General features: G+C 63.1%; 107 protein-coding genes, 1 tRNA gene and 1 pseudogene (1 of these 109 cut by a window edge). 54 read left to right on the top strand and 55 right to left on the bottom strand.

The annotated features are described in order from the left end of the window. The 4 genes from ACZYOF_RS03940 to ACZYOF_RS03925 form a co-directional block, all read left to right on the top strand. On the top strand, positions 1 to 155 hold the final stretch of the coding sequence (locus ACZYOF_RS03940; RefSeq protein ID WP_463714866.1) for an alcohol dehydrogenase catalytic domain-containing protein. 892 nt of this gene lie to the left of the window's left edge; the window shows 155 of its 1047 coding nt (coding positions 893–1047); the start codon falls outside the window, past its left edge; it ends in the stop codon at positions 153 to 155. 148 nt (positions 156 to 303) lie between these two features. After that, positions 304 to 2520, top strand: a complete 2217-nt coding sequence (locus ACZYOF_RS03935; RefSeq protein WP_463714865.1) for a helix-turn-helix domain-containing protein — start codon at positions 304 to 306, stop codon at positions 2518 to 2520. A 469-nt stretch (positions 2521 to 2989) separates the two neighbouring features. Further along, positions 2990 to 5734 carry an ATP-binding protein gene (locus tag ACZYOF_RS03930; RefSeq protein ID WP_463714864.1) on the top strand — a complete coding sequence of 915 codons (2745 nt, stop codon included), beginning with the start codon at positions 2990 to 2992 and terminating at the stop codon, positions 5732 to 5734. Positions 5735 to 5891: 157 nt separating this feature from the next. Continuing rightward, positions 5892 to 6203: a hypothetical protein gene (locus ACZYOF_RS03925; RefSeq protein WP_463714863.1), complete on the top strand. Its 312-nt coding sequence runs from the start codon at positions 5892 to 5894 to the stop codon at positions 6201 to 6203. A 25-nt stretch (positions 6204 to 6228) separates the two neighbouring features. On the opposite strand, the gene ACZYOF_RS03920 is transcribed toward ACZYOF_RS03925, so the two are convergent. Further along, a complete protein-coding gene (locus ACZYOF_RS03920; protein ID WP_463714862.1) occupies positions 6229 to 6912 on the bottom strand; it encodes a GntR family transcriptional regulator in 684 nt (227 codons plus the stop codon). A gap of 153 nt (positions 6913 to 7065) precedes the next feature. Here ACZYOF_RS03920 and ACZYOF_RS03915 point away from each other — a divergent pair, with 153 nt between their 5' ends. From ACZYOF_RS03915 to lhpI, 3 genes are all read left to right on the top strand, one after another. Next, on the top strand, positions 7066 to 10470 hold the full coding sequence (locus tag ACZYOF_RS03915) for a molybdopterin-dependent oxidoreductase (protein ID WP_463714861.1): 3405 nt from the start codon (positions 7066 to 7068) through the stop codon (positions 10468 to 10470). 49 nt (positions 10471 to 10519) lie between these two features. Beyond that, positions 10520 to 11974 (top strand): short-chain fatty acid transporter, encoded by a 1455-nt coding sequence (locus ACZYOF_RS03910; RefSeq protein ID WP_130577590.1) that lies wholly within the window; start codon positions 10520 to 10522, stop codon positions 11972 to 11974. 166 nt (positions 11975 to 12140) lie between these two features. Beyond that, complete coding sequence (lhpI, locus tag ACZYOF_RS03905; protein WP_130577591.1) at positions 12141 to 13151, top strand: bifunctional Delta(1)-pyrroline-2-carboxylate/Delta(1)-piperideine-2-carboxylate reductase; 1011 nt, start codon at positions 12141 to 12143, stop codon at positions 13149 to 13151. A 131-nt stretch (positions 13152 to 13282) separates the two neighbouring features. Here lhpI and ACZYOF_RS03900 read toward each other — a convergent pair whose 3' ends face one another. Continuing rightward, on the bottom strand, positions 13283 to 14449 hold the full coding sequence (locus tag ACZYOF_RS03900; protein WP_283813504.1) for an acyltransferase family protein: 1167 nt from the start codon (positions 14447 to 14449) through the stop codon (positions 13283 to 13285). Positions 14450 to 14506: 57 nt separating this feature from the next. Between ACZYOF_RS03900 and ACZYOF_RS03895 the strand changes: the two genes are divergently transcribed. Continuing rightward, positions 14507 to 14833 carry a hypothetical protein gene (locus ACZYOF_RS03895; RefSeq protein ID WP_394566035.1) on the top strand — a complete coding sequence of 109 codons (327 nt, stop codon included), beginning with the start codon at positions 14507 to 14509 and terminating at the stop codon, positions 14831 to 14833. Positions 14834 to 15596: 763 nt separating this feature from the next. Here the strand turns inward: ACZYOF_RS03895 and ACZYOF_RS03890 are convergent. From ACZYOF_RS03890 to ACZYOF_RS03880, 3 genes are all read right to left on the bottom strand, one after another. Further along, a complete protein-coding gene (locus ACZYOF_RS03890; RefSeq protein ID WP_245475919.1) occupies positions 15597 to 15749 on the bottom strand; it encodes a hypothetical protein in 153 nt (50 codons plus the stop codon). A 58-nt stretch (positions 15750 to 15807) separates the two neighbouring features. Beyond that, a complete protein-coding gene (locus tag ACZYOF_RS03885; RefSeq protein WP_130578400.1) occupies positions 15808 to 17475 on the bottom strand; it encodes a flavin-containing monooxygenase in 1668 nt (555 codons plus the stop codon). A 207-nt stretch (positions 17476 to 17682) separates the two neighbouring features. Continuing rightward, positions 17683 to 18645, bottom strand: a complete 963-nt coding sequence (locus ACZYOF_RS03880) for a GlxA family transcriptional regulator (RefSeq protein WP_394566040.1) — start codon at positions 18643 to 18645, stop codon at positions 17683 to 17685. Between the two features lie 80 nt (positions 18646 to 18725). Between ACZYOF_RS03880 and ACZYOF_RS03875 the strand changes: the two genes are divergently transcribed. The 6 genes and pseudogenes from ACZYOF_RS03875 (at position 18726) to folD (ending at position 25638) form a co-directional block, all read left to right on the top strand. Further along, the gene (locus ACZYOF_RS03875; protein WP_130578401.1) at positions 18726 to 19976 is read left to right on the top strand and encodes a sarcosine oxidase subunit beta family protein; all 1251 of its coding nucleotides are present in this window, start codon (positions 18726 to 18728) and stop codon (positions 19974 to 19976) included. A gap of 26 nt (positions 19977 to 20002) precedes the next feature. Then, positions 20003 to 20257 carry a sarcosine oxidase subunit delta gene (locus tag ACZYOF_RS03870; protein WP_463714860.1) on the top strand — a complete coding sequence of 85 codons (255 nt, stop codon included), beginning with the start codon at positions 20003 to 20005 and terminating at the stop codon, positions 20255 to 20257. Between the two features lie 2 nt (positions 20258 to 20259). Continuing rightward, the gene (locus tag ACZYOF_RS03865; RefSeq protein WP_463714859.1) at positions 20260 to 23253 is read left to right on the top strand and encodes a sarcosine oxidase subunit alpha family protein; all 2994 of its coding nucleotides are present in this window, start codon (positions 20260 to 20262) and stop codon (positions 23251 to 23253) included. After that, on the top strand, positions 23228 to 23860 hold the full coding sequence (locus tag ACZYOF_RS03860; protein ID WP_245475921.1) for a sarcosine oxidase subunit gamma: 633 nt from the start codon (positions 23228 to 23230) through the stop codon (positions 23858 to 23860). Before ACZYOF_RS03865 ends, ACZYOF_RS03860 begins: the two co-directional genes overlap by 26 nt. 44 nt (positions 23861 to 23904) lie before the next feature. After that, complete coding sequence (gene purU / locus ACZYOF_RS03855; RefSeq protein ID WP_463714858.1) at positions 23905 to 24765, top strand: formyltetrahydrofolate deformylase; 861 nt, start codon at positions 23905 to 23907, stop codon at positions 24763 to 24765. A 3-nt stretch (positions 24766 to 24768) separates the two neighbouring features. Beyond that, a pseudogene (gene folD / locus ACZYOF_RS03850) lies at positions 24769 to 25638 on the top strand (bifunctional methylenetetrahydrofolate dehydrogenase/methenyltetrahydrofolate cyclohydrolase FolD). 56 nt (positions 25639 to 25694) lie between these two features. Here the strand turns inward: folD and ACZYOF_RS03845 are convergent. The 10 genes from ACZYOF_RS03845 to ACZYOF_RS03800 form a co-directional block, all read right to left on the bottom strand. Next, positions 25695 to 26342: a tetratricopeptide repeat protein gene (locus ACZYOF_RS03845; protein WP_463714857.1), complete on the bottom strand. Its 648-nt coding sequence runs from the start codon at positions 26340 to 26342 to the stop codon at positions 25695 to 25697. 10 nt (positions 26343 to 26352) lie between these two features. Further along, the gene (locus tag ACZYOF_RS03840; RefSeq protein WP_130578407.1) at positions 26353 to 26658 is read right to left on the bottom strand and encodes a hypothetical protein; all 306 of its coding nucleotides are present in this window, start codon (positions 26656 to 26658) and stop codon (positions 26353 to 26355) included. A 13-nt stretch (positions 26659 to 26671) separates the two neighbouring features. Further along, positions 26672 to 27706: a ring-hydroxylating oxygenase subunit alpha gene (locus tag ACZYOF_RS03835; RefSeq protein ID WP_394566027.1), complete on the bottom strand. Its 1035-nt coding sequence runs from the start codon at positions 27704 to 27706 to the stop codon at positions 26672 to 26674. Between the two features lie 67 nt (positions 27707 to 27773). Beyond that, on the bottom strand, positions 27774 to 30173 hold the full coding sequence (locus ACZYOF_RS03830; protein WP_463714856.1) for a N,N-dimethylformamidase beta subunit family domain-containing protein: 2400 nt from the start codon (positions 30171 to 30173) through the stop codon (positions 27774 to 27776). Between the two features lie 38 nt (positions 30174 to 30211). Then, the gene (locus tag ACZYOF_RS03825; protein ID WP_463714855.1) at positions 30212 to 30652 is read right to left on the bottom strand and encodes a N,N-dimethylformamidase, small subunit; all 441 of its coding nucleotides are present in this window, start codon (positions 30650 to 30652) and stop codon (positions 30212 to 30214) included. A gap of 18 nt (positions 30653 to 30670) precedes the next feature. Continuing rightward, positions 30671 to 31369 (bottom strand): urea ABC transporter ATP-binding subunit UrtE, encoded by a 699-nt coding sequence (urtE, locus tag ACZYOF_RS03820; protein WP_463714884.1) that lies wholly within the window; start codon positions 31367 to 31369, stop codon positions 30671 to 30673. A 2-nt stretch (positions 31370 to 31371) separates the two neighbouring features. Beyond that, positions 31372 to 32115, bottom strand: coding sequence for an urea ABC transporter ATP-binding protein UrtD (gene urtD, locus ACZYOF_RS03815; protein ID WP_463714854.1), 744 nt, complete (start codon positions 32113 to 32115; stop codon positions 31372 to 31374). Positions 32116 to 32124: 9 nt separating this feature from the next. Continuing rightward, a complete protein-coding gene (gene urtC, locus ACZYOF_RS03810; protein WP_130578412.1) occupies positions 32125 to 33228 on the bottom strand; it encodes an urea ABC transporter permease subunit UrtC in 1104 nt (367 codons plus the stop codon). Positions 33229 to 33264: 36 nt separating this feature from the next. Next, positions 33265 to 34167 carry an urea ABC transporter permease subunit UrtB gene (gene urtB, locus ACZYOF_RS03805; protein ID WP_394566024.1) on the bottom strand — a complete coding sequence of 301 codons (903 nt, stop codon included), beginning with the start codon at positions 34165 to 34167 and terminating at the stop codon, positions 33265 to 33267. A 68-nt stretch (positions 34168 to 34235) separates the two neighbouring features. Then, complete coding sequence (locus tag ACZYOF_RS03800; protein WP_463714853.1) at positions 34236 to 35525, bottom strand: transporter substrate-binding domain-containing protein; 1290 nt, start codon at positions 35523 to 35525, stop codon at positions 34236 to 34238. 341 nt (positions 35526 to 35866) lie between these two features. On the opposite strand from ACZYOF_RS03800, the gene ACZYOF_RS03795 reads away from it, so the two are divergent. The 7 genes from ACZYOF_RS03795 to ACZYOF_RS03765 all read left to right on the top strand — a co-directional run bounded on the left by ACZYOF_RS03795 (position 35867) and on the right by ACZYOF_RS03765 (position 44241). Next, on the top strand, positions 35867 to 36529 hold the full coding sequence (locus ACZYOF_RS03795) for a helix-turn-helix domain-containing protein (protein WP_282526997.1): 663 nt from the start codon (positions 35867 to 35869) through the stop codon (positions 36527 to 36529). 104 nt (positions 36530 to 36633) lie between these two features. Continuing rightward, positions 36634 to 37530, top strand: coding sequence for a class II glutamine amidotransferase (locus tag ACZYOF_RS03790; RefSeq protein ID WP_463714852.1), 897 nt, complete (start codon positions 36634 to 36636; stop codon positions 37528 to 37530). Next, positions 37530 to 38216 (top strand): protein glxC, encoded by a 687-nt coding sequence (locus ACZYOF_RS03785; RefSeq protein ID WP_463714851.1) that lies wholly within the window; start codon positions 37530 to 37532, stop codon positions 38214 to 38216. The genes ACZYOF_RS03790 and ACZYOF_RS03785 overlap by 1 nt, the downstream gene beginning before the upstream one ends. Before the next feature lie 9 nt (positions 38217 to 38225). Continuing rightward, positions 38226 to 39557 carry an FMN-binding glutamate synthase family protein gene (locus ACZYOF_RS03780; protein WP_130578418.1) on the top strand — a complete coding sequence of 444 codons (1332 nt, stop codon included), beginning with the start codon at positions 38226 to 38228 and terminating at the stop codon, positions 39555 to 39557. Between the two features lie 25 nt (positions 39558 to 39582). Next, positions 39583 to 40881: a type III glutamate--ammonia ligase gene (glnT, locus tag ACZYOF_RS03775; protein ID WP_282526994.1), complete on the top strand. Its 1299-nt coding sequence runs from the start codon at positions 39583 to 39585 to the stop codon at positions 40879 to 40881. A 244-nt stretch (positions 40882 to 41125) separates the two neighbouring features. Next, complete coding sequence (locus tag ACZYOF_RS03770) at positions 41126 to 41926, top strand: CbbQ/NirQ/NorQ/GpvN family protein (protein ID WP_130578420.1); 801 nt, start codon at positions 41126 to 41128, stop codon at positions 41924 to 41926. Continuing rightward, positions 41923 to 44241, top strand: coding sequence for a nitric oxide reductase activation protein NorD (locus ACZYOF_RS03765; protein ID WP_463714850.1), 2319 nt, complete (start codon positions 41923 to 41925; stop codon positions 44239 to 44241). Before ACZYOF_RS03770 ends, ACZYOF_RS03765 begins: the two co-directional genes overlap by 4 nt. A 2-nt stretch (positions 44242 to 44243) precedes the next feature. Here ACZYOF_RS03765 and ACZYOF_RS03760 read toward each other — a convergent pair whose 3' ends face one another. The 23 genes from ACZYOF_RS03760 to ACZYOF_RS03650 all read right to left on the bottom strand — a co-directional run bounded on the left by ACZYOF_RS03760 (position 44244) and on the right by ACZYOF_RS03650 (position 65811). Then, positions 44244 to 45092, bottom strand: coding sequence for an urease accessory protein UreD (locus ACZYOF_RS03760; RefSeq protein ID WP_463714849.1), 849 nt, complete (start codon positions 45090 to 45092; stop codon positions 44244 to 44246). Continuing rightward, positions 45058 to 45714 carry an urease accessory protein UreG gene (ureG, locus tag ACZYOF_RS03755; protein ID WP_463714848.1) on the bottom strand — a complete coding sequence of 219 codons (657 nt, stop codon included), beginning with the start codon at positions 45712 to 45714 and terminating at the stop codon, positions 45058 to 45060. Before ureG ends, ACZYOF_RS03760 begins: the two co-directional genes overlap by 35 nt. A 4-nt stretch (positions 45715 to 45718) precedes the next feature. Next, complete coding sequence (gene ureC, locus ACZYOF_RS03750) at positions 45719 to 47428, bottom strand: urease subunit alpha (RefSeq protein WP_463714847.1); 1710 nt, start codon at positions 47426 to 47428, stop codon at positions 45719 to 45721. 2 nt (positions 47429 to 47430) lie between these two features. Then, positions 47431 to 48126 carry an urease subunit gamma gene (locus ACZYOF_RS03745; protein WP_130578424.1) on the bottom strand — a complete coding sequence of 232 codons (696 nt, stop codon included), beginning with the start codon at positions 48124 to 48126 and terminating at the stop codon, positions 47431 to 47433. A 12-nt stretch (positions 48127 to 48138) separates the two neighbouring features. Further along, positions 48139 to 48804, bottom strand: a complete 666-nt coding sequence (locus ACZYOF_RS03740; RefSeq protein ID WP_463714846.1) for an urease accessory protein UreF — start codon at positions 48802 to 48804, stop codon at positions 48139 to 48141. A 3-nt stretch (positions 48805 to 48807) separates the two neighbouring features. Next, positions 48808 to 49338, bottom strand: a complete 531-nt coding sequence (gene ureE, locus ACZYOF_RS03735) for an urease accessory protein UreE (protein ID WP_463714845.1) — start codon at positions 49336 to 49338, stop codon at positions 48808 to 48810. Positions 49339 to 49371: 33 nt separating this feature from the next. After that, positions 49372 to 50391: an alpha/beta fold hydrolase gene (locus tag ACZYOF_RS03730; protein WP_282526987.1), complete on the bottom strand. Its 1020-nt coding sequence runs from the start codon at positions 50389 to 50391 to the stop codon at positions 49372 to 49374. A gap of 77 nt (positions 50392 to 50468) precedes the next feature. Beyond that, positions 50469 to 51506 carry an aliphatic amidase gene (locus tag ACZYOF_RS03725; RefSeq protein ID WP_282526986.1) on the bottom strand — a complete coding sequence of 346 codons (1038 nt, stop codon included), beginning with the start codon at positions 51504 to 51506 and terminating at the stop codon, positions 50469 to 50471. A gap of 76 nt (positions 51507 to 51582) precedes the next feature. Then, the gene (urtE, locus tag ACZYOF_RS03720) at positions 51583 to 52278 is read right to left on the bottom strand and encodes an urea ABC transporter ATP-binding subunit UrtE (protein ID WP_463714844.1); all 696 of its coding nucleotides are present in this window, start codon (positions 52276 to 52278) and stop codon (positions 51583 to 51585) included. After that, the gene (gene urtD, locus ACZYOF_RS03715) at positions 52278 to 53027 is read right to left on the bottom strand and encodes an urea ABC transporter ATP-binding protein UrtD (protein WP_394566012.1); all 750 of its coding nucleotides are present in this window, start codon (positions 53025 to 53027) and stop codon (positions 52278 to 52280) included. The genes urtE (ACZYOF_RS03720) and urtD (ACZYOF_RS03715) overlap by 1 nt, the downstream gene beginning before the upstream one ends. 3 nt (positions 53028 to 53030) lie before the next feature. Next, positions 53031 to 54179, bottom strand: coding sequence for an urea ABC transporter permease subunit UrtC (gene urtC / locus ACZYOF_RS03710; protein ID WP_463714843.1), 1149 nt, complete (start codon positions 54177 to 54179; stop codon positions 53031 to 53033). Positions 54180 to 54181: 2 nt separating this feature from the next. Beyond that, positions 54182 to 55075 carry an urea ABC transporter permease subunit UrtB gene (urtB, locus tag ACZYOF_RS03705; RefSeq protein ID WP_463714842.1) on the bottom strand — a complete coding sequence of 298 codons (894 nt, stop codon included), beginning with the start codon at positions 55073 to 55075 and terminating at the stop codon, positions 54182 to 54184. A 56-nt stretch (positions 55076 to 55131) separates the two neighbouring features. Beyond that, on the bottom strand, positions 55132 to 56388 hold the full coding sequence (locus tag ACZYOF_RS03700) for an ABC transporter substrate-binding protein (RefSeq protein ID WP_130582702.1): 1257 nt from the start codon (positions 56386 to 56388) through the stop codon (positions 55132 to 55134). 255 nt (positions 56389 to 56643) lie between these two features. After that, positions 56644 to 57252, bottom strand: coding sequence for an ANTAR domain-containing response regulator (locus tag ACZYOF_RS03695; protein WP_130582701.1), 609 nt, complete (start codon positions 57250 to 57252; stop codon positions 56644 to 56646). A gap of 24 nt (positions 57253 to 57276) precedes the next feature. Further along, positions 57277 to 58437, bottom strand: coding sequence for a transporter substrate-binding domain-containing protein (locus ACZYOF_RS03690; RefSeq protein WP_463714841.1), 1161 nt, complete (start codon positions 58435 to 58437; stop codon positions 57277 to 57279). A gap of 363 nt (positions 58438 to 58800) precedes the next feature. Further along, positions 58801 to 59313 (bottom strand): flavin reductase family protein, encoded by a 513-nt coding sequence (locus ACZYOF_RS03685; RefSeq protein WP_463714840.1) that lies wholly within the window; start codon positions 59311 to 59313, stop codon positions 58801 to 58803. Positions 59314 to 59321: 8 nt separating this feature from the next. Continuing rightward, positions 59322 to 60629 (bottom strand): LLM class flavin-dependent oxidoreductase, encoded by a 1308-nt coding sequence (locus ACZYOF_RS03680; protein WP_245476694.1) that lies wholly within the window; start codon positions 60627 to 60629, stop codon positions 59322 to 59324. Between the two features lie 95 nt (positions 60630 to 60724). Then, on the bottom strand, positions 60725 to 61954 hold the full coding sequence (locus ACZYOF_RS03675; protein ID WP_165421426.1) for an ABC transporter substrate-binding protein: 1230 nt from the start codon (positions 61952 to 61954) through the stop codon (positions 60725 to 60727). Continuing rightward, positions 61954 to 62529 (bottom strand): carboxymuconolactone decarboxylase family protein, encoded by a 576-nt coding sequence (locus ACZYOF_RS03670; RefSeq protein ID WP_130582696.1) that lies wholly within the window; start codon positions 62527 to 62529, stop codon positions 61954 to 61956. The genes ACZYOF_RS03675 and ACZYOF_RS03670 overlap by 1 nt, the downstream gene beginning before the upstream one ends. Next, the gene (locus ACZYOF_RS03665; protein ID WP_463714839.1) at positions 62529 to 63449 is read right to left on the bottom strand and encodes a branched-chain amino acid ABC transporter permease; all 921 of its coding nucleotides are present in this window, start codon (positions 63447 to 63449) and stop codon (positions 62529 to 62531) included. Before ACZYOF_RS03665 ends, ACZYOF_RS03670 begins: the two co-directional genes overlap by 1 nt. Next, positions 63446 to 64309, bottom strand: coding sequence for a branched-chain amino acid ABC transporter permease (locus ACZYOF_RS03660; protein ID WP_130582694.1), 864 nt, complete (start codon positions 64307 to 64309; stop codon positions 63446 to 63448). Before ACZYOF_RS03660 ends, ACZYOF_RS03665 begins: the two co-directional genes overlap by 4 nt. A gap of 3 nt (positions 64310 to 64312) precedes the next feature. Further along, positions 64313 to 65050: a branched-chain amino acid ABC transporter ATP-binding protein gene (locus ACZYOF_RS03655; RefSeq protein ID WP_130582693.1), complete on the bottom strand. Its 738-nt coding sequence runs from the start codon at positions 65048 to 65050 to the stop codon at positions 64313 to 64315. After that, positions 65047 to 65811 (bottom strand): ABC transporter ATP-binding protein, encoded by a 765-nt coding sequence (locus ACZYOF_RS03650; RefSeq protein ID WP_463714838.1) that lies wholly within the window; start codon positions 65809 to 65811, stop codon positions 65047 to 65049. Before ACZYOF_RS03650 ends, ACZYOF_RS03655 begins: the two co-directional genes overlap by 4 nt. A gap of 178 nt (positions 65812 to 65989) precedes the next feature. Between ACZYOF_RS03650 and ACZYOF_RS03645 the strand changes: the two genes are divergently transcribed. Continuing rightward, a complete protein-coding gene (locus ACZYOF_RS03645) occupies positions 65990 to 66937 on the top strand; it encodes a LysR substrate-binding domain-containing protein (RefSeq protein WP_463714837.1) in 948 nt (315 codons plus the stop codon). Between the two features lie 35 nt (positions 66938 to 66972). Here the strand turns inward: ACZYOF_RS03645 and ACZYOF_RS03640 are convergent, their stop codons facing one another. After that, positions 66973 to 68364 (bottom strand): NAD(P)/FAD-dependent oxidoreductase, encoded by a 1392-nt coding sequence (locus ACZYOF_RS03640; RefSeq protein WP_463714836.1) that lies wholly within the window; start codon positions 68362 to 68364, stop codon positions 66973 to 66975. Beyond that, the gene (locus ACZYOF_RS03635) at positions 68361 to 68780 is read right to left on the bottom strand and encodes a nuclear transport factor 2 family protein (RefSeq protein ID WP_463714835.1); all 420 of its coding nucleotides are present in this window, start codon (positions 68778 to 68780) and stop codon (positions 68361 to 68363) included. Before ACZYOF_RS03635 ends, ACZYOF_RS03640 begins: the two co-directional genes overlap by 4 nt. 253 nt (positions 68781 to 69033) lie before the next feature. Between ACZYOF_RS03635 and ACZYOF_RS03630 the strand changes: the two genes are divergently transcribed. Then, positions 69034 to 69822 carry a sulfite exporter TauE/SafE family protein gene (locus ACZYOF_RS03630; protein WP_282526972.1) on the top strand — a complete coding sequence of 263 codons (789 nt, stop codon included), beginning with the start codon at positions 69034 to 69036 and terminating at the stop codon, positions 69820 to 69822. Positions 69823 to 69828: 6 nt separating this feature from the next. On the opposite strand, the gene pdxR is transcribed toward ACZYOF_RS03630, so the two are convergent. Further along, complete coding sequence (gene pdxR / locus ACZYOF_RS03625; protein ID WP_282526971.1) at positions 69829 to 71367, bottom strand: MocR-like pyridoxine biosynthesis transcription factor PdxR; 1539 nt, start codon at positions 71365 to 71367, stop codon at positions 69829 to 69831. A gap of 187 nt (positions 71368 to 71554) precedes the next feature. Between pdxR and ACZYOF_RS03620 the strand changes: the two genes are divergently transcribed. The 10 genes from ACZYOF_RS03620 (at position 71555) to ACZYOF_RS03575 (ending at position 82396) form a co-directional block, all read left to right on the top strand. Then, positions 71555 to 73204, top strand: coding sequence for an amidohydrolase (locus tag ACZYOF_RS03620; protein WP_463714834.1), 1650 nt, complete (start codon positions 71555 to 71557; stop codon positions 73202 to 73204). Beyond that, on the top strand, positions 73201 to 74151 hold the full coding sequence (locus tag ACZYOF_RS03615) for a CobW family GTP-binding protein (protein WP_463714833.1): 951 nt from the start codon (positions 73201 to 73203) through the stop codon (positions 74149 to 74151). The genes ACZYOF_RS03620 and ACZYOF_RS03615 overlap by 4 nt, the downstream gene beginning before the upstream one ends. Positions 74152 to 74230: 79 nt before the next feature. Continuing rightward, positions 74231 to 75826, top strand: coding sequence for an ABC transporter substrate-binding protein (locus ACZYOF_RS03610; protein WP_463714832.1), 1596 nt, complete (start codon positions 74231 to 74233; stop codon positions 75824 to 75826). A 38-nt stretch (positions 75827 to 75864) separates the two neighbouring features. After that, positions 75865 to 76845, top strand: coding sequence for an ABC transporter permease (locus ACZYOF_RS03605; protein WP_282526967.1), 981 nt, complete (start codon positions 75865 to 75867; stop codon positions 76843 to 76845). Then, a complete protein-coding gene (locus ACZYOF_RS03600; RefSeq protein WP_282526966.1) occupies positions 76842 to 77747 on the top strand; it encodes an ABC transporter permease in 906 nt (301 codons plus the stop codon). The genes ACZYOF_RS03605 and ACZYOF_RS03600 overlap by 4 nt, the downstream gene beginning before the upstream one ends. Continuing rightward, positions 77747 to 78745, top strand: coding sequence for an ABC transporter ATP-binding protein (locus ACZYOF_RS03595; protein ID WP_463714831.1), 999 nt, complete (start codon positions 77747 to 77749; stop codon positions 78743 to 78745). The genes ACZYOF_RS03600 and ACZYOF_RS03595 overlap by 1 nt, the downstream gene beginning before the upstream one ends. After that, positions 78742 to 79776 carry an ABC transporter ATP-binding protein gene (locus tag ACZYOF_RS03590; RefSeq protein ID WP_130580196.1) on the top strand — a complete coding sequence of 345 codons (1035 nt, stop codon included), beginning with the start codon at positions 78742 to 78744 and terminating at the stop codon, positions 79774 to 79776. The genes ACZYOF_RS03595 and ACZYOF_RS03590 overlap by 4 nt, the downstream gene beginning before the upstream one ends. 218 nt (positions 79777 to 79994) lie before the next feature. After that, positions 79995 to 80744: a hypothetical protein gene (locus ACZYOF_RS03585; RefSeq protein ID WP_207234516.1), complete on the top strand. Its 750-nt coding sequence runs from the start codon at positions 79995 to 79997 to the stop codon at positions 80742 to 80744. A 230-nt stretch (positions 80745 to 80974) separates the two neighbouring features. Further along, entirely contained in the window at positions 80975 to 81631 is a 657-nt protein-coding gene (locus ACZYOF_RS03580; RefSeq protein ID WP_463714830.1) for a DoxX family protein, read from the top strand. A 30-nt stretch (positions 81632 to 81661) separates the two neighbouring features. Continuing rightward, positions 81662 to 82396, top strand: a complete 735-nt coding sequence (locus ACZYOF_RS03575; RefSeq protein WP_463714829.1) for a class I SAM-dependent methyltransferase — start codon at positions 81662 to 81664, stop codon at positions 82394 to 82396. 16 nt (positions 82397 to 82412) lie between these two features. On the opposite strand, the gene ACZYOF_RS03570 is transcribed toward ACZYOF_RS03575, so the two are convergent. Genes ACZYOF_RS03570 through ACZYOF_RS03545 form a run of 6 tightly spaced genes read right to left on the bottom strand, consistent with a single transcriptional unit; the run spans position 82413 to position 87285 of the window. After that, entirely contained in the window at positions 82413 to 83147 is a 735-nt protein-coding gene (locus tag ACZYOF_RS03570; protein ID WP_463714828.1) for a glycosyltransferase family 2 protein, read from the bottom strand. Between the two features lie 5 nt (positions 83148 to 83152). Beyond that, positions 83153 to 83956, bottom strand: a complete 804-nt coding sequence (locus ACZYOF_RS03565; RefSeq protein WP_463714827.1) for an SPASM domain-containing protein — start codon at positions 83954 to 83956, stop codon at positions 83153 to 83155. Continuing rightward, entirely contained in the window at positions 83917 to 84237 is a 321-nt protein-coding gene (locus tag ACZYOF_RS03560; protein ID WP_463714826.1) for a hypothetical protein, read from the bottom strand. The genes ACZYOF_RS03565 and ACZYOF_RS03560 overlap by 40 nt, the downstream gene beginning before the upstream one ends. Further along, on the bottom strand, positions 84234 to 85562 hold the full coding sequence (locus ACZYOF_RS03555; protein WP_463714825.1) for a glycosyltransferase 87 family protein: 1329 nt from the start codon (positions 85560 to 85562) through the stop codon (positions 84234 to 84236). The genes ACZYOF_RS03560 and ACZYOF_RS03555 overlap by 4 nt, the downstream gene beginning before the upstream one ends. A 41-nt stretch (positions 85563 to 85603) precedes the next feature. Further along, positions 85604 to 86317: a TIGR04282 family arsenosugar biosynthesis glycosyltransferase gene (locus ACZYOF_RS03550; RefSeq protein WP_463714824.1), complete on the bottom strand. Its 714-nt coding sequence runs from the start codon at positions 86315 to 86317 to the stop codon at positions 85604 to 85606. Next, on the bottom strand, positions 86305 to 87285 hold the full coding sequence (locus ACZYOF_RS03545) for a nucleoside phosphorylase (protein WP_463714823.1): 981 nt from the start codon (positions 87283 to 87285) through the stop codon (positions 86305 to 86307). Before ACZYOF_RS03545 ends, ACZYOF_RS03550 begins: the two co-directional genes overlap by 13 nt. A 120-nt stretch (positions 87286 to 87405) precedes the next feature. On the opposite strand from ACZYOF_RS03545, the gene ACZYOF_RS03540 reads away from it, so the two are divergent. Together ACZYOF_RS03540 and ACZYOF_RS03535 are read left to right on the top strand one after the other, a co-directional pair. Further along, positions 87406 to 88551, top strand: a complete 1146-nt coding sequence (locus tag ACZYOF_RS03540) for an acyl-CoA dehydrogenase family protein (RefSeq protein WP_463714822.1) — start codon at positions 87406 to 87408, stop codon at positions 88549 to 88551. A gap of 84 nt (positions 88552 to 88635) precedes the next feature. Continuing rightward, complete coding sequence (locus ACZYOF_RS03535; protein WP_463714821.1) at positions 88636 to 89481, top strand: phosphate/phosphite/phosphonate ABC transporter substrate-binding protein; 846 nt, start codon at positions 88636 to 88638, stop codon at positions 89479 to 89481. A 45-nt stretch (positions 89482 to 89526) separates the two neighbouring features. On the opposite strand, the gene ACZYOF_RS03530 is transcribed toward ACZYOF_RS03535, so the two are convergent. Beyond that, a complete protein-coding gene (locus ACZYOF_RS03530; protein WP_130580188.1) occupies positions 89527 to 90561 on the bottom strand; it encodes an Rv1681 family radical SAM protein in 1035 nt (344 codons plus the stop codon). A gap of 629 nt (positions 90562 to 91190) precedes the next feature. Between ACZYOF_RS03530 and ACZYOF_RS03525 the strand changes: the two genes are divergently transcribed. Continuing rightward, positions 91191 to 91367 carry a DUF1883 domain-containing protein gene (locus tag ACZYOF_RS03525; RefSeq protein ID WP_130584309.1) on the top strand — a complete coding sequence of 59 codons (177 nt, stop codon included), beginning with the start codon at positions 91191 to 91193 and terminating at the stop codon, positions 91365 to 91367. A 354-nt stretch (positions 91368 to 91721) separates the two neighbouring features. Here the strand turns inward: ACZYOF_RS03525 and ACZYOF_RS03520 are convergent. Next, a tRNA-Pro gene (locus ACZYOF_RS03520) sits at positions 91722 to 91798 on the bottom strand. Positions 91799 to 91867: 69 nt separating this feature from the next. Here ACZYOF_RS03520 and ACZYOF_RS03515 point away from each other — a divergent pair. From ACZYOF_RS03515 to ACZYOF_RS03500, 4 genes are read left to right on the top strand one after another with little or no spacing between them, the layout of a single operon-like run. Further along, the gene (locus ACZYOF_RS03515; RefSeq protein WP_463714820.1) at positions 91868 to 92887 is read left to right on the top strand and encodes an L-threonylcarbamoyladenylate synthase; all 1020 of its coding nucleotides are present in this window, start codon (positions 91868 to 91870) and stop codon (positions 92885 to 92887) included. Between the two features lie 27 nt (positions 92888 to 92914). After that, positions 92915 to 94342, top strand: a complete 1428-nt coding sequence (locus ACZYOF_RS03510) for an FAD-binding oxidoreductase (RefSeq protein ID WP_463714819.1) — start codon at positions 92915 to 92917, stop codon at positions 94340 to 94342. Then, positions 94339 to 94797: a GNAT family acetyltransferase gene (locus ACZYOF_RS03505; RefSeq protein ID WP_463714818.1), complete on the top strand. Its 459-nt coding sequence runs from the start codon at positions 94339 to 94341 to the stop codon at positions 94795 to 94797. Before ACZYOF_RS03510 ends, ACZYOF_RS03505 begins: the two co-directional genes overlap by 4 nt. After that, positions 94794 to 95375 (top strand): NUDIX domain-containing protein, encoded by a 582-nt coding sequence (locus ACZYOF_RS03500; protein WP_463714817.1) that lies wholly within the window; start codon positions 94794 to 94796, stop codon positions 95373 to 95375. The genes ACZYOF_RS03505 and ACZYOF_RS03500 overlap by 4 nt, the downstream gene beginning before the upstream one ends. An 88-nt stretch (positions 95376 to 95463) precedes the next feature. Here the strand turns inward: ACZYOF_RS03500 and ACZYOF_RS03495 are convergent, their stop codons facing one another. Then, positions 95464 to 96225 (bottom strand): SOS response-associated peptidase, encoded by a 762-nt coding sequence (locus ACZYOF_RS03495; protein WP_463714816.1) that lies wholly within the window; start codon positions 96223 to 96225, stop codon positions 95464 to 95466. Between the two features lie 175 nt (positions 96226 to 96400). Between ACZYOF_RS03495 and ACZYOF_RS03490 the strand changes: the two genes are divergently transcribed. From ACZYOF_RS03490 to ACZYOF_RS03475, 4 genes are all read left to right on the top strand, one after another. Continuing rightward, positions 96401 to 96904: a hypothetical protein gene (locus tag ACZYOF_RS03490; protein WP_165421517.1), complete on the top strand. Its 504-nt coding sequence runs from the start codon at positions 96401 to 96403 to the stop codon at positions 96902 to 96904. Positions 96905 to 97089: 185 nt separating this feature from the next. Then, the gene (locus ACZYOF_RS03485) at positions 97090 to 97509 is read left to right on the top strand and encodes an NUDIX hydrolase (protein WP_130583771.1); all 420 of its coding nucleotides are present in this window, start codon (positions 97090 to 97092) and stop codon (positions 97507 to 97509) included. Positions 97510 to 97572: 63 nt separating this feature from the next. After that, positions 97573 to 97950, top strand: coding sequence for a TIGR02301 family protein (locus tag ACZYOF_RS03480; RefSeq protein ID WP_130583772.1), 378 nt, complete (start codon positions 97573 to 97575; stop codon positions 97948 to 97950). Positions 97951 to 98093: 143 nt separating this feature from the next. After that, positions 98094 to 98357: a hypothetical protein gene (locus tag ACZYOF_RS03475; protein WP_130583773.1), complete on the top strand. Its 264-nt coding sequence runs from the start codon at positions 98094 to 98096 to the stop codon at positions 98355 to 98357. A 66-nt stretch (positions 98358 to 98423) separates the two neighbouring features. Here ACZYOF_RS03475 and ACZYOF_RS03470 read toward each other — a convergent pair whose 3' ends face one another. Further along, a complete protein-coding gene (locus ACZYOF_RS03470) occupies positions 98424 to 99758 on the bottom strand; it encodes a dihydroorotase (protein WP_282526949.1) in 1335 nt (444 codons plus the stop codon). A gap of 130 nt (positions 99759 to 99888) precedes the next feature. On the opposite strand from ACZYOF_RS03470, the gene ygfZ reads away from it, so the two are divergent. The 9 genes from ygfZ (at position 99889) to ACZYOF_RS03425 (ending at position 109878) form a co-directional block, all read left to right on the top strand. Continuing rightward, on the top strand, positions 99889 to 100770 hold the full coding sequence (gene ygfZ, locus ACZYOF_RS03465; RefSeq protein WP_463714815.1) for a CAF17-like 4Fe-4S cluster assembly/insertion protein YgfZ: 882 nt from the start codon (positions 99889 to 99891) through the stop codon (positions 100768 to 100770). Further along, positions 100767 to 101393 carry a DNA-3-methyladenine glycosylase I gene (locus tag ACZYOF_RS03460; RefSeq protein ID WP_463714814.1) on the top strand — a complete coding sequence of 209 codons (627 nt, stop codon included), beginning with the start codon at positions 100767 to 100769 and terminating at the stop codon, positions 101391 to 101393. Before ygfZ ends, ACZYOF_RS03460 begins: the two co-directional genes overlap by 4 nt. Beyond that, positions 101390 to 102004 (top strand): HD family hydrolase, encoded by a 615-nt coding sequence (locus ACZYOF_RS03455; RefSeq protein ID WP_282526947.1) that lies wholly within the window; start codon positions 101390 to 101392, stop codon positions 102002 to 102004. Before ACZYOF_RS03460 ends, ACZYOF_RS03455 begins: the two co-directional genes overlap by 4 nt. Before the next feature lie 135 nt (positions 102005 to 102139). Then, positions 102140 to 102646, top strand: a complete 507-nt coding sequence (locus ACZYOF_RS03450; protein ID WP_394569734.1) for a tyrosine phosphatase family protein — start codon at positions 102140 to 102142, stop codon at positions 102644 to 102646. Between the two features lie 244 nt (positions 102647 to 102890). Further along, positions 102891 to 105578: a DUF2339 domain-containing protein gene (locus ACZYOF_RS03445; protein ID WP_463714813.1), complete on the top strand. Its 2688-nt coding sequence runs from the start codon at positions 102891 to 102893 to the stop codon at positions 105576 to 105578. A gap of 37 nt (positions 105579 to 105615) precedes the next feature. Then, positions 105616 to 106188, top strand: coding sequence for a TetR/AcrR family transcriptional regulator (locus ACZYOF_RS03440; protein WP_463714812.1), 573 nt, complete (start codon positions 105616 to 105618; stop codon positions 106186 to 106188). A 50-nt stretch (positions 106189 to 106238) separates the two neighbouring features. Beyond that, positions 106239 to 107213: a zinc-dependent alcohol dehydrogenase family protein gene (locus ACZYOF_RS03435; protein ID WP_463714811.1), complete on the top strand. Its 975-nt coding sequence runs from the start codon at positions 106239 to 106241 to the stop codon at positions 107211 to 107213. Between the two features lie 247 nt (positions 107214 to 107460). After that, complete coding sequence (locus tag ACZYOF_RS03430) at positions 107461 to 107973, top strand: FecR domain-containing protein (RefSeq protein ID WP_463714810.1); 513 nt, start codon at positions 107461 to 107463, stop codon at positions 107971 to 107973. A gap of 6 nt (positions 107974 to 107979) precedes the next feature. Beyond that, positions 107980 to 109878: a CHASE2 domain-containing protein gene (locus tag ACZYOF_RS03425; protein WP_463714809.1), complete on the top strand. Its 1899-nt coding sequence runs from the start codon at positions 107980 to 107982 to the stop codon at positions 109876 to 109878. On the opposite strand, the gene ACZYOF_RS03420 is transcribed toward ACZYOF_RS03425, so the two are convergent. The 4 genes from ACZYOF_RS03420 to ACZYOF_RS03405 all read right to left on the bottom strand — a co-directional run bounded on the left by ACZYOF_RS03420 (position 109844) and on the right by ACZYOF_RS03405 (position 113320). Beyond that, positions 109844 to 110077, bottom strand: a complete 234-nt coding sequence (locus tag ACZYOF_RS03420; RefSeq protein WP_130580425.1) for a DUF6894 family protein — start codon at positions 110075 to 110077, stop codon at positions 109844 to 109846. The genes ACZYOF_RS03425 and ACZYOF_RS03420 overlap by 35 nt on opposite strands. Positions 110078 to 110234: 157 nt before the next feature. Next, entirely contained in the window at positions 110235 to 110822 is a 588-nt protein-coding gene (locus ACZYOF_RS03415; protein WP_463714808.1) for a hypothetical protein, read from the bottom strand. 104 nt (positions 110823 to 110926) lie between these two features. Then, on the bottom strand, positions 110927 to 111913 hold the full coding sequence (gene acuI / locus ACZYOF_RS03410) for an acrylyl-CoA reductase (NADPH) (protein ID WP_463714807.1): 987 nt from the start codon (positions 111911 to 111913) through the stop codon (positions 110927 to 110929). 156 nt (positions 111914 to 112069) lie between these two features. After that, positions 112070 to 113320, bottom strand: coding sequence for an MFS transporter (locus tag ACZYOF_RS03405; protein ID WP_463714806.1), 1251 nt, complete (start codon positions 113318 to 113320; stop codon positions 112070 to 112072). 318 nt (positions 113321 to 113638) lie between these two features. On the opposite strand from ACZYOF_RS03405, the gene ACZYOF_RS03400 reads away from it, so the two are divergent. Then, a partial coding sequence (locus tag ACZYOF_RS03400; protein ID WP_463714805.1) for an IS110 family RNA-guided transposase occupies positions 113639 to 114253 on the top strand: 615 nt, incomplete at its 3' end.

The raw sequence follows: 114253 nt of genomic DNA, 5'->3' as shown, positions 1-114253 counted from the left end.
GTCTCCGTTCGCGCCTGCTGTCGCTGATCACGACGGGCGTTCTCGATCCCACGGTGGTGGTGGATCGCAGGATTGGATTTGCCGGCGCGGCCCAGGCCTATGCCGATCTCAAGGCACAGAGGATCATGAAAGCCGTGATCGATCCCCGGATCTGATTGAGATCAGCCCTGCCCCGGTTGCCAAATTGGGCCAACCAGAGCAAGCTTCCAGAAGCGGCAGCTATACTGCATCGCACAAGACAAGGTTCGCGACAACGACGAACAGTTGCAGTGTCGGATTCTGGGCCGCGCGGGAGGAGTGTCCATGAGCAGGACCGCGCATTTCGCGCAAAGGGAAGCGCTTGCGGATCATCCGGACCTTGCGCTCGAGCCGTTGCGACAGGCGATCGTCACGCTCGCCAACGCAGCCGATCGCGGCCCTCAGGCGCTGTTTGCCGAGGCACGCATCCTGTTTCGCAACCTCCTCGCCGCCCGCGATGTCCGGCTTCTCGTCCGCTCGGCCGGCGCGTGGCGCGAGTGGGATAAGCTCAATGATGGCGCCGACGAAGCGCTGATCGAGAGCTTGCCGGATGCGCTGGCGGATATCGTCCGTTTCGACGATTCCGTTTTCGTCCCGGTCGAGGTCGGCAGCGTCGCCCTTCTGGTCGAGGGCATCAACAACCCCAGTGCGCTGCACGGCAGCGCCGCGACTTTATCCCGCGTCCTCAGGCTCGCGATCGCATCGAGCGAGAGCCAGCACGGCAACCCCGACAAGCTTGAGGCGATCCGCGTCTTTCAGCGCGTGGCAAACAAGATCCTGAAGAGCAGAAACCTCCAGGAGATCTTTCTGCAGATCACCCACGAGGCGAAGGCCCGCCTCTCCGCGGATATCTGCGGCATCATGCTGCTCGAGGACGACGCACTGGTGATGAAGCGCTGCACCGGTAATCTGGCCGCAGAGACTGCGTCGCTGAGCATGAAAGCCGGGCAAGGTGTGGGCGGCCGCGTCCTCGAGACCCGCCAGCCCTGCTCGATCGAGGACTACGTTCAAAGCGAAATCATCAGCCGCGACTTCATGAGCCTTGCGCGCGCCGAACGTGTCCGTTCCGCGCTCGCAGTCCCCCTTATGTCCCAGGATCAGGTGATCGGCGTTCTCGAAGTCTGGCGGCGCAAGCCGTCGACATTTACGCCGCAGCATACGGCGGAGCTCGCTACGCTCGCCAATCTCGCTTCGCTGGCGATCGAGAACGCGGCCCTGCTAGAAGCGCGCGAGCTGGCGGCTCAGAAACTGAAGGAAGCCCACGCGGAACTGCAGCAGCGGTACGACGTGATCCGCAATTCCGCCGACCTGCAGGAAAGCCTTATCTTCACGCTCCTCAATGGCGGCGGTCTTTCCGAAATTGCGCAACGCGCGCACGAACACCTCCGCACTCCCGTGCTTCTTCTCGACAAGCACCTCGATGTGCGGGCCTGCCATCCCGAATTGTCTGCCGGAGAGGGCGTCCTCCACGCCATCCGCATCGGAATCTCGCAGAACAGGGGCTCGGAAACCAGATACAGAACGCTCTCCGCAGGGCCGCTGCGCTTCGCCTTTCAGAGCATAACCGCCGGATCGGAACAGTTGGGTTGGGCCGTTCTGATCGATCCGCAGATCGAAGACGAAAGCGCGCAACTCGCCATCACCGAGCTGTGCGTGACTGCCGCGCTCCATCAAACCAAGGAAAGAGCGGCGGCCCGCGCGCTGAGCGACAAGCTTGCCACGCTGACCTGGGATCTGCTGGAGGGCGCGGACCATCTGCGGCAGTTGGCCCTGCAGCGGGCGAAGGAGCTGAACGCGGAGATCCCCGCTGAATATTGCGTCGCCGTTTGTCGCATCGACGGGCTCGACAAGCCTGACCAATCCGGCGTCCTGACCGGCGGAGAAATCGAGGGCCGCCGCCGTTCCGTTGCCGAGGCGCCGAACAATCTGCCTGTGCGCCACATTGCAAAGCTGTCGGGACTTCGTGGAAACGAGCTTGCGATCGTCATTTCCACCTGCGAAGCCGTACGGGCTCGCGATTTTGCCCAGAGCCTCATTGCCGAGATCATGCGCCGCGTCCCCGGATCGATCGCGCGCATCGGCCTGAGCCGGAGCTGTTCCGACCCGATGTCGATGCCTGCCGCCTGGAAGGACGCGCGCATTGCACTCGACGTCGCCTGTCAGAGCCGCAAGGCCACGGTCATCGATTACGACGACGTCGGAGTTGCCGGACTATTGATGAGCATCCGCGACGGAACTGATTTCCAGGGATTCGTCACCGAGACCCTGGGAGAATTGCTGAAGGAGAAGAGCCCGCAACGCGAGACCCTGTTGCAGACCTTGCGCGTGTTCTTTGCATGCAATTGTTCTCAGCAGGCGGCAGCCAAGGAACTGCGAACTCACCAGAAAACCGTTGCCTATCGGCTCGACAAGATCGAGCGCATGACAGGTCTGAAGCTCGCTGCACATGAGCAGCGGGTCCTTCTCTATCTCGCGCTGCGGATGAACGACCTGACCGCCTGATCTAGCCGGCCGCAAATGATGGCATCGACGCGCCCCTTCACGGCCGCCTGCAGCGACTCCTTCGGATAGCCGTATCCGAGGGCGCCACATGGGGAGACGACGCGGTAAATGAGCTTTGGCATCGAATTGCCCTTTCCAAAAAAGCGCAGGCCGCCGCCGGCCTACCCGCCAATGTTGCGAGGACAAATGCTCGGGACGCCGGGCAAAAACAAATATTGCTTCAATATGCAGCCATCGGCGGCGGATATGGCTGGTCCCGGCCGAGCCCCTCCGCTCGCCGCAAGCCCTGCTTGCGGAGTTCGATTTCAATAAATTCCGTCAATGGCTTGCGGCAGCGCAGACCATCATCGTTACGGCTGTAACTGCTCAGTCCGATCGCGTCATGATCCAGTAGCAGAGCTCGCCAACATTTGAAGACGGCACAGGCCGCGTCTGGCGGTGCCCTTGCTCACGCGTGCGAGGACGTCGAATGAACATCGTCTCGCGCAACGGAGACCGAAGGATTTGTCTGAAGCGTCATTTACACAACGGCATGATTAGCGTCGCGATCAAGATGATTGTCCTGAGCATCGCAGATCGCATTTCGTCAGCGATCGACGTCAGAGCGCCACTGGCTCGACGGGCGTTGCAGGATCGCGGGCAGAAGGTAAGCAAACAAGTGACTCTTTTATCACGCCTATTCCTGCTGGTGGCTATCGCATTGATCCCAGCTATCGCGATTCAAGCCTACAATGAATTCCAATTCCGTTGCGCCCGCCAAGTCGAAGTGCAAAACCAGGCGCTCAATCTGGCGGAGCTCGCCGCGGCGGAACAGCGGCAGATCGTCCAGGGAATGCATCAAGCCCTGATCGCGCTATCGGAGCTTCCGGCGATAAAGGCGAAGAACCCAGAAGGCTGCAACGCCTATCTCGCCAGGATCAAGCGACGATACCCGGGGTTCATCAGCTTTATCGTGGTCGACACCAACGGTGATGCCTTCTGTGACACCAACAATGATCAAAAGCGATCGACCGCGGCTGGAAGGCCCTACTTCGCCGACGTACTGAAAACCGGCAAATTCACGGTCGGAGAGTTCGCAATCGGTCGGCAGACCGGTCGCAAGGTCCTTCATTTTGCGCTGCCCTTCTATGGCGACGATGCCCGGCTTGGCGGCGTCGTTATAGCCGCCCTCAGCCTGGATTGGCTTGCCGGCTCCATCGCTCAGCAGGATGTGCCGCCGGGGGCTGCATTTGCGATCATGGACCGGAACGGCACGTACCTGGCCCGTTATCCCGATAACGACCGCTTTGTCAGCCGGAGGATACCCGGGGATAACGATCGAAAGCCCGACCATCGGAGCACTGCCGACATCGTCGATCTCGATGGTGTGGAGCGGATCGTCGGCTATTCGGTTTTGCAAGACGGAGGGCTCGTTATCGCCTTTGGCCTCGACAAAGCCCGGGCGTTCACGGAGATCCAGCACGGCACACAGCGTGGCGTCTTCCTGATCGTACTGAGCACCGCACTGGTGTTGAGCCTGACATCGCTGGGAGCTCGGCGGTTCATCCATCGCCCGCTTGAGCAACTGGTCGACGCCGCCAACCAATGGCGACTGGGCGACCTTGCACGACGCGTCGACATCCAAGGAACATCCGAAATCATCCAGGTCGCCGAAGCGTTCAACACCATGGCCGACGCGCTCCAACGCCGCGAGCACGAATTGTCCGAAGCAAAGGAGAGAGCCGAGGAAGCTGCCGCTCGGTTCACCATGATCTTTGAGAACACCACCGACAGCGTGCTTATCGTCGATCGGGATTGGCGGGTCAGCTATCTCAATGGACCGGCCTCGGCGAGTGTCGCCCACGGCCGGGACATCGTCGGCCTGGCCCTTTCAGAAGCCTTTCCGGTCGCCGCCGAGCTGGAAGCCTTGAAGAAAATTCGGGAGGCAACGTCAGAGCGACGGCCGACCTATCTCGAAATGTTTTGCCCGCGCATGGAGGCCTGGTACGCAATCAATGCCTTTCCCTCGAGCCACGGCCTCGCGATCTTCCTCCGCGACATCACCGATCACAAGCAGGCGTTGGAGGAGCGTCGTCTGATGGAGGAGCAGCTCCATCAGAGCCAGAAGATGGAGGCCGTCGGCCAGCTCACCGGCGGCGTCGCACACGACTTCAACAACCTGCTTACGGTGATCTCTGCGAACCTCGAACTCATCGAGGATGCCCCAGATATCGGCAAGATCCGGCAATACGCAGCAGCGGCACGACGTTCCGTCCATCGCGGAACGAAGCTTACGACGCAACTTCTCGCCTTTTCCCGTGGGCACGCATTGAAGCCGGAATTGGTCAACGCCAATCGACTCCTTTCCGAATTCCAGGGCCTCATCCGCCAAGCCGTCGGGAACGGATGCGAAGTCGAACTGCGGCTCGACGAAGCATTATGGATGTGTCGCGTTGATCCGTCGCTTCTGGAGACCGCTCTTCTCAACCTGGCCTTGAATGCGCGCGATGCCATGCCCGATGGAGGTGTGCTGCGGATCGAAACCCGGAACATGGTCCAGGACAAGAGCTCAATGTCCGGCTGTCCGCCCGGATCGTATGTGAGGCTGTCCGTCGCAGATACCGGCTGCGGAATGTCCCCGGAAGTGCGGGATCGCGTGTTTGAGCCATTCTTCACGACCAAGGATGTCGGGAAGGGTACGGGACTCGGACTCAGCATGGTCTATGGCTTTGTTCGACAGTCTGGCGGTCATATTGCCATCAACAGCGCACCCGGAGCCGGAACGACGATCGATCTACACCTCCCCAGCGCTGCGCAAGCGCGCGAGGCTGATCCGGAGCGCACTCAACCCCAGGCCATACCGACCGGCACGGAGCGAATTCTACTCGTTGAAGACAACGAGGATCTGCTGGAGGCCACGTCAGCCATGCTGACCACGTGCGGCTATCAGGTTTCCTGCGCCCGGAACGGCATGGACGCGCTTCGGATACTCCAGAGCGGTCAGGATTTTGAGCTCTTGCTGAGTGATATCGTAATGCCCAACGGAATGAGCGGAGTTGAGCTTGCTCGCGAAGCGAGGAAGCTCGGCAAAGATATCAGAATCCTGCTCGCCTCCGGCTATGCGGCGGATGTATTGGAGCGACACAATGCGGTCGGGGAGTTTCCAATTGTCGAAAAGCCCTTCCGCCTGGCAGACCTTGCCCGGCGTCTGCACGCGATGCTGAACGAAGCATGAGCGCTGACCCGTTTACTCTCGATATTGCCGGTCGTGTAGGCCACGAAACCTATCACGGTTTTAGCTCTGACGTTCCGACGACGAAGGTTGCCGCAAGGCTGATCGGAACGTCAGACCCACCGCACGAGATCATGATCCGATTAGGCGGAATCGGATCATGATCTCATCTCTTTGTTTGAGCATGATCTCCGCGCAAACGCTTCGCGTTTGGCGCGAGGGAAAACCGGTTTCCACTTTTCCGGATCATGCTCTGAGGCTGCAGAAAAGCGATCTCGAAGTGCATGCCGTCCTGGCGCCCGTTGAAGTGGCCGCCTCAGTAGAAGCCGTGCTGGTTGGCGATCGGGACCAGCTTGCGTACGCTCCCTTGGCTGCCGACCAGGGCCGGCGTGTTGCCGAACTTGTTAAAGTGTTCATTGATATCGAACGCCGTGCCAGAGGCATGATCGCTCAAAGAGCTAAAGCGGGATGACGATTCGAAGAAAAGTCATCACGCTTCAGCGCCCCCGGCCGCGATTGGCGGCAATCGGTTCGCGCGGGATCGTCACCTGTGACAACGCTTCAACAAAGATGGGCTCCCAGGCCCTGATATGATGCCTGAGCAGATTTGTGAGAGCCTCCTCCTTGCCGGCAATCGCAAACTCAATGATCTGATAGTGCTCCGCGGTTGACTCATTCTGGCGGGCAAGGCCTGCACGCGACTTGATACCGTAAAGTCGCATTTGGTCACGCAATCCCATCACCAACTCGGTGAGGCGTGCATTGTCCGCCGTAGCCGTCAGCATCTGATGAAAGCTTCGATCGGATTCGAGATAGAGCCTCAGGTCTTCCGTTCTCACCGCGCGCGCGATGTCATCGGCAAAGCGATAAAGCCCTTCGAGATCCCTCTTTGGCTTGCGTGCGACGATCGCCGCCGCATGGAGCTCCAGGACTTCGCGGAGATCAAACAGGTTGCGGAGTTCGGTCAAGGTCGGTTCCACTACCTTGAAGCCCCGATTGCGCATGGGTTCGATCAGCCCGCTGCGCGTCAACTCCAGCAGCGCTTCCCGCACGGGAGTCGTCGAGATGCCGAGGCTCGTGGCCAGCGTCGGCACGGAATACATGGTTCCCGGTATGCTCTGGCCGGAAATGATCTCGGCCCGCACCTGCTGCACCACCTGCTCCCGCAAATTCTGCTCCATCCCCCCTCCCGCTCCGTCGGTTCCAGAGCCCTCCGGTTTAGCAAGTGCAGCACAATAAATGCGCTTGACGGAGGATATGCCCACAGATCATGCTTTGTAAAGCGTTACAGTAACGCGCTACATTAACTTCCCTGTGACACGGTTTCATTGACGATGGCTGAGCGCATCCCGGGCTATTGCACGCTCTGCCGATCACGGTGCGGCTCGACCATGGTGGTCGAGAAGGGCCGGCTGATCAGCGTCGAGAGCTTGCAAGGGCATCCGACCGGCGGAGCGCTATGTGCAAAAGGCCGCGCCGCACCGGAGATGGTCCACAGTCCGCGGCGGCTGACCAAACCGCTTCGTCGAACGGCACCGCGAGACGCTGCCGATCCGGGCTGGACCGAAATTTCCTGGGACGAGGCTCTGGACGACATCGTCCGAGAGCTCGGCGGCATTCGCAGAACATCCGGCGCTGAAGCCGTGGCCTTTGCCGTCACCACGCCCAGCGGCACGCCGATGGTCGACAGCTTCGAGTGGGTCGAGCGCTTCATCAGGTGCTTCGGCAGTCCAAATCTGATCTACGGGGTCGAAATCTGCGGCTGGCACAAGGACTATGCCCATGCCCTGACTTTCGGCCGCGGTATCGGCTTTCCCGATTATGAGCACGCCGACGCCATCGTGTTGTGGGGACATAATCCCGCCCGGACATGGCTTGCCCAGGCGACCCGTATTGCCAATGCGCGACGACGCGGAGCGCGGATTGCAGTGGTCGATCCCAAGCCGAACGGATCGGGACAGGACGCTGACGTCTGGCTACGCATCCGTCCCGGCTCGGACGGAGCCCTGGCCATGGGCGCAATCCGGCATCTCATCGCGACAGGATCGTTCGATGCGAGCTTCGTCACGCGCTGGACCAACGGGCCTTTCCTGGTCGACACCGATACAGGCCGCTTCGTTCGTGCCAACGAACTCTGGGACAATCAATCGTCGGAAGCTTTCGTCGTGCTGGATCAGTCCGGAACGGCGCGGGCTTACGACACCCGCGCTGCGGCTCTCGATCCTGCGCACTGCAGGCTGGATGGCCGGACGACGCTTGCCGCGCGCGATGGTCGCGTGATCGCTGCGGCGACCGCTTTTCGTCTGCTGGCTACGGAGGCTGCCCCCTACACCATCGCTCGCGTCGCCGAAGTGAGCTGGCTCGAGGAGCGCGACATCGCGGCGTTCTACGGCCTGTTCAAGAACAGCCCAAGGCTCGCCTACCACTCGTGGACCGGCGTCGGCCAGCATACCAATGCGACGATGACCGAGCGGGCGATTGCGACGCTCTACGCGCTGACCGGCGCCTGCGACCGGCCGGGCGGCAATGTCTGGCCGGTGCCGCCACCGACACGGACCGTCAACGACTATGCCTTGTTGCCACCGGAACAGAAGGCCAAAGCGCTCGGCATCGACGAATTGCCGCTCGGGCCGCCAAGCCGGGGATGGATCACGGCGCGCGATTTCAGTCGCGCCGTGCTCACGGGCGAGCCCTATCGCGTCCGGGCGTTGATGAGCTTCGGTACGAACTTCATGGTTTCGCAGGGCCACTCCTCGCGTAATCGGGACGCATTGCGTGCGCTCGACTTCCACGTTCACGTCGACATGTTCATGAATCCGACGGCCGAGAATGCGGACATCATTCTGCCGGCCAATATGCCGTGGGAGCGGGACGCCCTCAAAATCGGTTTCGAGATCACGCAGGATGCCGTCGAGACGATACAATTCCGTCCGCAGATGCTTCCGCGTCTCGGCGAGTGCAAAGCAGACTATGAAATCGCAGCCGAGCTCGCCGTCAGGCTGGGCTTGGCAAACGAATTCTTCGGTGGCGACATCCGCGCCGGCTGGAACCATCAGCTTGCACCGCTTGGCGTAACGGTCGACGAACTGCGTCAGCATCCAGAGGGCCTGCGCTTTCCCCAGCCGTTTCGGCACGAAAAATACGCACTGCAGCGGGATGACGGCACGATTGCGGGCTTTGCCACGCCCACCCGCCGCGTCGAAATCTATTCGGAATTGATGCTCGATCATGGCTACGCACCGCTGCCGAGCCATATCGAGCCTTCCGAAAGCCCGTTTGCGGACACCGCCGACAGCCGTTTCCCACTGGTGCTCACCACAGCCAAGAGCGGTTGGTTCGTGCACAGTTCGCACCGTCACATCGCCTCGCTTCGAAAGAAAACGCCTGATCCCGCGATCGAGATCAGCGGCACGCTCGCGGCGCGGCGCGGTCTTGAGGATGGCGACTGGGCGATTGTTAAGACGTCAACGGGAGAGGTACGGCTGCGCGTGCGGCTGAACGAATCTCTCGACGATCGCATCGCCATCGCCGAGTTCGGTTGGTGGGAGGATTGTCCGCCACTGGGCCGGGACGCGACCACCCCCGCCGGATTTCCGACATCGAACATGAACGACGGCTTGAGCGACGCGACGCGTGATCCGGTCAGCGGCTCGGTGCCGCTGCGGGCGATACGTTGCGACATTCGCAAGGACGAGACCGCGAGCCGTGGCCGCTGGGTCGGCCAGCGCGCTTTCTCGGTCACCGCCATCCGCAACGAGTCCAACGATGTCGTCGCGCTCGATCTCATCCCGCGCGACGGCGGCGCGCTTCCCGCGTTCCGGCCGGGACAGCACGTCATGCTGGGCCTGCCGGGAATCGATGTGACCCGCGCCTATTCGCTGACCGGTCATGACGGCCAGGATGTCCTGTCGGTCGCAATAAAGAAACGGCGTTCCGACGATTTGGCCCTCACCCGCGACACCGGTCATCTTTCCGCTCATATCCATCGTCTGACCGTCGGTGATGAAGTCCGGATCGAGGCGCCGAGAGGAATTTTCACCCCACCGCTGGCGGGACCCCGGCCTCTCATTTTTCTCGCGGCCGGCATCGGCATTACACCCTTTATGAGTCATCTCGAAGCGCTAGCGGAACGCGAGCCGACGGAGCGCGTCGCCAAGGTGCTTCTGCTCTACGGCTGTCGCAACGGCGGTGAGCATCCTTTTACCCGCCGGCTGCGGGAGCTTGCAGACCTCTTGCCAGGGCTCGATCTCGTCACGGCGTTTTCAGCGCCGCGCGCGCAGGATCGCTGTCCGCAGGACTACGATTATGCGGGCCGGCTCGACCTGTCGGCGATCGATCCGCTGCTGCCGCAAAGGCCTCTTGTCTATCTTTGCGGCTCGCCGGACTTCGCGACATCAATGACTGCGCGGCTGGTCGAACGGGGCATGCCGCGCTTCGACGTATTTGCGGAGGCGTTCGCATCGCCGCCGATCGTGCCGCAGACGTTGAAGCCACAGACGGTTCACGTCGTCGGTACCGACAAGAGCTTTATCTGGTCGCCCGAACTCGGAACCCTTCTGGATGCCGCCCAGGCGGCAGGCCTGTCTCTGCCCAGCGGTTGCCGTGTCGGCCAATGCGAGAGCTGCGCCATGCGCATCGTCAAGGGCGACGTCGCACAACTCGGCGGCGATGACGGCGCGACGGATCAGTGCCTGACCTGCCAGACGGTTCCTCTCTCCGAACTCACGCTCGCGCTTTGACCGGCAATGACGCGACGAAACCAACACAGACATAATAATGGGGGCTGCAATGACCGACGCTACGCATAGAAATTCCTTTCCGGACAAAATGCCGATGCAGGCCAACCCGCTTGCAAGGCTCTCGCAGCATATGGTCGCCTTCGCTGAGCGTTGGTTTCCGGATGCCTATGTGTTCGTTCTGATTGCCGTGGTCGTGATCGCGCTCGGCACCATCGCGCATGGGGGCTCACCGCTTGCGGTCAGCCGCGCCTTCGGCGACGGCTTCTGGAATCTCATTCCGTTCACGATGCAAATGGCGCTGGTCGCGATCGGAGGCTATGTGGTCGCGATGTCGCCACCTGTCGCGGCGGTGCTGCGGCGGCTGGCGGCCGTACCCTCCACCGCGCGCGGCGCTGTGGTCTTCGTCGGTGTGCTCAGTATTGTCCTGTCGCTGCTGAACTGGGGTCTCAGCCTGATCTTTTCCGGCCTGCTGGTGCGCGAAATCGCGCGGCGCAAGGACATCAGGCTGGACTATCGCGCGGCCGGCGCGGCTGGCTATCTCGGCCTGGGCTGCGGTTTCACGCTCGGCATTACGTCGTCAGCCGCCCAGCTTCAGGCCAATGCGGCCAGCATCCCGAGCTCGCTGTTGCCGATCACCGGCGTCATCGGTTTCTCCGAGACGATTCTGACATGGCAGAATCTGGTCACGACAGTGATCGTGACCGCGCTGTCCGCGGTGATCTGCTACCTGACGGCGCCAAATCCGACGCAGGTCAAGACCGCTGAGGAGCTTGGCGTATCTCTGGACGACGACCGGATTGAGCCGAAGAAGCCGGCACGGCCCGGCGACTTTCTCGAGTTCAGTCCCATTTTGACAATCTTGATCGTCGTGCTGGCGCTGGGCTGGCTCTGGCAAACCTTTCAGTCCGGCAATCCGCTGATCACCCTGTCGGGCCTGAACACTTACAATTTCGTCTTTCTGGTGCTTGGCATCCTCCTGCATTGGCGTCCGCGCAGCCTGCTCGAGGCTTTTTCCAAGGCCATGCCAAGCGTCTCGGGCGTGCTGTTGCAGTTTCCTTTCTACGCCGGCATCGCCCAGATGCTGACCAAGGTGCCAAATAGCAGCGGAGTGACGCTGTCGGACACCATCGCGCACTGGTTTGTGGACGCATCAGCCAATTCGACCGTTTTCTCGTTTTTGGTCGGGCTCTATTCCGCGGTGCTGGGCTTCTTCATCCCGTCGGCCGGCGGCAAGTGGATCATCGAGGCCCCGTACATCATGAAGGCGGCCAATGAGATCGGGGCTCATTTGGGCTGGACCGTGATGATCTATAACATCGCGGAGACGCTGCCGAACTTCATCAATCCATTCTGGATGCTTCCGCTGCTCGGCATACTCGGGTTGAAGTCAAAAGACCTGATCGGCTACACCTCGGTGCAGTTCTTTGTGCATTTCCCGATCGTCATGATCGTTGCGGCACTCCTGATGACGACGTTCACCTATCACCCGCCAATTCTTCCCTGATTGACCGCTGAGCCGCGCGAACTGACACGCCGGGACGACCGCATTGACGTCCCGGCGTGTCCTCGTCCGGCATGCCGGAGCACAACGTCGATTTGGTTCGGCAATCGCGAAAGCATGCGGACGCCGCGCGAGAGCCGCGACGCAAATTCTTGCAATGAGAAAAGCCATGACCGAGAAACAATCGCTGCAGACCATTGATGCAAAGGAGGCAACGCGCCTTCTCCCGATGGACGAGCTGATCCGGCATCTGCGCACCTTCTTTGTCGGGGGGTGCACGGTTCCACCGCGACATCATCATACGATTCCAGTTCCCGGCGAGCCGGACGCAACGCTGTTGCTGATGCCTTCATGGCAGCAGAAATCGGAAGGCGATGACCTGCTTGGAATCAAGCTGGTCGCCGTATTCCCTGGCAATGCCGCGCGCAAGATGCCGGCGCTCACATCGGTCTATCTGCTGTTCGATAGCGGCACCGGCGCGCAACTCGCGACGGTCGCAGGTGACGTCCTCACCGCTAGGCGAACCGCTGCGACGTCAGCGCTCGCAGCGTCCTATCTGGCGCGCGAAGACGCGACCAACCTGCTCATTCTCGGCTCCGGTCGGATCGCAAGCCTTTTGCCGGAAGCCTATCGGGCCGTCCGCGACATTCGCCGGATCAGCGTGTGGAACGTCAACGCCGACAGCGCCGTTCGGATGGTGGATCGTCTCCGTAACGCCGGACTGGATGCTGTGTTCGTCTCCGACCTTGAACGTGCCGTCCGGACGGCTGATATCGTCACGTCGGCCACTCTGGCAACGTCGCCGCTGATCAAGGGCGAATGGCTGCAGGCCGGCGTCCATGTCGATCTCATCGGCGCCTTCACGCCGGCGATGCGGGAATCGGATGACGACGTCGTCAAGCGTTCCGCCATATTCGTGGATACCTATGAGGCGGCCCATGAGGCCGGTGATCTCGTCCACCCGATCGAGGCGGGAATTCTCTCACGTCAGGACTTGAAGGCGTCGCTGGCCGAACTCTGCAGCGGAGCCGCTCACGGGCGACGATCTCGCGACGACATCACCATGTTCAAGGCAGTAGGAACCGCTCTGGCGGATCTTGCCGCCGCAGGTCTTGCATACAAGACCCGCATCCAGCGCGTCGCCCACATCGCGCAACAACGCGACCGCTACGGAAATTGAGGGCCGCGCCCCCTGCTGCCTCGCCGAGCGCATCGGCACATGCCAAATCCCGTCTCGACAGACAGAGTTCAAAGCGGCCGTGGGGCTTGCCCTTCTGTGGCTGGCCTCCGACGCATTTTGAGCTCGGCGCGTCATGCATCGAAAGCCGGTTGTGCGCTGCGTACTGGGCCGACCTTCCGCCGATCCAGCAAGCGCCTGACCCAGTCACGCCCGGGCTCTTCGACAAACCGATACGTCGCGACCGATAGCAGGACGGTCAACAACAGCATCGCAATTTGCAGGAGATCACCAAGCCAGAGCGATCCATTCAGAGAGACAACTTTCGTCGGTTCATGGCCCGAGCTCAACGCGTAAGAGATAAACAATTCCGTATGCGTAAGGCGTTCGACGACCATAAGGATGGCCCGCACCACCGCCCTGACGAGCGGATGCAGCATGTAGATCGAATAGGTCAGCGTCCCGATCATGAGCATGGACGGAACCGTCAGCCAACGGCTGACCGCGCCACCTTCACGGGCGAACACCAGAACGACCAGCGTAAACACCAGCGGCGAGGCCACCTGCAGAGTGACGCTGCTTCCAGCGACCGAAACATAGCCCACAACGAGCATGAAACTCGCCGCCTCGAGCAATGTCTCAGCGGACGGCACCAGGCGTGCGCGCAACACTGGGAAGCGCTCTCGTAAATCGAAAGCGAGAACGCCAAGCGCGAAACCATAAAGGCAGCGCACCAACCCATAGTCATAAGTCGCATTCATCCCGTCTGGGCTGATGGTGGCGAGCACAACCGGCCCCGCAATGATCGGAAGCAGCCAAGGCCAGACTGCCGGCCCAATCCTGCTCACGACGGCGGCGAAGATCACATAGGCGGCGAACTCAGTGCTGATGCTCCAACTCGCGAAGTTCAACCAGTTCTGCGGATTAACGCCGAGTCCCTGCAGGAGCAGAATGTTGGTGACGATGGCCTGCAAGAGGTTTGGGCCAATACCGTCCTTCGCAGCGTCGATGGGAATGAACAGCAGCAAGGTCACGAGATGCAGCGGATAGATCCGCCCAAGCCGCGGGACCAGGAACCGGCCCGTGCCGAAACCCTCAGCGAGACGCGAACGATAATTCGAGGCGATGACAAAGCCGCTCAGCACGAAGAAGAAATCGACGAACAGGTAGGCATTTCTGGTGAGCGGCAGGAACGACAGATGGCTGATAACGTCGAAGTGAAACAGCGCGACCATGCAAGCGCAAATGCCACGCCAACTGTCGAGAGCATGATACCGGGTGATATTTTTGGCCGAGTCCATTGAAAACGGGTAGGCAAGACCTGCCACCGGCACAAGCAGCGGTTGACTCTATGCTTAATGTGGCATCATCACCGTCACGGGATGTATCTTGCGCCATGGCAAGGACGACGACAACACCGGCAACGACTCGCCGGCCGTCCGGGCACGCGAAGCGGCACCAGCGGCAACATCAGCGACCCGTTCGACCTCGGCCGCGATCTGGAATTACCGGCGCATGGCCATCGCTGGTATCGTCGAGCTCGCATCGTGGCGCGGGGGCTCGCTCGGACGGCGGTCGGCACGTGCTGCGCGGCGCTGCGCGCTGCAGCCTGCACGGCCTGCATCGCCTCGATCGCGCGCGTCGCCCGCTCGAGAGAGTTGCGGGCATTCGCGGCAGCAATCTGAGCTTGCTGGGCGGCGGCCGCCGCCTGCTCCGCGGTTGCATTCACGGGCACGGAAACGCTCGAGCTCCCCAGCGGCCTTGCCTGTGCACCGAGACCGGCGGACAGCAAGGCTACCGCACTCACCCCCACAAGAAGAGCTGCACGATAGAAACCGATACCGTTTTGTCCGATCGCGAGACGGTTTGAAGTGCCCAACCCAACGCCGCTGCCGAGCCCATCTCGTCGCTTTGATGGCAGATATGATTGTGTTGACGGCATCAGCTCGGTCTCCAGCAGCAAAATCGGCAGCAATGCGCCACCGGGTCTGCGTCGCAGATGGCCGCGCATTCAGGGTCTGATTGTGAGACGAACGCCGAGGCACCGCAGCCAACCACCCGTCGCGATATTTTTTGTGAAAGTTTTGCTACGTCAGAACCACGATGCCGCCGGGCAGCGCCCGCACATTGGCGCCAAAAACGCTGTGGACATAGGAAATCACCTCGCCGATGCGCGCGAGTTCCAACGCCAGTAGCAGCCAAAGCCGACCCTATGCCAACGCACAAGCGTCTCGGGCCGGATGATGGTGAGAATCTCCAGGATTGATGGGAACCATTGATACAGCAGGATCAAGAACCAGCGATCCTGGTTCGTGAGCCGGACGCGACCGTGCAGCCTGCGCCTTAAGACAATCAACTGATGTCGAAGCACCGCGTTCTCCGCTTCGAGCCGCAACTTTGACTTGAACGGTGACCCAAGGACGGCCAGAGCAAAACACAACAGCCCGATCATTCTGCCAGCTTAAGCGATTCCATCGCGTCATCAACTCGGGTGAGGTTTTCGGTACACACAAGATCGGGCGTCATCGCGTTCAGGCTCTCGGGTTCGTTCAATATGAGGATTCCGACCGCGCCATCCCTATCCTGTTTCACTCCGGCCATTCTCTTCTCCTTGCAGCTTGTTTTTCCACCTGTGCCACGCTTCGGACGAGGCGGAGGTCTAAGCTGGCGTGCCGGCGACCGCCGCTTGTACGTTGGCACGCGAGAGCGAGCTGAACTCGATCTCCTGATAACCCTTCGCCGCAACGTCGTTGATGATGCCGACGAATTTCGGTGTGCCGCCGTTGTAGACGAAGTATCGGACGGTGCCTTCTTCGTGACCGGTGACGTTCGAATTGTAGCCGGTGAACCATGACTTGGCTTTGCGCATCAGCATGATCTCGTACATCTTGACCACATGCGCGGTCCAGCGCTCCTGCGCCTCGCGCGTGGCTTCGGCGCGGGTGTAGCCGCGGTCCCAGATGTATTGCAGCAGGTCCATGCACCAGTTGACGCCGTTCTCGATGCCGCGCGGGAAATTGGTCGAAGCGGACGCACTTTGCGGTCCGGTCGGCATCAAGAGATTGGGAAAGCCGTGGACAAGCATGCCGAGGAAGGTGGATGGTGCATGCTTCCATTTTCCGGCCAGCGTCTCGCCGCCCAGGCCGCGGATATCGATCAGGTCATAGGCGCCGGTGATGGCGTCGAATCCGGTGGCGTAGACGATGATGTCGACGTCATAGTCGCGCTCGGTGGTACGCAGGCCCTTCTCGGTGACGCGAACGAGCGGCGTCTGGCTGATATCGACGAGATGCACATTGTCGCGGTTATAGGCCTCAAGATACCTCGTCTCCAGCGGCAGGCGCTGCACCCCAAAGCCGTGATCCCTGGGGATTAGTTTTTCGGCCACTTTGGGATCCTTGACGCGGCGACGGATGCGATCGGCGATATATTGCGACAGCTCGGCATTGGCGGCTTCGTCCATGAATATTTCGCGGAAATTGGCGAGCCAGATACCGAAGCCCGGCTCATCATAGAGCTTGTCCCACAGGTCCACCCGCTCCCCGCGCGTCACCTCGTAGAAGCCGCGGCGATCGGGCCCGTGCAGGAAGCCGCCCGGCGTGCGGGCGCAAGCGGCAAAGATCTCGTCATAACGGGAGCGAATGTCGGCCATTTCCTCCTCGGAGATCGCGCTGTTGTTGAGCGGCGCGGTCCAGTTTGGCCGGCGCTGGAATACGGTGAGTCGGCCGACCTTGTCGGCGATCTCGCCGATCAACTGAATGCCGGTGGCGCCGGTGCCGATCACGGCCACTTTCTTGCCGGCGAGATCGACCGGCTCATGCGGCCAGTAGTAGGTGTGGAACGAGCGGCCCTGGAAGTCCCCGATGCCTTCCAGCCGCGGCATGGTCGGCGCTGAAAGCAGGCCGATCGCCAGAACCACGAAACGGCACGTCATCTCACGGCCGTCGCCGATCTTCACCTGCCACAGATCGCGCGTCGCGTCGAAGTGCAGCGCCTCGACCTTGCAATTGAACTGCATATGCTTGCGCAAATCGAATTTGTCGGCGACGTAGTTGAGGTAGCGCAAATTCTCCGGCTGGCCGGAAAAGCGCTCCTTCCAATGCCACTCGTCGAGGAGTTCGCGCGAGAACGAGAAGCCGTAAGTGTAGCTCTCGGAATCAAAGCGGCAACCGGGATAGCGGTTCCAGTACCAGGTGCCGCCGAGGCCGGCAGCCGAATCGAGTACGATGGCGTCGATGCCGAGCTCGACGAGCCGCTTGATCTGGTAAATGCCCGCCACGCCGGCGCCGACGACGATCACCTCGTAATGGGTTTTGGCCTCTCCCATCGTTTCCTGCTCCCGATTTCGTTTTGCGTCGGATTGGCTCGATTACAATCCCTTTCGCCGGCGCAAGCAACCACCCGCAGTCGAAAGACCGACGCGCGGCACCCGCGGATCGACAGGCGATTCACGATGACAGGCAGGCCCGCAGGAAACCCGACTCGGCAGCCTGCAGATCCGCCTCGTTAACGAGAACAACGAGCTGACGTTTAGTTAGTCGACCGTTCGTTCCTGGCGCGGGGTCAGCCCGAACTGCCCCCGGTAGGTTCGTGAAAAATGCATCGGGGTCGAAAAGCCGGTGGCAAGCGCGATCTCGCTGACCGGCATGGTGGTCTGCCTGAGCAACAGCCTCGCGCGCTCGATCCGTATCTGCAGGTAGCGTTTTTTGACCGTGGTGTGGAGATGTTGCGCGAACAGACGCTCAAGCTGGCGCACCGAGATACCCGCGAGTCCGGCCAGTCGTTTCGGTGCAAGCGGCACCTCGATATTCTGCTCCATGCGCGACAATGTCGCGACGAGCTTCGGGTGATGCACGCCGAAGCGCTCCGTCGGCGAAAGGCGCTGTGCAACCTCGCCGCGGCGAACCTCCGTCTGCAGGAACCAGTCGCTGACGGCTGCGGCGACCGATGACCCGTGATCGATGCGGATCAGCGCATGCATCATGTCGAGTGCCGCAATTCCGCCGGCGCAGGTGAAGCGGTCGCGATCGATCTCGAACAATGAATGGCCGAGGTGAAGGAACGGAAAGGTCTCGGTGAAGGCCGGGATGTGCTCCCAGTGCACCGTACATCTGTAGCCGTCGAGCAGCCCCGCTTTGGCGAGAAGATACGGCCCCGCCGACACCCCGCCCAGTCTCACGCCGTGGCGTGCGACCTTGCGCAGAAAGGCAAGCGTCGGCGGATGATGGAAGACTTGCGGATTGCCGCCGGCGCAAACGACGATGGTATCGAGCCGTCCGACATTGGCGATCGAGGCGTCCGCCTGGATACGCACGCCGTTCGAGGCGACGATCTCGTCACCCTGGATCGCGATATGCCGCCATCGATAGAGGTTCTTGCCGGTCAGGACGTTGGCGGCACGAAGCGGCTCGATGGCGGACGCATAGGACATCAGCGCAAATCCTGGGATCAGCAGGAAGCCAATCCGGCTGCTCCGCGGTTTGTCGCGAACAGACAATTTCTGGTCGTTTTTGGCCATGCGGTGACCTGGATATCAGCGCATTTTGCTGTCCACAAGCTCTCCACAGCGACCCACTCATGCGCTATTCGCTTTTCGCCCTCGCCCGCCAGGCCCTTCGCGGCAATCGCGACTGGCGGCCCGTATGGCGCGATGCCGAACCTCGCTCGAGCTACGACATCGTCATTGTCGGTGGCGGCGGGCACGGGCTCGCAACGGCCTATTATCTTGCGAAGCAGCACGGTGTGCGCAACGTCGCAGTCATCGAGAAGGGCTGGATCGGATCCGGCAACGCCGGACGTAACACGACGATCATCCGCTCCAACTACCTTCTGCCCGGCAACGAGCCCTTCTACGAATGGTCGATGAAGCTGTGGGAGGGCCTGGAGCAGGACCTGAACTATAACGCCATGGTGAGCCAGCGCGGCGTACTGAATGTCTATCATTCGGATGCGCAACGCGATGCGTTTGGTCGGCGCGGCAACGCCATGCGCCTGGCTGGCGCGGACGCCGAGATGCTCGATGCGGACGCTGTACGCCGCATGCTGCCATTCCTCGATTTCGACAACGCGCGCTTCCCCATCAAGGGCGGACTGCTGCAGCGGCGCGGCGGCACCGCCCGTCACGACGCGGTCGTCTGGGGATATGCCCGCGGCGCGAGCGATCGCGGCGTCGACATCATCCAGAACTGCGAGGTCACGGGCTTCCTGCGCGACGGCGATCGGGTCATCGGGGTCAACACGACCAGGGGAACCATCCGTTGCGGCAAGGTCGGACTTGCCGTCGCCGGCAGCAGTTCCCGGGTTGCCGGGCTGCTCGGCTTGCGGTTGCCGATCGAAAGCCACCTGCTGCAAGCCTTCGTCTCGGAAGCCATCAAGCCCCTGATCCCGTGCGTCGTCACTTTTGGCGCGGGGCACTTCTATGTCAGTCAGTCGGACAAGGGCGGCCTCGTCTTCGGCGGCGACATCGACGGCTACAACTCCTATGCCCAACGCGGCAACCTTCCTGTTGTCGAAGACGTGTGCGAAGGCGGCATGGCCTTGATGCCCGCGATCGGGCGGCTGCGGCTGCTACGCTCCTGGGCGGGTCTGGTCGACATGTCGATGGACGGTTCGCCGATCATCGACCGGACGCCGATCGACGGCCTCTATCTCAATGCCGGCTGGTGTTACGGCGGTTTCAAGGCGACGCCGGCATCCGGCTGGTGCTTCGCGCATCTTCTGGCGCGCGACCAGCATGATCCGGTTGCCGACGCCTATCGCCTCGATCGTTTCGAAACCGGGTACCTGATCGACGAAAAAGGTCAGGGCGCTCAACCCAATTTGCACTGAGACTTGGAGGCTGTCGGTCAAGAGACATGCGGATCCCCTGCCCCTATTGCGGTGAGCGTGACCTGAGCGAGTTCGTCTATTACGGCGATCCCGTTCCGCGCCCCGATCCGACCGCCGCCGATGCTCCGCGCAGATTCTACGAGGCGATGTATCTGCGCGACAACCCGGCCGGCCCGCACGAGGAGCTCTGGTATCACGCCAATGGATGCCGCGGATGGCTGCGCGTCAGCCGTGACACGCGCGCGCATGATGTACTCGGCGCGAGCTTCGCGGGGAAATGAGCATGGGCGATCCGGCATCCCGAGCGGCGCGGCACAGGTTGAGCTCAGGCGGACTGGTCGACCGCAATCGGCGGCTGCTTTTCTCGTTCGACGGCAGGACATATGGCGGCTATGCCGGCGATACGCTCGCTTCGGCACTGCTCGGCAACGGCGTCAAGCTGCTCGGCCGATCGTTCAAATATCATCGGCCGCGCGGCATCCTCACCGCAGGCCCGGAAGAGCCCAATGCGCTCGTCGAACTGCGGAAGGGATCGCGCCGCGAGCCCAATACGCGTGCGACGACGGTCGAACTGTTCGACAGGCTGGAAGCGCAAAGCCAGAATCGCTGGCCGTCCCTGAAATTCGATGTTAGCGCGATCAATTCGCTGTTCTCGCCGCTGTTCGCCGCGGGCTTCTACTACAAGACCTTCATGTGGCCGGCCTGGTTCTGGGAAAAGGTCTATGAGCCTGCGATCCGCCGCGCCGCCGGCCTCGGGCGCGCCAGTGGCGAGGCCGATCCCGACAGCTACGAGAAGATGCGTGGCTTCTGCGATCTTCTCGTCATCGGCGGCGGACCGGCCGGCCTTGCTGCCGCACTCGGGGCCGGGCGCGCCGGCGCCCGCGTGATCTTGTGCGACGAGGACTACGTCCCGGGCGGCCGGCTTAACGGCGATGCGCGGGAGATCGACGACCACCCGGGCTCGACCTGGGCGCAGCACACAACGGCCGAACTCGACGCGATGACGAATGTGCGGGTGCTGCGCCGGACCACCGTGTTCGGTGCCTATGACGGCCGTACCTTCGGCGCGGTAGAGCGCGTGGCGGATCATCTTCCGTCACCGCCGCCGCACCAGCCGCGCCAGCGGCTGTGGAAGATCGTCGCCAGACAAAGCGTGCTGGCATCGGGCGCGATCGAACGGCACATCGTTTTCGGCGGCAACGACCGGCCCGGCGTGATGATGGCTTCGGCCGTGCGGACCTACCTGAACCGGTTCGCGGTAGCCCCGGGAAGACGGGCGGCCGTCTTCGCGAACTCCGACGACGCCTGGACGACGGCGCTCGACCTCGGAAAGGCCGGCGTTCAGGTCGAGGCGATCCTCGACACGCGGACGGAGATCGACCCGCACCTGGAGAACAAAGCCAAGCTTGGGGGAATTGCGATCTTTCGTGGCGCGCAGGTGCTCGATACGCATGGAACGCATGAACTGAGAGCCATTTCCGTTCGCAGCGCAGACGGGCAGACGCGCAAGCTTGCGGTCGACCTGCTCGCGGTGTCGGGCGGCTGGAATCCCAATCTGGGCCTGACCACCCATCTCGGCGGACGGCCGGACTGGTCGGATGCGCTGGCGGCGTTCGTCCCGGGCAAGGCGCCTCCCGGCATGACGGTGGCAGGCGCGGCGGGCGGCAGATTCACGCTGGTGGACGCGTTGCGTGCAGGCATGGCGGCAGGGACTGCTGCGGCGGAGGCGGCAGGATTTGTGGCACGACCTCAGCCCCTGCCCAAAGCCGATGACGACCATATCGGCGTCAGGCCGTTCTGGCATGTCGCCGCCTCCCGCTCGAAGGCCTTCGTCGATTTCCAGAACGATGTGACCAGCGAGGATGTCGCACTCGCCGCGCGTGAGGGATTCAAGTCAGTCGAGCTGCTGAAGCGCTATACGACGCTCGGCATGGCCACCGACCAGGGCAAGACCTCGAACGTCAACGGCCATGCGATGATGGCGCAATTGACCGGGCGGCCGATATCGGAGGTCGGGACCACCGTGTTCCGCCCACCCTACACGCCGGTGGCGATCGGCGCATTCGCCGGACATCATCGAGGCAGGCACTTCAGGCCGACCCGCCTCACCGCCGGACATCGCTGGGCCGAACAGCAGGGTGCAAGCTTCGTCGAAACCGGCCAGTGGCTGCGGGCGCAGTGGTTCGCGAAACCGGGCGAAGCCGACTGGCTGGCGACCGTCTCGCGAGAAGTCAGGGAGACCCGCTCAAGGGTCGGGGTGTGCGATGTCTCGACCCTCGGCAAGATCGATATCCAGGGCGCCGATGCCGGCCGTTTCCTCGACCGTATCTACGCCAACATGTTCTCGACCGTGCCGGTCGGCAAGGTCCGCTACGGCCTGATGCTACGCGAAGACGGCATCGCGATGGACGACGGGACCTCCGCCCGGTTTGCCGACGACCATTTCGTGATGTCGACGACCACGGCCAATGCGGGCAAGATCATGCAGCACCTGGAGCATGCCCGCCAGGTGCTTTGGCCCGAGCTCGACGTGCAGCTCGTCTCCGTAACAGAGCAATGGGCACAATATTCGATTGCCGGTCCTTGCTCGCGGGCGCTGCTGGAGCGCCTGCTGGGCGACGCGTTCGACGTCTCCGACGCGGCCCTGCCCTATCTCGGCTGCGCCGAATTCATCTGGCGCGGCGTGCTCACGCGAATCTTCCGCGTCTCCTTCTCGGGCGAGCTTGCCTATGAACTCGCAGTGCCCGCCAATTTCGGCGACGCCTCGATTCGAGCGATCATGGAAGCCGGCTCCGAATTCGGCGTCATCCCCTACGGCACCGAAGCGCTCGGCGTGATGCGCATCGAGAAAGGACACGTCGCCGGCAACGAACTCAACGGCATGACGACTGCGGCCGATCTGGGCCTTGGTCGCATGATGTCGAAGAAGAAGGATTTTATCGGCCGCCTGCTGGCGGAGCGCCCCGGACTCGTCGACCCGGAGCGGCCGGCGCTGGTCGGGATCCAGCCCATCGACAAGGCCACGCGGCTTCGCGCCGGCGCGCATGTTCTGGCGCCAGGAGCCCAGGCGACCATGGAGAACGACCAAGGCTATGTCACGTCGGTCGCTTTCTCGCCGATGCTCGGACACTGGATCGGTCTCGGCTTCATCAAGCGCGGGCCGGCGCGGATCGGACAACGCCTGCGCGCCTATGATCCGGTACGCGGCGGCGACACTGAGATCGAACTGGTCTCCCCCATCTTCTTTGATCTTGAAGGAAAGCGTCTCCATGGCTGACATGGCACTCTCCGGGCTGCCGGCCTTGCTGGCTGCAGGTCTGCCGCAGCAGCCCGGCGGCGGCGTGACGATCACCGAGCGCTGCGGTCTTGGGATCGCCACCATGCAGGCGCGCCACGGGCAGGACGCATCCTTGCGAGAACGCATCCGACAGCATTTCTTGCTCGAGCTGCCTGGTCGGCCCGCCATCGTGCGCGCCGGCTCCGTATCCTTCACCGGCATCGGTCCACATCATTGGCTGGCATTGAGCGAAGGCGGTGGCCACGTGTTCAGCGGCTCGCTCCGGGCGCTCGTCGCGCCGCTCGCCTCTGTATCCGATCAAAGCGGCGGCTATGTGGTGTTTCGCGTCGGCGGTCCCGCCATCCGGGACACGCTCGCCAAAGGCTTCCCCATCGACCTGGACCCGCGCGCGTTCAAGCCGGGCGACGCGGCGACCACGATCGTCTCGCATATCGGCGCCACCATCTGGCGGTGCGACGATGGCGCGGACGGCAGCGCCTGTTTCGAGATCGCCCTGTTCCGTAGCCTCTCCCAAAGCTTCTGGGAGTGGTTCGCGAGCAGCGCAGCCGAATTCGGCTGCCAATGGCAAGGGGCAGTCCAGCAATAGCTTCTCATCAGGACCTCACACCTTCAGCGCCGAAGCAATCCGCCATGCCGACCAACAGCCATATCCTGACATTCTCATGCCCGAACCGCCCCGGCATCGTCGCCGCCGTCGCCCGCGCCCTGTTCGAATGCGGTGGAAACATCCAGGAGGCGCATCAATATGACGACGTCGAGACCAACATCTTCTTCGCCCGCATCCGGTTCAACTTCGTAGCCGGCGGCGAGATCGCCGCCTTTCATGAGGCGCTTCTGTCACTCGCGGACAGCCTGCAGATGAAATGGACGATGCGTGCCCAGGCCGAACGGCCGCGGCTCCTGATCCTGGTTTCGCGCTTCGATCATTGCCTTGCCGACCTGCTCTATCGCTGGCGGATCGGCGAGCTCGCGATCGACATCGCAGGCATCGTCTCGAACCATCCGCGCGAGACCTACATCCATCACGACCTGACTGGCATTCCCTTCGACCATCTCCCAGTCACTCCGCGGACCAAGCCGCAACAGGAAGCTGCGATCTGGAAGATCGTGGAGGAACGAAAGGTCGATCTCGTCGTCCTCGCGCGCTACATGCAGATCCTGTCGGACGAGTTGTCCGCCAAGCTCGCCGGACGCTGCATCAACATCCACCATTCCTTCCTGCCGGGCTTCAAGGGTGCGAGGCCCTACCACCAGGCCCACAGCCGTGGCGTCAAGCTGATCGGGGCGACCGCGCACTACGTGACGGCCGATCTCGACGAAGGGCCGATCATCGAGCAGGACGTCGAGCGCATCTCGCATCAGGATCAGCCGGACGACCTGGTCCGCAAGGGACGCGACATAGAGCGGCGCGTGCTGTCCCGGGCGGTGTTCTGGCATATCGACGGCCGCGTCATTCTCAACGGCGTCCGGACTGTGGTCTTCAGGGATTGAACGATGACAGCGACCATCATTGACGGCAATGCGGCGGCGGAGCGGCAGCGCTTTCAGATCGCAGCCGAGATCGCACGCTGGAAGGAGCAGCGCCGTCGCATTCCCGGGCTGGCCGTGATCCTCGTCGGCAACGATCCCGCGAGCGAGGTCTATATCGGCTCGAAGGCACGTCAAACCGTTGCCGTTGGGATGCGCTCGTTCGAACACCGCCTTCCGGCCGAGACATCGCAGGACGAGCTGCTGGCGCTCATTTCGCGGCTGAACGCCGACGAAGAGGTCGCCGGAATCCTGGTGCAGCTTCCGCTGCCGCAACATATCGACACGGACGGCGTCATCCGCGCCGTCGATCCGGCCAAGGACGTCGACGGCTTCCATCCGGAAAATGCCGGACGCCTGATGCGGGGCCTGCCCAGCCTTGTGCCCTGCACGCCGCTCGGCTGCATGATGCTGCTGCAAACCGTTGCAACCGACCTGCGCGGCCTCGACGCTGTCGTGGTCGGATGATCGAACATCGTCGGCAAGCCGATCGCGCAACAGTTGCTGCAGGCCGACTGCACGGTGACGATGACCCATTCGCGCAGTCGCGACCTGCCGGCCGTCTGCCGCCAGGCCGACATATTGATCGCGGCCGTCGGCCGGCCGGAAATGGTCCGCGGCGACTGGATCAAGCCCGGCGCGATCGTGATCGATGTCGGCATCAACCGGCTGCCCAGCGCAGGCGCAGCGAAGGGACGCTTGGTCGGCGACGTCGCCTTTGAAGAGGCCAGACATATCGCCGGTGCGATCACGCCCGTTCCGGGCGGCGTCGGGCCGATGACGATCGCCTGCCTGCTGCAGAATACCCTGCTGGCCGCCGGCGGGCGCGGCAAGTAGGCAGCTCACCGCGTTTGGGGCGACCTCGTGCCGAAGCCGCGCGGCCGCCTCAATACTCAGGCCGACAGCCGCGCTGCGTTTCGCGCACTGAGCCGCTCGGCAAGGCGACGCCGCGCTTCGCGCTTCTGCTCCTCGCCCATGCCACGTACCAACTCTTCGAGCTCGGCCATCGCAAACCCGACGCCGTGCTGTGCCGCCGCGCTGAGCCAGACAAACGCCTCGATCGGATCGGTGGCAACGCCGAGTCCCTTGGCGTAGCAATAGCCGAGTCGTCCCTGCGACGGGTAATGTCCCCGCTCGGCGGCCCGGCGATACCATTCCACCGCCTGCTTCATATCAGCGTCCACGCCCTGTCCCTTGGTGAGCACGACGGCGTAGTTGAACTGGCCCAGCGCATCGCCCTGTTCGGCGGCCCGGTGAAACCATGACGCCGCCCGCACCGCATCGGTCGCGACGCCCTCGCCCTTGGCATACATCGCTCCGACATTGTTCGCCGCGAGCGGATTGCCTTTCTCGGCCGCGCGCAGATACAGCGCGAAGGCGCGCGTCGGATCCTTCTCGATCCCGAACCCGTTGGCATAGAGCGAACCGAGCCATGCCTCGGCCTCGGCATCGCCGCGTTCGGCGAGCGGCTCCCAGATTTCGCGCGCTTTCGCGTAGTCGCGATCGATAAAGGCGGCTTCTCCATCGGCGGTGGTCAGCATGGGCTTCTCCTCATTGACGCGTATGGGGTGCCATCTTGAACAGATACACACAGTCGAAATCGTTGGAGTCGCCCGCCGGCTGGACGCCCGCCGTCTTCAGATGACCCACGAAATAATCATAGACCGTGCGCGCCGCCCGGTGAGTCAGGAGCTGCTTGTAAAGCCAGGGATCCGCGTCGGCACGCACGCCGTGCTGCTCGAACAGTGTCTGTTTCGGCGCGTCGGAGATGCCGACGCACCAGCTCGAAAACGACTGATCGAATTCCTTGATGTAGGCGAGGAATTCGTACTTGACCTGCTGTACGCTGAAAACCATGCACCTCCTCCCTTCAAGCTCGCATCAAGGGGGCACTCCAGTAGGCGACATGATGTCGGGTGACCCGCTCAATCAAGGCCTGGTTGAACAGCCAGCCGGCGCGGCTTGACTCGGACGGATCCGACGCGAGCGAGAGCTCAATCTTCTCCTGCAGCGAGGACGCCTGCCCGGCGGCCTGGTCGAGCAGGCGCATGAGGCCGCCGCATGCGGCCTCATGTGCGGAACGCGAGAGCTCAGGCGGGCTGAAGAAGGAGAGCCGCCAGAGCGTCTGGTCCAGTGCGGTCGGCTGCAACACCACCACAAGGGTTGCGTAGCGGGACCGGACAAGAACGAGATTGGGAAACGTCCATTCGGCGCTGACATGGTTGGTGGCGCCGCCACCGGCGAGGCTGGAGCGCGCGATGTCGACGATCGTCGCACCCGCAAGCTTCCAGTTCGAACGGTGTTCCTGCCAGTGACCTTCCAGGCGCACAAGGTTCTCCGTCCATTCCGGAAGCAGCGGCCGCTGTTCGGCGTCCAGCGTCGGATCGATGTTCGCGAAGATCAGCGGGCCAGAGGTCCTGACCTTCACCGGCAGAAGGCGCTCCGGCACGGCACCGAGATACTGACCCATCTGCGGCGACATCTCGGCGAGGGCGTTGGCGAGGATGACGTCGCGGTCGCGGCTGAATCCGCAGGAGGTGTAGGAACATCTGGTCTTCTTGCCGGTGCGGCACTGTGCCGGTATCGTCCGGCAGCCGCCGTGCTGCGCCTTGTTGAACCGTCCCTGCAAACCGCCATCGGGCAATCGCTGAACGTGGATCGCGTGCTGGCCGATCGTGTAGGGAAGCAGATCGAGCGGATCGGGGATTTCGGGCGACGTGCCGATGCAGACCCAGTCCCGCGTCCAGACCTTTTCGTTCTCGAGGCGCTCGAACACCTCCGATGTATAGGCGCGGCGGGGAAGCATCGTCGCGAGCCCGAACGGCGCGCGACACGATGAATAGAGCCGGGGATCGAGGAAATCGATACCCGCGTCGATATAGACCGTATCCGGATGAGTCAGCATCGTTGCGCCTCCGTCACGGAGGCGGCGCTGGCAAAAACCCGCGCCGCCTTCGTCGTCCTCTCCTGCGCTACTTGCGCGCCTTGTTCATCGGCTGGTCGTAGTCGGCGCGGCCACGATGGATGATCGCCTCCGGATCTGGCATCGGCAATGGACCGTCCTGCATGAAGCGGTTCAGTACGTTGCCGACCAGCGTCGAGATGTTGTTGTCGCCGTTGTTCCAGGGCAGCGCGCCGCAGAAGGCGATCGACGAGAACGCGAACGATCCGCCACCGTTTGGCGTCTCATGATAGGCGATGTCGGAGCGCACGCGCGGGTGCTGAGTTCCGTCAAGGCCCTGCTGGTTGAAGCCGTAGTCCTCCATGACCAGCAGATAGCCTTCTGTGTGGCGGCCTGCGGAGGTTGCCACCACCAGCGTGTGCGGCGGGCTGCCGAGCATGGTATCCACGATGTCGAGCTCGGTGCCCGCGGCGCCGCCGCCGACGAGACCGAAATTGCCGAGCTTCTCGTCGTAGGAGATGCCCTCGAAGGCCCAGGCTACGCGCGTGTCGTTGCTCTCCGGAGTCCTCGAATAGTAGGTCGAGATGTCGAAACCTTCCGACGACATGCCCGTGCCGGCTACCGTATGCAGATAGCGTCCGCGGAACCGCCACATGCCGCCGAGTTCGCCCGTGCCCTGGTGATAATATTCGCCGGGATCGGCACGCCAGGTGCGAATGCCGCTTTCGCAGCGCCTCATCTCCGTGACGATGCCGCGACCCTGTCCGTCATATGCGGGATGATAGGAGTGCACCCAGTACCAGCCGTCCGCGCCCATATACATGAAGCGGCCGCCGCGCTGCATGTAGTTGTGGAGCGCATCGAGCTGCGGTCCGCTGTTGTGCTCGGGATGCGACCCGGTGATGATAACGTTGTAATTCTCAAGCCGCGCAAGGCCATCATAGGTGACGTCCTCGTCGGTGATCACGTCATACTCGTAGCCCTTCTTCTCCAGCCAGTAGATCATGTGCAGATCGGCCGGGTATTGCCAGGGTGCCTGCGCCAGGAAGTGATCGTACTTCGGCCGGATGCTGAGGATCGGCCGCAGCCGCGACGACAGGCAAAGACCGCTGCCATCGGTGTGGGTGTCGTAGATCGATCCACCGTATTCGCGATGCTCCGACAGGAACATGTTCTGCTGCTGCATGATCGGCACCCGATAGACCAGCAGTTCGGCGCCGCCGGCATTGTTGGCGAGATGCTCGTTGGCATAGGCCATGTAGCTGATGGTCGGCACCATGAAGGCGATCTTCGCGGTCTCTTCGCCGACGCGAGGCACCACCCAGAACGGGATGTAGTCCTCGCTTCCGTCCTTCGCCGTCAGCTTCGCGGCGTAGAACTTGCTGCCCGTGCCCTTCGGCACGTTCCACTCGAAGCTCGTGCTCCAGCGGGCGTCATCGATATCGTCGTCATGGAAATGGATGGCGCCGTATTGTTCCGGTGCGACCTTCCAGTCGAACACCTGGCCTTCCCAGTTGTAGCCGGTCATCGCCCGGGTTGGGCAATTGACGATCGTGGCATGGAACAAATATGGCCCCTTGTCTTTCCCGACCAGCGTGTTGATCCCGTCGGAGAAATCCCATGATGCGACGATGGCCTCGGAGAGCTTGCCGGTCGGGCCCGAATTGCGCCGCTCGCTGAGACCCGGTTGCGCACCGAGCTTCATGGTCTCGATCTCGAGCCGGCTCAGCGCTCTGTTGCAGATCCGCGGACTGTCGATCTTGCCGTTGTAATGTCCCTTGATGAGGATGCCCGCCGGCACCGAAGCCTTGCCCTGCGGGGCGTCGCTGAACGAGCCGCAATAGCCGGCGATCACGGTCGGCGTTCCCGGCGCATAGGTGAGCTTGGTCGAGAGTTTCTTCGTGACCGGCGGTATCTCCGGATCAAGTGCGTAGACGATCTGCGGCTCGTGATAGAGAATGGCTTCTCCGGTCTTGGCATCGAACGACGCCGCCACGAAGTGCCAGGCATGATCGCGAAGCGGCGCGCCGGTGGTGATGACCTGGTCGTTGACGCGGAATTCGACGCAGCCCGCTTCGTTGATGAAGAGCCCGTATCCGTTGCCGTCGTGCCACTTGGTGACCAAGCCCTGCGCGCCGTGCTTCCAGTATTTGGGATGCGTCTTCGGCGCGGTCGGCCAGATCCAGCACTGCAGCGTTACGCTTTCCAGACGGAATTGCGGCTTGTCGACCACGAATCCGTAGGAGCCGCTGTAGATCTCCTGCTTCATGCCCTTGTACGTGCCGTTGCAGGAAGCCTGGATCTTCTCCTCGATGAATCCCGGCCCGCGCGGATTGGTGTCGGCATGGATCATCTTGACGATCTCCGCCTGGTAGTCGGCCGGTCCGTCGCAATTGACAAAGAACTTGATGGTGTCTCCCGGATGGACGCTGAACTTGTCAGCGTAGCCGGTGATCGTCATCCAACTCATGATTGTGCCCTCAACAGTTGACTTTTCTCATTGAACCTTCAGGTCGTCGCCCACATGTCGTCTCGGCGTTTCCATCCCTCGCGGAAGTGTTCCGGGAAACCGTCGTACTCAGCGAACTCCTCCAGCCGCATCAGAAAGATGTCATGCTGCGGGTCCTGCTCATTGTCATAGACCTTGTCGTTGATGAATTCCGGCGGCACGCCGCGGATGCCGGAAAGGCGGGCGATGCGCCACTCCTTTTCGACCTTGGTGCAGACGACGACGAGCTTGCCTTTCGCCGGCTGCGCCCGCATGCGCAGCAGGACGCGATTGAGCTGGAAGTCCTCGTGAATGCCTCCCGTGACCGTGGTGGTGTCGCCCGCCGTCGCGCATTTGAGCACGCTGTTGCCGGCGACCCCCTTCATGGAGTCGATGCATTCCTTGTGCTCCTTGATCATGCGCTGCGCATCGGACGAAGAGGGCCGGGGTATCGGAATCATCTATCTGCTCCGTGTTGACTAGATGGTGAGATACTTGTGGATCACGTCATCGGTGAGTTCGGCCATCGGGCCGCCGGCGACCACGCGTCCATTGTCGACCATGAGGAACGCATCCCCCAGCCGCCGAGCCACGCGGATGTGCTGCTCGGTCAGGAGAAGCGTGATGCCGAGCTTGCGGTTGAGCGTCAGCAAGGTTTCGCCGATCTCATGCACGATATTGGGCTGGATGCCCTCGGTGGGCTCGTCGAGCAGAAGGATCTTCGGATCGACCGCCAACCCGCGTGCAATCGCAAGCTGCTGTTTCTGTCCGCCGGACAGGAGGCCTGCCCGGCGGTCGAGATTGGCCTTCAGATAGGGGAACATCTGGAGGCAAAGCTCGGGAATCTCGGGACGGCCATCGTGGCGTGCGAAGGTACCCAGGAGAATGTTCTCTCGGACGGTGAACTCCGAGAGAATTCCGCGCCCCTGCGGCACGTAACCGATACCGAGCCTGGCCCGGAGATGGGTTGGCGAGGACGCGATGTCCTGCCCCTCGATGGTGATCTCGCCAACCGACCTGTCGGTCAGGCCCATGATCGTTCGCATCAACGTGGTCTTGCCGACGCCATTGCGGCCGAGCACACAGAGGCACTTGCCCTCTTCCACGTCGAAGGAGAAATCCTTCAGGATTGGCGTCTTGCCGTAATAGGAGGTGACGCGGTCCATCGACAGCAACATGGTCACGCGTCCTCCGTCTCGCCGAGATAGACCTCGCGCACGCGTTCATTGGCCTCGATGTCGCCGATCGATCCATGGGCGAGCAAGCTGCCCATATGCATCACCGTGACCATGTCGGCGATCTGGCGGACGAAGGCCATGTCGTGCTCGACGACGACGAGCGTGTTGGTCTGCTTGAGGCGGTTGAATATCTCAGCGGTCTTCTCGATCTCGGATTCGGTCATGCCGGCGACCGGTTCGTCCAACAGAAGAAGGCGCGGATTCTGCATCAGCACCATCCCGATCTCGAGCCACTGGGTCTCGCCGTGCGACAGGATGCCCGCTTCGACGTTCAGGCGGTTGCCAAGCCCCGTCAGCGCGAGGATCTCGTCGAGCTTCTCGGCGAAGAACGGCTCCCTGAAGCGGAAGAAATTCTTCAGCGGGTTGGTGCTGCGGCTGTAAGCGACTTCGAGGTTCTGCCGCACCGTCAGATCGCGGAACACCGCGGGCACCTGGAATTTGCGGCCGATGCCGCGCCGGGCGATCTCGTGCTCGTCGAGACCGGTGATATCGTCATCGCAGAACAGAATCCGGCCCGAGGTCGGCTTCTGCCGGCCGGTGATCAGGTCCATGGTCGTGGTCTTGCCGGCGCCGTTCGGCCCGACGAGGCAGCACAGCGTTTGTTCCACGAGCTCGAAGCTGAAGTCGTTGATCACCGAGACGGTGTCGAAGCTCTTGCAGAGGTTGCGGATTTCCAGGAACCCCATGACCGCCCCCTACTCGCCTGGCTGCGGATAGAGGCGCGGGGCGGAAACGCCGTTGCCGCCCTTCTTCGAGCCGATCGAGATCCGGCCCAGCGCGCTTTCGACCAGCCCGATCAGTCCCTTCGGCAGGAAGCGCACGACCAGGATGAAGAATCCGCCGAGGATCAGGAGCCAGGTATTGAGGAACGCGTCGCCCAGATAGCTCTGCGCGCCCTGGATCAGGAAGGCACCGAGGATGGCGCCCATCAGCGACATGCGCCCGCCGATGCCGGCCCAGATCACTATCGAAAGGCTGAAGGTGGTATCGAACTGTGCCGGCGAGACATATTGCGTCAGGATGACCCAGCAGCAGCCGGCCACGGCAGCAAAGAGGCCGGACACGGTGTAGATGGCGGTCTCGTAGCCGGCAACATTGTAGCCGAGGAAGCGGACCCGCTCGGCGTCATTGCGGATCGACTGTACGACGAGGCCGAACCGGCTGAGTGTCATCAGCTTGGCCACCACAGTTGCGGCGATCAACAGACCGAGCACCAGCCAGTAGGCGCCCGGGCTATAGGGATCGACCACCAGTTCCCCGAGCTTCAGGGCAGCCGGCGGCGTGATGCCGTTGACGCCGTTGGTATAAGGTTGAATGTCGAGGATCAGCGTGTACCACGCGCTCAGCATCGCGAGCGTCATGATCGCAAAGAACGGGCCGGACACGCGGGCGCGGAACATCAGCCCGCCGAAGATCGCGCAGAACAGCGTCGGGACAACGAGCGCCAGCACGATGCCGACCGTCGTATTGCCAAAGGGTACCCAGAACAGCGGGAGGTGATCCAGGCTGTTGTTGAGCATGAAGGGCGGCATCGGGTTCGATTCGTCTTGCGACTGCATCTGCATGGTCATCGCCATGCCGTAGGCGCCAAGACCAAAGGGAATGCCCTGTCCGAGATTGAGGATGCCACCGAAGCCCCAGCACAGGCTGACGGAAAGCGCGAGCATTGCGAACACGCCATATGTCGAGAGCTGATTAAGCAGGAAATTATCGCTCACGACCAAAGGCACCATTGCAAGCACGGCATAGAAGACCAGATAGGCCAGCCATTGCGCGCTTACCTTGTGATAGAGATTCATTTCGCCATTCCCTTCCCGATCCCGGTGCCGCAGCCTTCACCGACGCTTTGCGGATGGCGCGAACAAGCCCTGTGGCCGTATCCGGAGGAACACCACGATCATCACGAACAGCACGAAGCGGGCGAAAGTGTCGTTGGTGAAATAGGCGAAGATCGATTGCAGTTCGCCGGTCGCGCCACCCGCTGCCACGCTGCCCGCCAGCGTGCCGCCGCCGACCACGACCACCAGGAAGGCTTGCACCACATAGGCCGCCCCCATCGTGGGCAGAACGATATTGAGAACACCGAAAAGAGATCCCGCGAGACCGGCAAGGCCCGCGCCAAGCGCGAAGGTCAGCATGTAGACGCGATCGGCATTGACGCCGAAGGACGCCGCCATCTCCTTGTCCTGCATCACCGCGCGCACCTGAACACCGAAACGCGTCCGGTAGAACAGGGCCCAGAGCGCCACGACGACCGCGATGGTGACCAGGAGCACCACTACGCGGAAAACGGAAATATTGACGAAGGCGAACTGGATGTTGCTCGAGAAGATCGGCGGTACCGCAAGATATTTGGGATCGCTGCCGAAGATCAGTCGCACCCCCTGCATGAGCACAAGCGATACGCCGAACGTGGCAAGCAGCGTATCCAACGGGCGTTTGTAGAGGTAGCGGATCAATCCGCGTTCCAGGATCAGGCCGACCGCGGCAACGATCAGGAAAGAAGCCGGAACGCACAACAGAAAAGGCAGCCCGAGGAAGCTCTGCAACATGTACGAACTGTAGGCGCCGAGCATGATGAACTCGCCATGGGCCATGTTGATCACGCCGACCGCGCCATAGATGATCGTGAGCCCCAACGCAGCAATCAGCCAGATGCTGGCAATGCTGATTCCGAGGATCAGCGCGTTGATGAACGCGCTGAGATCGAAGGACGTGAAGAACGATCCGACCGCCATAGCTCGCTCCGTGCCAAGCCGACCGTGGCGCGCGACGCGCACGCCACGGCTGCTGTTTTTCGCTGTGTTCAGATCACGCTCTTGCGCACTTTGCCGTCGGCAGCTTTGAGGCCGTCCGCCGTGCACTTGCCGAGGTCCGGATAGATCGAATACGGGTCCGGCGCGACGTGCTCTGCCGAAGCCTTCACGATCTTGAAGCTGCCATCGGCCTGGCACTGGCCGATTTTCGGCTTCAGCCAGGCGTTGAAGTTCTGATCGTCGATCCAGATCAGTCCTTCCGGGGAAACCGCATCCTCGACCTTGATGCCGCCGGTACTGTCGCGGATCGCGCGCGGCGTCACCTCCTCCAGGCCAACCTTGGCGATGGCCTTTTCGAGACCGTACTTGAAGACGTAGGCGGAAAGATAGGTCTCTTCCATATTGTAGTGGGTGACACCGTTCTTGCCGTACTTGCTCTTCAGGAATCCCTCCACGAACTTGTGGTTGGTCGGATTGTCGAGCCCCTGGAAATACGGCGCCGAGAGAAAGTGGCCGGCCCCGAACTCGTTGCCCATCGCGCGGGTTTCGATCTCGCCCGTAGTGAGCGAAGCAATCGGCATCGAGTCGACCTTGAAGCCCTCCTGCTTGAACTGCTTGTGGAAGGCGATGTCGGATGCACCGACCACGGTCGAGAAGATGAAGTTCGGCTTCGCCTCCCGGATCTTGTTGAGCACGGGGCCGAATTCCGAACTGCCGAGCGGGATGTATTCCTCACCGAGCAGTTCGCCGCCAGCCTGCTGCAGCCAGACCTTGGCGTTCTTGTTGGATTCCTTCGGCCAGACATAGTTGGAGCCGACGAAGAAGACCTTCTTGCCGAACTGCTGGACCATGAACGGGATCAGGTCCTTCGAGTGCTGGTTCGCCAGCGGACCGGTGCAGATCGTATTCTGAGTGCATTCCGCGCCCTCATAGCAGGTCGGGTAGTAAAGCAGGTGGTTCTGCGCCATGACGGTCGGCAGGATCGCCTTGCGGCTCGCCGAGGTGTAGCAGCCGAACAGCGCGACGACCCGATTGCGCAGGATGAGTTCCTTGGTCTTCTCCGAATAGACGTTGAAGTCCGACTTCGCGTCGACGATCACCGGCTCGATCGGTTGACCGGCGATGCCGCCGGCCTTGTTGATCTCGTCGATCGCGTACTGCATCACGAGCGTCGAGTCCTCCTCCGGCACCGCGAGGCCGCCGGTGAGCGAGAACAGGAGCCCGACCTTGATGGGCTCGCCCTTCTTGATCCAGGACTGAGCTCCCCACGCCTGATTGATGCTCTTTACGAACCCGTATGGAGCGGCGAGGACCGTCGCAGCTCCGAGCGTTGCTTTCATGAAACCACGACGATCTGCCCGCATAACAGCCTCTCAAGTGATTTTCTCTACACGAAATCTATTTTCTAAACGATACAAGTGACCCGAACTTTCTCAAGAGTAAAATTTGTGCACTGACAGTTACAATGAGGACAGCTCGGTTTTTACTGCGTCGGGCGACGCAACTGCACGGCCGCGATTGATCGCGACATCGTTCGGAAGTTCTGCGAGCCGACGAAGCCGCGGCGCGGCGCCAAGTCAGACGCCAAGTCACACGTCGCGGTTGCGGGCTGAAAAATTCTTACCGCCTCCGCCTGCCATCGTGTTACGACTTGCGCTGATAAGAACGGGATAACATGCAGATGAAAAGAAAGAGCGCGGCAACGCCGAAGGAAACGGTCATCGAGAATTCGGACTACCGCACGGGCTCGAATGCGCCGATCGAAAGCAGCCGAAGTCTGGAGCGCGCGCTCGGCGCGAAGATCAGGGATACCCGACGTCAGCAGGATCTCTCGGTGCTTGATCTGGCGAGCGCCGCGAACATCTCGGCCGGCATGCTTTCGAAAATCGAGAACGGCCAGATTTCGCCGTCGCTTTCCACGCTACAGTCGATCGCGAACGCGCTTACTGTGCCGCTTAGTTTACTGTTCGCGGCATCCGAGGAGCGGCGCGACTGCTCCTTCGTTCGCGCCAAGCAAGGCGTGGTCATCGAACGACGCGGCACCAAGGTGGGACATGTGTACCAACTGCTCGGACATGTGAGCGGCGAGGACGTCGTCGTCGAGCCGTACCTCATCACGCTGAAGGAAGAGGCCGAGGCCTATACGGGATTCCAGCACGCCGGCACAGAGTTCATCTACATGCTCACTGGCGAGGTGATCTACCGTCACGGTAACAAGAGCTACCGGTTACGCCCGGGCGATTCCATGCTGTTCGACTCCGGCGCGCTGCATGGGCCCGAAGTGCTGGTGAAGCGGCCGATGACTTACCTCTCGATCATCGTGTATCCGCGGCGTCCCGCCTAATTCTGCCTCATTGCGCCCAATTTCTTATCAGGAAAAACTTATTCCTCACGATTGACGAAGCGTCCGAAGCTGCTACATTTGCTCTCCAAGTCAGGGAGCAGCGCATGTGCGGCATTGTCGGATTGTTTCTCAAGAACGAACAGCTTCAGCCGGAGCTGGGCGAACACCTTTCGCGCATGCTCGCGACGATGTCGGCCCGCGGTCCGGACAGCGCAGGCATAGCGATCTATGGCGCAGGGGCCGACGATCTCATCAAGCTGACGCTGCGCGCCGCCGACGCGGCCGTGGACCGCGATCTGGCGAGGACGCTCGGCGCGGTGCTGAAAGCGCCGGTCGATCTGGTGCGGCGCTCCAATCATGTCGTCTTGACGATACCCCGTGAGCAACAGGCGCAGGCCCTGGCCTGGCTGCGCGAGCATCATCCCGAGATACATCTCGTCAGCGCCGGCTCCCGGATGGAGATCTACAAGGAGGTCGGCCTGCCGGAGCGCGTCGCCGACCAGTTCTCGCTGCCCGCGATGCAAGGCACCCACGGCATCGGCCATACGCGCATGGCGACTGAATCGGCGGTCACCACTAATGGCGCTCACCCCTTCTCGACGGGCGCCGACCAGTGCCTCGTCCACAATGGTTCGCTCTCCAACCACAACGCGGTCCGGCGCGGCCTCAAGCGCGAAGGTTTCGTCTTCGAGACCGAGAACGATTCCGAGGTGGCCGCGGGCTATCTGACGTGGCGGATGCGCGAAGGCGACAGCCTCAAGCAGGCGTTGACGTCCAGCCTTGTCGCACTCGACGGCTTCTTCACCTTCGTCGTCGGTACCCGCGACGGCTTCGCCGTGCTCCGCGATCCGATCGCCTGCAAACCGGCCATCCTTGCCGAGTCCGATGACTATGTCGCATTTGGCTCCGAGTTTCGCGCCCTCTCGGTGTTGCCAGGCATCGAGAACGCCCGCGTCTTCGAGCCCGAACCGGCGACCGTCTACGCTTGGGAACGTCGATAATGCCCGTGATCGATCTGGAGCGGCAAACAGTCCGAGAACTCAACGCGGCGCTGCACCGTCTCGTACCTGATACCAACGAGACCCTGTGGGAAGTCAGCAACTCCAACGGCAAGCATGCGATCGGAACGGGCGTCGATGCACCCGTCGAAATCGATATCAACGGACATGTCGGCTATTACTGCGGCGGTATGAACAAGCAGGCGTCGATCCGCATTCACGGCAATGCCGGAACGGGCGTCGCAGAGAACATGATGTCGGGCGTCGTTCATGTGATGGGCGATGCGAGCCAATCCGCCGGCGCCACCGGTCACGGCGGACTGCTGATCGTCGATGGTGACGCAGCCGCACGCTGCGGAATCTCGATGAAGGGCATCGACATCATCGTCAAGGGTTCGATCGGCGCCATGAGCGCTTTCATGGCCCAGGCCGGCAACCTCGTCGTCTTCGGCGATGCCGGAGAGGCCCTCGGCGATTCCATCTACGAAGCGACCATCTTCGTGCGGGGAAAGGTGAAGAGTCTCGGCGCCGACTGTATCGAAAAGCCGATGGCGAAGGAGGACAAGGCCCGCCTCGCCGCACTGCTCCACCGGGCCGGCGTCGAAGACGCCAACCTCGACGAGTTTCGCATGTATGGGTCGGCACGCCGTCTCTACAACTTCCACATCGACAACATTGCATCCTACTGACGGCAGACGATGGCAGCCCCAAAACCGATAAGAACGGAACCGCGCTTCTCAGCAACCTTCGACCGCTACACGATTTCTGAGATTCAGCGCGCCGCGGCCACCGGCATCTATGACATCCGCGGCGGCGGCGCCAAGCGACGGGTACCGCATTTCGACGACCTGCTGTTTCTCGGCGCCTCCATATCGCGCTATCCGTTGGAGGGTTATCGCGAAAAGTGTGGCACCGACGTCGTGCTCGGCTCTCGCTTTGCGAAAAAGCCGATCCACCTCAAGACGCCCGTCACCATTGCCGGCATGAGCTTCGGCGCATTGTCGAGCACGGCAAAGGAAGCGCTCGGCCGCGGTGCCAGCGCGGTCGGAACCAGCACGACGACCGGCGACGGCGGCATGACCAACGAGGAGCGCGCTCATTCGTCGCTCCTCGTCTACCAATATCTCCCTTCACGCTACGGAATGAACCCCGACGATCTGCGCCGCGCCGATGCCATCGAGATCGTGGTCGGCCAGGGCGCCAAGCCTGGCGGCGGCGGCATGCTGCTGGGACAGAAGATCTCCAGGCGCGTGGCCGAGATGCGCACGCTGCCGGAAGGCATCGATCAGCGTTCCGCCTCCCGTCACCCCGACTGGACCGGCCCCGATGACCTCGAGATCAAGATCGAGGAACTGCGCGAAATCACCGATTGGGAGAAGCCGATCTACGTGAAGGTTGGGGCGAGCCGCCCGTATTACGACACGGCCCTGGCCGTGAAGGCCGGTGCGGATGTCGTCGTGATCGACGGCATGCAGGGCGGAACGGCCGCCACGCAGGAGGTCTTCATCGAGAACGTCGGTATTCCGACGCTGGCGGCGGTGCGCCCCGCGGTGGAGGCGCTCCAGGAACTGGGCATGCACCGCAAGGTGCAGTTGATCATCTCCGGCGGCATTCGCAACGGCGCCGACGTCGCCAAGGCGCTCGCCCTCGGAGCCGACGCGGTCGCGATCGGCACGGCGGCGCTGATCGCGCTGGGCGACAATAACCCGGCGCTCGAAAGCGAATACAACAAGCTCGGCACGACGGCCGGCGCCTATGACGACTGGCATGAGGGATTGGATCCGGCGGGCATCACCACGCAGGATCCGGAGCTTGCAAAGCGCCTCGATCCGGTCGTCGCGGGGCGGCGGCTTGCCAACTTCCTGTCCGTTCTTACGCTGGAAACGCAGACAATCGCACGCGCCTGCGGCAAGAACCACGTCCACAATCTCGAACCTGAAGACCTTGTCGCACTCACCGTCGAAGCGGCTGCGATCGCGCGCGTTCCGCTCGTCGGCACCAATTGGACTCCTGGCCGGGACCGATACTGACACTTACCGCTGATGAAGAGGCACCATGTCGATCGATCTTGCTGAAGCCGCCAAAGAACGGAAGATCAAGTACTTCCTGATTTCCTACACCGATCTGCTGGGCACCCAGCGTGCCAAGCTTGTTCCGGCCGAAGCGATCGGAGGCATGGCGAGGAACGGCGCCGGTTTCGCCGGCTTCGCCACCTGGCTCGACATGACGCCGGCCGATCCGGATATCCTTGCCATTCCCGATCCGGACAGCCTGATTCAACTTCCCTGGAAGCCGGAGGTCGGCTGGCTAGCCGCCGATCCATGGATGGGCGGCAAGCTGGTCGAGCAGGCGCCACGCAATATGCTGAAGAGACTGATCGCAACGGCGGCCGACCGCGGCTTTCAGCTCAAGAGCGGCGTCGAATGCGAATTCTTCCTGATCTCGCCGGACGGGGAGAACATCGGCGACATCTCCGATCGTCAGGCCAAGCCCTGCTACGATCAGTCGGCGCTGATGCGGCGCTACGAGGTGATCAGCGAAATCTGCGACGGCATGCTCCAACTGGGCTGGAATCCCTACCAGAACGACCACGAGGACGCGAACGGCCAGTTCGAGATGAACTGGGACTATAGCGATGCGTTGGTTACCGCCGACCGCCACGCCTTTTTCAAATACATGGTGAAGTCGATTGCCGAGAAGCATCAGCTTCGCGCGACTTTCATGCCGAAGCCGTTCTCCGGCCTTACGGGCAACGGCTGTCACGTCCACGTCTCGCTGTGGAAGGGCAACAGGAATCTCTTTGAAGACGAAAAGGGCGAGCTCGGCATTTCATCGATCGGATACGCCTTTATCGGCGGCATCATTCATTCTGCCGACGCGCTGGCGGCCATTCTCAATCCGACGGTGAACTCCTACAAGCGGATCAACGCGCCGCGCACGCTGTCCGGGGCAACCTGGAGCCCGAACACGGTCACCTTCTCGGGCAACAACCGGACGCACATGATCCGAATACCTGAAGCGGGACGGTTCGAACTGCGCCTCGCTGACGGCGCGGCCAATCCCTATGCCATGCAGGCCGCCATCCTGGCCGCCGGGCTCGATGGCATCCAGAGCAACCGCGACCCCGGCAGGCGCCTCGACATCAACATGTACACTGACGGCCATCTGGTGCAGGACGTCAAGAAACTCCCGCTCAACCTGCTCGATGCCCTACGAGCACTGGAAGGCTCCAGACTATTGAGCGACAGCCTCGGCGAATACGTGCCGGCCTATCTGAAGCTGAAGCACCAGGAGTGGAACGACTTTTCACGACACCTCACGCAATGGGAGCGCGAGACCACGTTGGATTGCTGACATGGATCCGTCGTTCGCCTGCCGCTCAGGTGCAGTACATGCCCATGGAGATCTGGCCGATCCGCTCGAATCCACTTGTTTTGTCCGGCCTTTCGGGCTGTAATTGATTAAGGCGCTATTCGCCTGTTCGCACGCTTCGATGCTGCAGCGTGTTCCAAGGCAACGACTGCCAATCCCATTCACGGAGGGACGGTGGCGCTCGGCCTCGCGGCATCAATCCTTCGTCATGCACGGAGGATGTTTCATGAATCTCGACGCCTACCGGATCGCCGACGAGCCCTACTACCAGCCGCTCGGCCATGAGATCGAGACCTTTCAGGCCGCCTATGCCGAGCGCCTGCCGGTGATGCTGAAGGGACCGACCGGCTGCGGCAAGACCCGCTTCGTCGAGCACATGGCCTGGCGGCTCGGCAAGCCGCTGATCACGGTGGCAGCGCATGAGGACATGACTGCCGCCGATCTCGCAGGGCGTTACCTGCTGGAGCCGCAGGGAACCGTGTGGCACGACGGGCCGCTGACGCTCGGGGTGCGCCACGGCGCGATCTGCTACCTCGACGAGATCGTCGAGGCGCGGCAGGACACCACCGTAGTGATCCATCCGCTTACCGACGCGCGCCGCATCCTGCCGCTGGAGAAGCACAACGAGATCGTGCCGGCGCACGGCGATTTCCAGCTCACGATCTCCTACAATCCGGGCTACCAGAGCGCGGTCAAGGATCTGAAGGAATCGACCAAGCAGCGCTTCGTCGCGATCGATTTCTCCTATCCGCCGCCGACCACGGAAGCCGCCATCATCGTCCGCGAGTGCGGCACCGATGACGAGCTTGCCGGCATCCTGGTCGCGATCGCGCAGCGCTCGCGCAATCTGCAGGGCCACGGCCTCGACGAGGGCGCTTCCACCCGCATGCTGATCCATGCCGGGCGGATGGTGCGCGCAGGCTTGCCGCTCGACGTCGCCGTGCAATCCTCCATCGTGCTGCCGATCACCGATAACCCTGACATCCGCGCGGCGCTCAGCGACGCCATCCAGGCCTGCCTGCCGTGAACGCAGCCAAGCAGGTCACGCTGCAGCTGGTGCCTCCCGACGAGGAGGACAGCGCGACGCGCCGGATCCATCGTTTGATGCTCCAACGCGAGACGCTGCGGCCGATGTTCCTGATAGCCTGGGACGATCTCTCGCAGCGTTTCGGTGTGAACGAGCTCGAAGCCTGGGCCGGCGCCGTGCTGACGCTCGCGCATGTCAATGCCGGGCCCGCCTGCCTGATCGCCTATTGGGAGGCGAGCAAGAACACAGGTGACCATCGGGAAATCGCACCGCTTTTGGTAGCGGGCCAGATTGCGGCCGACATCTGCCGAAACGCCGGCGCGCAGGCTGCGACCGCCGCGCTGAAGGCGCTGCCGATTGCCTCGCGCCTCTTCGGCAGCGGCCCGGCTTTGGCGCGATGGTGGCGGGTGATGGATCTGCTGGCGCAGCAGGCGCCGGAATCGGTTGCGCCGACCGCAGACAACATCGCCGCAATTCTCGCCCCCGGCACGATCGATGCCTTCGAGAATTTCGTCGCGGCCGGACTGAAATTGGCATCCGGCAACAAGGCGCGACGGCTGGCATTCTTCCACCTCGAGGACGAGCTCGCGCGCCGCATGATCGCGCGCGATATCGGCAGCGTGACATTCCTGGAAACCGAGATCGAGCTGAAGGCGTTCATCACTGCGCTCTGGGGCAAGCCGCCTTTGCTGCGCAGCCTTGCCGCCCACAACAGCCAGGCGCCGCAGCGGCGGACCTCGATTGCCGGCCCCTTGATCCGCTTGCCGGAAACCTTTCGCGGCGTGCAGGGCGATGCGGCGCGAGCGCTGTTCCGCGCCGCGGCGGCGCATGCGCAGGCGCATCTCGTGCTGGGCAACGGGCTGTTTCCGGTCGGCACGCTGAAGCCGCTGCAGATCGCACTCGTCAATCTGATCGAGGACGCCCGTATCGAGACGCTGGCGATGCGGCAATTGCCGGGCCTGCGGCGGCTGTGGGCGCCCTATCACGTGGCGACGCCGTCGGGTGTGGTGGCGGCACCGACCTTGCTGGCACGGCTGGCGCGCGCGCTGTTCGATCCCGCCTATGTCGATGACGACAGCTTTGTCGCCAAGGGCCGCGCAATGTTTCAGGCGGCCTTGCCTCGCATCGACGACCCCGCCATCAGCCGCGAGATCGGCATGCTGCTGGGCAACGACCTCGGCCAGATGCGGGTGCAGTTCAACGTCAAGACCTACGTCGTCGAGCCTGTCTATCGCGACGACGGCCTGGGACTATGGGACTTCGGCGAGAACGCTCCTCCCTCAGGCGAGGTGATGGAACTGCCGGTCGATGCAGTGCGGATGGAGCGGCAGGAAGCGCCTGATGGCAACGGCAACGAACCAGACCAACAAGGTGAAACGCTCGGACGCGGCCGGCCGGTGGCGCCGGACGAGCGCGGCACCATCATCGCAAAATATCCGGAATGGGACCGCGCGCATGGCATCGAACGCCCCGAATGGACCATTGTGCGCGAGGTGGCGGCGTACGTCGGCGATCCGCGCCTGATCGAAGCCGCGCTCGACCATGCAGAGGCGCTGCGCAGCCGGATCGGACGACTGGTGCGCGGGGTACGGATCGGCCGCACCATTCGTCTTAACCGGCAGCATAGGGGCCACGACATCGATATCGACGCCGCGCTCGACGCCGGCATCGCGCTGCGCATCGGGCAGGAGCCGGATCCGCGCGTGTTCCGCTCGTCGACATCAGTTCATCGCGATCTCGCGGCGCTGCTATTGATCGATGTCTCGGAGTCGACGCGAGACCGGCTCGCCTCCGGCGCGACCATTCTAGATGTCGAGCGCCTGGCGGTTGCGGTGCTGGCGGAGGCGATGGGAAGGCTCGGCGATCCCTTCAGCCTCAAGGCGTTCGCCTCGGACGGACGCGACGACGTCAGGATGACCACGGTAAAATCCTTCGAGGAGCCGTATGACCGGAGCTGCGTGGCCCGGCTCGCCGGGCTGAGATCGGGACTGTCGACGCGGCTCGGCACCGCGCTGCGTCATGCGGGAAAGGTGATCGGCAAGACCAATTCCGGCCGCAAGCTGGTGATCGTGCTGACCGACGGCGAGCCGTCCGATATCGACGTGTCCGATCCGCTCGACCTGGTCGAGGATGCGCGCCGCGCTGCGCTCGGCCTGAAGAACGCCGGCGTCGATGCCTACGGCGTGGTGCTCGGCAAGGCCGGCATCCAGGCGGCGTCGCGGATCTTCGGGCGCGGCAACACGATGATGGTGCACCGGATCGAGGATTTGCCGGGGCGACTGTCCGAACTCTATTTCCGCCTGGCGCGGCGCTGAGCCTACTTGCGCCGGCGCACGAGATCGGAGCCGAGCGCCGCGCGTCCGGCGACATGGAACGCCGCTTCGAGCCCCCGCGCGAGCGTGCCGCCGTCCGGCGCCAATATCCGCATCACGAGTCCAGCTTGGTTCGGCGTAGGCGAAGCACCCGACAGGCAACCGCAGCCATCAACGATCTGGCCGAGGGTTCCAACATCGGGCAATTTGTCCGGCGGAGCGATCAGCACGACGCTCGCAGCGGCCGCCATGTCGCCGAGCGAGCCGGCGCGCGCCTCATTGCCCCGGATAGATCCGCGATCGAGCAGCAGAACGCGGCCGTCGGGACGCAGGATGCGCAGCCGGCTGGAGAACGATGCGAACGGCCGTCCCGCCTGCCGCGGGTCGTGAACGGCAAATCCGTCGGCCAGGAACAGCACCGCATCCTCCGCCACCGTCGCGATGGTGTCGAGGCACAGATCGGCGCCGGGAAACAGCACACAGGGATCGCTCGCGATCGCGCAGAACGCGCCCGGACCGACTGTGATGGATTGCTGCTGCAGCGTGCCGGCCTCGCGTCCGTCATGCACGACGGTGGACGCCTGCGTCGTCAGGTGAAACGCGGCATTGGCGGCAACGTCCACATCGAGCTTGAGGCGGTCGCCGGCATAGAGCCCGCCGGAGGCCGACTGCAGATAAAGCGTGAGCAGCTCAGGCCGCGCCGCGTCCAGATAGAAGCCGCGGGTGACGTGAAAGGGATAGCCGACATGCTGGCGCCGCAGCACGGTGCGGCCGCCGGCAAGGTCCGCGGCGAGATGCGCTTCGGCGCTGCGGCCGGAGTCAAATGCGGAAGAGGACAGCGGCAGAGATCGCATCGGCAACCGCCTCTATACCGGCACCGGCGCGCGCGTTGGTCGCAAGCACCGGCCGTCCGCCCCTCACCCGGACCGCCTCTGCTAGCATCGGTTCGAGCTCGACACCCACATATGGCGCAAGATCGACCTTGTTGACGACGAGGAGGTCGCAGCGGAGCAGGCCCGGCCCCTTCTTGCGCGGAATGTCGTCGCCGCCGGCGACATCGATCACGAACATCCACCAATCGACCAGGTCGCGCGAGAAGGTCGAGGCGAGATTGTCGCCGCCGGATTCGAACAGGATCAGCTCAAGCCCGGGAAACCGCGCTTCCAGATCGTCGCCGGCGGCGATGTTGAGCGTCGGGTCCTCGCGGATCACCGTGTGCGGACAGGCACCGGCCTCGACCGCGGAGACGCGCGCCGGATCGATCAGGCCGGAACGGCGCAATCGCTCGGCATCCTCCTTGGTCACGAGATCGTTCGTCACCACGGCAAAATCGATACCGCGGCGCTGCAGGACCGGGATCAGCGCCTCGATCAGCGCGGTCTTGCCGCAGCCGACGGGACCGCCGATGCCGACACGGGCCGCAGCAGGATTGGCGTGGGTTGCGGTGCGCTCTGCAGGGCGCAGCTTGTCGAGCATCGCATCACCTCAGCATATAGCGCCGCGCCAGCGGCAATTCGCGTGCCGGCTCACAGGTCGCAAGCGCGCGGTCGACGAAGACGTCGAAGGTTTCAGGGTCGACGGAGATCTTCGGGCAGAGATCGTTCCAAAGCATGTCGCGCTTGGAGAGCTTGCGCGTCCCCTTCACCGGCAGCAGTGTCTTCGACAGGCCGAGGGAGCCGGCGAGATCGCGCTCCAGCGCGAGCGGATGCACGAAGCAGGCCGACAGCGCCGCCGGCGCGCGGCCGAACGCGCCCCACTGCGGGCGCATCAGCATCGGCTCGCAGGTCATCAGCGAGGCCGCGCTGTCTCCCATCGCGCCCCACGCAATGAAGCCGCCCTTGATCACCAGTTCAGGCTTGATGCCGAAGAATGCAGGGCGCCAGACCACGATGTCCGCAAGCTTGCCGTCCTGCAGCGAGCCGACGTGGTCGGCGATGCCAAATGTCCTCGCGGCATTGATGGTGTATTTTGCGACATAGCGCCGAATGCGCGCGTTGTCACCAAAGCCTTCGCGATCTTCCGCCAGCGTGCCGCGCTGGTCCTTCATCTTCGAGGCGAGCTGCCAGGTGCGGCAGATCACCTCGTGGATGCGGCCCATGCCCTGGCTGTCGGAGCCGAGCATCGAGATCGCGCCGATGTCGTGCAGCACGTCCTCGGCCGCAATGGTCTGCGCGCGGATCCGGCTTTCCGCGAACGCCACATCCTCCGGAATCGCCGGATTGAGGTGGTGGCATACCATGGTCATGTCGAGATGTTCGTCGAAGGTGTTGACCGTGAACGGATTGGTCGGATTGGTCGATGACGGCAGGCAGTGCATCTCGCCGGCGACACGGATAATATCGGGCGCGTGGCCGCCGCCGGCGCCCTCGGTGTGATACATGTGAATGGTGCGGCCGCCGATCGCTTCCAGCGTGTTCTCGACGAAGCCGGATTCGTTCAGCGTATCGGTGTGGATCTGGACCTGGAAATCGTATTCGTCCGCGACGCGGAGGCAGGTGTCGATCGCGGCCGGCATCGAGCCCCAGTCCTCGTGCAGCTTCAATCCCATGACGCCGGTCTCGAGCTGCTCGACCATCGGCGGCACGCGATGCGAGTTGCCGCGGCCGAGGAAGCCGAAATTCATCGGCCACGCTTCGGCGGCCTGCAGCATCTTGCCGGTATTGAAGGGGCCGCCGGAATCGATGCCGACCGTGATCGGTCCGAGCGAGCCGCCGATCATGGTGGTGATGCCGCTGGCAAGCGCATGCTCGACCAGGCCGGCGCTGTCGAAATGGACGTGGACATCGATCGCGCCGGGCGTTGCGATCAGGCCCTCGCAATCGCGCACGGTGGTGCCGGTCGAAACGATCAGCCGAGGATCGACGCCGTCCATGATCGCTGGATTGCCGGCCTTGCCGATGCCGACGATGCGCCCGTTCCTGATGCCGAGATCGCCCTTGACGATGCCGATCACGGGATCGATCACCACGACATTGCAGAGCAGGAAGTCGAGCGCACCTTCGGCCGAGGTGATGCCGGCCATGCCGATGCCGTCGCGCAAGGTCTTGCCGCCGCCGTGCAGGCACTCATCGCCATAGACGGCGTAATCCTTCTCGACCACGGCCATCAGCGAGGTGTCACCAAGGCGGACGGAGTCGCCGGTGGTCGGCCCATAAAGTGCGGCGTAATCGCGCCGGTCGATCATTGCCACGGTTATGCCCCCCTGAAGTCGCGTGCTTTGGCTCGCGCCAGCGCGGCGTCCCGCACGGCCGGATCGGTGCCGAGGCCGTCGGTGAGGTTGTTGAGCCCGGTCAGTTCGCGGCGTCCGCCGAATTCGACCAGCGACACTTCCTTGGACGCGCCGGGCTCGAAGCGTACGGCCGTGCCGGCGGGAATGTCGAGCCGCATGTTGAAGGCGGCGGCGCGGTCGAATTCGAGCGCCTTGTTGACCTCGAAGAAATGGAAATGCGAGCCGATCTGGATCGGACGGTCGCCGGTGTTGACCGCGGCCAGCTTGACCTTGCGCCGGCCGGCATTGAGTTCGAGCTGGCCGTCCCGTACGGTGATCACGCCTGGATGCTCGACATCGGCGGCAGCACCCGGCGGAGGGCGGATCGGCTCATGCACCGTGACCAGCTTGGTGCCATCGCCGAAGACGCATTCGACCTGGATGATATGCATCATCGCGGCAATGCCGGGCAGCACGTCGTCGGTGGAGAGGATCGTAGAGCCATAACCGATGAGGTCGGCAACCGAGCGGCCGTCACGCGCGCCTTCGAGGATCTCGTCGGTGATGATCGCGACCGCTTCGGGATAGTTCAGCTTCAGTCCCCGCGCGCGGCGGCGGCGCGCCAGTTCCGCGGCATTGAAGATCGTCAACCGTTCCAGCTCCGTGGGCGTCAGCAGCATGCTATCTCACTCTCAATTGGCGAACAGCCGCAGGTCGGCCTGCGCGTGGCGCGCCGCGGCGACGTCGAGGAAGGGCGCAAAGCTTTCGAGCTCGAGCGGCGTTTCGTTCATCGTGAGCTGCTCGATCAGCGGCAGGCAATCAGCCAGCACCTTCTGCCCCTGCAGCGCACCGACCGCGCCAAGCCGGATGGCGGCGGTGATCAGGCCCGAGGCGACGGTGTAGCCGGAGGTCAATTGCGCCAGGTTTTCGTCGAGCCCGACCGAGGACCACACCGCGCCCTGCATAACCGCGATATGGCCGAGGCATTCGCCGGAGCGCACTACATCGCGCAGGATGGCCGCAAGATCGTTGCCGATCCGGGCATGCGACGCCAAAAACGACGCTCCGTTGCGGCGCGAGCCTACACGCAGGCTCTCGACCAGCGTCGAGGCCTCCACCTCGCGATCGACAGCGGCGATGACGGCGAGATCGCCATTGCAGCGGAAGGCGCGCAACAGCGCGACCCGGTCATAGCTGGCCCAGCGATGCTTCAGCGCCGCCGCTACCAGCCGTTTCAATTCGCGCGCGTCCAGCCCGTGGCGCAGGGCGACGATGCCCTCGATCCCACAGGAGAAGGCGAAGGAGCCGCTGGGAAACGCCCCATCCGCCTGCCATAGCGCGCGCAAGGTCGACAGCATCGTTTAATGACTTCGATCGTGGTGGTTGACGTGATGCCCATCGTGGCCGTCCTCCGATGCCGCATGATCCGGCACGTCTTCCTCCTCGTCTAGCACGCTGATGCCCACACGGCGCGAGGCGACCATGTCCTCCAATCGCGCGATGTAATCCTCCGGTCGGCCTTCGAGCGCCACGAACAGCACCTCGCCGCCGAAGCGCACACGCCAATGCAGATTGCCGACGTGATAACCGAGCTCGATCGCATCGGCGATCGAGCGCGGCTCGAGCTTCAGCCAGCGTTCGGTCGCCGCCCGCACGACGATCGCGCGGTCGTTCTCCAGCACGAGCACCGCGCCATCGAACAGTTTCTGGTGGCGCGGCAGTGCGATCGCAAGCTCGACGCCGCCGCGGGTGGTGATCAACAGCCGCCGCCGTGCCAGATCCGCCACGGGCACGTTGACGATATCGACTGCGCCGCTGTGCTCGAGCCGATGCAGCTCCTCGGACAATTCCGGCTCCAGCCGGCTACCGAGCACGCGTTCGATGCGCAGCATCGCAGTCTCCTTCCCACATCGTGCTGCAGGCTGTCACTTCGCCAGCAGCTCCTTCAGCTTGGCGTCGATGAAATCGACATCCGCAGGATTGGTGCCGGGACCGCCCGCGAAGTGGCCCCAGATCGAGGGAACCGGAACGAACTCGGCGTTTGGCATGTGCTCCACTTCGGACTGGCTGTCTTCCGGCGGAAAATAGAGGTCGGTCTGACCAGGCATGACATAGGCCTTGGCCTTGATCGCGCCCAGCGCCGCCTTGAAATCGCCCTTGTAGATTTCGTTGTCGCTGATATCGCCGTTCTGCCAGGTCCAGAGCATGGTCAGGAGATTGTTGGGATCCTTGGGCAGGAAGAAACCTTCCCAGAATGCGACCAGGAAGTCTTCCAGCGAGGAGTAACCAAGCGCCTCGAGATCGAGCTTCTCGCGATAGAATGCCTGGGAGAATCCCCAGCCGGCATAGACGCGGGCCGCGGCACGCAAGCCACGGGCGGGCTTCTCGGTGTACCAGCCTTCCTTCCAGACTGCGTCGGCGGTCAGCGCCGCCTTCACGCCTTCGAGGAAGACGAAATTGTGCCGCGAGCATTTCGCCGAGCCGCAGAACGGCGCGATCAGGTCCATCATGTCGGGGTAGAGCGCGCCCCAGTGGAAGGTCTGCAGCGCGCCCATCGACCAGCCGGTTACAAGGCGAATGTGCTTGATGCCGAACTTCTCGGTCACCAGCCGGTGCTGCACGCGCACATTGTCGTAGGCCGTCACCTGCGGAAAACGTGGGCCGTTATAGGGCTCGGGCGTGTTGCTCGGCGATGACGACAGCCCATTGCCAAGCATGTTCGGAATGATGATGAAGTATTTGCTCGGGTCGAGCGCGCGCCCCTCCCCGACCAGCCACTCATTGTCGTAGTGCTGGCCCGAATACCAGGTCGGATAGACGATGACGTTATCCTTCGCGGCGTTCAGCGTGCCGAAGGTCTTGTACGCCAGCTCGCAGCCGCGCAGCGTCGCGCCGCGCTGCAGCTTGACGTCGCCGAGGTCGTAGATTTCGTAGTCGAGAGTCATGACGGCGCATCCTCTCTTGTTTCATGGTTTGGCGTGCGCCGGCCGGTCATTCGGCCGGCGCCGCATCATACTCCAGTTCAGCGATGCGCGACCTTCTTGGCTGGGATGCCCTCGATCGGGCATTCCTCGGTGCCGACGGTCGAGCGGGTGAAGGATTCGACCATCTCGCGCGTGCCTTCCGGATCGGCGATCCACTTCGCATAGAAGTCGTAGGGGCAGGTTGCGACGCCGCGGTCGCCGTCGCCCGAATTGATCATGCCGGTGTAGCCGCGGTGGACCAGCTTGAAGAGATGATTCTGCGACTGGCCGTTCTTGCGCGCATCGCGGATCAGCGATTTCGAGAGCTGGGCATATTGCACGCCGTAATCCTCCTCGCCGCATTCGCCGAGCGTGCGGCCGTCGAAGCCGATGATCGCCGAATGGCCGAAATAGGAATAGACGCCATCGAAGCCGGCGGCGTTCGCGACCGCGACATAGACGTTGTTGGCCCAGGCCATCGCCTTGGCCATGATCACCTGCTGGTCCTTGGCCGGATACATGTAGCCCTGGCAACGCACGATCAGCTCCGCGCCCTTCATCGCGCAGTCACGCCAGATCTCGGGATAATTGCCGTCGTCGCAGATGATGAGCGAAACCTTCAGGCCCTTCGGCCCCTCGGAGACGTAGGTGCAGTTGCCAGGATACCAGCCCTCGATCGGCACCCAGGGCATGATCTTGCGATATTTCTGCACGATCTCGCCCTTGTCGTTCATCAGGATCAGCGTGTTGTAGGGCGCCTTCTTCGGATGCTCCTCATGCCGCTCGCCGGTGAGCGAGAACACGCCCCAGACCTTCGCCTTGCGGCAGGCTTCGGCAAAGATCTCGGTCTCCTCGCCCGGCACGACGGACGCCGTCTCATACATCTCCTTGGAGTCGTACATGATGCCGTGGGTGGAATATTCCGGGAAGATCACCAGATCCATGCCCGGCAGGCCAGTCTTCATGCCGACGATCATGTCGGCGATCTTGCGGGCGTTGGCGAGCACCTCCGCCTTGGTGTGAAGGCGCGGCATCTTGTAGTTCACGACGGCGACGCCCACCGTGTCGTTGCTGGAAGTAATATCACCGTGCAGCATATCGCTCTCCTTGCGGTTTTATGGTCACTGGTTCTTGGTCCTCACGCACCGTTGCCTGCCCCCCGCGACATCCAGCTCACACCGCCATGTGGCGGTGAACCAGCGTGTCGCTGAGCTCGCCGATCTCGCCCGACGCCACCACGCGCCCCTTCTCCATCATCGCGAAGCGATGCGCGGCGCGGCGGACGAACGATACGTTCTGCTCGACCAGGACGACGGTGAGCCCGACGTCCCGGTTGAGGCGGATGATGACGTTCTCGATCTCCTCGACGATCGAGGGCTGGATGCCTTCATTGGGCTCATCCAGCAGGATGATCTTCGGATCGGCGGCGAGCGCGCGCGCGATCGCGAGCTGCTGCTGCTGACCGCCGGACAGCACGCCGCCATTGCGGTCGAGATTGTCGATCAGATAGGGGAACAGCTCGGCCACTAGCGGCGGGATCTCGCGCTTGCCGTCGCTGCGGGCAAACGAGCCCATCAGGATGTTCTCGCGGATCGAGAAGTCCGGGATGATCTCACGGCCCTGCGGCACATAGGCGATGCCCGCCCGCGCGCGCTGAAAGGTCGGCTTGACGCCGAGGTTGTCGCCATCGAACCTGATCTCGCCGCCCATCCGGTCGGTCAGCCCCATCAGCGTCTTCAACAGCGTGGTCTTGCCGGTGCCGTTGCGGCCCATCACGGCGGTCACCTCGCCGTCGGGCACGTCGAGGCAGACATCGTGCAGGATGTGGCTGCGGTCATAGAAACTGTCGACATGGGCGAAGGCGAGCATCACGAGATCCCCTTCGATCCCAGATAGGCTTCGCGCACCTTCGGATTGTTCTCGATCTGCTCGACATTTCCCTCGGCCAACACCTGGCCGAGATGCAACACCGTGATGCGCTCGGCGATCTCGCGCACGAAGGCCATGTCGTGCTCGACTACGATGATGGTGTGACGGCCCCTGAGGTTGTTGACGATCTCCGAGGTCTTGTGCGTCTCGGCCTGGGTCATGCCGGCGGTCGGCTCATCCAGCAGGATGATCTTTGGGTTTTGCGTGATCAGGAGGCCGAGCTCGAGCCACTGGGTCTGGCCGTGGCTGAGATAGGCGGCGATGCGGTCCTGCTCCTCGATGAGGCCGATCAGTTCCAGCACCTCGTCGACATTGCGCTCCGCCTCCGCGCCGAAGCCGAAGCGCAGATTGGCGAACACGCCCGGCTTCTTGCAGCTCGCCACTTCGAGATTGCGACGGACCGTAAGCTCCTTGAACACGCTCGGGATCTGGAACTTCCGGCCGATGCCGGCGCGCGCGATCTTGTGCTCTTCCCAGTTGGTGATGTCGGTATCGTGCAGATAAACGCGACCGTCGGTCGACTTGGTCTTGCCGGAAATCAGGTCCATCAGCGTGGTCTTGCCGGCGCCGTTGGCGCCCAGCAGCACGCGCAACTCGCCGTCGTCGACCGTCATGGTCACGCCGTTGACGGCCTTGAAGCCCTCGAAATCCACGCTCAAGCCGTCGATGGTGAGTGCCGCCTGCGCCATCGCCTACTCCGCGAGCTGCGACGAGGTTTCGCTCACCTGCAACGCCTGCGGAGAGGCGGTGGGCTTGCGCGCCAATAAGCGGTCGATGAAGTCATGCGCGAGCCCGGCAAGGCCGCGCGGCAGATAGAGCACCACCAGCACAAAGATCAGGCCGATGATCGCTTTCCAGGCTTCGGCAAAGCCTTCGGTCTCGCTGACGGTCGCCGAAATCGTGTTGATCAGGATCGCGCCGATGCAGGCGCCCAAGATCGAGGCGCGGCCTCCGACCGCCGCCCACACCACCATGGTGATGGAGAACGTCAGGTCCATGAAGGTCGGCGAGGCGAACTCCGACACGATCACGTAGAGCATGCCGGCAAAGCCCGCGATTGCCGCCGAGACCGCGAAAAAGAAGGTCTGGTAGGCCGGCACGTCGAAGCCGAGATAGCGCGCCCGGTTCTGGTCGTCGCGCACCGCCTGCAGGATCAGTCCGGAGCGCGTATCGATCAGGAGCCGCGCGCCGACAAGGACCAGGCTGAGCGAGACCGCGACGAGATAGTAGGTGGGAACGATGTAAGGGTCGAACTCGAGGCCCGCGACATTGAACCAGCCGAGATCGGTAAGCCCGTTGAAGCCGTTGGTGACGGGCTGCGAGTCGATCACCACCAGACGAACCAGCAGCACCAGCGCCAGCGTGATGATGGAGACGAACACGCCGGAGATACGCTTGCGGAACACGATGGTGCCGAGGATCGTCGCGAGCAGCACCGGCAGGATCAGCCCCATCGCAACGCCGAACCACTGGCTCTGGAACGGCAGCCACAGGAATGAGGCCTTGTTAATGCAGCAGAGCTCGGTCGGCGCGCCCGGCTCGGCGTTCCACAGCATGAAGTCCGGTACCGGCTTGTCGGAACCCTGCTGCAGGCTGGTGGTGCTCGCGAGCTTCAGCGACATCGCCAGCATGTAGGCGCCGGCGCCGAAGAACAGGCCCTGGCCGAGATTGAGGATGCCGGCATAGCCCCAGGACAGCGCGACCGCGACGCCGAGCATGCCGTAGACGAGATACTTTGCGGCGCGGTTCAGCCAGAACGCATCCATCACCAGCGGCAGGAGCATCATCAGCACCACGAACGCGGCATAGATCGCCCAGTCGATCTTGCGTTTCACCGGCATCGTCAGCGCCCCTTCAGGGCAAACAGCCCCTTCGGCTTGAGCACGATGATGGCGATGACGACGCCGAACACGACCGCGCGCGCCAGGATGTCGTTGGTCGCGGCCGCGACGAGGCCGTTGATCTCGCCGAGGATGCCGGCTGACAACACCGACCCGAGCAGACTGCCGACGCCGCCCATGACAACGACGAGGAAGCCGTCGACCACCATCGACGTGCCCATATCGGGAAACACCGTCTTGAAGCCCGACATCATCACGCCCGCGACGCCCGCAAGGCCTGAACCAAACGCAAACGTCAGCGCGTTGACGCGGGTCACGTCGATGCCGCAGGCCGCCGCCATCTTCGGATTGCGGATGATGGCGCGCACCTGCGTGCCCGTCGAGGTGCGATAGATGATGAACCAGGTCACGAGCGCGAGGATCACGGTCACCAGGATGATGAAGGTGCGGTAGCGGTTGATATCTGCGCCAAGGATCGAGAACGTGCCCTGCAGGAACGGCGGCACGGCGACGTTCTGCAGGCCCGGCCCGAGGCCCTGGACGTGGATGCCGAGAAACGACAGGCCGAATTCCAGCCGCACCGCCTGCTGGATCAGGATGGCGATGCCCCAGGTCGCGAGCAGCGTGTCGAGCAGGCGGCCGTAAAGCCTGCGCACCACGACGCGCTCGATCAGGAGGCCGAGCAGCGCGGTGACGATGAAGGCGAGCGGAATCGCCACGAAAATATTGGTGCCGAACCAGATGCCCGAGAGCACCGTGACATAGGCGCCGACCATCACCATCTCGCCATGGGCCATGTTGATCACGCCCATCGCGCCATAGGTGATCGCAAGGCCAAGGGCGACCAGAAGCAGGATCGACCCGAGACTGAGACCGATAAAAAGAACTTCGAGCATGCCACCGTCCCACCCTCCACCGCGCGCAAGCACGCGCGGCGGAGGCTGTGCCTCGATCAGGTTTTCAGCTTGGCCGTATCGAGCCCCTTGCCTGTGCAGAACAGGTTGGTCGGGGTCTCGCCATAGGCGACATAGGGCAGCGGCACGACCGGCTCCTTGTAGGCGTCGATGATCTTGCCCTGCCCGTCCGGGAGCCACTGCGCGATGCGCGGCGTGAGATAGGTGTGCAGGTTCTCGGGATCGATCTTCACATGGCCGTTGGGCGCATCGAACTCCTGTCCCTTCACCGCCTCGCGGATCGCGACCGGTGTGATCTCGGCGGCTTTCTCGGCCGCCTGCTTCCACAGGAAGGCCTGGAAATAGGAAGACTCCAGCGCGTGGTGGGTCACCGCCTTCGGATCCTTCACGAAGGCGCGGTAGCGCTCGACAAAGGCCTTGTTGCGGTCGGTGTCGATCGCTTGGAAATACGGGAACGAGGTGTAGCTGCCGACTGCATATTCCGCGCCCATCGCCGCGATCTCGATCTCGGAGGTCACGGTGGCGCAGATCGGCAATTTGTCGTGGGTGAGGCCCTGGTTCTTGTATTCGCGGTAGAAGGCGACCACGGAGTCACCGACCACGTTGGACAACACGACGTCGCAGCCCGAGCTCTTGATCTTGTTGACCATGGAGCCCCATTCGGAATGGCCGAGTTCGAGATATTCGTCGGCGATCCATTCGCCGCCGTTCTTCTCGATCAGGATCTTCGAGACCTTGGCCATCTCGCGCGGATAGATGTAGTTCGATCCGACGATGAAGAATTTCTTCTTGCCAAGCGTCTTGATGATCCAGGGGATGAAGTTCGAAAGCTGCTGGTTCGGAACGGCGCCGGTGTAGACGACGTTCTTGGAGCATTCGAAGCCTTCGTAATAAGTCGGATAGAAGTAGAGATTGTTGCGCTTCTCGAACACCGGCAGCACCGCCTTACGGCTCGCCGAGGTGTAGGAGCCGAACACGGTCGGCACCTTGTCCTGGATGACAAGCTTCGAAGCCTTCTCGTTGTAAGTCTTGGGATCGGAAGCGCCGTCCTCGACGATCGCCGTGATCTTCATGCCCTTGACGCCGCCGGCGGCATTGATCTCGCTGATCGCCATCAGCGTCGCGTCATGCAGCGATTTCTCGATAATCGAAAGACCACCGGTCAGAGAGAACAACACGCCGACCTTGACCTCGCCTGCCGCACGCGCGCCGGTCTGAAAGACCCAAGGCGACGTGATCACCGTACCAGTCGCGAGCAAGCCATTCCTCAAAAACCTCCGTCTGTCGATCGCCATACCTATGCTCCCCGTGTGTCCAGGCGCACCAAGCCGTTCGCGCCGAAGCGCGTTGTTTCGAAGCCAGAAAAATCCCAGATCAGGACGCTCCCCCGAAAACGCTAATGCGTCGGCGGCGGATATCGACCCCACAAAGCAAAAAAGCCCGACAGACCCTCGCGGATCTTTCGGGCTTACCTAGCCTGAGCCGAACCAGCAGCATCGATGGTCCAGCAAAAGTCGCGAGAAGGATTTCCTCTCGCGACACCATAAAAGCTAATCACCTTTCAAACGGTATTGCAACAGCTCATTTGCGTGGATGATCGCGGCCGCCATCTCGTCCATCGACAGACGTTTCGACATCGCTTGTCTGCGGATCGTCTCGTATGCTTCCGCTTCGTTCAATCCCTGGCCATCCATCAGAATGACCTTCGCCTTCTGGATACGCTGGATACCGGCGAGCTTGCGCTCAAGCTTGCGCACGCGTTTCTCGGCCTCGCGCCGCTCGAGCCACAGACTGCGCGCGATCGTCAGATTGGTGAGCAGGCCGAACGGCCTGATCGGTCGCTCGATCACTGCGACTGCGCCGGCTTCGAGCACAAGCTGGAGCGTGGATGGATCCTCGTAACTGACCACGGCGATCAGCGTCGGCCGGTGGTTTGCATCCGACTTCAACAGCCGTTGGATTTCCTCGCGCACGTCGTGCTCGATCGCGAGCAGCACGATATCGGCGCCTTCCGCCCAGCAATCCGGCACCGGCCACTGGGTCTCGACCATGCACCCGATACGGCGCAGATGCTCGACCAGCCTGGTGCGCTCGGTGTCGGCCGGATGCACGACGTGAACCCGCAATCCCCGCAAGTCCCGAAGAATTTGGATGGCCACGTCCAGTTCTCCGTTACGGGATGCTTATGAGTGGAGCACCGGCAGCTCGACTGACCAATCGTCGAGGCTCTGGACGACACAGTAGGGATCGGGCTTCACCCGCACGCCGGGATTCCAGACCGTCTGGAAGCGGCCATGCCGGTCGAGCCGGGCGATCCGCGGCCACAGGAAGGTGTGGTTGTTCTCCGGATCGACCCTGACGCGGCCCTGCGGGGCGTCGAATTCGGCGTCGCGCAAGTTTCCGAGCACCTGTTCGGGATCGTCGGAGCCGCATTTCGCGACCGCGCGAAACGCCAGATGAAGCTGGAAATAGGCGGCCTCGGCGCAGGCGGTGACGGGAGCGTCGGCACCGTACTTCTCCTTGAAGCTGGTGACGAAGCGCTTTGCCGCCGGCGAGGAAAGCGTCTCGAAGAAGGGAGCTGCGGTGATGTGGCCTTCGGCAGCTTCGGCACCCATTTCCGCAACCTCCGCTTCGCTCGTGGTCAGGCTCGCGATCGGCATGCGCGCCGAATCGAAGCCGGCCGCGCGATAAGCGCGATAAAGCACGGACGTGCCGCTGCCGACCACCGTGGAGAAAATGACGTCCGGCGAGGTCTTCTTGATGCGGTGGATGACCTTGTCGAAATCGTCAGGGGTCGGGCGCAGCGGCACGTAGATCTCGTCCAGCACCTTGCCCTTTCCCTGCACCACGAAATCGGCCATCACGCGGTTCGATTCATAGGGGTAGACGTAGTTCGAGCCGACGAACAGGAATCGGTTGTAGGCCGACAGCAGGAATTTGGCGAGTTGCAGCGAATTCTGGTTGGGCGCAGCCCCCGTATAGATGCAGTGGCGCGAATATTCGAAGCCCTCATACAAGGTAGGATAGAACAGCAATCCGCGATGCGCCTCGACCACCGGCAGGACCGCTTTGCGCGTGCTCGACATGTAGCAGCCGAACAGAAGCCTGATCCTGTCCACCTGGAACAGCCGCTCGGCGAAGGCGCGAAATTTCTTGGGATCGGAGGCAGGGTCGTACAAAATCGGCTCGATCGGCCGTTCCAGAATGCCTCCTCTCGCGTTGATTTCCTCGATCGCCAGCAAGGTGGCATTGAGCTGCGTCCGCTCGATCGTCGATGTGACGCCTGTTTGCGAAAACAGGACGCCGACACGCCACGCACCGGCACTATTCTCCATCAAACCCATAATGATGCAAACTGCTCCAGGTTCTCGGCGACTTCATTGTCCAAGGGGAGCAGCTTATTACCGATCTGTTCGAAAAGGAAAGTGGCTGGTCTGCCAGAAATGCCTGGTGCATTGTTCGTGCTACTCTCTCGACTGTAGGATCATCGACGTGATGAAATCGTCCAAATCCAATTCGCGGACACATTATTCTAACCAGAGACCGTCACGCGCCACCACCAAGCGTAAGGAATTGTAGGTTGGCGTGCGAGATCGTAGCCCGTGTTTGCGAGCCCGCTACGCCGCGAAGCCCACTCGGCGTCCAATGTGGAGCTTTGGTCCGCTTTACACACCAGGAGCGAACGAACCGCAGCTTCTTACTCGCACTCAAGGAAGCTCTTTCTCGAGGCTCGCAAACCGGCCACTCCAGTAAAGCAATGGCGAAGCTCCTGTTTCCCGGGCCGACACAACCCGCCCCACGAAGATCGAGTGCGTTCCCGATTTCGTTTGCGATTCAAGCAGGCATTCCAGGCTGGCCGCGCATCCTCCCAGAATTGGCACTCCTGTCCGCCCCTGGTGATGCTCCACGCTCTCGAGCGGCTCGTCCGGTCTCGAGGCAAAATGCTGCGCCAGCGGCAACTGGTTCGACGCCAGCACATTCACTGCGAAAACACCTGCCTCTTCGATCAGCGAGTGCGAACGATTGGCCTGGTTGATGACGACAAGAATGCAAGGCGGCGAGGCCGAAACGCTACAAACGGCGGTTGCCGTCATCCCGTTCGTCACGGAATCCGCCCGGCTCGTAATGACGGTCACGGTCGAGGCAATGCACCGCATGGCCGCCCTGAATTGCTCGGCATCGACCGAGGAAAGTGACAGGCGTTTGTCGAGTTCGGACATCTACCGTCCTATGTTGCGACCAACCCGAGGTGAGATCGCAAAGTCCCCCCCTCATATTCGCTCCGAAAGAGCCCATTCTTCTGCAAGACAGGGACGACCTTCCCGACAAAATCCTCGAAGGTATCAGGAAGAAACGCGGGCGAAACCACAAACCCGTCCGATGCGCCTGACGTGACAATTTCCGCCATCTGCTCGGCAACATCCTTTGCGGTTCCGACCAGCCTTGGGCACATGACGCCCTGGCCATAGATACGACCGGCGTCCGCGATCGTGATGGATTTTCCAGCCGCGATGCTTTTCAATGCGGCCAGATTTCCCTGACTTCCCGACGACTGAAGCTGCTCGACACTCTCCTCCAGCGAGAAATGAGAGAAATCGGCATTGGCGTGGGCAGCGAGGGTCGAAAGCCCGACCAGCGGGTTGACCAGCGAATCGTGAAGATCTCTCTTTTCTTCCGCTTCGGCCCGGCTCTCGCCGATGAACGGCATGATCGCCATCAGTACCTTGCTGGCATCGGGCGTCCGGCCCGCATCGACAAGCGCGGTAGCGACGTCGCTCTTGAACGCTCGCATGCGCTCCAAGCTCGGCTGGAGCGCAAAGATCACCTCGGACCAGCGAGCCGCAAAAGCCTTGCCCCTGCCGGACGATCCCGCCTGGATGATGACGGGCCGTCCTTGCGGACTGCGCGGAATGTTCAGAGGCCCCCGCGACTGAAACCACCGTCCTTTATGATTCAGGTAATGAACCTTGCCGGGATCCGCATAGATTCCGTTTTCGCGGTCGAGCAGCAGGGCATCCTTGTCCCAACTGTCCCATAGGCCAAAGGCGACCTCCATGAATTCGTCGCCACGGTCGTATCGATCATCGTGCCCGAGATGCGGAACGTCGCCATAGTTTAGCGCCTCGCCGTCGTTCATGGATGTGACGACATTCCACGCCGCGCGGCCAGCGGAGATATGGTCCAGCGTCGCGAACTCGCGCGCGATGTTGTAGGGCGCATCGTATGTGGTCGAGCGCGTCGCACCGAGGCCGATACGGCTCGTCACCGCCGCAATCGCGCCGAGGATCGGCACCGGATCCATTCGCGTCGCATCCTGATCTGCATGGCGGATACCGGTCTCATGGCTCGCACCATATCGATCCGCAATGGCCAACCGGTCTGCGAAGAACATGAAGTCGAACTTTCCCCGTTCCAGCAGCCGGGCAATCCCGACGTAGTGACCGAGACTGAGAAAGTCCGTGCGATGCTTAGGATTTCTCCAGATTGCGTGGCTATGAACCACCGGCCCGGCGATCAGAAACCCGCAAAGGTGCATCCTGCTTGTTTTCGGCATGCGTCTCTCCCTCGGGGCGCAACACGCCGTCGCGCCCCCCGTTTCAACGATTCGATTGATCGACCTGTAACGTCAGGTCAGGCTACGATCTCCACGATCTGGTTCTTACCGGAGCGGATCACTTGGTGAACGAACGATCGGTTGAGCTGATCGCCACGATCGTTGAAGTCCACGGTTGCACCGGCGCCCACGAAATTGATCTTCTTGCCGGCGCGGACCATCTCGAGCGCGCGGACGATGTCGTCGACATTCTCCCCTGGCGGGTTGCAGACCTCGCGGATCGATTTAACCCACACCGCCGCTTCCGTAGATTTGGCGTGCTCCATCGCCAGCGCCGTTACGCATATCTGGTCGTGGGTATTTCCCGCGAACAGGAACACGGTCCCATCCGGAGCCCCCATCTCCTTGACGAACTTCTTGTACGCGGCCGATTCCAACGGCGGCCCTGGTTGAAGGTGATGGATGCCCTCGGAGACCTCGTTCGGAACGCTCTTGATGAAGGCGCCGTCGGCGTCGGCGCCGGTTCCGAGCGCAACAATTTTGGAGCGGAAGCCGCCGCGGTAGGCTTCCTTGGCGATCGCCACGAAATCCGTAAGCAGCGACGCGCAGAACACGCCGTCCGGCTCCGAGCCGAACGCCTTCTCCACTTCGGCGCGGTAGGACGCCTGATTGGGATTGTACATGACCACCTCGACGACGGTGCCGCCGCGCTTGGTCATTTCCTGCTTGAACGGCTCGATCATCGCGACCACGAACGGGTTCTGCTGCGCGAGAATGGCGACTTTCTTCAAATTGAGGCTCGTCATCACCTTGGCGCCGGCCGGCCCCCATTGCGAACTCTTCGCCTGGAAGCGATAGACAAGACCCTTGTTGTCGCCATCGGTGATGCCGTCGGCGGAGGCGGACACCATCTGCACCTTGCTGGCCGCCAGAATCAGCGGCTTGGCGGCGAGCGCTTCCGGACTGCCCCAGAAGCCGCCGACGACCTCCACCTTGTTGACGTCAAGCAGCTTGCGTGTTGCCGTGACGCTGGTTGTCGCGCTCGTCTCGGAATCCTCGATGTAAAGCTGAAGCTTGCGGCCGCCGAGAACGCCGCTGGCATCGTTGATCGTCTTCACCACGAGGTCCGCCGCCTTCTTCATATCGGGTCCATAGGGACCCGTGGCCCCCGTGAAGGGCAGCACCATTCCGATCGGAATCTCACCGGCCCCCAGCGCGAAGCCGGGCCTTACAGCGAGTCCCGCCAACGACACGCCCATCATGCCAACGAGTTGGCGCCGATTAAGCATCCAATCCGACTTCGTCATCATTCAAGCTCCTGTGTCTGGGATTCCGATTCCTGTCGTTCGAAAACCGCAAGCGCACGGCCGTCGTCGATCTGCAATGCGTCGTTGAAGCGGTTGAAGAATCCGGCAAGCGCGACGCGCAGCGTGAGTTCCACGATCTGACTGTCGCTGAAGCAGGCGCGGAGACGTTCGAACACGCCGTCCCGGATCTGCCCCGCCTTTTGCGTGATCAACGTGGCGTATTCGATCACCAGCCGGTCGGTGTCATCAAAGTCAGGATGATCGCCGGCAGGCAGCGTGGCGATCGCCGCATCCGAGATGCCCTCGATCCGGAGGACGGGAGAATGGCTCGCGACACAGAAGGCGCAAGCGTTGAGCTTCGACGTTACGACGATGGCAAGCTCGACATAGCGCCAGGGCACGCCACCCCGTACCTTGAGCTCCATCAGCATTCGGTAGAGATGATCGAGAGCGGGAGGAACGTGAGCGAGAATCGCGGCCTGATCCTGAAACGGCCCAAATTTGACGAACCGCTCATAGACCTCGGCGACGGGCGCAGGCAACGCGTCGGATGATAATGGGTGAACGCGCGGCATCAATGCGTCTCCTCGCTGTCCGGGAAAAAGTCACGAATGCGTTTGTGCGGCTCGGCCAGCAACCCCTGCGGACGCAGGAGCAGGAGAAGAATGATGCCGAGACCGACCAGGCCGAGGCGCAACGCGGCCAGTTGCACGCCATCGACGATGCTCAGCGTGTCCTTGAGGAAGCGCGTCGCCTCGATCAGGCTCATGATCGTGCAGGCGCCGATCAGCAAGCCGAGGTTCGATCCTCGCCCGCCGAGAATGACGGCCATGAAAGCATAGGCCGTGATGATGGAAGTGAACTGACCGGGATCGATATAGGTGAGATAGAAGGCGTGGAGCGAGCCCGCGATCCCCATCACGGCGCCGCCGACGGCAAACGCCTTGATGCGAAGCACCAGGACCGGCTTGCCTAGCGCGCTCACTACCGTGGGATCGTCGCGCACGGCCCGCAGCGCGCGGCCAAGCGGCGACCGCACCAGCGTTTCAAGCGCCGCGAACGTCAGGGCGACCAACAGCATCGCCAGCAACGGCAGGATCGTATCGTATTGCGCGGCTGGAATGATCGAGGACAGCGGACGCGGAATGTTTGCGATTCCCAACGCTCCTCCGGTCAGCCAATCCTCGTTGAGGAGCAGAATATTGATCACCTCGCCAAAGCCGATGGTGACGATGGCGAGGTAATCGTCGGCAAGACGTATCGAGAGGAACGCAAGGATCGTGCTCGCGGCGGCGCTTACAGCCGCCGCGAGCACCATGGCCGACAGCCATCCGACATGGGACACCGACAGAGCCGCAGTGTAGGCACCCAGCGCGACAAAGCCGACCACTCCGAAATTGACCAGGCCAGCCACGCCCCATTGGAAGTTGAGGCCCAGCCCAACGAGGGCAGCGACGGATACCAAGACGATGACGGTGGAGAGATAGACCATCATTTGCGCACCGCCTTTGCCCCGAACAACCCGCGCGTCCGCATGAGCAGCAACAGGAGAATGATCGCGAAGCTGACGATCTGTCGGTAATTGGTCGGCAAAACGAGTGTCGACAGTTCCTCGGCCAGACCGATCACGAGAGCGCCGAAGACCGCTCCAATCGGGCTACCAAGCCCGCCGAGAATCGCGGCGGCAAATACCGGAAGCTGATAGCTCCACCCGAGCAGCGGATCGACGGCACGGTCCAGTCCCGCCAGAACCCCCGACAGCGCCAGAAGCACGCCCGACAGCGCCCACGTGATGCGCGCGACCGTGTTTCGTTCGATGCCTCGGACCGCGGCAAGCGCTGGGTTGTCCGCCGTTGCGCGCATGGCGCGCCCGAGCGGCGAGGCGGAAAGCAGAAGCTGAAGGATGATGACGCAGAGAATTACGGTCACCGCCGTGACGATCTGCTCATGATTGATCCGCAGGCCGTTCCAGCGGATCGGTCGTGCAATTTCGACGTCGAAGTTGCGGGTGGAATTACCGAACACGAACCGGCATATGTTCTCAAGAACGAGCGAGAGGCCGAGCGAGGCGACCAGCAACGCGATCGAACCGGCGTCACGCAACCTTTCAAAGATCAATCTGTCGCAGACAATGGCCAGTCCGGCCGCAATAGTGGCGGCGACCGCCGCTGCGACAAACAGGGGCGCGCCGACCTGATGATTCATGACCCAGGCGGCATAACCTCCAAACGTCAGCGTCGCACCGACGGCGAAGTTCGGGAATTTCAGGATGCCGAACACCAAGGTGAGCGCGAGCGCCGGAAGCGCGAGCAATAGCCCGGAAACGAGACCGTTGATGATCAATTGGCCTAACATGCGCTACTGCATCTTTGCAAAGAACAGATCGGCCAGATCGGCATTCGATATGTCGGACGCGCGGGCCTGCAGGCTCTTGCGGCCGGCCACCAGCACCATCACCTCGTCGGCGATGCGCAGCGCCGCGGCCACGTTCTGTTCGACCAAAAGCACGGCGACACCGGCTTCACGTACGCGGGCGACGGCTTCCATCGTCTCGCTTACGAATTTCGGCGACAGCCCGGCGGTTGGCTCGTCGAGCAGCAGAACCTCAGGGTTGGACAGCAAGGCACAGGCGAACGCCAGCATTTGCCGCTGTCCGCCGGACAGATCCCCCGCAAGCGTCTTGGGCCTCCGGCCGATTTCCGGAAACAACGACAGCACCTGGGCTTCCTGCGCCGGGCCAACGCCGCTGCGGCCGCGCAGGAATTCCGTTGCGAGCTTCAGATTTTCCCGGATCGTCAGATTGCGAAAGACATTCTCTTCCTGGGGAACGTAGGCAAGCCCTGCCATGACGCGCTTCGCTGGCGACAGCGAGGTGACGGCCTCTCCCGTCACCTCGATCGATCCTTCCCGTGAACGCAGCAGGCCTGCCAGCGTCTTTACGAACGAGGATTTCCCGGAGCCGTTCGGGCCGATGACCGCGAGAATCGTCTCGGGCGGCTGATCGAGCGTGACCCCGCGCACAATGTCTCCGCCGCCAGGATATCCGGCGCGAAGATCGCGAATCGAAAGGGCCGGGATGATATCGTCCGGATTCACAGCGCCATCCCCAGATAGGCATCGATCACGCGTTGATCTGCCGTGACGTCAGCAAACGAGCCGGAGACCAGCGCCGTACCTTCCGCCATGACATGGACGTCGTGGCAGACTTCGCCGATCAGATGCATGTCGTGTTCGACCAGGGCGAACGAGACGCCCTCCGCATTCAGTTCCTTGATCAGCTGGATGATGTCCTTGAGCAGAGGCGGCGCCACGCCGGCCGCTGGTTCATCGAGCAGAATGAACTTGGGGTCGAGCAAAAGGGCGCGCGCGATCTCAAGCAGCTTCTTTTGGCCACCCGAAAGCGCAGCCGCGGATTGATCGGCGACGTGCCAGAGCCCAAGACGCTGCAATATCTCGCGCGCTTTGAGCGCGTTCTTTTGATCCTGCCGCTTGACCAGGGGCCGCGCGAACAATGCGCCGCCAATCCGCTCGCCGACCTGACGAGGCGGCGAAAGCAGCAGGTTCTCAAGCACGGTGAGACCGCGAAGCTCCCTGACAATCTGAAACGTTCGGACTAGACCGAGCGAAGCGATCCGATGCATCGGCAAGCCGGTCACGTCATGGCCATCGAACGCGACCGAACCCCGATCCGGATTCACCAGGCCAGTGATCGTGTTCAGCAGGGTGGTCTTGCCCGCTCCATTGGGACCAATGAGGCCAGTGACACGCCCCTTCGCAAACGAAAGCGAGCAATCGTGCAAAGCCGCGACACCGCCGAAGTGCTTGCTGAGATGCTCAACGCTCAGGAAGGCGCTCACCAGCCACGACTCCCCGGAACATCCGACATCACGCCTCGCTCGCGCGGGTCATGACAGCCCCAAACACCACCCCACCGCCCCTGATTAAAACTTGAACACATCCGCTTTTATAGTGTGCACGCGCAAATTTGATCCTTTGCGGACGTTAGATTGCGCCCTTCCTGCAAGCAAATTTATTGTGCTTCGCGAAAAGCAAAGTTCTATTTATGATCTGGCCATGGGTCGCCCGCTCGAGATCAACCTCCTTCGCACGTTCGTCATGCTCGTGGAGGAACAGAGCGTGACTCGCGTCGCGCGACGGCTCAATCGAACTCAGCCCGCGATCAGTCTTCAGCTTGGCCGCTTGAACGACGCAGTCGGACGTCCGCTGTTCGAACGAGACCTTCGCCACCCGCGTCTCACGCGGCATGGAGAGATGCTGTTGCCCTACGCGCGCCAGATGCTGAAGATGCACGATGATGCATATTCGCGTCTTTCGAGTGAAGAGATCGCCGGCCGCGTGACGCTCGGCTGTCCAGATCTCTATGCCGCATTCCTTTTGCCCGAGACGCTTGCAAGCTTCAGGGCCGCGTATCCCGGGATCGAGGTCACGGTCCGCTGCGCACTCAGCGCACAACTCTCCGAGGAAATTTCGGCCGGGCGACTCGACGTTGCCCTTGCAACGCGGATGCCTACCGTTCATCCCAATGTCTCAAGCATCACACTTCTGCGTCATGAGCCGCTGGTCTGGCTTGGCGCGAAATCGGGACGGGCGTTTCAGGAAAAGCCGTTGCCGCTGGCTCTGCTTCCCGAGGGCAATCTCTACCGGGACTACGCCTTGCAAGCGCTCAACAATGCGAGTCGGGCATGGCGCATTGCCTGCGTTTCGGAAAGCATCGCCGGGATGGAGGCGATGGCGCTCGCAGATGCGGCCGTCATTGTGCTCGCAGAGTCGGTCAAGGTTGCAGGATTGCGTCGCCTGACCGAACAGGACGGGATGCCGCCGCTGCCGCCTGTCGAACTCGTGCTTTGGAGGCGCAAGACCGGAGCGTTTCCGGCCGCAGATCATCTGGCCGCTCATATCGAGCGCGATGTTGGAACAAATCCGGCGCGTCGACGTCAAGCCAAACATGCCGAGGCGCTCTGAGCGGAAACATCAGCCCTGCCGCATGGCGTCCTGCGTCAGGCGGCCTCGTCTCGCAGGTGATACCAGCCATAAAGCATCCGCTGTCCGAGGCGACGAAACGGCGCGAATGGATGCCCAGGCAGTGGCGAGGTGAAGATAGGCAGGTCGTGGCCGCTGAATGTTTTCCCCGCGATCATCTGCGCCATGCGCCGGCCGGCCTGCGCCGAATAGGAAACGCCGTTCCCGCCATAGCCGAGCGCATAGACGAGCGCCTGCTTCGGGTCGGGGCGGAAAATGCGCGGCATCATGTCGTGGCTAACATCGACCCAACCCCACCAGGAGTAATCGATTTCGATACCGCGAAGCGTTGGAAATTTCCGATTGAGTCCCTCGATAAGGAGCTGAAGGTGCTTTGGATGAGTCGCGTCCGCGCCGGTGATGGCGCTGCGGCTGCCGATCTGAACGCGATTGTCCGGCAGCAGCCGATAGTAGAAGCGAAGCGTTCTTGTGTCGGTGATGACCTGCTTGGTGCGAAAGCCGGTGGCTTCCAGCTCTGCAGCGGTCAGCGGCCGGGTGACCATCGAATTGGAGAGGATCGGCATGCATCGGCCATGCAGCACCGGCGTCAATCCGAGCGAGGTGTAGGCGCCGGTCGCAATCGCCACCGCGCGCGCCTTGACCGTGCCGCCCGGCGTCTCCAGGAGAAATGCTCCACCGCGCGGCTCGATGTGGAGAACGGGGCTTGCCGGATGCACGCGCGCTCCGAGATCGCGGGCCATCTTGAGATAGCCGAACGCAAGTTTCGCCGGATGGACGCCGATGCCGAGCGGTTCGTGAATCGCGCCAACCGCTTCCGCGTCGGCGACGAAATCGCGTCGCACCTCCTCACGTGACAGGACGCGCGTCGTGGTGCCGAAAACGTCGTTCAGAACTTTCGATTCGGCGGCAATCTTTTCCAGGCGACGCTGGCGATGCGCGATATAGAGGTGCCCACCCGACTGCGGCTCGCAATCGATGGGGCTCTGGCGAACCAGTTCCTCGAACGTTGCAAACCCGTCTTCAATTTCGGCATGCATGCGGCGGGCGACATCCACACCCCAGCGGGCGATCCACTGCGAGTGCGTCAGCCGGCCGGCGGCATTCTGTGCCTGGCCTCCATTGCGCGTGCTGCATCCCCAGGCGACGCGATTGGCCTCCAGTATGGTGGCCTTGATGCCGTACTCGCGGGCGAGAAAGATCGCGCAGGCAAGGCCGGTGTAGCCCGATCCGATGATCGCGACGTCCGCATCGGTATCGCCGACGATCGGCCCGTCGCTTTCAGGCGGAGTTCCCGCCGTCGCGATCCAATAGGTCGGGGCATAGTCCCTGTTGCGCCCCGGACCGTCCGAGACCAAGGGATCGTAGTGAGGGTCGTAGGCCACGGCCGGCGCGGTCACCTGCACGTTCATCGCAGCACAGTCTCCTCCGTTGCAAGCGCGGGCAGCAGCGGACGATCCTTCCGGAACGCGCTCTTGGCGCAAATCTTGTCACCGCGGAAGGTGAACAGGTCGCACCCTTCCGCCTCGATGCATTGGCCATCCTTGGTGGTCGCGCGAAAAATCCATTCGGAAATTCCACGATCGCCGAACACGGCGTGGCGGGTGCACTGCCAGCTCACATCGGGCATGCTGGTCCACGTATTTTCAAACGCGGCGCGGACCTCCTTGGTCCCAGTCAGACGGCGACCGCAGATATCGGGACCAGCGGCGGCATCAAATACGATGTCGTCCGTCATGCAGGCCATAACGGCGACACCATCGTGGCGGTTGAAGGCCGCGAACAATTCTTCAAGAAGATTTCGCCTGAGAGCTTCGAGCGTCGACATGTGGTTTTCCTGAGGGGCCGGCAGGCGCCAAGGCTTTGGTGTCAGGCGGCTCGGTCGCAAGCTGCCACAAGGCCGACGACCCCCTTAGAACCAGATCGGCCGATCCTCTGTGACCAGAACTGGCCCGATGGTACGGCCTCGGCTGGCTCCTTCGACTAGCGCCGCATTCAAGCAATTTCGCCGACGAATCGTCTCGATGCCGGGACGCTTCAATTGAGAAGCGCTCACCATCGATGCGCGGTGATGGATAGGCATGTTTGATCTCACTGCGCGCCTGAGCGAGCTGGCCGCGTCGGCTTCGCTGACGCCGGCTGTCCTCATGGCGACCGCGTTTTCCGTCCTGGCCGCGGCTTTGTTGCGCGGATTTACCGGCTTCGGTTTCGCTTTGGCTGCGGTCCCCCTGCTCGGCATGTTCATGCCGCCATCGCAATCCGTTCCGATCGCGATCTGCCTGCAATTCATGGGCAGTGCGCTGGACTTTCCGCGCGCCCGTCAGGATGGCCATTGGCCGTCGCTGCGCTGGCTGATCGTCGGAGCCGCTGCCGGATCGCCTGTGGGCGCGTTGGCGCTGAGCATCGTGCCTGCATCGGTGGCGCGCATCCTTATTGCCGCCATCACCATTGCGGCTGTGATCGCGCTCAACGGCGGCGCCCGCGTAGCACAGACGCCGTCAAAGGCGATGACGATGCTGGTCGGCCTGATCTGCGGGCTTTTCAATGGACTGGCGGCGATGCCAGGCCCGCCTGTCGTCATGTACTATATGTCGGGGCCGTTCGGCCGCGTGGCAGCGCGGGCCTCGCTCATGGTGTTTTTCCTGGCCACCTCGATCGCTGCGCTGATCAGCACCACCCTGGTCGGCTTGCTCGACCAGCGAGCCCTGTTTCTTTCACTGTTGGCGCTGCCGATCATGCTTGCGGGCACCTGGATCGGCGAGCAGGCGTTCCGCCGCGGCGGCGATGCGCTGCACCGCCAGGTCTCAATCGCAAGCCTCGGGCTTATCGCCATCGGCAGCGCGATCAAGGGCGTCAGCGAATTGATGTGACGAGGTTCAGCGGCCCGCAACCACCGATCCGAGGCGCTCCATGCCGGGCTCGATCCGGTCGGTGCGGATCGATGAGAAACCGAGCCGGAAACAATGGAGGGTTGCGGCTTCGTGCATCGAAAAGACATCGCCCGGCTCGATCACGACTCCCCTGGCGCGGGCAGCTTCGGCAAGCTGCGTGGTGTCGGTGCCTTCCGGACAGGAAATCCAATAGTTCGTGCTGCCGGCGGCACGGGTCCAACTGCAGTTCGGGAGGAACTGCGGCAGCAGCCGGTCGAGCAGTTTCGCACGCTCCAGCAGCACGCGGGCGACCTGTTGCAGGTGTGAACGGTAGTGGCCAAGACCGATGAACAGCGCCGCGACGCGCTGGTTGTTCAGAGGCGGATGGCGAAGCATGAGACGCCGCAGCGCCCGCAGCTCACGAATGACGGGCGCGGGCGCCACGACGTAGCCGAGCCGCAGGCCGGGCGCCAGGGCTTTCGACAGGCTGCCGACATAGAGCACCCTCTGGTCGACGTCGAGACTCATCAGCGGCGGCAGGCTGTTGCCCTCGGGGATCAATTCACTCTCGTAATCGTCCTCGATCAGCAGGATGTCCCGCGCCTTAGCGATCCTGAGCAGTTCGCGGCGCCGCTCGAGCGACATGGAAACGGCGGTCGGACATTGATGGCTGGCGGTGACATAGGCGAGCCTGCACTGCTCGAATGCCTCGTCGGGAACCAGTCCCTGCTCGTCAGTGCGCAGCGGCACCACATTTGACGTGAGCATGCCGAAAATATTGCGGGCGTCCGGATAGCCGGGATCCTCCATCCCGACAGGCGTATCGGCGGCCACGAACAGCTTCGCGATGAGATAGAGCGCGTGCTGGGCTCCGATCGTCATCATGATCTCGTCGGAACGGGCACGGATGCCCCGGCGCGGAAGCACCTGGCGTTGCAACTGCTCGATCAGGGCAGGATCATCGCCATCGATCATGTCCCTTGCCCAGTTGTTGATTTCGGGAACGCTCAAGGCAGCCCGCGCGCTTTCACGCCAGTCGTTGGTCGGAAACAAGCTCGGATCGAACTGGCCGAAGATGAAGGGATAGGGATAACTCTGCCAGTCAAGCGGCTTGACGATGTTCCGAAACTGCGAGGGACGCAGCGCAAAGCGCTCGGTCCAGCGGCTCTCATCGCTGCCCGCCGCGGCGAGCCCATTGCTTGGCACAGGCCCAATCTGCTTCGGCAGGCCGGCGACGAAATAGCCGCTGCGTTCCCGCGACACCAGGAAGTTCTGGTCCACGAGCTGCTCATAGGCGATGACGATCGTGTTCCGCGATACCTTGAGCAGCGCGGCAAGATCACGGCTCGATGGCATGCGAACCCCAAGCGGCAGGCGACCGTCCTCGATCGCCGTCACGATCATTCGCCGTATCTGGAGCTGCAGGAACGCGCCGGACCGATCCAGGCCCTGAAACAGCGAATTCCAGAACAGAACATCGCTAGGCGGAAGGACGCTTACCTGTCCAGTCGACTCACGCCGACGCAATGGCACCAATTTACCCATTGAAATCCCGTGCGGAAAAACCTCCGCAGTTGACCCGCAGTTGCAACAAAAAGGAAGCAAAATCCGCGCCATCGCGGGACGTGACGGGGCGGCTGCATGCCCCTGGCCCCATTTGTGCATGGCATCTGGCGCTTATCTGAACCCGCCCCGCGCATCAGGCTCGCAGCATCGACTTGGGAGTGCAAGAGTGAGCCAGGACACCGTCGTCTTCGCGGCGCGCAAGATCGTGACCATGAATCCATCACGGCCGTTCGCGACCCATGTCGCAGTGCGCGATGGGCGCATCGTGGCGGTCGGCGATGAGGTCGAGATCGCGCAGTTTGCCAAAGGCGGAGCGTTCGACGACCGCTTTGCGGAGAAGGTCCTGCTTCCCGGCTTCGTGGAAGGCCATAGCCACATCATGGAAGGGATGATGTGGTCGCTGCCCTATGTCGGCGCCGGCGATCGCCGCTCGCCGGAAGGGAAACTGGTTGCGGGCGTCGGCTCGATCGATGCCATTGTCGCACGGCTGAAGGAAGCGGAAGTCGCCATCGGGGACGCCACTACGCCGCTGTTCGCCTGGGGGTTTGATCCCCTGCATATCGGCGGCCGCATGCTGACGCGGCAGGATCTTGACCGCATCTCGACGACGCGGCCCGTCATGGTGATCCATGCCAGCTTCCACATCAGCAATGTCAACACCATCATTCTGGAGCAGACCGAACTGCTCCGCGCGACCGACATTTCCGGCGTCGTTGCCGGCGCCGATGGCCTGGCGAGCGGCGAACTGCAGGGCATTGCCGCGCGTTTTCGCGTGTTCCGCGCATTGGGCGGCAATCCGTTGTCCGGAAATCTGACGCTTGCCGACGTCATGCGCTATGCCAATTCGGCCTGTGTGCAGGGCGTGACCACGATCACCGACTTGCATAACGACCTGGTCGACCAGACCGTCGATCTCTATCGGACCGCGACGACGCAACCCGATTTCGGCGTCAGGCTGGTGCCGGCGCTTGCCTCGGTCTCACATTCGCCCGAACAGGCCATCGCCAAGATCGCGGCCTTGCGCGAAAGCAACAATGACAAGCTCCACTATGGCATCGTCAAGCTCGTGGTCGACGGCTCGATCCAGGGCTTCACTGCGCGATTGCGCTGGCCGGGCTATCACAACGGCGCGCCGAACGGGCTTTGGTACATCGCACCGGAGCAACTGCCGCGGCTCGTCGAGACCTATCACAAGGCGGGCATTCAGCTTCACATCCATACCAATGGCGATGAAGCGACCGAGCTGGCGCTGGACGCGATCGAGGCCGCCCAGACCGCGATGCCGCGCCCCGATCACCGCCACACCCTGCAGCACTGCCAGATGGCGGACGCCGCGCAGTTCCGCCGCATGAAGGCGCTCGGCGTCTGCGCCAACCTGTTCGCCAACCACATCTATTACTGGGGCGATTCACACTACGAGTTGACGATGGGTCCCGAGCGCGCCGCGCGGCTGGACGCGACGGGAACGGCGCAACGGATCGGCGTGCCCTTCGCGATCCATTCCGACGCCCCGGTGACGCCGCTCGCGCCGTTGTTCACGGCCTGGTGCGCCGTCAACCGCGTGTCGTCCTCGGGGCGCAAGCTTGGCTCCGAGATCGAGGCACTTACCATCGAGCAGGCGCTTGCGGCGGTCACGATCGGGCCGGCCCACACGCTGAAGCTCGACGGCATGATCGGCAGCATCGAGTGCGGCAAATATGCTGACTTCGCCGTGCTGGAAGACGACCCGCTTGCGGTCGCGCCGGAGAAGCTGAAGGACGTCGCGGTCTGGGGAACGGTCGTGGGCGGCAAGGTGAGAAAGGCCCCGCGCGCATGAGGCGAGCGGCGCCCATTCCTGTCACCGTGATCGGCGGATTCCTCGGCGCCGGCAAGACCACCTTCCTCAATCGGCTGCTCGCGACCGCAACCGCACGCTATGCCGTGCTGGTCAACGACTTCGGCGAGATCAATGTGGACGCCGCGCTGATCGAACGGCATGACGGCACTACCTTGTCGCTGTCCAATGGCTGCGTCTGCTGCAGCATCGGCTCAGGATTCCTTGAAACGCTCGGACGGCTTCTGGATGGCGGCGAGCGGTTCGAGCGCATCATCATCGAGGCGAGCGGCGTCGGCGATCCCTGGCGGATTGCAGAAATCGCATTGGTCGAGCCCGACTTGCGGCTCGACGGCGTCATCGTTCTCGCCGACGCGACGCGGATCACGGAGCTGATCCATGATCGACGCGTCGGAGACACGGTCCGCGGTCAATTCGCCAAGTGCGATGTGGTTTTGCTCAGCAAGAGTGACCTCGCGGACGAAGCTGCGCTGCAGGCGGCCCGAAGCGCAATCCAGACCGTCCGGCCGGATGTGCCCATCGACGTCCTCTCGCGCGACACAAGGCCTGACCTGTTGCCGATCGCCAGAAGCCGAAGATCGCGTTTCCGCGCCGAGGGCGTGGAGGAAGACTCGCTCGATCACGAAAAGAACTTCAAGCGCTGGACCTACCGGCGGGACGGCGCGTTCGACCGGAGCCGGCTGGCAACAGCAATCGAAGCGCTGCCGCCGCAGCTATTGCGCCTCAAAGGCGCGTGCCGCGTCTCGGGCGAGGTCGCGCCGCTGGTATTTCAGATGGTCTCGAGCGACTGGTCATTGTTACCCGCAACCAGCGAAGATCTCGACCCGGCACCGATCGCGCTTGTCGGAATAGGAACGTCCGACCTGCCCTCCGACGCCGATCTCGAGGCCATTCTCGATGGTGCGCTCGCGCGCTCGTTCGTCTCATGAGCAGCGAGGCAAGCATGTTTCTCATAGCACCGCAGAGGTGCCAGCTCTCGAATAGTCAACCATGAAAGCGGATTTAGCCATGTCGATCAGAAGATATCTTTTGCTTGGAGCGATAGGACTATTTGCGATCTGCACCACCTCTCACCGCTCGATCGCGCAGACGGCCAGCAGCAACGCGGCGGTGATCGCGACCACGCAAGTTCCCCGGCACTTCAACGGCGCGGTGCAATCCGGCCTCGCCACGGCCATGCCGAGCTCGCAGATCTTCGCTAGCCCGTTGCGTTACGACGACAACTGGAATCCGCAGCCTTATCTCGCCCAATCCTGGGACGTCGCGCCGGACGGCCTGTCGGTGACGCTCCACCTGGTCAAGAACGCTGTATTCCATGACGGTCAGCCGGTGACGTCCGAGGACGTCGCATTCTCGATCATGGCGATCAAGGCCAACCACCCGTTCCAGACGATGCTGGCGGCGGTTGAAAAGGTCGATACGCCGGATCCATCCACGGCGGTGATCCGACTGTCGCATCCCAGCCCGTCGCTACTGCTGGCGATGTCGCCGGCCTTGATGCCGATCCTTCCGAAGCACGTCTATGGCGACGGTCAGGACTTGAAGGCCCACCCCGCCAACCTCAAGCCGATCGGCTCCGGACCGTTCAAGCTGACGGAATACAAGCAGGGCGAGTACTACACGCTGGAGAAGTTCGACAAGTTCTTCATGCCGGGTCGGCCCAAGCTGGACAAGATCGTGGTCCGCATCGTCTCCGACCCAAACGCCGCACTGGTGTCGATGGAACGGGGCGACGTCAACATTCTGCCATTCGTCGCCGGCGTCCGCGACATCGACCGTCTGCAAAAAGCCTCCAACATCGTCGTGACCGACAAGGGCTTTGCCGGAGTCGGACCGCTCAACTGGCTGGCCTTCAACACCAAGAAGAAGCCGCTCGACGACGTGCGCGTCCGCCAAGCGATCGCCTATGCGGCAAACCGCGATTTCATCGTCGGCAAGCTGATGAGCGGCAAAGCCGCCCCCGCAACCGGACCGATCGCACCGGGATCTCCGCTCGAAGAGAAGGCCGTCGACAGCTACAAGGTCGATTACGCCAAGGCCGCCGAGCTGCTCGACGCGGCCGGATATCCGAAGGGCGCCGATGGCTCGCGCTTCGGGCTCACGATCGACTATATTCCGGGCGCGGACGAGCAGCAGCGCAATGTCGCCGAATATCTTCGTTCGCAGCTGAAGCGTGTCGGCATCAACCTGGAGGTCAGGGCGGCGCCGGATTTCCCGACCTGGGCCCAGCGCGTGTCGAACTACGACTTCGACCTGACCATGGACACCGTGTTCAACTGGGGCGACCCCGTGATCGGCGTCAACAGGACCTATCTGAGCTCGAACATCCGCAAGGGCATCATCTGGTCCAACACGCAGCAATACAGCAACCCGAAGGTCGATGAATTGCTGCAGGCGGCCGCCGTGGAAACCTCTCCGGAAAAGCGGAAAGCGCTCTACTCGGAATTCCAGAAGATCGTGGTGAAGGACGTACCGATCTACTTCATCAACGCCACGCCCTATTACAATGCGTTCAGCAAGGGCCTGGGCGGGCTGCCGACCTCGATCTGGGGGATGATGTCTCCGCTGGACGAGGTGCATTGGGAAACGCCGCCCAAGACCTGAAACCTGTGACCTAAGATCCTTGCGATAAGACCGAGCTCATGGCCTTCGTCACCCATTTCCTCCGGCAGATCGTGAACGCCCTGGCGCTGCTGCTTGCGGTGCTGGTGCTCAACTTCTGCCTGATCCATCTGGCCCCGGGTGACCCAGTGCAGGTCATCGCGGGAGAGATGGGTGGCGCATCGGCCGAAGTCGTGGCCGCGCTGCGCGCCAAATACGGCCTCGACCATAGCCTGCCGGAGCAGCTCGCCACCTATCTCGGCAAGGTGGCGACCGGCGATTTCGGCTACTCCTACTACTTCAACCAGCCGGTGCTGGAGCTGATCGCGCAACGGCTGCCGGCGACGCTCTATCTCGCGCTCTGCGCGCTGGTCCTGGCGGTCCTCATCGGCACCCTGCTCGGCGTGATCAGCGCTCGCCGCCCGAACGGCATCGTCAGTCATGCCGTCACGCTGTTCTCGCTGGCCGGCTATGCCGCGCCGATCTTCTGGACCGGCTTGATGCTGCTACTGCTGTTCGGATCGATCTGGCCGGTGCTTCCCGTCGCGGGCATGAACGACGTCGTGCATCCCCGGCACGGACTTGCTCATGCCATCGACGTCATGCGCCATCTGGTATTACCGTCGCTGACGCTTGCGCTGGTGTTCATTGCGCAGTACAGCCGGCTCGCGCGGGTCAACATGATCGACGCTCTGTCCGCGGACTATGTCCGCACCGCACGCGCCAAGGGCCTGCCCGAATGGATTGTGGTCGGAAAGCACGCGTTGCGGAACACGCTCATTCCAATCGTGACCGTCGTCGGACACCAGTTCGGCAATCTATTCGCGGGCGCAGTCCTGGTGGAAACTGTGTTCAGCTGGCCGGGCATGGGGCGCCTGGTGTTCGATTCCATCCTGCGGCGCGACTATCCAACACTGATGGCGGTGCTTTTCTTCTCGGCGGTGATGGTAATGGTCGCCAACATTATCACTGACCTCGTCTACCGCCTCATCGATCCGCGCATTCGAACGGGACAATCATGACGACGCTTGAGACGTCGACGCCTCTCACTGTCGAATCCTCCGGCCAGCCGGCACGACGCGCGGCATCGCCCGGACGCGTGGCGTTCCGGCAGTTCCTACGCAGCCCCTCGGGCGTGTGCGGCGCGTGCCTCCTCATGCTGATCGTGCTGGGGACGGCGGTCGGCCCGATGCTCTATCCGGTTGACCCGCTCGATCTCGTCGGCGGTCCTTTCACGCCGCCGTCCGCCGACGCATGGCTCGGCACCGACTATCTCGGTCGGGACGTGCTGGCCGGCTTAATCTACGGCGGACGCGCAAGCCTTGCCGTCGGCGCGGTGGCCGCGTTGATCACGATCGCAATTGGTCTGACGGTGGGCGCATTGGCAGGCTTTTTCGGCGGCGCGATCGATACCGCGCTGGTGAAGATCACCGAGTTCTTCCAGATCCTGCCGCCACTCTTGTTTGCGATGGTGCTCGTCACTCTGTTCGGCCAGAAGCTCACGACCATTACGCTCGCCATCGGCGCGGTCAGTTGGACCTCGGCGGCTCGCCTCACCCGCGCCGAGTTTATGCGGTTGCGCAACCTGGATTTCGTCAAGGCCTCGCGCGCGGCCGGCGCGGGCGATGCATATCTGATGCTGCGTGTGCTGCTGCCGAATGCCCTGCCTCCCATCATCGTCTCGGCGACCCTCGCCATCGGCGTCGCCATCCTGTTCGAGGGAGGCCTGAGCTTTCTGGGCCTTGGCGATCCCAACACCATGAGCTGGGGGTTGATGCTCGGCCAGAACCGCAACTATGTGCTCGACGCCTGGTGGGCGGTGATCTTTCCCGGCACCGCGATTTTCCTAGCGGTGCTGTCGATCAGCCTGGTCGGCGACGGCGTGAACGACGCCATCAACCCACGCCTGCGCCGGAGGATGTGATGAGCGCGCTGCTGAAGGTGGAAAATCTCAGCGTCGGCATGCGCGGCAGCACGGGTGAAGTGGTGCCGGTGCTCGAAAACCTCTCGTTCTCGGTCGAGGCCGGGCGGACAATGGCGCTCGTTGGCGAATCCGGCTGCGGCAAGAGCATGACCGCACTGGCCATCATGCGGCTGCTGCCGGAGGATTTCGTTGTCACCGGCGGCCGGATTTTGCTGGAGGACGAGGACATCCTGTCGGCATCGCCCAAGCGGATGCGCAGCCTGCGCGGCAACGGCATCTCGATGATTTTCCAGGAGCCGATGACCGCGCTCAATCCGCTGTTCACGGTCGGCGATCAGATCGCCGAAGTATTGCGCTGGCACCGCCGAGCAGGCTCGGCCGAAGCCGAAGAACAGGTAATCACCCTGCTTCGCGCCGTGCAGATTCCTGCTCCCGAGCAGCGGGTGAAGGCCTATCCGCACCAGCTCTCAGGCGGCATGCGCCAGCGCGTGATGATCGCGATGGCGCTCGCCGGCCGGCCGAAGCTGCTGATCGCCGATGAGCCCACCACGGCGCTGGACGTCACGGTGCAGGCGCAAATCTTCAACTTGCTGGCCGATCTGCAGCAGGAAACCAAGACGGCGATTGTCCTCATCACCCACGATCTCGGTGCGGTTGCAGAACTCGCCGACAAGGTCTCGGTGCTCTATGCGGGGCGCTGCATCGAATCCGGCGACGCCGACAGTGTGGTACGCCATCCATGCCATCCCTACACCAGGGGTCTATTAGGCTGCGTGCCGCACCTCAAACTGGGATGGCGATCGCCGCAGGCATGGTCGGACCTCGCCGAAATTCCAGGGATGGTGCCGCCGCTGGGCGCGCGCGGGCCGGACTGCGCCTTCTTGGCAAGATGCCGGGACGCGAGCGAGCTTTGCAGGTCGCGTCTCCAGCCCGCACTGGAGCCGATCGCAGACGACCATGCGGTGTCCTGCTGGCGAAAATCGGAGCTGGCCGCATGACTGCGCTCCAGGCTGCCGCGCCACCCGCTTCGTCGGAGTTTGTCCTCAATGTGAACGATCTCGTCGTTCACTTCGAGGCTGGCAGGAAGCGGCCCCTGCAAGCCCCCTCCTTCGTGCATGCCGTCGACGGCGTCAGCTTCCGCGTCAGGCGCGGCACCAGCTTCGGCATTGTCGGCGAGAGCGGCTCCGGAAAGTCCACGACGGCGCAAGCGATCATGAGGCTCGTTCCCGCGACCTCCGGCCAGATCGTATTCGGTGACCGAAATATCCTGGACTTGACGGGCAACGGCCTGCGCAAGGTGCGCAAGCATTTGCAGATCGTGTTCCAGGATCCGTTCTCCGCGCTCAATCCGAGACGACGCGCCGGCGATCAAATCCGCGAGCCGCTCGATCTGTTGGGAATCGGCGCCGCCGGCGAACGCGACGACCGGGTGCGCCGGCTGCTTGGCGAGGTCGGACTTCCGTCGGACGCGGCCAATCTCTTCCCCCACCAATTCTCCGGCGGCCAGCGCCAGCGGCTTTGCATTGCCCGGGCGCTGGCACCAGAACCCGACCTGATCGTCTGCGATGAAGCCGTCTCCGCCCTCGACGTCGCCATCCAGGCCCAGATTCTAAACTTGCTGAAGCGACTGCAGCGCGAGCGACAGCTGACCTATATCTTCATTTCGCACGATCTCGGCGTGATCCAGCAATTCTGCGATGAGATCGCGGTGATGTATCTCGGCAAGATCGTCGAACAAGCGCCTGCCGCAACCATCTTTGCCGAGCCGCGTCACCCCTACACATGGTCGCTCATTGCCGCCGCCGCCCCGCCCGGCCCGACCCGGGACACGCTGAAGCAGCACTACCTGGTCAAGGGAGATCCGCCGAGCCCGGTCGACCCGCCGCCAGGCTGCCGGTTTGCGCAGCGCTGTCCATCGGCCATCGACCAATGCCGCAAGAGCTTGCCGCTGCCTGAATCAATCGGAACAAATCACTACATCGCCTGTCATCGCGCGGCAGAGCTCGTGCCACCGAGTTTTGAGGATTAACCTCGCAGGCGTCACCTTCCCGGCTTCGAGCCGCCATTAAGGAAGGCCTTGGCAGCTTCGCCATGCAGTGCTCGAAGTCGTGCGAGAATCGAAAGGCTGCAATTGCGGCCGCCGCTGGCAGAGCTACGACATCTAACAGTACATAACCCACAATTTCCGGTATTCTGGGCGGCCTCAGCTCGTTCAACGCGACTGCACCCAAACCTAAGGAGCTCAACATGAGCAGTACTCAGGCCCGCAGAGAAATGAGCCGACTCGATGTGATCCGCCTTTTTGCCTTCAGCATGCTGTTGATCCTCCCTGCGACTTCCCGGGCGCAACAGCTCCCACCGATTGCCGAACAAATGGCAAAGACCTACGGCGTTGATTCGTTTGGGCAAATCGAGGCAATCCGCTACACTTGGAACGCCGAATTGCCCGGTGTCAAACTGACTCGCAGATGGGAGTGGAGCCCGAAGACCGACACGGTCTCCTACGAGGGGAAAGACAAGGAAGGCAACCCGGTCAAGGTTACCTATCAGCGCTCGCAACTCAGCGGCCAAAGCGACGCCGTAAAGAACGAAATCGATCCGGCATTCATGAATGATCAATATTGGTTGATCCTCCCTTTCCACGTCGTATGGGACGGCCCCACCGTGACCGATGAGGGCACGCAGAAACTGCCGCTGGGTGACGCTTCCGCTGAACGGCTCGTGGTGAAATATCCTTCGGAGGGTGGCTACGACCGCGGCGACACCTGGGATCTGTACGTTGGCCCGGACAAGCAGATAAAGGAGATCGCCTACCACCGCGGCGGAAACAAGCCGCCCAAACTGGTGATCGCGACGTGGGCGGGCTACAAGAAGGCCGGCCCACTCCTGATCTCAACAGATCACCGCGGGACGTCCGACGGAAAGCCATTGCAGCTTTCGTTTTCGGATGTGTCGGTTAAGCTGACGGGATCAGAAAACTGGATCAGCGCGCAATGAACATCGGAGAGGTTCGTTCGAGCCACTGATTGTGTGTTTCACAGATCAGTCGTCCCGGTTCTCGATCCGGTCGTTCGCAACAGCGGGTTGGCGCGCTGTCGAAGCGTTCAATGCAGCGTAATGATTGCATGTTCTGCTGCGTAGTAGCCCAGGTAGGCGCACCTCTCGATCGTTCGCGCGGTGGTGCGCCTTACGCAGAGTCGCTATCCAAATCTCTGGAGCACCCGCTTATGTCCAACAATCCCTTCACCAATGCGTGGCAATTCCTGACCGCGAATACGGGTGATTATCTCCGTCTGGGAAACTGGCGCTACTTAGTCCTGGCGCTGTTCTGGGTCCTGCTGCTCGCCGGCATTGCAGTGGCCTTCCAGAATTGGCGAGAGGATTCGGAGCAACGCACCGGCCGACACTTGGGAATCTGGCTGGTCCGAGTCCTGATCGGCTGCATGTGGTTCCAGGGGATGTTGTGGAAACTGCCGCTGCCCGTGTCCGACGGCCTGCAATACTGGACCGAACAGGAAACGACCCACGCGGCCTTCGAGTTTCACCGCACGTTCATGAAGGATGTCGTGTTGCCCAACATGACGATCTTCGGACCAATTGTCTTTCTTGCCGAGCTGGTGTTCGCCGCATCGATGATGCTTGGGCTTGCCGTGCGGTTGGTTGGCGTGCTGGCCATCGCCTATGTGCTGCAACTGTGGCTCGGTCTCTATGGCAATCCGGCCGAGTGGCCGTGGACGTACATGTTCCTGGCCTTGCTGATGTTCCTGTTTGTGATCGAGGGCGCCGGCCGCAGTCTCGGCTTCGATGCGTGGCTGCGCCGCAACGTGCCCGCCGTGCGCGACAGGAAGGGACTTCTCGGCTGGTTCTTCAACATCGCGAGCTAGCCTTCACCGATTTGTGTGAGAGACGAGCAGATGATGGCTTTGAGCCGCGCAGCGACGCTAGTTGTGGCGCTGGGCGCAACTTGCGCACATGCTGCTGACATCAGTTATCTGGCGCCGCCAGGAGTCCCGGCAAAGGAATTCCCCTCTCCGCGGCGCCCGGTTGCGCAGATCGTCGGCCCGAGCCGCGCCTCCGAGGAGCGCCGCGACGCCAGGGATGAGGCCGGCGAGATCGCCCGTCTTCTAGAACTGAAGCCAGGCATGACCGTCGGCGACATTGGTGCAGGCAGCGGCTACCACACGGTCCGGCTGTCGCGCCGCGTCGGCTCGGTGATCGCCCAGGACGTGAGGCGGGATTACCTCATCGCGCTCGCCAAGCGAACGCAACGCTTGAAGCTGACAAACGTCATATTCGCGCTGGGCGAAGCACACGACCCTCGCCTGCCCGCTTCCTCACTGGATGCCGCCATCCTCGTGCACATGTATCACGAGATAAGCCAGCCCTATGCCTTCCTCTACAATCTCGCGCCCGCCCTGAAGCCAGGCGCGCGGGTCGGCATTGTCGACCTCGAGCTTCCGACATCGGAACACGGCACGCCGATCGAACTCCTGCGCTGCGAACTTTCCGCCGTCGGCTATCGCGAGATCGCAAGATATCAGCTCGCAGGCGATGGCGGATACCTGGCAGTGTTTTCGCCACCGGAGCCGGTGGGTCGAAAATCTCCGCGGGATATCATTGCCTGCGAGGATCGCGCTGGCACGCGCTGACAACCGCTCCCAGCAATCATCGTTCACGAGGCGTTCGCAGCTCGAGCGCGAGGCGAACAAACGTCGTCGAAATGGACCAGGCCGCCTTAATGCCGGCGATGAGATTGCCGGAGACCTTCGATACGCCGCCGATCCGGCGCCGCTGCCCGACGGCGATTTCCAGCGCCGGCAGGCGGGCGGCCGCGACGCGCATCAGCATTTCCAGGTTCCAGCCATATGTCTCTTCCTTCATGCCGAGATGCATGAGTTCGTCCCGACGGATGGCGCGAAACGGCGACAGGTCGGTAAAGCTCGCGCCATAGACGAGGCGCAGGAGTATCCTGCCGACATAGGCCGCGAAGAGTTGCTGTGGGGCCAGGCTCCCAGGCTCGCGCGAACCGCGAACGCGCGAGCCGAGAACGAAGACGGCTTGCCCGGCGACAATCGGCGATACCAGATCGGGAATGAATTCAGCAGGATCGCTGCCATCGCCATCGAGGAAGACCACAACGTCGGCATCTTCGCGCGCTTCGGCGATGCCCGCCTGGATCGCGCGGCCGTAGCCGCGCCGGGGCTCGACAATCACGCGAGCTCCCGCGGCTTCCGCTCGTTCAGTCGTACGGTCCTGTGAGCCGCCGTCGACAACGACAACCTCGCTTACATTCTGCGCCAGCACCGCGGTCACGACCTGGCCAATCGCCGTTTCCTCGTCGAGGCACGGAATGACCGCCGAGACGACCGGGTGACGCCGTGCGCCGATCTCATTGGTCACCTCGCTCACAGGCTCCAGCGCAGGCCGCAATTGGCACAGCTTTTCGGCGGCTTGTCTGAAAGGAGCGCCGTACGAAAGTCGCGATACGCAGGCCCGTTCCAGATCTCCCGGAGGGACTGCCGCCTCGCATGGCCGAGCGTATAGTTGTCGTAGCCATGCTGCGAAAACGGCGCGATGCAGCAGGGCAAGGCCCGGCCGTTGGCCGTGAAATACATCAACGACCACGGCCGCCGGCACGGCGACCAAGGCGAACCGTTGCCGCTGCCCTTCAAACTTAGCCCCGGCTCGCTCGCCGCGCCCGATGCGTTGAAGGTTATGCCGAGGGAACGCGCCAGCTCCTCGGCCTGCTTCAGATAGACTGCTTCCTCCTGGGTCAGGCGCTCGAACAGGGCCTGATCCGGACGCGCCTTGCCGATGGCCGCTTCAGTGAAGAACACAAGCCGTTGCAGATAGACTTCCTTGACACCGATCTCGGCTGCAACTTTCACAAATGCCGGGAGTTCCTCAACAGTCTCCTTCAGGCCTGTGAGCCACAGGGAAACCTGCGGTCTGGTGTGCCCCTCTCTTTCCTGCAGCTCGCGAAACGCGCGCACGTTGCGGATGATGCGGCCGAAATAATCCCTGCCACGGATCGCCTTGAAGCTCTCGCGGTTTGACGCGTCGAGCGATACACGCAGCTCATCAAGCTCGGCGTCGATCAGCGCACGGCCATTGCGCTCACTGAGGACCGTTCCATTGGTGTTGAACAGGACGTAAGCGCCGCGCTCCTTCAGGTATCTGACCATCCGGGGCAGGTTCGGGACCAGCATCGGCTCGCCGACGCCGTGCAGAACGGCGCGCGCGAGAGTGGTACCTGATCTACAATCGACGTGAACAGATCCCAGTTCATGTCGGCCGGCGGCTCGAGTTCCTCGTAGGTGCGTGGACACGTGGTGCACAGCAGATTGCAGCGGTTGGTTACTTCCAGATAGAGGCAGACCGGCGGGCGCTGGCCGATCTCGGTACGCTCCGCCGTGACCGACTCGTGATAGCGGCGCGGGTCGAACGGCGCTTGCGTACCTGCCCCCGTCCCTTCGCCGGAGAGGCTCATCGCGATAACCCTTCCTGTGCAATCCGCTGCATGTGGGTCCGTAAGGCAGTAAGAGCCAAAGCCAGCAAGAGACCTCCGAACAGAATCGACTTGGTCACCATTCTTGGAATGTAGAAATCCCAGTCGAGCTGCTCGGACAATAACAGCGCGCCAATCGACACGACCCATGTTGGCGCGGAGCCGCACAGGGCGGCGAACGGCGCGACGATGAGAAAATACCAGGGATAGTTAGGCGACAACAACAGGAGGGTGATGAGTAACAGCATGTTGATGTCGGCGAGACGCGAGGCGACCGTGCGATCAGAGCTGCGGGCCACGGAGAGCCCCTTGAACACCAGAACCAGCGCGGCCAGGACGACGTAGGCGACAACGTCACCTTGATGCTCACCAAACACCAGGCGCCAAAGCGACAACAGCCAGAGATCGTTGCCGGCACTGATGCCCTCTTCCGTCAGATAGCCTTTGGTCAGGAATCCGAGAACTCCCCAGCCGACCGACAGATAGGGAAGATAACAAAGCGCGACGGTAGCGATCACGACGAGCGGCATTTTGAGATTCCACGGTCGCCAGATCCCGGCCAGCGCGGGCGCGACATATGGTTTCACCAGCATCGAAAACGCGATCAACACGGCTCCGCGGAGAGCGTGACCAGTCAGGGCAATCCACAGGCCCAGCAGCATCAGTGCAACCATCAGCGCGTCGACATGGCCGCTATTGGCGATCTCCCACAAGGGCAGCGGGTGCCAGAGATAGGCGACCACGCGCGTCAGCGGGCGATTCATACGCCGCAGCAGGAGCATGATCATTGTAACGGTGATTGCCTCGCACCCCAGCAGCGCGAGGCGCATCACAATCACGCTTTCACCGAACCGGGTAACAATGAGGAAGAAGAACTGCGCCACGGGCGGATAGATGGATGCGGCCGTATCAGCCCGGTTGATGTGAGGAAAGATCTTCCCGTCGCGCAGAAACGCCAGCGCCTCATCGGCTGGCATATAGCGATAGGGATTGATGCCCGCAGCCTGCACCTTGCCATCCCAGACATAGCGATAAATGTCACTGGACAGAAGCGGATCGAACAGCAGCGCATAGACTCTCAGCGCAATCCCAAGCCCAAAGATAAGCCATAGCGCTCGATCAGGTGGCGCGCGCTCGACCAGGCGTGTCGCTACGATCGTCAGCAGACCGGCGGCGATGGTGAGAGCGATGAAGGCATTGTCGCCATAGGTTTCGAAGGCAAAGGGCGTCACCAGGGTCGAAACGCCCAGGAGGGTGCCGATCCCGGCCAACAGGTGAAGCGGCGGCAAGTTGTTGGCGGAGCGCATCAGCCGACCGAGTTGGACCGCGATAGCTCCTGGCATTGCCGTCACGGGCTTATCTGCGGCGCCGCCTTCATAAAGGCCCGGCTCGCCGCGGCAAAGCCGCCACCACGAAACCGGCTCGAATGGCCGGCCAGTTCGTCCTGCAGCCAACGCAACGTTTCAATGTCGTCGACGTCGTACCATTCCGGAAGCAACGTCGTGGCAAGCCCGATTTCGGCAGCGCGCTCGCATGTACTGCGAGCGACCGTCTCTGTTCCCCATGCGATCTGCGTAAACAAGTGCTTGTGCGGATGCTTCAAGCCGATGAGATAGTAGCCACCGTCGCTTGCTGGCCCAAGCACCATCCGGTCTCCGGGTTGGCGCAGCGTTTCCACAGCCTGAGTCAGCAAACGCGGCGGCAGGGTCGGGCTATCACCATTGACGAGCACGACGCAGTCATGTCCGGCAAGCAGGAGAGCGCGCGTAGCGCCAAGCAATACGTGCCCTAGATCGTCGCCAGCCTGCAGCAACAGTCCGAACCCTGCCGGAAGCAACTGCTGCATGATGTCTTCGGCGCCCGCTGGGGCGTAGACGCCGTAGCCGCGCCTGCCGAGCGCCTCGGGTACCGCCTCGATCGCTGCCGCGACATCGCGCACGAAGCAGGCGGATAACTCTGACGCTGCAACCTCGCCAATGGCCGTCGCAAGCCGCGTCTTTGAGCGGCCAGGCTGCGGCGCCTTGCAAATGATCCCGAGCGCCGCGCTGCTCATCGCAGCCATGACTGCAGGCGAGCGGCGGCGATCGCGATCAATTGAAGCGCGTCATGGCTGCCGTCCGCTTCGCCCTTTTCAAAATCGCCGTCGACACGTCCCATTTGATTTGTCACATGGGCAAAACACACGACGGACCTTTGTCGAACTTGCGCGAACGCGTAAAGCGCAGCGGCTTCCATTTCGACTGCCATCAGGTTCCGTTCGCGCATTCCGTCGATCGCCGGCTGGGTTTCCCGGAACGGTGCGTCAGTCGTCCAGGTCGCCCCGGTGAGCACCGGCACGGAAAATTCGTCGAAGGCGCCATTGAGCGCCGAGATCAATCCGGCATCAGCATGCGAATAGTCGGACGCCGCCATGTAGTGATAGCTGGTACCTTCGTCGCGCAGCGCGCGTTCGATGGTGATGAAATAAGGCGGCGGGCGTACCGGCACGATCTGTCCAGAGGAGGTGACGCTGATCAGGAGTTTGCAGCCCGATGCGAACATTTCCTCCGCAATCAGCACCGCGAACGAGGCGCCGACGGCGCAGCCGACAATCCCAAAACAAATCCCGCCGCGGCTAAAAGTGTAGAGCTGGGTGTGGTAGCAGGCCCATGCCGGTTCGAGCCGGGCTTCGCCACGAGCGAGCAGGCTACGCACGATGTCGCCATCAGGATCGAGCACGCAGACGTCGGGAATGCTGGAGTCCGTAATCCCCTTTTGCCTGCGCGCTTCGCGCAGCAGATTTTCCGGCGTGAATGCGGACGGCTGCGCGTAGTGTTTTTGCGCGAGGATGGGCGGAACCCCGCCATCATTGATCGCCATCACCAGACAAACCTTGTCACGCTGTTGCCGGTTATTGGTAGCGTTCTCCCCGGCAGCGGGCAAGCGCCGCCAAGGTCTCGCCGACGTCACAAAAAAATAGATTTCAGGTGATGTAACAAGACGGCTTTGAAGACGTAATGACGACGCTTTGTACTGGCTGTTGGTAGGCAACGGCCTGCCGGACCCGAAGCTATGTTGATCCGATGGCGCGGGTCGCGTAGCATCGGTCGCAAAGGTAGCGGATCGATATTTTCGAACTTGGTAGCCAATCACTAGCTGTCGAGGATCGTCATGAATCACGAGACCGCAGTTTCGAATGCCAAAGAAATCGCCGATCGCATTCTCGCACCGGCAGCCAGGCAAAACGACAAGGAAGCTCGCTTTTCGTCCGAGGCAATCGCGGCGCTTGGTCCGGCCGGATTGCTGGGAGTCATGCTGCCTACTGAGGTAGGCGGCTCGGCCCTGGGACCCCGGACCCTGGCTGCCGTCATCGCGACGCTTGCAGAGGCGGACGCGTCCGTCGCGATGGTTTACTTGATGCACATGAGCGCTACCGCAATGATTGCGGCGGCCCGTCCGGGTGCCACGGTCGCTCAGACGCTCAAAGACATTTCGGCCGGAAAACACCTGACCACCCTGGCATTCAGCGAAGCTGGATCACGCAGCCACTTCTGGGCGCCCGTCTCGCGCGCGAAGCGAAACGCTGACAGCGCGCGCCTCACGGCCAAGAAATCATGGGTGACCAGCGCCGGCCATGCGCAAAGCTACGTTGTTTCGGCGCTCGCCCCTGAAGGCATGAGTCCAACGGATTCAACCCTCTATCTTGTCGCCAGTAGCACACCCGGACTGTCGGTCGCCGGCCCGTGGGATGGACTTGGGTTGCGCGCCAACGCTTCCGCGCCGATGACCCTCGATGATTGCGAGGTCGCAGCTGGTTTCCAGCTGACCGACGATGGCGCAGGGTTCAAGGCGATGCTGGAGGTCGTGCTTCCGCTATTCAACCTTGGAGCGTCGGCGGTCGCGCTTGGTCTTTGCCGCGCCGCGGTGGCGGGGACCGCGGCGCATCTCAATGGCGCTCGCTTCGAGCATTTGGGCCAGACCCTCGGCGAAAGTCTGCCGACCCTTCGCGCACAGCTTGCGACGATGCAGATTGACACCGATGGGCTTGCGGCGCGCGTCGACGATCTCGTCGATCATCTCGAGCGCCCCCGAGACGCCACCATGCTGCGCGTGCTCGAGAGCAAGGCGGCGGCAGGTGATGTTGCCATCGCCGTTACCTCGGCAGCGATGCGGGTGTGCGGAGGTGCTGCATTTTCCAGGCATCTGGCCATCGAGCGATTGTTCCGCGACGCCCATGCGGGCGCTGTCATGGCGCCGACCGGCGATGTTCTGCGCGAGTTCATCGGCAAAGCCGTTTTGGGAATACCGCTGTTCTGAGCGCGAGAGCGCTGCGCCGCTTGGCAGCGCCCGGATCGCGATCGATCGCTTTTGAATATTGAGCCCGAGAAGCGAGATGCAATCATGAACCAGACGATCTGGGTAGGCGCCGTCGCTTATGATCCAAAGGTGGTTGGTATCTGGGAGGGCATGCGGCGCTACTTTCTGGAGGAAGCGGGTCTCCCCGTCGAAGTGGTGCTGTTTCAGAGCTACGAGGCGCAGGTCGCTGCCCTCCTGGCCTCGCCCGGCGATCGGCTGCCGCGCATCGACATCGGATGGAATACGAACCTCGCCTTTATCCAGGCCGACGCCTGGAGTGAGCATCGCTGCCGACCGATCGCGATGCGCGATACGGATGTGGGCTGGATGACCAAGATTGTCGCGGTCACCGGTGGGGCCGTCGCTACCCTCGCTGATCTCAAGAGCCGCACCCTGGCGCTCGGTAGCCGCGACAGCGGTCACGCGGCAATCCTCCCGGTTTACTTTCTGCAGCGCGAGGGACTGGTTGAGGTGAAAGACTACCGAACCCTGCGCTTCAATAGCGACGTAGGGAAACACGGAGACACGGGTACGAGCGAGTCCGAGGTCGTTCGTGCGGTCCTCGACGGCCGCGCCGATGCCGGCGCAATTGGCAGCCCATTCTGGAACGCTGTGCGCAACGAGCGTCTCGTACCGGAAGGCGCGCTGACCGAGATCTGGACCTCGCCACCCTACAATCACTGCATGTTCACGGCGCGGTCGGATCTGGACCCCGCCTTGGAGCAGCAGTTTGCCAAAGCTCTGTTCGGGATGAACTTCGACAACCCGGCCCATCGTCCTGTGCTCGAAGCGGAAGGGTTGCGCGAATGGATAGCGCCGCAGCTTGAAGCATACGGTGAGTTGCGGGAAGCCTCCGCGCAACAAGGCTTCTTAACGCGGCCTTTGACCTAGCGGCCGACCCAAAACCCGATACAGCTCTAAGCGCAGTCTGCGCCTTCAGGCGCAATTGAAGATCGTTGCCAACCGGCGCTGATGCTCAGATTCGAGATCGAAGGCACGGCGTACAGCCGCGAACGATTCAGCGAGTGGAAAGATTTCGCGGCTGACCAGCAGGTCGTTGTCCTCGGCTCCGACCGGATGCCAAAAGACGCCTTCCGCCGTAATCGTCACCTCGGGAACCAAGTCTGCCCTTGCCAAGGCGATGCCCTGCGTGGCGGAACCTCGCAGGGCAATCCGCCTGATCACCCGGTTCTCCTCGCTAACGTGATGGGCGTCAAGGAAGCTGCGGAACTCCTCGGCCTCCGCATCCGTCGACAGCGTCGCCGCCAATCGCACGCGGAATCCTTCCGCCCGGGCGCGCTCGATTCCCTGCCACGCGCGCGCCCATGTCCCATTTCCACGATGGCTCTCGTGGCGCTCCGGCGTGGGGCTGTCGAGGCTAATCTGCAAGGTTACGCGCTCGCGCGGCAACGCGCGCAGCGTTTCGAGCCGACTTCCGGCAAACAGCATGCCGTTGGTGAGGACCGTAGTAGGCGCCGCCGCAGCACATGCGGTGAGGATCTCGCCAATATCCGGCAGCATGAACGGCTCACCGCCGGTGACAAAAATCTCGCTCACGCCGAGTTCCCTGGCCTCGATCGCGATCCTGCGCACCCGCTGGACGCCTAGCGCGCGCCGCGGAGCCTTGGGTGACGAGCGCACGCAGCAATAGTCGCAGCTGAGGTTGCAATCGAAGTTGGTGTAAAGCCATAGTCGAGAGCCGACAGGCCGATCTTCTCCTACATTCTCGGGGGCCTCTCCGTACCGAAGCACCCATCGCGTGCGACCGTCTTCGACCGCAGTGTCGACCAAACTGTTGCGGGTGAAGCGACACCATGCCTCGAGATCGGAGCCGATGTTCGGATCGCTGCTGATCACGGCGACGAGATCGCCCTTACGGCTGCGGCGTAGCGCAGCGATCAAATCCGGCAGGAGGCCCGAGGCAAATGTCTTACTGCCGGCGTCGAGCTCGACGTTCGCATTCGTCTTCATGCGTAAATCCATGGTCCTCCAGACGTTCAACGTCTACCGCACCAGTTTCGCACCAGAAACGATCTCAACAGAATGCAATGAACACGAGTAATCTCGGACGAAAATGCAGGAAAATCAACGATCGCGTTCCTTATCCTGTCGCTCATAACGGTGTGGTTGCAGTTGATCGATAGAAGATCGCATGCAGAGTAGCAGGGGCGGGCAAACTCGTCCGGGAGATCCGGCCACGATGCGCGGGTTAGGAAAGCAGCGCCCATGAGATTAAGGATGGTCGTTGTCTAACCGGGTATCATCTAAGGCCGGCTGGAGCCGCGCCCGGTGGAAACGGCGGAAACATTGGCCGTTGCGAAATATGCGGTGCGCGTCGATCATGGGGAGCTTAAATTGAAGGTCGGCGGGTAATTTCGCAATCAGCCGGTCGCACGTCTGGCGGCTCTGATCAATGCTCCCGTCACATTAAGCCTCATACGCATCAAGTCCTCGCTGACCCCGTAAACCTCGGAGGCTTTAGCGACAGGCAAACTCATGCGAGCAATGTGCTTCGCCGCCTCCTCGGAAACCAGCAATGCTGGCCCCAGCCAATTTGCCTCTTCCTCGATTACTGGATCGTAGTGTCGCGATCCCTCATTATGGATAGCTCAAATTTTGCCAACTACCGTCAAGGTGGCCAGCATCGCTACTTCGGTGGGCGCGCGACGCGGTCTCCATTTCGCCTGCAAGTGCCCAGCGCCGGCCGCTGGCACGTCGCTGTAGATCTCGAAGGATACAGCGGAAGTGTGCAGGCCGGTGTTCGCATACTGAGCTGAGTTGAGTAAACGCGATGCTTCTCGTCACGCACGATATTAGGGATTTCCCGGCCGACCATGCTGGTATCCGCGCTTCTTACAAGTTGTGAGAGAGCACCGTGTCGAATCTGGCTCCGGTTCGTGTGGCACTGCCAGCCAAAGGGGCCGGCCGCGTCCCCGTGGAAGGCGGCCGGGTTCCTCGGGATGTCCGTCGAAGTCCTACTCGATACCTACGGCCATCTTCATCCGGACTTCTTGCGCGACGCAGCCACGGCAATCACGTCGAAACCAAAGCAGAACGTCGTATCTGGGGTTATTTCCGGGGTTGACTTGGCTGCCTGTCGTGAAAAAAAGACGAAAAGCATAGGAATTTCATGGTCGGAGTGGCAGGATTCGAACCTGCGACCCCTGCGTCCCGAACGCAGTGCTCTACCGGGCTGAGCCACACTCCGACTGAGAACGCGGCTTATAGCGTCGGGTTGGGGCGACCGCAAGCAGCGCATTCGAGGATTCTAGTCACAGTGGAAACCAGCCTGAAAACCCGGATCCTGCCGGCCGGAACCGCCGCGACCGCGGCGGCCGCCGGCGTACTCGTGAGAGGCGGCCTGGTGGCGTTCCCGACCGAGACCGTCTACGGGCTCGGCGCCGACGCCACCAATGCGACCGCGATCGCCCACCTCTACCAGGCCAAGGGGCGGCCGGCCTTCAATCCCCTGATCGCGCATGTCGGCGATCTCGCCGCCGCGCGCCGGATTGCCCGATTCGATGCGGTGGCGACCGCTTTGGCGGAAGCATTCTGGCCGGGGCCGCTGACGCTGGTGCTGCCAAAAACGGAAGGTTGCCCGGTAGCGGAGCTCGCCACGGCGGGGCTCGATACCGTCGCGGTGCGCGTGCCCGCCCACGCCATCGCCCGCGACATCCTGCGCGCCCTCGGCCGGCCGGTGGTGGCGCCTTCCGCCAATCTCTCCGGCCATGTCTCGCCGACCACGGCGGAGCACGTCGCAAGCGACCTTTCGGGGCGCATCGACCTGATCGTCGATGGCGGCCCGGTCGAGGTCGGGGTCGAATCCACCATCGTCGGCTGCTTCGAGCGCGCGACGCTGTTGCGGCCGGGCGGGCTGCCGCGCGCGGAGATCGAGCGCGTGCTCGGCCACAGGCTCGACCAACTTCCGGCGGACGCCGAAAGCGACAACGGCCAGCCGCTCGCGCCGGGCGACGGCGGCAGGCCGCTCGCGCCGGGCATGCTTGCCTCCCACTACGCCCCGCACACGCGCGTGCGACTCAATGCTGACAGGATCGAGCCCGGAGAGGCGCTTCTGGCGTTTGGGCCCTTGAGCATATCGGGGGTTGATTCGGCGGCCGCCGTGATGAATCTGTCCCCTGGCGGCGATCTTGCCGAGGCCGCCGCCAATCTGTTCGGCTATCTCCGCGCGCTCGACACCTGGGCCGCGCGTGCGATCGCGGTGATGCCCATTCCGGGTGAAGGTCTGGGCGAAGCCATCAACGACCGGCTGCGCCGCGCAGCCGTGGGCCGCGAATGAGGAGCGGCCGGAGTGAAAGAGACCGGGATGAACATCGCAGAACCGCCCGCGCCGCCGCTTCCGCTGGAACTGATCGACAAGTTCCGCGCCATCGTCGGCGACAAATATGCGGTGACTGACGCCACCGACATCGCGCCCTACCTCGTCGAGGAGCGCAACCTGTTCCAGGGACGCTCGCCGCTGGTGCTGCGCCCAGGCTCGACCGCGGAAGTCGCCGCGATCTGCAGGCTTGCGTCGGCGCATCGCATCGCGCTGGTGCCACAGGGCGGCAATACCGGCCTGGTCGGCGGGCAGACGCCGCATCATGGCGAGGTGGTGATCTCACTCAGACGGATGGACAAGATCCGCGAGATCGATACCGCCTCCAACACCATGACCTGCGAAGCCGGCGTGGTGCTGCAGGTGGCGCAGCAGCGCGCGAGCGACGTCGACCGGCTGTTTCCGCTCTCGCTCGGCGCCGAGGGAAGCTGCACCATCGGCGGCAACCTCTCGACCAATGCCGGCGGCACCGCTGCATTGGCGTATGGCGTGGCGCGCGAGATGGCGCTGGGGCTCGAAGTGGTGCTTGCCGACGGGCGCGTGCTCAACGCGCTGTCGAAACTGAAAAAGGACAATACCGGCTACGACTTGCGCAATCTCTTCATCGGCGCGGAGGGCACGCTTGGCATCATCACCGCGGCGACGCTGAAACTGTTTCCGAAGCCGCGCGCAATCGAGACCGCCTTTGTCGGGCTGAAATCGCCGGCGGATGCCTTGAAGTTGCTGTCGATCTCGCAAACCGAAGCCGCCGGCAGCCTCACCAGCTTCGAGCTGCTCGCCGACATCGCGGTGGATTTCTCGATCCGCCACGGCATCGACATCCGCGATCCGCTTACGAGCAAGCACCCCTGGTATGTGCTGATGGAGCTTTCCTCGCCGCGCGACGATGCGCGCGATACGCTGGAAGTCATCCTCGCCGAGGGCATGGAAGATGGCATCGTCGACGACGCCGTGATCGCGGCGAATTTGAGCCAGCGCCAGGGGTTCTGGAAATTGCGCGACGAGATGTCGGCGGCGCAGAAGCCGGAAGGAGGCTCGATCAAGCACGATATCTCGGTGCCGGTCGCCGCGGTCCCGGCCTTTATCGAGGAGGCCAATGCGGCGGTGGTCAAGCTGATCCCCGGCGCGCGGCCGGTGCCGTTCGGCCATCTCGGCGACGGCAACATCCACTACAATGTCAGCCAGCCGATCGGCGCCGACAGCGCGGACTTCCTCAGCCGCTGGCATGAGGTCAACGCTGTCGTGTTCGACATCGTGCTGCGGATGGGCGGCTCGATCTCGGCCGAGCACGGCATCGGCGTGCTCAAGCGCGACGAACTGCCCGACGTCAAGGACAAGGTCGCGATCGAGCTGATGCGCAGCATCAAGGCGATGCTCGATCCGCTCGGCATCATGAATCCGGGCAAAGTGCTGTGAACGTCGCACCGCCAACCCCCGTCGCCGCGCTCGCCATCGCGCCGATGTCCGACAGCGACGTCACTGACGTCGTCGCACTCTGGCAACGCTGCGGCCTGACGCGGCCGTGGAACGATCCGGTCGCCGACATCGCGCTGGCGCGACGCGGACCGAATTCGGACATCCTGGTCGGCCGCGACAATGGAGTGATCGTCGCATCCGCCATGGTCGGCCATGAGGGTCATCGCGGCTGGGTCTATTACGTCGCGGTCGATCCTGACCGGCAGGGAGCAGGCTTCGGCCGCGTGATCATGCGCGCAGCGGAGGACTGGCTCCGGGCGGCCGGCATTGCAAAACTGCAATTGCTGGTGCGGCGGGAGAACGCCAAAGTCGGCGCGTTCTATCAGTCGATCGGCTACGAGGAGCAGCAGCTTCTCGTCTTCTCCAGATGGATCGACGGGCGCACGCCGCCATGAGCATCTCCGACCGCGTCCGCATCAAGGACGAGCGCGTCCTTTCCGACGAGTACTATGTGCTGAAGTCGGTGACCGTCGACTACCGCCGCGGCGACGGTGCGTGGCAGACGCTGAGCCGCGAGGTGTTCGACCGCGGCAATGCCGCGACGCTGCTGCCCTACAATCTCGCCGCGCGCAGTGTGGTGCTGGTGCGGCAATTCCGCCTGCCGCCCTTCCTCAACGGCCACGATGATTTCATGATCGAGGCGGCCGCGGGCATGCTGGACGACGAGACCCCGGAGAACCGCATCCGCGCCGAGGCGGAAGAGGAGACCGGCTACCGGCTTCATCACGTCGAGAAAGTGTTCGAAGCCTTCATGAGCCCGGGCTCAGTGACGGAGAAACTGCATTTCTTCGTCGCCGAATATGATTCCTCGATGCGGGTCGGCGACGGCGGCGGCCTTGCCCATGAGGGCGAGGACATCGAGGTACTCGAGCTGTCGATCGATGAAGCGCTCACGATGATCAAAGACGGCCGCATCGTCGACGCCAAGACCATCATGCTCGTGCAATACGCCGCGCTGAATGTTTTTGGGTGAGGCGTAGGGTGGGCAAAGCGCAGCGTGCCCACCATCAAGCACCCCGCTCGGAATGGTGGGCACGCTGCGCTTTACCCACCCTACGACATCAAAACAACGATCCCTGCCCGTCGTCTTCCACCGTCGGCGGCGCCTTGCGTGGTGCCGGCCGCTTCGGCTTTTGCGGCTCGGCGGCGCGCTCCTCGTCCGTGATCGGCAGCAGCAATTGCGCATCGTCATTGGCGGCGTGGTTGACCCGCGTCGAAACCTCATGCCAGGCGAATTCGCCGACCGCCGGGCCCTTCAAGAGCGGCATCGCCAGCGAGACCTCGTCATTGCGGCAATCGAGCCAGCACTCGAAGGCGTCGGGCGAAATCGTCACGGGGACGCGGTGATGCAATCCCGCCAGATCGGCGCTAGCCGGCGCGGTGATGATCGCGACCGTATCGACCTCCTCGCCATTCGGGCCCATCCAGGTCTCCGCCAGCGCGGCGAAGCCGACCGGCTGCTGGTCGCGGCGATAGATGAAATAGGGCCGCTTGCGACCGCCCTCGTCGTGCCATTCATAATAGCCGTCGGCCGGGATCAGCGAGCGGCGGCGCCGAATCGCGTTCTTGAAGGCGGGCTTTTGCAGCACCGTCTCCGAGCGGGCGTTGAACAATAGGCCGTGTTGGCGGGGATCCTTGACCCAGGCGGGCACCAGGCCCCAGCGCATCAGCCGAAAATGCCGTCCGCCGTTCTCCAAGATCACCACGGGAACGGGTTGGGTCGGCGCAATATTGTGCCGCGGCGGGAAGTTGGGCTGCTCAAGGTAGCCAAAGAGCAGCCTGATTGCCTCCGGCGGTGAGGTGATGACGAAGCGTCCGCACATAATCCGGGAAAAATAGGTACTCGTTCAGGACCTTTTAACCGCCCCTGTCAAACACTAGAGCGTTTTCGAGCGAAGTGGATACCGGTTCGCGTGAAGAAAACGCGTCGAAACAAGAATCCAGAGCTTCGGTTCTGATTCAATCAGAACCGAAAATGCTCTGGGCGGGATGGCATCGATGGGCTCACCAGCAGCGGAATCCGATCGCCCGACACCGCGACCGGCGGGCCCGGACGAGGCTCGGGCGGCAGCGTTGCGCGCCGCCAACATCAATCCGCGCACCGGGCTTGCCACCGATTACCTCAATCACTTCAACGAAGCCATCATGCTGCTCGAGATGATTCCGGATATGCCGGAATGTGCCGAGGATTTCATGAGCTGGCACCCGCTGACCTATGCCGAGCATTTTACAGCCTCCAACTTCAGGGCGCGCGACCTCGCGATCGCAGCCTACGAATCGGCCGATCCCACGACCCGCGCCGAATTCGACAACATCACGAACACGATGACCTCGATATTAACCGCAGTGAGCGCCGCGATGGGCAAGGTCCGCCAGGACAAGACCCGTGCCAAGCTGGCCGAGCAGGCCACGATCTGGGTCAAGCCGCTGGTCGCCCTCGCCGGCGGCATCATCAATGGCGGCACCGAGGCCGACATCGAACGAATCATGGCGAGCGAGTAGCCGGGCCTGTTGCAAATTCACTTTTGCCGTCATGGCCAGGCTTGTCCCGGCCATCCACGTCCTGGAGCCGCGCAGGAAGGCGTGGATGCCCGGGTCGAGCCCGGGCATGACGAACCCTCCGGTTAGACCTTTCGTCACCAATCGGGCATGATCGGCGCCGGTTTTCCTCGGTTTTGGATCGCTTCTTGACCTCCCCCGCCCAGCCTGCCCGTCCCCAGCTTGCCGTTTCCGGCGCGATTTTTCGTGACGGCAAGGTGCTTCTGGTTCGCCGCGCCCGCTCGCCAGGCAAGGGCTTCTATTCGCTGCCGGGCGGCCGGGTCGAATTCGGCGAATCCCTGCATACGGCGCTGCACCGGGAGGTCGACGAGGAGACCGGGCTCAAGATCGAGATTGTGGCGCTGGCCGGCTGGCGCGAAGTGCTGCCCGGGCCGACCGGTGGCGGGCATTATCTGATCATGTCGTTTGCGGCGCGATGGGTGGCGCAGGAACCCCACCTGAACGACGAGCATGACGATTTCAAATGGCTCGAGCCCGAGGCGATCGGCAATCTCAAGGTCACCGGCGGCCTGCAGGAGGTGCTTCAGGCCGCCCGGCGGCTGATTTAAAGCCGTATGGGGCGGCTTCCGGCGCCTTGCCTGCAGCACAATCCACGGGCATATGACGCTGCCATGTCGAAATATCTCCTGGCCGCCCTCGTCTTCGTCACGGCGTGCAATCTCTCGCCCGGCCGGGCGGAGGATGCCGCCGCTCCGTTTGACGGCGACCTGCAGCGGCTCGCCGAAATCCTCGGCACCCTGCACTATCTGCGCGGCATCTGCGGCAGCAACGAAGGCGCCAAATGGCGCAACGAGATGCAGGCGCTGATCGACGCCGAAACCCCCTCCGGCGACCGCCGCGCCCGCATGGTCGCGGGCTTCAACCGCGGGTATAACGGTTTCCAGCAGACCTACCGCACCTGCACGCCGGCGGCCGTCGTGGCGATCCGCCGCTACGTCGAGGAGGGCTCGAAGATCTCGCGCGACCTGACCGCGCGCTATGCTAACTGACTGAGCGAATAGACGATCGATTTACCTTAGGCGCCGCCATTAACCCTTCCTAAAGATGTGGCCTAGGCGTGCCCAATCTGCGTGCTACAGCTTTGTGCATGACGTGATTCGCCGTGAATCGCGCCGACATGCCTGTGAGTTTCATGCGCATTCCAGCGTTCTCGATTGCCCGCGATCCCCTGCCTGACCACGAGCAGAAGCAGGCCGCGCTCACCTATCTGAACGAGGCCTGGGCCGAAGCGCGCCATGACGGCATCGACGGCGACTGCCTCGCGCAGGCGAGCCTGTTCGCTGCGCTGGCTGAACTGGTCGGCACCTATGGCGAGGAAGCGGTGGCGAAGTTCGTCGAAGGGCTGCCGGCGCGCGTGCGCAACGGTGAGTTCTCGCTGGCGCTGGCGCGGCAGTAATTGGCCGTCATCACCCGCCAACGGGTCGGCGCAACGCGCCGCCCCGTTGGCGGGTGATGACAGCGGCTACGCCCTCAACGTCTCCAGAAACCGCACCGGCTCGCCCAGCGACGGCGTCACCACTTCGCCCTGCCACATCACCCGCTTGCCGCGGATGAACGTGCCGACCGGCCAGCCGATGACGCGCATCCCGTCATAGGGCGTCCAGCCGGCGCGCGAGGCGATCCAGTCGTTGGTGATGGTCTCGCTTCGCTTGAGATCGACAATCGTGAAATCGGCGTCATAGCCGGCCGCGATACGGCCCTTGCAGGCGATGTTGAAGAGCCTCGCCGGGCCTGCGCTGGTGAGATCGACGAAGCGCGCCAACGATAGCCGGCCGGCGTTGACGTGATCGAGCATCAAGGGCACCAGCGTCTGCACGCCGGTCATGCCCGAGGGCGAGGCCGGATAGGTCTTCGCCTTCTCTTCCAGCGTGTGCGGGGCATGGTCGGAGCCGAGCACGTCGATGATGCCCTGCTCGATGCCGTACCAGATCCGCTCGCGATGATCGGCCGAGCGCACCGGCGGATTCATCTGCGCGTGGGTGCCGAGCCGCTCGTAGCATTCCGGCGCGGCCATGGTGAGGTGGTGCGGCGTCGCCTCGCAGGAAGCGACATCCTTGTGGTCACGCAGGAAATCGATCTCCTGCTTGGTCGAGATATGCAGCACGTGGATGCGCTTGCCCGTATCGCGCGCGAGCTTGACCAGCCGCTGCGTTGCCATCAGCGCGGCGACCTCGTCGCGCCAGACCGGATGCGAGCGCGGATCGCCCTCGACCCTGAGCGATTTGCGGTCATTGAGGCGATATTCGTCCTCGGCGTGGAAGGCGGCGCGGCGGCGGATCACCTTGAAGATGCGGCTCAGGCTCTCGTCGTCCTCGACCAGCAGCGTGCCGGTGGAGGAGCCGATGAACACCTTGACGCCGGCGCAGCCCGGCGCGCGTTCGAGTTCCGGCAGGTCCTGCACATTCTCCCGGGTGCCGCCGATGAAGAAGGCGAAATCGCAATGCATGCGGTGATGGGCGCGCTTCACCTTGTCGGTGAAGGCCGCTTCCGTCACCGTCAGCGGATCGGTGTTCGGCATCTCGAACACGGCCGTGACGCCGCCCAGCACCGCGCTGCGCGATCCGGTCTCGAGATCTTCCTTGTGGGTCGGGCCTGGCTCGCGGAAATGCACTTGGGTGTCCATCACCCCGGGCAAGACGTGCAGGCCCCTGCAGTCGATCACCTCGTCGGCGGAATCGCAGTTCAGGCCGCCGATCTCGGCGATGCGGCCACTCCTGATGCCGATGTCGCGGACGCCCTCGCCATCCTGATTGACCACGGTGCCGGATTTTAGAATGGTGTCAAAACGCTGATTCATCGCTCCTCGCGCCCGTATCCAAGTCGCCGCCCGGGCCTTGTTCGGCGCAGTTTAGCGCCTTAACTTCGCAGGGGATATCCGTTAGCTCCGTTTCCCAAAGGAACCTTGGAAAAAGGCCGAACAAAGCCGCATGAAAGCAGCATTTCTACCCGATCGGGGCGTGGTCAAGGTGACGGGCGAGGACGCCCGCAACTTCCTCAACGGCCTCGTCACATCAGACCTGACCGACCTCAAGCCGGGCATGGGCCGGTTCGGCGCGCTGCTGACCCCGCAGGGCAAGATCATCGTCGATTTCGTGATCACGGAGGCGCCCGCCGGCCACGGCGGCGGCTTCCTGATCGATGTGCCGCGTGCACTTGCGCAAGCGCTGACCGACAAGCTCCGCTTCTACAAGCTGCGCGCAAAGGTCGCGGTCGAGAACCTCTCCGACGGGCTCGGCGTGCTGGCGGCCTGGGACGGCGAGCCGGCGATGAGGCCCGACCTCTGCTTCGCCGATCCCCGCAACGACGCGATGGGTTTCCGTCTCCTCGTGCCCGAGGATCTGAAGGCGAAGGTTGCTGATCTCATCGGCGCCGACCTCGTCGACAGCGCCGCCTATGAAGCGCACCGCATAGCGAGCGGCATCCCGCGCGGCGGGCTCGACTTCAGCTATGGCGATGCGTTCCCGCACGAGACCAACATGGACCGCCTCAACGGCGTCGATTTCGACAAGGGCTGCTATGTCGGGCAGGAAGTCGTGTCGCGGATGCAGCATCGCGGCACCGCGCGCACGCGCACCGTCAAGATCATCCTGGACGATCTGGCGGCCGAGCCGGGCGCAACCATCCTCGCCGGCGACAAGCAGGTTGGCACCATGGGCTCGGCCGCAGGCCAGAACGGCCTGGCGCTGGTCCGCACCGACCGCGTCGCGGATGCGCTCGATGCCGGGCTTTCGCTCTCCGCCGGCGGCCTCGGTCTGAGGCTGGCCGAGCCTGACGTCGTGCGCGCCACACCTAAAAAGACCGTCGCATGAGCCGCACTGCACAACTGCATCCCGACGGCAAGACTCGCTGCCCGTGGCCGGGTGAAGACCCGTTTTACGTCGCCTATCACGACGAGGAATGGGGCGTGCCGGAATATGACGACCGCGCGCTTTACGAGAAGCTGATCCTCGACGGCTTCCAGGCCGGCCTCTCCTGGATCACGATCCTGCGCAAGCGCGAGAATTTCCGCAAAGCCTTCGACGACTTCCAGCCCGAGAAAATCGCGCGCTACAACGCCAAGAAAGTGCATGCGCTGATGAACGATGCCGGCATCGTGCGCAACCGCGCCAAGATCGAGGGCACGATCGAGAGTGCGAAGTCCTATCTCAAGATCATGGAAGACGGGCCGGGCTTCTCGAAATTCCTGTGGGGTTTTGTCGACGGCCGGCCCAAGGTCAACGAGTTCAAGACCACGGCGAGCGTGCCGGCCTCGACGCCGCTGTCGATCAAGGTCTCGAAGGAGCTGGCATCGCGCGGCTTCAAGTTCGTCGGCCCGACCATCGTCTACGCCTTCATGCAGGCGACCGGCATCGTCAACGACCATCTCGTCACCTGCTTCTGCCATGAGGCCTGCGGCGGCAAGCATCGCAGCCCGCGCTTCAAAGTGAAATGACCGGAAGATCACCGGCGCCGAAGCAGGACGCGCGGGCCTGGCAGCGCATGCTGTCCGGGCGGCGGCTCGACCTGCTCGACCCTTCGCCGCTTGACATCGAGATCGCCGACATCGCCCATGGGCTCGCCCGCGTCGCCCGCTGGAACGGCCAGACCAGCGGCGCGCATATCTTTTCGGTCGCGCAGCATACGCTCCTGGTCGAGGCGGTGATGCGCCAGCAGATGCCGCGCGCCGATGTCAGCGTGCGGCGCGCGGCGCTGCTGCACGATGCGCCGGAATATGTCATCGGCGACATGATCTCGCCGTTCAAGGCGGTGCTCGGCGGCGACTACAAGACGGTGGAGAAGCGCCTGCTCTCCGCGATCCACATCCGCTTCGGCCTGCCGCCGGTGCTGGCCGACGAGATCACCCAGCAGATCAAGGCCGCCGACCGCGGCGCCGCCTATCTCGAAGCAACCCGCCTTGCGGGATTCTCCGAAGCCGAAGCCAGACGCCTGTTCGGCCGCGATCCCGCACTGCCCGAGGCCACCGAGCGCGACTACCTGACGCCCTGGACCGCCGCCAAAGCCGAGAAACGGTTCCTCGAACGCTTCCAGGCGGTGGCGGCGTGATCTTGTAGGGTGGGCAAAGCGCAGCGTGCCGACCGTCGCGAGCGAGATCGTGGAGGCATGGTGGGCACGCTGCGCTTTGCCCACCCTACAGTAGCGGCTATAATTCGGGGCGAACTTGTACATCTAAGGACCATGATGCTTCACGTCTGCTCGCTCGCCCTGCTTCCCGAAACCGTAAGATTGACCGGCGCCAGCCACATCCTCACCGTCATGGCCAATGTCGCCCAGGTGCAGCGGCCGGCTTCCGTGCTCGAGGCCAATCATCTGCGCGTGCAGGTCGACGACATCACCGAAGTGATGGACGGTTTTATCGCACCTTCCGGGCGGCACATCGAGCAAGTCCTGAACTTCGTGCGGAGTTGGGACCGTAGCGCGCCGATGGTGGTACACTGCTACGCCGGCATCAGCCGCTCGACCGCGAGCGCATTCGCCGCCGCCTGCGCGCTCAATCCGCATCGCGACGAGGCCGAGATCGCGCGCCAGATCCGCGCCGCCTCCCCGATCGCGTCACCGAACCGGCTGATGGTGAGCCTTGCCGACAAGGCGCTCGGGCGGGAGGGCCGGATGATCCGCGCGCTCGACGAGATCGGGCCCGGCGCCATGAGCGTCGAAAACCAGCCGTTCCGCGTCGATCTGGAGTGAGACGCGCGGAAATGCCGCTTTAGAGCATGATCCGGAAAAGTGGAAACCGGTTTTCCCTCGCGACAAACGCGAAGCGTTTGCGCGGAGATCATGCTCGAACAAAGAGATGAGATCATGATCCGATTCCATCTAATCGGATCATGATCTAGCGATTGAACTTTTTGCGGGGCAACCTCCACTCAATGGATTGCGACGACCGCGGACGTGATTGGCTACGCCCCCCGCGCGCCCGCCTGGAGGCCTGATGCTGGTGTTCATTGTTTTCGTCATTGCGGTCATCGCATTTGCATTTGCGTTGAAGTCAATGAACGAGGTGGCCGCCCTGCGCACGCGGCTGGACGCCCTCGAAGGCGCGAATGCTGCGGCATTACGGCGGGTATCGCCGCCACTCGCCCCCGAGCCTGAGCCGACGCGTGCGACCTCGCCGCCGGCTGCGGCCACGCCTCCGCCTTTACCGCCAGAGGCCATCCAGGCCGCACCTGCCATGGCGGAACTAGCGGCCGCGCCCGAGGCTCCGAGCGGCGCGCCGCCCGCGCCACCGCCGCTACCGCCCGCCCAGCCCGGCTTCGAAGAAACCATCGGCACCCGATGGGTGGTGTGGCTCGGCGGCCTGACGCTGGCGCTCGGCGGCTTCTTCATGGTGCGCTATTCGATCGAGGCCGGCCTGCTCGGACCCGGCGTGCGTACCATGCTCGGCGGCCTGTTCGCGCTGGCGCTGCTCGGTGCCGGCGAATGGACGCGGCGCAAGGAAAGTATCTCCACAATCGCGCCGCTGCCGATCGCCAATATCCCGGCGATCCTCACCGCCGCCGGAACGGCTGTGGCATTCGCGACGGTCTATGCGGCCTACGCGCTCTACGACTTCCTTGCGCCGGCGACCGCCTTCGTGCTGCTCGGACTGGTCGCGCTCGGCACGCTCGCCGCTGCGCTGCTGCACGGACCGGCGCTGGCCGGGCTCGGCGTCGTCGGCGCCTTCGCCACGCCGATCCTCGTCTCATCCGAAAAGCCGGATTTCTGGGCGCTCTACATCTATCTTGCGATCGTCACCGCGGCGTCGTTCGGCCTCGCCCGCATCCGGCTGTGGCGCTGGCTTGCCGTTACGACGGTCGTGTTCGCGCTGCTCTGGACCTTCCCCTGTCTGCAATGCGGGCCGTCGATGATCGGACCGCACGCCTTTCATGTCATCGCCGGATTCATCCTCGCGGCGCTATTGGTCGTCTGCGGCTTCATGTTCGGACCGGAAGCGGAGGGCGAAGAGGTCGAGCCGATCTCATCGGGCTCGCTGATCGCCTATCTGTTCGGCGCGCTGCTGATCGTGCTGAACAGCTTTCACGCCGATCCCGCGATGATCACCTTCGGCCTCCTGGTCGCCGGCAGCCTCCTCGTCGCCTGGCGGGCGCCGGCGGCCACTGCGGCGATTGGCGCCGCCGCGCTGTTCGTGTTCGTCGTCTTCGCCGAATGGGCGGTGCGCGGCAATCCGGACATGCTGGTGCTCCCAGGCGGTCCCCTGCCCGGCATCGGGCCGAGCGCCACAGATGGCTCGGTCTCGCTGCATCTGACCGCGGCGGCGATCTTCGCAGGCATGTTCGGCGTAAGCGGCTTCCTCGCGCAGCGCCGCTTCGCAACGACTGCGATCACCGTGCAGTGGGCAGCGGTCGCGACCTTCACGCCGCTGGCGCTATTGATCGCGCTCTACGCCCGGATCGCGCAGCTCGACCGCTCGATTCCGTTCGCAATTCTCGCGGTATTGCTCGCCGCGGCCTTCGCTGCTGCAACCGAATACCTCAGCAGGCGCGAGGACCGGCCCGGGCACTCCGCCTCGATCGCGCTGTTTGCGACCGGCACGCTCGCCGCGCTGGCGCTCGCGCTCACATTCGCGCTGGAGAAGGGCTGGCTCACGATCGCGCTGGCGCTGGTGTCGCTCGGCACCGCCTGGATTTCGCTGCAGCGGCCGATCGCCTTCCTGCGCACGCTGGCCGCGATCCTCGCCGGCATCGTGGTGCTGCGCATCGGCTACGAGCCGCGGATCGTCGGCGATGCCGTCGGCACCACGCCGATCTTCAACTGGCTATTGTGGGGCTACGGCATCCCCGCGGCCTCGTTCTGGGCGGCCAGCATCTTCCTGCGCCGCAATGGCGACGATGCGCCGCTCCGCGCGGTGGAGTCGGCCGCGATCCTGTTCACGGTCCTGCTCGCCTTCATGGAGATCCGCCACGCCGTCAACGACGGCGACGTCTACCGCAACAGCGCCGGCCTCACCGAGGTCGCGCTGCAGGTCTGCACCGCGCTGGCGATGGCGATCGGGCTGGAGCGCCTGCGCATCCGCACGGCCAGCATCGTGCACAACATCAGCGCGGCGCTGCTGACGGTGTTCGCCGGTCTTGCCGCCATCTTCGGCCTGATGCTGCTGGAGACGCCGATCCTGTGGCCGATCAATGTCGGCGGCAGCTTCATCAACCTGCTCCTGCTCGGCTATGCCCTGCCCGCGGTGCTGGCGCTGCTGTTGTCCTATGCGGTGGCGGGCCGGCGCCCGGCCGCCTACGGCAACACGCTCGCGGCCGGCGCGCTGATCCTCGCGCTCACCTATGTCAGCTTCGAAATCCGCCGGCTCTATCACGGCCCCGTGCTGTCGCATGGCCCGACCACGGGCGCCGAGCAATACACCTATTCGATCGCCTGGCTTGCATTCGGCGTCGTGCTGCTCGGGATCGGCATCGTCGTTGGCTCGCAGCGCGCGCGGATGGCCTCGGCCGCCGTCATCGCGCTGACCATCGTAAAGGCGTTCGTGATCGACATGTCGCAGCTCACGGGCGTCTACCGCGCGCTGTCCTTCATGTGCCTCGGCGTGGTGCTGGTCGCGATCGGCTGGTTCTACCAGCGCATCCTGTTCCGGCGACAAGCGGCACCACCGCCGGTCGCTGGCGTGGGATGAGCTTGGCGAAGCCTGTGCCAGCGCGTAGATAGGCGGCATGGCCAGACCGCGCAGTTTCGACCCCGACGAAGTGCTCGACCTCGCGCGCGACGTGTTCTGGCTGAAGGGTTTTCAGGGCACGTCGCTCGACGACATCACCGCAGCGACAGGCCTCACCAAGCCGAGCCTCTACGCCGCCTTCGGCGACAAGAACGCGCTGTTCCTGAAGGTGCTCGACCGCTACCACGCCTATATCGTCGGGAAAGCCGAGCGCATCATCAATGACGGCCCCTCCGCGCGCGAGGCGATCCGGCGCTGGCTGACCGGCTTCGTGCCTCGTTGTTCCGGCGTGAAGGGCAGTCGCGGCTGCCTCTCCGTCAACACCTCCGTCGACGGCGTGACCGAGCAGGAGGTGCGGAAGAGTATCCAGGCCTTCAACCGCAAGCTCGAGCAGTTGCTGCGCGACCGCCTGCGCGCCGACCGCGCCCAGTTCGCCGACGATTTCGATCCCGATGCGGTCGCGCATACGATCATGGCGATCTATCAGGGGCTCATGGTGCTGGCAAAGGGCGCTCCCGAAGCGGCGCGCGTCCGCGCCACGTTCGACCAGGCGATGAAGCTGCTTTCTTGACAGCGCCTCCTCGTTATATACTATACAGTATATAATTCGGAGGCACTGCCATGAAGGCGATCCAGATCGAGGCGTTCGGCAACCCGGCCGAGGTCATGAAACTCGTCGACATTCCCGATGTCGGCGCCCCAGGCGACGGCGAAGTCGTGATCGCGCTGGAGGCTTCGCCCATCAACATGAGCGACCTCCTGATGATCTCGGGCCGCTATGGCTACCGGCCAAAACTGCCGAGTATCGTGGGAACGGAGGGTGTCGGCCGCGTCGTGGCGGTCGGTCGTGGCGTCACGCATCTGAAGCAAGGCGATCGCACGCTCATCCCCTATCCGTCGCCGGCGTGGGCGGAGCACATCAAGGCGGATGCCAGCAAGTTGCAGGCGCTCCCCGACGGCAATCCGCTGCAATTTGCGATGCTCGGCATCAATCCGGCAACGGCTTACCTGCTGCTGACCGATTTCGTCACGTTGCCTCCCGGCACCTGGCTGATCCAGAACGCGGCCAATTCCGGCGTCGGTCGCGCAGTGATCGGCATCGCGAAGTCGCTTGGATTGAAGACGGTCAATGTCGTCAGACGCGAGGAAGTCGTGGCCGATCTCAAGGCAAGCGGTGGCGACGTCGTGCTGGTCGACGGCCCCGATCTCAACAAGCGCGTGGCCCCCGAGACCGGCGGCGCGCCGATCGCGCTCGCCATCGATGGCGTCGCCGATACCGCGACCATGAACCTGATCACGTGCCTGGCGCCGAAGGGCGTGCTGGTGTTCTACAGCGCAATCAGCGGCAAGCCCTTCGTCGGACCGGCGCAGCCCTTCATCTTCCGCGACATCGCAATGCGCGGCTTCTGGCTCGCCAACTGGTTCAACAGCGCCACCGCCGAGCACATCAGCGCGATGTATGAACACCTCGCGCCGCTGGTGGCCTCGGGGGTAATCAGCGCGCCGGTCGAAGGCACCTACCGTTTTTCGCAAATCCCGGAAGCGGTGGCGGTGGCGCAGAAGCATCGTGGCAAGGCGTTGTTCACGCCGGACTGAGCGACAGCCGGCCGGGACAAATCGGCAGGTTCTCATCACGCCCGGGCGCGCCTGCCCGCCTCGGGGCGCGCCTGACATCACGTCCCTGTGACGCGACCTTGGGCCCGACGAAGTATCGCGTCGGCTCACGCCATTGGCACTGGACCCGGGCAGACATTTTCTAGACATAGTGTGCGCTTCAAAGAGCTATATTGCGGCGACCAACTATTTTAACGAGGGGAGCGTTTTGCACCGAGACATTGCGGGAGTGCTCGCGCGGCTGGCGAGCTTGGTGATCATCTGCGCAACACTTGCGATCCAGCCTGCGGCAGCGCAGACGAAGGCCGCGACATGTCCGTCGCAGGCGGGCGCGCGAGGAACGCAGATCCTGCTCTGCCGCGACGGCCTGATCATCGTCGCCGAGGACGGCGCGAGGTTCACGCTGCAAGGCCACGATGGCAGCGCCACGGCAGTCGATCTGCAGAGCAAGGCACTCCTGCTCGACGCACCCAAGCAGCCCGGCAAGAATCGTTTTCGCGTCAACACGCCACAAGCGATCGCCGCCGTGCGTGGGACCAAGTGGGCGGCCGATGTGCAGGAGGCGAGGACATCGGTGCTCGTGCTGCAGGGCCGGGTCGCGGTGCGCCGGCCACGCGGCGGAAACCAGGTGGTGCTTGGTCCGGGCGAAGGCGTCGACGTCGATCCGGGAAACGAGCCGCTGGCAGTCAAGCGCTGGGGTCAGGCGCGGGTCGATGCGCTGCTCGCGCGCCTCGGACAATGACCCTTGGTGAGCGGCCGGATCCCTCAAACACCAATCGCGCTTCTGCTCTCATTCGTCTGGGCGGCCGCGCTGGGAATAGGCTACTGGAACGGCGACGTTCAATTCCTCGATCGCGCCGAAGGCGCGCTGACCGACCTGCGCCTATTGGGACGCGGTGAGCGCGCGGCACCCGATCTCGTCACGATCGTTGCCATCGACGATGACACGGTCGCCAAGCGCGGCGGCTATCCGCTGCCGCGCGCCGATCTTGCCGCGATCATCGAGAAGATTGCGAGTTACGAGCCGCGCGCGATCACGGTCGACCTCTTGCTGCTCGACCAGGGCAAGGACGGCGGCGATGCCGCGCTCGCACAAGCGCTCGGAAAACGCCCCTCCGCCATTGCCGCTGCCGCCGTGTTTCCCGATGCGATCCAGATCCTGGAGGCGGACGACAAGAGCGCGCTCGCGCGCCTGCCGCGGGCGGAGAAATTCCTGCGCCCGCTTCCTGCGTTCGCGGAACATGCCGTTGTCGGCGTGGTCAACCTGACCACCGACAAATCGGGCACGCCGCGCGGCATTCCTTTGCTGGTCCGCACCAGTGACAAAGTCGAGCTGGCGTTTCCGCTGCGCGTCGCGGCACTGGCCGCAGGCCAGGATCCGGTGATCGACGCGGACAGCGTCCGCCTTGCGGGCCGGAATATCCCGACCGACATCGATCATGTGCTCCCGCTCGCCTATTACGGCCCTCGCGGCACGGTACCGACGGTGAGTGCGGCATCGGTGCTCGACGGCGAGGTCGCGCGAGCGGCCATCCGCGACCGCATCGTCGTCATCGGTGTGACAGTGACGGGCGGCGGCGATGTGTTTCCGACGCCGTTCGATCCCGTGATGCCGGGTGTCGAGATCGTCGCGACCGCGATCGATCACCTGATGACCGGCGGCGGCATCCTGCGCGATCGTTCGACGCGCCTCGCTGACGCGATCCTTGCAGTGGCGCTGACGCTCGCAGTGGTCGGCCTGTTGGCGTGGCGGCGCAGCGCGGCCGGCCTGCTCTCGATCGCGGCGCTGATGGCGATCTGGGCTGTCGCCAATTACGTCGCATTCTCGCACGGCATCTGGCTCAGCGCGGCATTGCCGATTGCGGCCGCCGCACCGCCGGCGATCCTGTTCGGCTCGATCCAGCTTTGGCTCAATCGGCGGCAGGCGCAATATTTCGCGATGAAGAGCGACCTGTTGCAGCAATTCCAGGCGCCGGCGCTCAACAAATGGCTGACCGGCAATCCGGCGTTCCTGCTCGAGCCGCGGCACCAGGATGCGGCGATCATCTTCATCGACCTCTCGGGCTTCACGGCATTGAGCGAGACGCTCGATATCGACGCGGGGCTTGCGCTGCTGAAGGATTTTCACACCCTCGTCGATGACGAGGTCGAGGCGCACAGCGGGATCATCACGAGCTTCCTCGGCGACGGCGCCATGATCCTGTTCGGCCTGCCGGAAGCCACCGCAGACGATGCCCGCAAGGCCTCGCACTGCGCAGTCACGCTCTGCAACCGCGTCGCGCAATGGATCAATTCGTTGCCGCCCCCGATCGCGACGCGAACCGGCTTCAAGGTGGGCGCGCATTTCGGGCCGATCGTCGCCTCGCGGCTCGGCGGCAGCTATCAACACATCACCGCGACCGGCGACACCGTGAACGTGGCGAGCCGTCTGATGGAGGTTGCGGCCAAGCAACGCGCGGCGCTCGCGCTCAGCGATGACCTGCTGCAACGGGCCGGTCCAGCATCCGCCTTGTTCGAGAGCGGCACGCTCACAGGTCCCAGCGAGACACTCATCCGCGGACGCACCCGTCCGCTCACAGTCTGGCTATGGCGCAACGATTCGGGCGGCAGTTCTAATCCATCGACTCCGCGATCAGGCGGATTCTGAACACGGGCTTCTTGCTCTCGTCGATCAGCTCCATCTGCCACTCGGCGTCCTGCTTGAGGCTGCGCGCGATGCTGCCGAGAAGATTGCCGCTGACCTTGGTCATCTCGGCCCATGCGGCCTCACGGCTTTCGAATTCCGACCCCTGATCGGACGCGCCCGCGAAGCGACCATGGCTGATCCTGAAGAAATATTGCGGCATGTGGAACTCAGTTGTTGCGCCCACCCCCGGCCGTCCTGGTGGAGATTAGGAGATTAGACGCTACCAAGCCATGAATTCGCGAGCCCGTATCACTACGGGTCTTCGCCGCCACGTTGTCGCCTCGATCAAACGAAGTCGGTGGGACCGATGATTCCAGCTAATCGGTCGAACGGCGCAATTCCGCCGCGCCTTCCGGTTGCGCCGGTTCGGGCTTCACCGGCTCGAGCCTGGTGCGCTCGACAGGCGGCGTCTCGACGCGCGCGGACACTTCGGCGCGGGAGGCGTCGGCCGAGCGGGTCGTCTGGGAGGGGCGCAGCGAACGCGGCCGCGCCACCGCGCGCGCCAACAGCATCTGCTGCCCGCCCTGGTGGCGGAAGTCGCAATAGGCAAAGCCCATGCCCGACACTGAGCCGCGGAACGAGCGATCGTCGCGCTTGTCGAGGTTGAAGCAGGGCTCGAACGGAAGGCCTTTCAGCGAGGCACAGACGGCCTGACCGCGAACCTGCAGCGTATTGCCCGGCAACCTGACATGGCGAATCGGGCCAGAGCCGGAGAACTGGATCGAGCCAGCCGCGCCCATGTCGTCGAGGATGCGACCCGCGCCGCGGGTGCCGTCAAAGCAGGTGAAGGCGAATACCTTGCCGGCGACGAATCGCCTGGCCTCTTCAGCGCTCATCGATCCCGCCAACGCAGGCGCGGCCATCGCGCCGGCCACGACCGCCCCCAATACCAGACGCGCAAGCATGAGCCACTCCACTTACCCAGCGCGGGCACACCGCCTTTACCCGCTGCTTACCATACCAACCAAGGCAACATTGGAGCAGCTTGGTTGGTAAATTCTGAACGCCGTCAGACTATTTTTACCACGATCCGGCCGCGGACCTCGCCCGCGAGGATTTTCGGCCCAAAGGAGATCGCTTCGTCCAGACCGATTTCGTGAGTTATATCAGCGAGTTTTGCCTTGTCCAAATCGCTGGCGAGCCGGCTCCAGGCGCGTTTGCGACGTTCGATCGGGCACATCACCGAGTCGATGCCGATAAGGCACACTCCGCGTAAAATGAACGGAGCGACCGAGGAAGGCAGGTCCATGCCGGCGGCAAGCCCGCACGCGGTGACGGCGCCGCCATACTTGGTCATCGAGAGCATGTTGGCGAGCGTGGTCGAGCCGACGCTGTCGACGCCGCCGGCCCAGCGCTCCTTCGCGAGCGGCTTGACCGGGCCGGTCAATTCGCTGCGGTCGATCACCTCGGCGGCGCCGAGGCCCTTGAGGTAGGCTGCCTCCGCTTGCCGCCCGGTGGAGGCGATTACGTGATAGCCGAGCTTGGACAGCACGGCTGTCGCGACCGAGCCGACCCCGCCAGCGGCCCCCGTCACCACGATCGGGCCGCTCTTGGGCGTCACCCCGTGGTCCTCCAGCGCCAGTACCGAGAGCATCGCGGTATAGCCGGCGGTACCGATCGCCATCGCATCGCGCGCCGAGATCCCGTCGGGCAGACGCACCAGCCAGTCGCCCTTGACGCGCGCCTTCTCGGCATAGGCGCCGAGATGGGTCTCGCCCATGCCCCAGCCGTTGCAGACGACCTTGTCGCCTGCCTTCCAGTCGGGATGCGAGGACTGCTCGACGGTGCCGGCGAAATCGATGCCGGCGATCATCGGGAAGCGCCGCACCACCGGCGCCTTGCCGGTCAGCGCCAGGCCGTCCTTGTAGTTCAGCGTCGACCATTCGACGCGGACGGTGACGTCGCCATCCATCAATTCCGCGTCGTCGAATTGCGTGAGCGCGGCGGTCGTACCCTTGTCCGCCTTGTCGATCCTGATCGCCTTGAACGTCGCCACGATGGATCCTCCCGTACTCGCGTTGATCTAGTCCCGCGTCATGGCCGGGCTTGACCCGGCCATCACGTGCTTGGGTGTCGCTCGACTTTAAAGACGTGGATGCCCGGGACAAGCCCGGGCATGACGACGAATTTGTGCGGGATGCTGTTTATCGCATCAGGCCGGCTGCGCAACCGGGCGCGACACTGGGGCCTCCACGATCGGCAGGTTGATCAGCGCCGACAGCACGCCGAACAGGATCGAGAGCCACCAGATCGGCGTGTAGGAACCATACTGCTCGAACACGATGCCGCCGAGCCAGACGCCCAGGAACCCGCCGACCTGGTGGCTGACGAAGGCGAAGCCATAGAGCGTGGCGAACCAGCGCGTGCCGAACATCAGCGCCACCAGCGCCGAGGTCGGCGGCACCGTCGACAGCCAGGTCAAGCCAGAGACCGCGCCGAAGGCGACCGCGGAGAACGTCGTGATCGGGAACGAGATGAAGGCAACGGTCGCCAGCGCGCGGGTGAAGTAGATCACTGACAGGATGTAGCGCTTGGGGAAGAAGTTCTGCAGCCAGCCGACGCCGAGCGAGCCCATGATGTTAAACAGGCCGATCGCCGCGATCACCCAGCCGCCGGTCGAGGTCGGAATGCCGCGATCGACGAGATAGGCCGGCAGGTGCACGGTGATGAAGGCGAGCTGGAAGCCGCAGGTGAAGAAGCCGAGCACCAGCAGCACATAGGAGCGATGGCCGAACGCTTCCGCCAGCGCCGTCTTGAACGACTGCTGGTCGGCGGCCGGCACGTTGGTCGTTTTCGCCCGCGGCGTCGCGATCGCAAGCGACAGCGGCACGATCAAGAGCATCAGCGCGGCGAACACGGTGAGCGCGGCCTGCCAGCCGAAATTATCGATCATCGCCACGCCGAAGGGCGCGAACAGGAACTGGCCGAACGAGCCCGCCGCGGTGCCGGCGCCGAGCGCGATGCCGCGCTTTTCCGGCGGCAGCAATTTGCTGAAGGCCGACAGCACCAGGTTGAACGAGGAGCCGGACAGGCCGAAGCCGATCAGGACGCCGGCGCCGATGTCGAGCGACAGCGACGTTGTCGAATAACGCATCATGTAGAGGCCGGCGGCGTAGAGCAGCGCGCCCACGATCATCACGCGCACGATGCCGAAGCGGTCGGCGATGGCGCCGGCGATCGGCTGGCCCAGTCCCCACAACAGGTTCTGCAGCGCCAGCGCGAGGCCGAAGACGTCGCGGCCCCAGGCGAATTCGCGGCTCATCGGCTGCACGAAGAAGCCGAGCGCCGAGCGTGGCCCAAAGCTGAGCAGCGCGATCGCGCAGCCGCAGATGATGATGATCAGCGGCGTGCGCCAGCTATCGAGACCGGAGGAAGGCCGAAGGTCGCCGGTGGTCACAGCCATCAATTCCCCCTGCATGCTGCACAGGCGGTCACGACCCGCCGGACGAAAGGTTACAGCGAGTTAATGCATTTGCATGAAAAGCCCAAGGGGGCCGGAGAGAAAAATTTCAACGCAGGGCAGCCCTGCAGAATGATGGGAACACTCTGCCGTCGTCCCGGCCAACGCCGGGACCCATAGCCACAGGGAGGTGTTGTGGCGCGAGCAAGCGGTTGCAGCGGAGCACACGACAAAGGCCTGTGGTTGATGGGGTGGACGGCCCCCTACGGCATCAGTTGTGCCAGAATGAGGTTGTCGAAATCTCAAACGAGGGAGCCGTCCGTGACGCAGATTATCCGCATTGGAATGGATACGTCGAAGCATATTTTTCAGTTGCATGGGGTTGATGCGGCCGAGAAGGTGGTGTTGCGCAAGCGGCTGTCGCGCAAGCAGGTGCTGGAGTATTTCGCCAAGTTGCCGCCGACGGTGATCGGGCTGGAGGCTTGCGGGGCTTCGCAATATTGGGCGCGGGAGCTTTCCAAGCTCGGCCACGAGGTGAAGCTGATGGCCCCGCAACTGGTGAAGCCCTACGTGCAGCGGAACAAGAACGACGGGCGGGATGCGGAAGGATTGTGTGAAGCCATGGGGCGGCCGCGCATGCGCTTTGTGCCGGTCAAGACGGCCGAGCAACAGGCCGCGCTGATGCTGACGGGGATCCGCGACGGACTGATCGCCCGGCGCACCCAGCTGAGCAATGCGATCCGCGGCTACGCCGCCGAGTTCGGCCTGATCGCCGCCAAGGGGGTGGACAAGATCGAGCCGCTGTTGAGGCGGATTGCGCAGGACGAGAATCTTCCGGAGCTGGCGCGTGAGCTGTTCGTGGTGCAGGGGCGTGAATACGCAAGGCTCGGGACCGAGCTGAAGGAGATCGAGGCCAAGCTGTTGGCCTGGCACCGG

It is taken from the genome of Bradyrhizobium sp. LeoA1Lang, assembly GCF_055413685.1.
This window is presented reverse-complemented; position numbering and strand designations above follow the sequence as displayed.

Excerpts from the sequence above, each read along its gene's own strand:
- ACZYOF_RS03675 (WP_165421426.1), bottom strand. The coding sequence starts at position 61,954 with ATGACGAAGTCGGATTGGATGCTTAATCGGCGCCAACTCGTTGGCATG.
- ACZYOF_RS03835 (WP_394566027.1), bottom strand. The coding sequence starts at position 27,706 with ATGCTGACTCATCCGGATACGGTCTATATCGACGCGGGTATCGATTTC.
- ACZYOF_RS03685 (WP_463714840.1), bottom strand. The coding sequence starts at position 59,313 with ATGTCCGAACTCGACAAACGCCTGTCACTTTCCTCGGTCGATGCCGAG.
- urtC (WP_463714843.1), bottom strand. The coding sequence starts at position 54,179 with ATGCCGGTGAAACGCAAGATCGACTGGGCGATCTATGCCGCGTTCGTG.
- ACZYOF_RS03875 (WP_130578401.1), top strand. The coding sequence starts at position 18,726 with ATGCGCTATTCGCTTTTCGCCCTCGCCCGCCAGGCCCTTCGCGGCAAT.
- urtE (WP_463714884.1), bottom strand. The coding sequence starts at position 31,369 with ATGTTGCTGTCGATGGACCGCGTCACCTCCTATTACGGCAAGACGCCA.
- ACZYOF_RS03915 (WP_463714861.1), top strand. The coding sequence starts at position 7,066 with ATGGCTGAGCGCATCCCGGGCTATTGCACGCTCTGCCGATCACGGTGC.
- ACZYOF_RS03840 (WP_130578407.1), bottom strand. The coding sequence starts at position 26,658 with ATGGTTTTCAGCGTACAGCAGGTCAAGTACGAATTCCTCGCCTACATC.
- glnT (WP_282526994.1), top strand. The coding sequence starts at position 39,583 with ATGTCGATCGATCTTGCTGAAGCCGCCAAAGAACGGAAGATCAAGTAC.
- ACZYOF_RS03790 (WP_463714852.1), top strand. The coding sequence starts at position 36,634 with ATGTGCGGCATTGTCGGATTGTTTCTCAAGAACGAACAGCTTCAGCCG.
- ACZYOF_RS03800 (WP_463714853.1), bottom strand. The coding sequence starts at position 35,525 with ATGAAAGCAACGCTCGGAGCTGCGACGGTCCTCGCCGCTCCATACGGG.
- urtB (WP_463714842.1), bottom strand. The coding sequence starts at position 55,075 with ATGCTCGAAGTTCTTTTTATCGGTCTCAGTCTCGGGTCGATCCTGCTT.
- ACZYOF_RS03885 (WP_130578400.1), bottom strand. The coding sequence starts at position 17,475 with ATGGGAGAGGCCAAAACCCATTACGAGGTGATCGTCGTCGGCGCCGGC.
- ACZYOF_RS03780 (WP_130578418.1), top strand. The coding sequence starts at position 38,226 with ATGGCAGCCCCAAAACCGATAAGAACGGAACCGCGCTTCTCAGCAACC.
- pdxR (WP_282526971.1), bottom strand. The coding sequence starts at position 71,367 with ATGGGTAAATTGGTGCCATTGCGTCGGCGTGAGTCGACTGGACAGGTA.
- ACZYOF_RS03580 (WP_463714830.1), top strand. The coding sequence starts at position 80,975 with ATGTCCAACAATCCCTTCACCAATGCGTGGCAATTCCTGACCGCGAAT.
- ACZYOF_RS03555 (WP_463714825.1), bottom strand. The coding sequence starts at position 85,562 with ATGCGCTCCGCCAACAACTTGCCGCCGCTTCACCTGTTGGCCGGGATC.
- ACZYOF_RS03615 (WP_463714833.1), top strand. The coding sequence starts at position 73,201 with ATGAGGCGAGCGGCGCCCATTCCTGTCACCGTGATCGGCGGATTCCTC.
- ACZYOF_RS03730 (WP_282526987.1), bottom strand. The coding sequence starts at position 50,391 with ATGACTCTCGACTACGAAATCTACGACCTCGGCGACGTCAAGCTGCAG.
- ACZYOF_RS03925 (WP_463714863.1), top strand. The coding sequence starts at position 5,892 with ATGATCTCATCTCTTTGTTTGAGCATGATCTCCGCGCAAACGCTTCGC.
- ureE (WP_463714845.1), bottom strand. The coding sequence starts at position 49,338 with ATGCTGCGCATCGAACGCGTGCTCGGTAGCCGGCTGGAGCCGGAATTG.
- ygfZ (WP_463714815.1), top strand. The coding sequence starts at position 99,889 with ATGAAAGCAGCATTTCTACCCGATCGGGGCGTGGTCAAGGTGACGGGC.
- ACZYOF_RS03910 (WP_130577590.1), top strand. The coding sequence starts at position 10,520 with ATGACCGACGCTACGCATAGAAATTCCTTTCCGGACAAAATGCCGATG.
- ACZYOF_RS03830 (WP_463714856.1), bottom strand. The coding sequence starts at position 30,173 with ATGAGTTGGATGACGATCACCGGCTACGCTGACAAGTTCAGCGTCCAT.
- ACZYOF_RS03635 (WP_463714835.1), bottom strand. The coding sequence starts at position 68,780 with ATGTCGACGCTCGAAGCTCTCAGGCGAAATCTTCTTGAAGAATTGTTC.
- ACZYOF_RS03510 (WP_463714819.1), top strand. The coding sequence starts at position 92,915 with ATGAACATCGCAGAACCGCCCGCGCCGCCGCTTCCGCTGGAACTGATC.
- ACZYOF_RS03630 (WP_282526972.1), top strand. The coding sequence starts at position 69,034 with ATGTTTGATCTCACTGCGCGCCTGAGCGAGCTGGCCGCGTCGGCTTCG.
- ACZYOF_RS03725 (WP_282526986.1), bottom strand. The coding sequence starts at position 51,506 with ATGCTGCACGGTGATATTACTTCCAGCAACGACACGGTGGGCGTCGCC.
- ACZYOF_RS03680 (WP_245476694.1), bottom strand. The coding sequence starts at position 60,629 with ATGCACCTTTGCGGGTTTCTGATCGCCGGGCCGGTGGTTCATAGCCAC.
- ACZYOF_RS03600 (WP_282526966.1), top strand. The coding sequence starts at position 76,842 with ATGACGACGCTTGAGACGTCGACGCCTCTCACTGTCGAATCCTCCGGC.
- ACZYOF_RS03405 (WP_463714806.1), bottom strand. The coding sequence starts at position 113,320 with ATGGCTGTGACCACCGGCGACCTTCGGCCTTCCTCCGGTCTCGATAGC.
- ACZYOF_RS03865 (WP_463714859.1), top strand. The coding sequence starts at position 20,260 with ATGGGCGATCCGGCATCCCGAGCGGCGCGGCACAGGTTGAGCTCAGGC.
- ACZYOF_RS03700 (WP_130582702.1), bottom strand. The coding sequence starts at position 56,388 with ATGGCGATCGACAGACGGAGGTTTTTGAGGAATGGCTTGCTCGCGACT.
- ureG (WP_463714848.1), bottom strand. The coding sequence starts at position 45,714 with ATGCTCGACAAGCTGCGCCCTGCAGAGCGCACCGCAACCCACGCCAAT.
- ACZYOF_RS03610 (WP_463714832.1), top strand. The coding sequence starts at position 74,231 with ATGTCGATCAGAAGATATCTTTTGCTTGGAGCGATAGGACTATTTGCG.
- ACZYOF_RS03525 (WP_130584309.1), top strand. The coding sequence starts at position 91,191 with ATGGATAGCTCAAATTTTGCCAACTACCGTCAAGGTGGCCAGCATCGC.
- ACZYOF_RS03740 (WP_463714846.1), bottom strand. The coding sequence starts at position 48,804 with ATGCTGTCGACCTTGCGCGCGCTATGGCAGGCGGATGGGGCGTTTCCC.
- ACZYOF_RS03690 (WP_463714841.1), bottom strand. The coding sequence starts at position 58,437 with ATGGGTTTGATGGAGAATAGTGCCGGTGCGTGGCGTGTCGGCGTCCTG.
- ACZYOF_RS03665 (WP_463714839.1), bottom strand. The coding sequence starts at position 63,449 with ATGATGGTCTATCTCTCCACCGTCATCGTCTTGGTATCCGTCGCTGCC.
- ACZYOF_RS03660 (WP_130582694.1), bottom strand. The coding sequence starts at position 64,309 with ATGTTAGGCCAATTGATCATCAACGGTCTCGTTTCCGGGCTATTGCTC.
- ACZYOF_RS03540 (WP_463714822.1), top strand. The coding sequence starts at position 87,406 with ATGAATCACGAGACCGCAGTTTCGAATGCCAAAGAAATCGCCGATCGC.
- ACZYOF_RS03585 (WP_207234516.1), top strand. The coding sequence starts at position 79,995 with ATGAGCAGTACTCAGGCCCGCAGAGAAATGAGCCGACTCGATGTGATC.
- urtC (WP_130578412.1), bottom strand. The coding sequence starts at position 33,228 with ATGAATCTCTATCACAAGGTAAGCGCGCAATGGCTGGCCTATCTGGTC.
- ACZYOF_RS03640 (WP_463714836.1), bottom strand. The coding sequence starts at position 68,364 with ATGAACGTGCAGGTGACCGCGCCGGCCGTGGCCTACGACCCTCACTAC.
- ACZYOF_RS03455 (WP_282526947.1), top strand. The coding sequence starts at position 101,390 with ATGACCGGAAGATCACCGGCGCCGAAGCAGGACGCGCGGGCCTGGCAG.
- ACZYOF_RS03475 (WP_130583773.1), top strand. The coding sequence starts at position 98,094 with ATGCGCATTCCAGCGTTCTCGATTGCCCGCGATCCCCTGCCTGACCAC.
- purU (WP_463714858.1), top strand. The coding sequence starts at position 23,905 with ATGCCGACCAACAGCCATATCCTGACATTCTCATGCCCGAACCGCCCC.
- ACZYOF_RS03900 (WP_283813504.1), bottom strand. The coding sequence starts at position 14,449 with ATGGACTCGGCCAAAAATATCACCCGGTATCATGCTCTCGACAGTTGG.
- ACZYOF_RS03445 (WP_463714813.1), top strand. The coding sequence starts at position 102,891 with ATGCTGGTGTTCATTGTTTTCGTCATTGCGGTCATCGCATTTGCATTT.
- urtD (WP_394566012.1), bottom strand. The coding sequence starts at position 53,027 with ATGGCGCAGGCGGCACTCACCATCGACGGCTTGAGCGTGGATTTCGAG.
- ACZYOF_RS03450 (WP_394569734.1), top strand. The coding sequence starts at position 102,140 with ATGCTTCACGTCTGCTCGCTCGCCCTGCTTCCCGAAACCGTAAGATTG.
- ACZYOF_RS03920 (WP_463714862.1), bottom strand. The coding sequence starts at position 6,912 with ATGGAGCAGAATTTGCGGGAGCAGGTGGTGCAGCAGGTGCGGGCCGAG.
- ACZYOF_RS03760 (WP_463714849.1), bottom strand. The coding sequence starts at position 45,092 with ATGCGATCTCTGCCGCTGTCCTCTTCCGCATTTGACTCCGGCCGCAGC.
- ACZYOF_RS03470 (WP_282526949.1), bottom strand. The coding sequence starts at position 99,758 with ATGAATCAGCGTTTTGACACCATTCTAAAATCCGGCACCGTGGTCAAT.
- ACZYOF_RS03490 (WP_165421517.1), top strand. The coding sequence starts at position 96,401 with ATGGGCTCACCAGCAGCGGAATCCGATCGCCCGACACCGCGACCGGCG.
- ACZYOF_RS03420 (WP_130580425.1), bottom strand. The coding sequence starts at position 110,077 with ATGCCGCAATATTTCTTCAGGATCAGCCATGGTCGCTTCGCGGGCGCG.
- ACZYOF_RS03795 (WP_282526997.1), top strand. The coding sequence starts at position 35,867 with ATGAAAAGAAAGAGCGCGGCAACGCCGAAGGAAACGGTCATCGAGAAT.
- ACZYOF_RS03530 (WP_130580188.1), bottom strand. The coding sequence starts at position 90,561 with ATGAAGACGAATGCGAACGTCGAGCTCGACGCCGGCAGTAAGACATTT.
- ACZYOF_RS03670 (WP_130582696.1), bottom strand. The coding sequence starts at position 62,529 with ATGCCGCGCGTTCACCCATTATCATCCGACGCGTTGCCTGCGCCCGTC.
- ACZYOF_RS03535 (WP_463714821.1), top strand. The coding sequence starts at position 88,636 with ATGAACCAGACGATCTGGGTAGGCGCCGTCGCTTATGATCCAAAGGTG.
- ACZYOF_RS03785 (WP_463714851.1), top strand. The coding sequence starts at position 37,530 with ATGCCCGTGATCGATCTGGAGCGGCAAACAGTCCGAGAACTCAACGCG.
- urtD (WP_463714854.1), bottom strand. The coding sequence starts at position 32,115 with ATGGGGTTCCTGGAAATCCGCAACCTCTGCAAGAGCTTCGACACCGTC.
- urtE (WP_463714844.1), bottom strand. The coding sequence starts at position 52,278 with ATGCTCGCCTTCGCCCATGTCGACAGTTTCTATGACCGCAGCCACATC.
- ACZYOF_RS03825 (WP_463714855.1), bottom strand. The coding sequence starts at position 30,652 with ATGATTCCGATACCCCGGCCCTCTTCGTCCGATGCGCAGCGCATGATC.
- ACZYOF_RS03770 (WP_130578420.1), top strand. The coding sequence starts at position 41,126 with ATGAATCTCGACGCCTACCGGATCGCCGACGAGCCCTACTACCAGCCG.
- ACZYOF_RS03870 (WP_463714860.1), top strand. The coding sequence starts at position 20,003 with ATGCGGATCCCCTGCCCCTATTGCGGTGAGCGTGACCTGAGCGAGTTC.
- ACZYOF_RS03590 (WP_130580196.1), top strand. The coding sequence starts at position 78,742 with ATGACTGCGCTCCAGGCTGCCGCGCCACCCGCTTCGTCGGAGTTTGTC.
- ACZYOF_RS03895 (WP_394566035.1), top strand. The coding sequence starts at position 14,507 with ATGTGGCATCATCACCGTCACGGGATGTATCTTGCGCCATGGCAAGGA.
- ACZYOF_RS03460 (WP_463714814.1), top strand. The coding sequence starts at position 100,767 with ATGAGCCGCACTGCACAACTGCATCCCGACGGCAAGACTCGCTGCCCG.
- ACZYOF_RS03435 (WP_463714811.1), top strand. The coding sequence starts at position 106,239 with ATGAAGGCGATCCAGATCGAGGCGTTCGGCAACCCGGCCGAGGTCATG.
- ACZYOF_RS03575 (WP_463714829.1), top strand. The coding sequence starts at position 81,662 with ATGATGGCTTTGAGCCGCGCAGCGACGCTAGTTGTGGCGCTGGGCGCA.
- ACZYOF_RS03930 (WP_463714864.1), top strand. The coding sequence starts at position 2,990 with ATGAACATCGTCTCGCGCAACGGAGACCGAAGGATTTGTCTGAAGCGT.
- ACZYOF_RS03500 (WP_463714817.1), top strand. The coding sequence starts at position 94,794 with ATGAGCATCTCCGACCGCGTCCGCATCAAGGACGAGCGCGTCCTTTCC.
- ACZYOF_RS03495 (WP_463714816.1), bottom strand. The coding sequence starts at position 96,225 with ATGTGCGGACGCTTCGTCATCACCTCACCGCCGGAGGCAATCAGGCTG.
- ACZYOF_RS03605 (WP_282526967.1), top strand. The coding sequence starts at position 75,865 with ATGGCCTTCGTCACCCATTTCCTCCGGCAGATCGTGAACGCCCTGGCG.
- ACZYOF_RS03415 (WP_463714808.1), bottom strand. The coding sequence starts at position 110,822 with ATGCTTGCGCGTCTGGTATTGGGGGCGGTCGTGGCCGGCGCGATGGCC.
- ACZYOF_RS03480 (WP_130583772.1), top strand. The coding sequence starts at position 97,573 with ATGTCGAAATATCTCCTGGCCGCCCTCGTCTTCGTCACGGCGTGCAAT.
- urtB (WP_394566024.1), bottom strand. The coding sequence starts at position 34,167 with ATGGCGGTCGGATCGTTCTTCACGTCCTTCGATCTCAGCGCGTTCATC.
- ACZYOF_RS03560 (WP_463714826.1), bottom strand. The coding sequence starts at position 84,237 with ATGAGCCTCTCCGGCGAAGGGACGGGGGCAGGTACGCAAGCGCCGTTC.
- ACZYOF_RS03595 (WP_463714831.1), top strand. The coding sequence starts at position 77,747 with ATGAGCGCGCTGCTGAAGGTGGAAAATCTCAGCGTCGGCATGCGCGGC.
- ACZYOF_RS03745 (WP_130578424.1), bottom strand. The coding sequence starts at position 48,126 with ATGCTGCTGACGCCCACGGAGCTGGAACGGTTGACGATCTTCAATGCC.
- ACZYOF_RS03890 (WP_245475919.1), bottom strand. The coding sequence starts at position 15,749 with ATGGCCGGAGTGAAACAGGATAGGGATGGCGCGGTCGGAATCCTCATA.
- ACZYOF_RS03565 (WP_463714827.1), bottom strand. The coding sequence starts at position 83,956 with ATGCTGGTCCCGAACCTGCCCCGGATGGTCAGATACCTGAAGGAGCGC.
- ACZYOF_RS03550 (WP_463714824.1), bottom strand. The coding sequence starts at position 86,317 with ATGGCTGCGATGAGCAGCGCGGCGCTCGGGATCATTTGCAAGGCGCCG.
- lhpI (WP_130577591.1), top strand. The coding sequence starts at position 12,141 with ATGACCGAGAAACAATCGCTGCAGACCATTGATGCAAAGGAGGCAACG.
- ACZYOF_RS03845 (WP_463714857.1), bottom strand. The coding sequence starts at position 26,342 with ATGCTGACCACCGCCGATGGAGAAGCCGCCTTTATCGATCGCGACTAC.
- ACZYOF_RS03935 (WP_463714865.1), top strand. The coding sequence starts at position 304 with ATGAGCAGGACCGCGCATTTCGCGCAAAGGGAAGCGCTTGCGGATCAT.
- ACZYOF_RS03440 (WP_463714812.1), top strand. The coding sequence starts at position 105,616 with ATGGCCAGACCGCGCAGTTTCGACCCCGACGAAGTGCTCGACCTCGCG.